This is a genomic window from Albidovulum salinarum, assembly GCF_025673475.1.
Taxonomy (GTDB): domain Bacteria; phylum Pseudomonadota; class Alphaproteobacteria; order Rhodobacterales; family Rhodobacteraceae; genus Albidovulum; species Albidovulum salinarum.
On sequence record NZ_JAOVQO010000020.1, the window covers coordinates 1 to 92,197 of the forward strand.

The 92,197-nt window shown below is 68.5% G+C and carries 78 protein-coding genes, 1 tRNA gene, 1 pseudogene and 1 riboswitch; of the genes and pseudogenes, 54 read left to right on the forward strand and 26 right to left on the reverse strand.

Going from position 1 to position 92,197, the window contains the following annotated elements:
* From OEZ60_RS18415 to OEZ60_RS18535, 25 genes and pseudogenes are all read left to right on the forward strand, one after another.
* Nucleotides 1–800, forward strand: a pseudogene (locus tag OEZ60_RS18415) (type III glutamate--ammonia ligase); the annotation flags it as partial.
* A gap of 188 nt (nt 801–988) precedes the next feature.
* Nucleotides 989–2,056 carry a pyruvate dehydrogenase (acetyl-transferring) E1 component subunit alpha gene (pdhA, locus tag OEZ60_RS18420; protein ID WP_263339409.1) on the forward strand — a complete coding sequence of 356 codons (1,068 nt, stop codon included), beginning with the start codon at nt 989–991 and terminating at the stop codon, nt 2,054–2,056.
* Complete coding sequence (locus OEZ60_RS18425; RefSeq protein WP_263339412.1) at nt 2,049–3,029, forward strand: alpha-ketoacid dehydrogenase subunit beta; 981 nt, start codon at nt 2,049–2,051, stop codon at nt 3,027–3,029. The genes pdhA (OEZ60_RS18420) and OEZ60_RS18425 overlap by 8 nt, the downstream gene beginning before the upstream one ends.
* Nucleotides 3,026–4,135: a dihydrolipoamide acetyltransferase family protein gene (locus OEZ60_RS18430; RefSeq protein WP_263339415.1), complete on the forward strand. Its 1,110-nt coding sequence runs from the start codon at nt 3,026–3,028 to the stop codon at nt 4,133–4,135. Before OEZ60_RS18425 ends, OEZ60_RS18430 begins: the two co-directional genes overlap by 4 nt.
* On the forward strand, nt 4,128–5,234 hold the full coding sequence (locus tag OEZ60_RS18435; RefSeq protein WP_263339418.1) for a Glu/Leu/Phe/Val family dehydrogenase: 1,107 nt from the start codon (nt 4,128–4,130) through the stop codon (nt 5,232–5,234). Before OEZ60_RS18430 ends, OEZ60_RS18435 begins: the two co-directional genes overlap by 8 nt.
* A gap of 80 nt (nt 5,235–5,314) precedes the next feature.
* Nucleotides 5,315–7,777: a Lon protease family protein gene (locus OEZ60_RS18440; protein ID WP_263339421.1), complete on the forward strand. Its 2,463-nt coding sequence runs from the start codon at nt 5,315–5,317 to the stop codon at nt 7,775–7,777.
* Nucleotides 7,774–8,526 carry a hypothetical protein gene (locus tag OEZ60_RS18445; RefSeq protein WP_263339424.1) on the forward strand — a complete coding sequence of 251 codons (753 nt, stop codon included), beginning with the start codon at nt 7,774–7,776 and terminating at the stop codon, nt 8,524–8,526. Before OEZ60_RS18440 ends, OEZ60_RS18445 begins: the two co-directional genes overlap by 4 nt.
* Before the next feature lie 78 nt (nt 8,527–8,604).
* A riboswitch (cobalamin riboswitch) is annotated at nt 8,605–8,820 on the forward strand.
* 160 nt (nt 8,821–8,980) lie between these two features.
* Nucleotides 8,981–9,994, forward strand: coding sequence for an ABC transporter substrate-binding protein (locus tag OEZ60_RS18450; RefSeq protein WP_263339426.1), 1,014 nt, complete (start codon nt 8,981–8,983; stop codon nt 9,992–9,994).
* Nucleotides 9,991–11,046: a FecCD family ABC transporter permease gene (locus OEZ60_RS18455; protein WP_263339428.1), complete on the forward strand. Its 1,056-nt coding sequence runs from the start codon at nt 9,991–9,993 to the stop codon at nt 11,044–11,046. The genes OEZ60_RS18450 and OEZ60_RS18455 overlap by 4 nt, the downstream gene beginning before the upstream one ends.
* Nucleotides 11,043–11,804: an ABC transporter ATP-binding protein gene (locus OEZ60_RS18460; protein WP_263339430.1), complete on the forward strand. Its 762-nt coding sequence runs from the start codon at nt 11,043–11,045 to the stop codon at nt 11,802–11,804. Before OEZ60_RS18455 ends, OEZ60_RS18460 begins: the two co-directional genes overlap by 4 nt.
* Nucleotides 11,805–11,813: 9 nt before the next feature.
* Complete coding sequence (locus OEZ60_RS18465) at nt 11,814–12,608, forward strand: class I SAM-dependent methyltransferase (RefSeq protein ID WP_263339433.1); 795 nt, start codon at nt 11,814–11,816, stop codon at nt 12,606–12,608.
* Nucleotides 12,609–12,706: 98 nt separating this feature from the next.
* The gene (locus OEZ60_RS18470) at nt 12,707–13,144 is read left to right on the forward strand and encodes a hypothetical protein (RefSeq protein ID WP_263339435.1); all 438 of its coding nucleotides are present in this window, start codon (nt 12,707–12,709) and stop codon (nt 13,142–13,144) included.
* 132 nt (nt 13,145–13,276) lie between these two features.
* Entirely contained in the window at nt 13,277–15,988 is a 2,712-nt protein-coding gene (locus OEZ60_RS18475; protein WP_263339437.1) for a cation-translocating P-type ATPase, read from the forward strand.
* 103 nt (nt 15,989–16,091) lie between these two features.
* The gene (locus OEZ60_RS18480) at nt 16,092–17,315 is read left to right on the forward strand and encodes a thiamine pyrophosphate-dependent dehydrogenase E1 component subunit alpha (protein WP_263339438.1); all 1,224 of its coding nucleotides are present in this window, start codon (nt 16,092–16,094) and stop codon (nt 17,313–17,315) included.
* A 33-nt stretch (nt 17,316–17,348) separates the two neighbouring features.
* Nucleotides 17,349–18,320 (forward strand): alpha-ketoacid dehydrogenase subunit beta, encoded by a 972-nt coding sequence (locus OEZ60_RS18485; RefSeq protein WP_263339440.1) that lies wholly within the window; start codon nt 17,349–17,351, stop codon nt 18,318–18,320.
* On the forward strand, nt 18,304–18,642 hold the full coding sequence (locus OEZ60_RS18490; RefSeq protein WP_263339442.1) for a type II toxin-antitoxin system MqsA family antitoxin: 339 nt from the start codon (nt 18,304–18,306) through the stop codon (nt 18,640–18,642). Before OEZ60_RS18485 ends, OEZ60_RS18490 begins: the two co-directional genes overlap by 17 nt.
* A complete protein-coding gene (locus OEZ60_RS18495) occupies nt 18,632–19,177 on the forward strand; it encodes a hypothetical protein (protein ID WP_263339445.1) in 546 nt (181 codons plus the stop codon). Before OEZ60_RS18490 ends, OEZ60_RS18495 begins: the two co-directional genes overlap by 11 nt.
* 22 nt (nt 19,178–19,199) lie before the next feature.
* Entirely contained in the window at nt 19,200–19,757 is a 558-nt protein-coding gene (locus OEZ60_RS18500) for a hypothetical protein (RefSeq protein WP_263339448.1), read from the forward strand.
* A gap of 39 nt (nt 19,758–19,796) precedes the next feature.
* Nucleotides 19,797–21,227, forward strand: a complete 1,431-nt coding sequence (locus OEZ60_RS18505) for an MBOAT family O-acyltransferase (RefSeq protein ID WP_263339451.1) — start codon at nt 19,797–19,799, stop codon at nt 21,225–21,227.
* A gap of 41 nt (nt 21,228–21,268) precedes the next feature.
* On the forward strand, nt 21,269–22,201 hold the full coding sequence (locus tag OEZ60_RS18510; protein ID WP_263339453.1) for a hypothetical protein: 933 nt from the start codon (nt 21,269–21,271) through the stop codon (nt 22,199–22,201).
* 201 nt (nt 22,202–22,402) lie between these two features.
* Nucleotides 22,403–23,569, forward strand: a complete 1,167-nt coding sequence (locus tag OEZ60_RS18515) for a cation:proton antiporter (RefSeq protein WP_263339456.1) — start codon at nt 22,403–22,405, stop codon at nt 23,567–23,569.
* 157 nt (nt 23,570–23,726) lie between these two features.
* Nucleotides 23,727–25,472, forward strand: a complete 1,746-nt coding sequence (gene acsA / locus OEZ60_RS18520; protein WP_263339459.1) for an acetate--CoA ligase — start codon at nt 23,727–23,729, stop codon at nt 25,470–25,472.
* Nucleotides 25,469–27,469: a pyruvate dehydrogenase (acetyl-transferring) E1 component subunit alpha gene (gene pdhA, locus OEZ60_RS18525; protein WP_263339461.1), complete on the forward strand. Its 2,001-nt coding sequence runs from the start codon at nt 25,469–25,471 to the stop codon at nt 27,467–27,469. The genes acsA and pdhA (OEZ60_RS18525) overlap by 4 nt, the downstream gene beginning before the upstream one ends.
* A gap of 3 nt (nt 27,470–27,472) precedes the next feature.
* Entirely contained in the window at nt 27,473–28,651 is a 1,179-nt protein-coding gene (locus OEZ60_RS18530) for a dihydrolipoamide acetyltransferase family protein (protein ID WP_263339464.1), read from the forward strand.
* Nucleotides 28,648–28,923, forward strand: coding sequence for an acyl carrier protein (locus OEZ60_RS18535; protein WP_263339466.1), 276 nt, complete (start codon nt 28,648–28,650; stop codon nt 28,921–28,923). The genes OEZ60_RS18530 and OEZ60_RS18535 overlap by 4 nt, the downstream gene beginning before the upstream one ends.
* Before the next feature lie 94 nt (nt 28,924–29,017).
* Here the strand turns inward: OEZ60_RS18535 and OEZ60_RS18540 are convergent, their stop codons facing one another.
* Nucleotides 29,018–29,779: a DeoR/GlpR family DNA-binding transcription regulator gene (locus tag OEZ60_RS18540; RefSeq protein WP_263339468.1), complete on the reverse strand. Its 762-nt coding sequence runs from the start codon at nt 29,777–29,779 to the stop codon at nt 29,018–29,020.
* A 304-nt stretch (nt 29,780–30,083) separates the two neighbouring features.
* Here OEZ60_RS18540 and glpD point away from each other — a divergent pair, with 304 nt between their 5' ends.
* The 9 genes from glpD (at nt 30,084) to OEZ60_RS18585 (ending at nt 40,428) form a co-directional block, all read left to right on the forward strand.
* On the forward strand, nt 30,084–31,682 hold the full coding sequence (gene glpD / locus OEZ60_RS18545; RefSeq protein ID WP_411709814.1) for a glycerol-3-phosphate dehydrogenase: 1,599 nt from the start codon (nt 30,084–30,086) through the stop codon (nt 31,680–31,682).
* 17 nt (nt 31,683–31,699) lie between these two features.
* Nucleotides 31,700–32,788: an ABC transporter ATP-binding protein gene (locus OEZ60_RS18550; RefSeq protein ID WP_263339472.1), complete on the forward strand. Its 1,089-nt coding sequence runs from the start codon at nt 31,700–31,702 to the stop codon at nt 32,786–32,788.
* 12 nt (nt 32,789–32,800) lie between these two features.
* On the forward strand, nt 32,801–33,877 hold the full coding sequence (locus OEZ60_RS18555) for an ABC transporter ATP-binding protein (protein WP_263339473.1): 1,077 nt from the start codon (nt 32,801–32,803) through the stop codon (nt 33,875–33,877).
* Nucleotides 33,877–34,749 (forward strand): carbohydrate ABC transporter permease, encoded by an 873-nt coding sequence (locus OEZ60_RS18560; RefSeq protein WP_263339476.1) that lies wholly within the window; start codon nt 33,877–33,879, stop codon nt 34,747–34,749. The genes OEZ60_RS18555 and OEZ60_RS18560 overlap by 1 nt, the downstream gene beginning before the upstream one ends.
* The gene (locus OEZ60_RS18565) at nt 34,750–35,601 is read left to right on the forward strand and encodes a carbohydrate ABC transporter permease (RefSeq protein WP_263339478.1); all 852 of its coding nucleotides are present in this window, start codon (nt 34,750–34,752) and stop codon (nt 35,599–35,601) included. It begins immediately after the preceding gene.
* A 24-nt stretch (nt 35,602–35,625) separates the two neighbouring features.
* Nucleotides 35,626–35,898 carry a DUF2160 domain-containing protein gene (locus tag OEZ60_RS18570; protein WP_263339479.1) on the forward strand — a complete coding sequence of 91 codons (273 nt, stop codon included), beginning with the start codon at nt 35,626–35,628 and terminating at the stop codon, nt 35,896–35,898.
* Nucleotides 35,899–35,980: 82 nt separating this feature from the next.
* Complete coding sequence (locus OEZ60_RS18575; protein WP_263339481.1) at nt 35,981–37,699, forward strand: ABC transporter substrate-binding protein; 1,719 nt, start codon at nt 35,981–35,983, stop codon at nt 37,697–37,699.
* Between the two features lie 80 nt (nt 37,700–37,779).
* Entirely contained in the window at nt 37,780–39,267 is a 1,488-nt protein-coding gene (glpK, locus tag OEZ60_RS18580; protein WP_263339483.1) for a glycerol kinase GlpK, read from the forward strand.
* Nucleotides 39,268–39,270: 3 nt separating this feature from the next.
* A complete protein-coding gene (locus OEZ60_RS18585) occupies nt 39,271–40,428 on the forward strand; it encodes an iron-containing alcohol dehydrogenase (protein ID WP_263339486.1) in 1,158 nt (385 codons plus the stop codon).
* 91 nt (nt 40,429–40,519) lie between these two features.
* Here the strand turns inward: OEZ60_RS18585 and OEZ60_RS18590 are convergent, their stop codons facing one another.
* From OEZ60_RS18590 to leuB, 8 genes are all read right to left on the reverse strand, one after another.
* Nucleotides 40,520–41,368, reverse strand: coding sequence for an HTD2 family dehydratase (locus OEZ60_RS18590; RefSeq protein ID WP_263339489.1), 849 nt, complete (start codon nt 41,366–41,368; stop codon nt 40,520–40,522).
* Between the two features lie 3 nt (nt 41,369–41,371).
* Nucleotides 41,372–42,691: an MmgE/PrpD family protein gene (locus OEZ60_RS18595; RefSeq protein ID WP_263339491.1), complete on the reverse strand. Its 1,320-nt coding sequence runs from the start codon at nt 42,689–42,691 to the stop codon at nt 41,372–41,374.
* Nucleotides 42,688–43,731 carry an Ldh family oxidoreductase gene (locus OEZ60_RS18600; protein ID WP_263339493.1) on the reverse strand — a complete coding sequence of 348 codons (1,044 nt, stop codon included), beginning with the start codon at nt 43,729–43,731 and terminating at the stop codon, nt 42,688–42,690. The genes OEZ60_RS18595 and OEZ60_RS18600 overlap by 4 nt, the downstream gene beginning before the upstream one ends.
* Before the next feature lie 10 nt (nt 43,732–43,741).
* The gene (locus OEZ60_RS18605) at nt 43,742–44,578 is read right to left on the reverse strand and encodes a 3-methyl-2-oxobutanoate hydroxymethyltransferase (protein WP_263339496.1); all 837 of its coding nucleotides are present in this window, start codon (nt 44,576–44,578) and stop codon (nt 43,742–43,744) included.
* Nucleotides 44,579–44,653: 75 nt separating this feature from the next.
* Nucleotides 44,654–46,135, reverse strand: coding sequence for an aldehyde dehydrogenase family protein (locus tag OEZ60_RS18610; RefSeq protein WP_263339499.1), 1,482 nt, complete (start codon nt 46,133–46,135; stop codon nt 44,654–44,656).
* The gene (locus tag OEZ60_RS18615; protein ID WP_263339502.1) at nt 46,123–47,730 is read right to left on the reverse strand and encodes a 5-guanidino-2-oxopentanoate decarboxylase; all 1,608 of its coding nucleotides are present in this window, start codon (nt 47,728–47,730) and stop codon (nt 46,123–46,125) included. The genes OEZ60_RS18610 and OEZ60_RS18615 overlap by 13 nt, the downstream gene beginning before the upstream one ends.
* On the reverse strand, nt 47,727–49,418 hold the full coding sequence (locus tag OEZ60_RS18620; RefSeq protein WP_263339503.1) for a GMC family oxidoreductase: 1,692 nt from the start codon (nt 49,416–49,418) through the stop codon (nt 47,727–47,729). Before OEZ60_RS18620 ends, OEZ60_RS18615 begins: the two co-directional genes overlap by 4 nt.
* Nucleotides 49,415–50,500 carry a 3-isopropylmalate dehydrogenase gene (gene leuB, locus OEZ60_RS18625; RefSeq protein ID WP_263339504.1) on the reverse strand — a complete coding sequence of 362 codons (1,086 nt, stop codon included), beginning with the start codon at nt 50,498–50,500 and terminating at the stop codon, nt 49,415–49,417. Before leuB ends, OEZ60_RS18620 begins: the two co-directional genes overlap by 4 nt.
* 103 nt (nt 50,501–50,603) lie before the next feature.
* Here leuB and OEZ60_RS18630 point away from each other — a divergent pair, with 103 nt between their 5' ends.
* The gene (locus OEZ60_RS18630; RefSeq protein ID WP_263339506.1) at nt 50,604–51,527 is read left to right on the forward strand and encodes a LysR substrate-binding domain-containing protein; all 924 of its coding nucleotides are present in this window, start codon (nt 50,604–50,606) and stop codon (nt 51,525–51,527) included.
* A 2-nt stretch (nt 51,528–51,529) separates the two neighbouring features.
* Here OEZ60_RS18630 and torT read toward each other — a convergent pair whose 3' ends face one another.
* Entirely contained in the window at nt 51,530–52,513 is a 984-nt protein-coding gene (torT, locus tag OEZ60_RS18635; RefSeq protein ID WP_263339509.1) for a TMAO reductase system periplasmic protein TorT, read from the reverse strand.
* On the opposite strand from torT, the gene OEZ60_RS18640 reads away from it, so the two are divergent.
* Nucleotides 52,512–55,280, forward strand: coding sequence for an ATP-binding protein (locus OEZ60_RS18640; protein WP_263339510.1), 2,769 nt, complete (start codon nt 52,512–52,514; stop codon nt 55,278–55,280). The genes torT and OEZ60_RS18640 overlap by 2 nt on opposite strands.
* On the opposite strand, the gene OEZ60_RS18645 is transcribed toward OEZ60_RS18640, so the two are convergent.
* Entirely contained in the window at nt 55,250–55,954 is a 705-nt protein-coding gene (locus tag OEZ60_RS18645) for a response regulator (RefSeq protein WP_263339512.1), read from the reverse strand. The two genes, OEZ60_RS18640 and OEZ60_RS18645, sit on opposite strands and share 31 nt — an antisense overlap.
* 114 nt (nt 55,955–56,068) lie before the next feature.
* Here OEZ60_RS18645 and OEZ60_RS18650 point away from each other — a divergent pair, with 114 nt between their 5' ends.
* From OEZ60_RS18650 to OEZ60_RS18660, 3 genes are all read left to right on the forward strand, one after another.
* Nucleotides 56,069–58,735 (forward strand): molybdopterin-dependent oxidoreductase, encoded by a 2,667-nt coding sequence (locus OEZ60_RS18650; RefSeq protein WP_263339515.1) that lies wholly within the window; start codon nt 56,069–56,071, stop codon nt 58,733–58,735.
* Between the two features lie 67 nt (nt 58,736–58,802).
* On the forward strand, nt 58,803–59,846 hold the full coding sequence (gene moaA / locus OEZ60_RS18655; protein WP_411709815.1) for a GTP 3',8-cyclase MoaA: 1,044 nt from the start codon (nt 58,803–58,805) through the stop codon (nt 59,844–59,846).
* 118 nt (nt 59,847–59,964) lie between these two features.
* Entirely contained in the window at nt 59,965–60,282 is a 318-nt protein-coding gene (locus OEZ60_RS18660) for a carboxymuconolactone decarboxylase family protein (RefSeq protein WP_263339519.1), read from the forward strand.
* Nucleotides 60,283–60,304: 22 nt separating this feature from the next.
* On the opposite strand, the gene OEZ60_RS18665 is transcribed toward OEZ60_RS18660, so the two are convergent.
* Nucleotides 60,305–61,012: a response regulator gene (locus OEZ60_RS18665; RefSeq protein WP_263339521.1), complete on the reverse strand. Its 708-nt coding sequence runs from the start codon at nt 61,010–61,012 to the stop codon at nt 60,305–60,307.
* A gap of 156 nt (nt 61,013–61,168) precedes the next feature.
* Between OEZ60_RS18665 and OEZ60_RS18670 the strand changes: the two genes are divergently transcribed.
* From OEZ60_RS18670 to OEZ60_RS18685, 4 genes are all read left to right on the forward strand, one after another.
* A complete protein-coding gene (locus tag OEZ60_RS18670; protein WP_263339524.1) occupies nt 61,169–62,110 on the forward strand; it encodes an ABC transporter substrate-binding protein in 942 nt (313 codons plus the stop codon).
* A gap of 64 nt (nt 62,111–62,174) precedes the next feature.
* A complete protein-coding gene (locus OEZ60_RS18675; RefSeq protein ID WP_263339527.1) occupies nt 62,175–63,203 on the forward strand; it encodes a quaternary amine ABC transporter ATP-binding protein in 1,029 nt (342 codons plus the stop codon).
* Entirely contained in the window at nt 63,203–65,170 is a 1,968-nt protein-coding gene (locus tag OEZ60_RS18680; RefSeq protein WP_263339529.1) for an ABC transporter permease, read from the forward strand. Before OEZ60_RS18675 ends, OEZ60_RS18680 begins: the two co-directional genes overlap by 1 nt.
* Before the next feature lie 74 nt (nt 65,171–65,244).
* Entirely contained in the window at nt 65,245–65,811 is a 567-nt protein-coding gene (locus OEZ60_RS18685) for a tetratricopeptide repeat protein (protein ID WP_263339532.1), read from the forward strand.
* Here the strand turns inward: OEZ60_RS18685 and OEZ60_RS18690 are convergent.
* The 5 genes from OEZ60_RS18690 to OEZ60_RS18710 all read right to left on the reverse strand — a co-directional run bounded on the left by OEZ60_RS18690 (nt 65,799) and on the right by OEZ60_RS18710 (nt 71,047).
* Nucleotides 65,799–65,942: a hypothetical protein gene (locus OEZ60_RS18690; protein WP_263339535.1), complete on the reverse strand. Its 144-nt coding sequence runs from the start codon at nt 65,940–65,942 to the stop codon at nt 65,799–65,801. The genes OEZ60_RS18685 and OEZ60_RS18690 overlap by 13 nt on opposite strands.
* 562 nt (nt 65,943–66,504) lie before the next feature.
* Nucleotides 66,505–67,332, reverse strand: coding sequence for an ABC transporter permease (locus OEZ60_RS18695; RefSeq protein WP_263339537.1), 828 nt, complete (start codon nt 67,330–67,332; stop codon nt 66,505–66,507).
* A complete protein-coding gene (locus OEZ60_RS18700) occupies nt 67,329–68,729 on the reverse strand; it encodes an ABC transporter permease (protein WP_263339539.1) in 1,401 nt (466 codons plus the stop codon). The genes OEZ60_RS18695 and OEZ60_RS18700 overlap by 4 nt, the downstream gene beginning before the upstream one ends.
* Nucleotides 68,726–69,853, reverse strand: a complete 1,128-nt coding sequence (locus OEZ60_RS18705) for an ABC transporter ATP-binding protein (RefSeq protein ID WP_263339542.1) — start codon at nt 69,851–69,853, stop codon at nt 68,726–68,728. The genes OEZ60_RS18700 and OEZ60_RS18705 overlap by 4 nt, the downstream gene beginning before the upstream one ends.
* 72 nt (nt 69,854–69,925) lie before the next feature.
* The gene (locus OEZ60_RS18710; protein WP_263339545.1) at nt 69,926–71,047 is read right to left on the reverse strand and encodes an extracellular solute-binding protein; all 1,122 of its coding nucleotides are present in this window, start codon (nt 71,045–71,047) and stop codon (nt 69,926–69,928) included.
* A gap of 253 nt (nt 71,048–71,300) precedes the next feature.
* Here OEZ60_RS18710 and OEZ60_RS18715 point away from each other — a divergent pair, with 253 nt between their 5' ends.
* The 3 genes from OEZ60_RS18715 (at nt 71,301) to OEZ60_RS18725 (ending at nt 74,467) form a co-directional block, all read left to right on the forward strand.
* Nucleotides 71,301–72,863, forward strand: a complete 1,563-nt coding sequence (locus OEZ60_RS18715; protein WP_263339547.1) for an HD domain-containing phosphohydrolase — start codon at nt 71,301–71,303, stop codon at nt 72,861–72,863.
* 103 nt (nt 72,864–72,966) lie between these two features.
* Nucleotides 72,967–73,239, forward strand: coding sequence for a hypothetical protein (locus OEZ60_RS18720; protein ID WP_263339550.1), 273 nt, complete (start codon nt 72,967–72,969; stop codon nt 73,237–73,239).
* An 82-nt stretch (nt 73,240–73,321) separates the two neighbouring features.
* The gene (locus OEZ60_RS18725) at nt 73,322–74,467 is read left to right on the forward strand and encodes a substrate-binding protein (protein ID WP_263339552.1); all 1,146 of its coding nucleotides are present in this window, start codon (nt 73,322–73,324) and stop codon (nt 74,465–74,467) included.
* 211 nt (nt 74,468–74,678) lie between these two features.
* Here OEZ60_RS18725 and OEZ60_RS18730 read toward each other — a convergent pair whose 3' ends face one another.
* The 3 genes from OEZ60_RS18730 to OEZ60_RS18740 all read right to left on the reverse strand — a co-directional run bounded on the left by OEZ60_RS18730 (nt 74,679) and on the right by OEZ60_RS18740 (nt 77,725).
* The gene (locus tag OEZ60_RS18730) at nt 74,679–76,241 is read right to left on the reverse strand and encodes a hypothetical protein (protein WP_263339553.1); all 1,563 of its coding nucleotides are present in this window, start codon (nt 76,239–76,241) and stop codon (nt 74,679–74,681) included.
* Nucleotides 76,242–76,457: 216 nt separating this feature from the next.
* Nucleotides 76,458–77,225 (reverse strand): VOC family protein, encoded by a 768-nt coding sequence (locus OEZ60_RS18735; protein ID WP_263339555.1) that lies wholly within the window; start codon nt 77,223–77,225, stop codon nt 76,458–76,460.
* A 68-nt stretch (nt 77,226–77,293) separates the two neighbouring features.
* Nucleotides 77,294–77,725, reverse strand: a complete 432-nt coding sequence (locus OEZ60_RS18740; protein ID WP_263339558.1) for an Lrp/AsnC family transcriptional regulator — start codon at nt 77,723–77,725, stop codon at nt 77,294–77,296.
* Nucleotides 77,726–77,948: 223 nt separating this feature from the next.
* Here OEZ60_RS18740 and OEZ60_RS18745 point away from each other — a divergent pair, with 223 nt between their 5' ends.
* Both OEZ60_RS18745 and OEZ60_RS18750 read left to right on the forward strand, forming a co-directional pair.
* Nucleotides 77,949–79,094, forward strand: coding sequence for a type III PLP-dependent enzyme (locus OEZ60_RS18745; protein ID WP_263339562.1), 1,146 nt, complete (start codon nt 77,949–77,951; stop codon nt 79,092–79,094).
* Nucleotides 79,095–79,487: 393 nt separating this feature from the next.
* Nucleotides 79,488–80,576, forward strand: a complete 1,089-nt coding sequence (locus OEZ60_RS18750) for a DUF2235 domain-containing protein (RefSeq protein ID WP_411709816.1) — start codon at nt 79,488–79,490, stop codon at nt 80,574–80,576.
* Nucleotides 80,577–80,680: 104 nt separating this feature from the next.
* On the opposite strand, the gene OEZ60_RS18755 is transcribed toward OEZ60_RS18750, so the two are convergent.
* Nucleotides 80,681–81,304, reverse strand: coding sequence for a hypothetical protein (locus tag OEZ60_RS18755; RefSeq protein ID WP_263339565.1), 624 nt, complete (start codon nt 81,302–81,304; stop codon nt 80,681–80,683).
* 216 nt (nt 81,305–81,520) lie between these two features.
* On the reverse strand, nt 81,521–82,387 hold the full coding sequence (gene metF, locus OEZ60_RS18760) for a methylenetetrahydrofolate reductase [NAD(P)H] (protein ID WP_263339567.1): 867 nt from the start codon (nt 82,385–82,387) through the stop codon (nt 81,521–81,523).
* A gap of 108 nt (nt 82,388–82,495) precedes the next feature.
* On the opposite strand from metF, the gene OEZ60_RS18765 reads away from it, so the two are divergent.
* From OEZ60_RS18765 to OEZ60_RS18775, 3 genes are all read left to right on the forward strand, one after another.
* Complete coding sequence (locus tag OEZ60_RS18765) at nt 82,496–83,401, forward strand: LysR family transcriptional regulator (protein WP_263339569.1); 906 nt, start codon at nt 82,496–82,498, stop codon at nt 83,399–83,401.
* Between the two features lie 2 nt (nt 83,402–83,403).
* Nucleotides 83,404–84,171: a glycerophosphodiester phosphodiesterase family protein gene (locus OEZ60_RS18770; RefSeq protein ID WP_263339570.1), complete on the forward strand. Its 768-nt coding sequence runs from the start codon at nt 83,404–83,406 to the stop codon at nt 84,169–84,171.
* 84 nt (nt 84,172–84,255) lie between these two features.
* On the forward strand, nt 84,256–85,047 hold the full coding sequence (locus tag OEZ60_RS18775; RefSeq protein WP_263339573.1) for an inositol monophosphatase family protein: 792 nt from the start codon (nt 84,256–84,258) through the stop codon (nt 85,045–85,047).
* 97 nt (nt 85,048–85,144) lie between these two features.
* On the opposite strand, the gene OEZ60_RS18780 is transcribed toward OEZ60_RS18775, so the two are convergent.
* From OEZ60_RS18780 to putA, 3 genes are read right to left on the reverse strand one after another with little or no spacing between them, the layout of a single operon-like run.
* Complete coding sequence (locus tag OEZ60_RS18780; RefSeq protein WP_263339576.1) at nt 85,145–85,534, reverse strand: GFA family protein; 390 nt, start codon at nt 85,532–85,534, stop codon at nt 85,145–85,147.
* Nucleotides 85,531–86,274: a rhomboid family intramembrane serine protease gene (locus OEZ60_RS18785; protein WP_263339578.1), complete on the reverse strand. Its 744-nt coding sequence runs from the start codon at nt 86,272–86,274 to the stop codon at nt 85,531–85,533. Before OEZ60_RS18785 ends, OEZ60_RS18780 begins: the two co-directional genes overlap by 4 nt.
* Nucleotides 86,275–86,305: 31 nt before the next feature.
* Nucleotides 86,306–89,746, reverse strand: coding sequence for a bifunctional proline dehydrogenase/L-glutamate gamma-semialdehyde dehydrogenase PutA (gene putA, locus OEZ60_RS18790; RefSeq protein ID WP_263339581.1), 3,441 nt, complete (start codon nt 89,744–89,746; stop codon nt 86,306–86,308).
* Between the two features lie 97 nt (nt 89,747–89,843).
* Here putA and OEZ60_RS18795 point away from each other — a divergent pair, with 97 nt between their 5' ends.
* Nucleotides 89,844–90,314 carry an Lrp/AsnC family transcriptional regulator gene (locus OEZ60_RS18795; protein ID WP_263339583.1) on the forward strand — a complete coding sequence of 157 codons (471 nt, stop codon included), beginning with the start codon at nt 89,844–89,846 and terminating at the stop codon, nt 90,312–90,314.
* 41 nt (nt 90,315–90,355) lie between these two features.
* Nucleotides 90,356–90,439, forward strand: a tRNA-Leu gene (locus OEZ60_RS18800).
* A gap of 186 nt (nt 90,440–90,625) precedes the next feature.
* Here the strand turns inward: OEZ60_RS18800 and OEZ60_RS18805 are convergent.
* Nucleotides 90,626–91,546: a hypothetical protein gene (locus OEZ60_RS18805; RefSeq protein ID WP_263339585.1), complete on the reverse strand. Its 921-nt coding sequence runs from the start codon at nt 91,544–91,546 to the stop codon at nt 90,626–90,628.
* Nucleotides 91,547–91,935: 389 nt separating this feature from the next.
* On the opposite strand from OEZ60_RS18805, the gene OEZ60_RS18810 reads away from it, so the two are divergent.
* On the forward strand, nt 91,936–92,197 hold a 262-nt coding region (locus OEZ60_RS18810; protein WP_263339587.1), incomplete at its 3' end, for a hypothetical protein.

The window sequence follows — 92,197 nt, forward strand, 5'->3', positions numbered from 1 at the left end:
TCGGCTGGGAGCCCTACCAGAGCGACCACGAGGACGCCAACGGCCAGTTCGAGATGAACTGGAAGTACGACAACGTGCTCGCCACCGCCGACAAGCACTCGTTCTTCAAGTTCATGACCCGCTCGATCGCCGAGAAGCACGGCATGCGCGCGACCTTCATGCCCAAGCCCATTGCCGGCAAGACCGGCAACGGCTGCCACGCCCATATCTCGGTCTGGGACGGATCGGGCCGCGTCAACGCCTTCGCCGACAACTCCAAGGAACTGGGCCTCTCCGACCAGGGCCGCGCCTTCCTCGGCGGGATCATGAAGCACGCGAGCGCGCTCGCCGCGATCTGCAACCCCACCGTCAACAGCTACAAGCGCATCAACGCCCCGCGCACCATCTCGGGCGCGACCTGGGCGCCCAACTCGGTGACCTGGACCGGCAACAACCGCACCCACATGGTGCGCGTCCCCGGTCCCGGCCGCTTCGAGCTGCGCCTGCCCGACGGCGCGGTCAACCCCTACCTGCTGCAGGCCGTGATCATCGCCGCCGGGCTCTCGGGCATCCGCACCAACGCCGACCCCGGCCCGCGCCACGACATCGACATGTACAAGGACGGCCACACCGTCACCGGCGCGCCGAAACTGCCGCTGAACCTGCTCGACGCGATCCGCGCCTACGATCAGGACGAGGAGTTGAAAGAGGCCATGGGCCCCGCCTTCTCTGCCGCCTTCATCAAGCTCAAGACCGAGGAATGGAACGCCTACGCCTCCCACTTCACCCAGTGGGAACGCGACAACACCCTCGACATCTGAACCACCCCCTTCCCTCCCCCCCAAACTGCCGCCGCAATCAAATGCGGCGGCCCTTTCTTGCGGGGGAAGGAAACCGCGGCGCTGCGCTGCGTCAATGTGGCCGCCCGCGGCGGGCCATAGGCTGCTATGATGACGAGACGCGTCGCGGCCTGCGGCCAGGTGCAGCGGCGGCGCGGGGAAGGGGAGCCATGTCCACCCGGGCCGCGAGTTTCCGGATCGATTGCAGCGCGTGTCTCGACGCGACAGGCAAGCCGATCGGCAAGCTGCCGGATTTCGCCGAGGATGCAAACACGCTCGCCGCGCTCTACGGCGCGATGGTGCGGACCCGCGCCTTCGACGCCAAGGCCATCGCGCTGCAGCGGACCGGGCGGCTCGGCACCTACGGGTCGAGCCTCGGCCAGGAGGCGATCGGCGTCGGCGTGGCGAGCGCGATGCGCGTTGAGGACGTGCTCCTGCCCTCGTTCCGCGAGCATGGCGCGCAGCTCTGGCGCGGCGTGACGCTGGAGGAGCTGTTCCTCTACTGGGGCGGCGACGAGCGCGGCAACGACTTCGCGGGCCCGCGCCGCGATTTCCCGGTCTGCATTCCGGTCGGGACGCAGTTTCCCCATGCCGCCGGGGTCGCGCTGGCGATGGTCCAGCGCAAGGAGTCGGGCGTCGTGGTGGCGATGGGCGGCGACGGTGCCACCTCGAAGGGCGACTTCTACGAGGCGCTGAACCTTGTCGGCGCCTGGGACCTGCCGGTCGTCTTCGTGATCAGCAACAACCAGTGGGCGATCTCGGTGCGCCGAAGGGAGCAGACCGGGGCGCAGACGCTGGCGCAGAAGGCGATCGCGGGCGGTCTGCCCGGCGCGCAGGTCGACGGCAACGACGTGATCGCGGTCCGTGCCGCGACCGAGCGCGCGCTCGCGCACGCCCGCGCCGGCGAGGGCGGAAGCCTGATCGAGTGCCTGACCTACCGGCTCGGCGACCACACCACCGCCGACGATGCCAGCCGTTACCGCGAGGATGAGGAGGTCAGCGCGCACTGGAAGGAGGAGCCGCTGGTGCGGCTCCGCAATCTTCTCGTCGCGCGCCACGGCTGGGACAAGGCGAAGGAGGAGGCGCTTCTGCGCGAGGTGCGGGCCGAGGTCGAGGCGGCGGCCGATCGCTATCTCGCCATCGAACCGGCGCCGCGCCGGGCGATGTTCGACCATCTCCACGCAACCCTGCCGCCCGACCTCGCCGCGCTGGCCGAGGAGGCGGCGGGCGATGGCTGAGTTGACCATGATCGAGGCGATCCGGGCGGCGCTCTCCCATGCGCTTGAGACCGATCCCGACGTGATCCTCTTCGGCGAGGATATCGGCATCGATGGCGGCGTCTTCCGCGCCACCGACGGGCTCATGCAGCGGTTCGGCTCGGCGCGGGTGCGCGACACGCCGCTGTCGGAGACGGTGATAGCCGGCATGGCGGTGGGCGCGGCCGCGATGGGGCTGAGGCCGGTGGCCGAGATCCAGTTCTCGGGCTTCCTCTATCCGGCGCTCGACCAGCTCGTGAACCATGCGTCGCGGCTCAGGAACCGCACCCGCGGGCGGCTCACCTGCCCGATGGTGCTGCGCGCGCCCTATGGCGGCGGCATCCGCGCGCCCGAGCACCATTCGGAGAGCCCCGAGGCGATGCTCGCCCATATCCCCGGCTTGCGCGTCGTGATCCCGGGCTCGCCGGCACGGGCCTACGGGCTTCTCCTCGCGGCGATCCGCGATCCCGATCCGGTCGTGTTCCTCGAACCGAAGCGGATCTACCGCGCGGTGAGCGAGGCGGTGGAGACCGATGGCGCGGCGCTGCCGCTCGACCGGGCGTTCCTCGTTGCCGAGGGCGAGGACCTCACGCTCGTCGCCTGGGGGGCGATGCTGGCCGTGGCGGACGAGGCGGTGGCGCGACTCGCCGAGGAGGGCATCTCGGCCGAGCTCATCGACCTCGCCACGATCAAGCCCTACGACCGGGTGGCGGTGCGGGCCTCGGTCGCCAAGACCGGGCGCTGCGTGATCGTGCACGAGGCGGCGCTGACGACGGGGTTCGGCGCCGAGATCGCGGCTGACCTGGCCGAGCATTGCCTGACGCATCTGATCGCGCCAATTCGCCGGGTCGCGGGCTACGACACGGTCATGCCCTATCTCAGGCTCGAGGCGCAGTACCTGCCGGATACCGGACGCATCCTTCGAGCCGCCCGCGAGGTGATGGAGTTCACATGACGACATTCAGGCTTCCCGACCTCGGAGAAGGGCTGATGGAGGCGGAGATCGTCGCCTGGCAGGTCTCGGTCGGCGATCATGTCACGACCGACCAGCCACTCCTGTCGGTGGAGACCGACAAGGCGGTGGTTGAGATCCCGGCCCCCTATGCGGGCACCGTCAGGGCGCTTCTGGCCGACCCGGGCGAGGTGGTGGCCACAGGCGCGCCGCTTGTGGAGATCGACACCGGCAAGGGCGCGGACACCGGTGCCATCGTCGGCGACTTCGCGGCGCCGGAGCCGGCACGGCCTACCGCGCCGGTTCGGGTCGCGCACAAGGCGCCAGCAAGGGTTGCCGCCGCGCCGGCGGTGCGGCGGCTCGCCGAGGAGCAGGGCGTCGACCTTGCGGCGCTCAAGGGAAGCGGGCCGGGCGGGGCGATCACCTCGGCCGATGTCCGGACGGCGACCTCGGGCCTCTCGGGCGGCGCGGAGCTTCGTGGCGTGCGCAGGGCGATGGCGCGCGCGATGGCAGCGGCGCACCGCTGCGTCGCGCCGGCGACGGTGACCGACCGCGCCGATATCCACGGCTGGCCGCCGGGCGAGCCGCCGACGCCGCGGCTCGTCCATGCCATCGTCGCCGCCTGCCGGGCCGAGCCCGCGCTCAATGCCTGGTTCGACGGGACGCGGCGGCAGCTTCACGACCATGTCGACCTCGCGGTCGCGGTGGACACGCCCGACGGGCTTTTCGCGCCGGTGCTGCGCGGCGCCGAGGCAGCGGAGAACGTCGCCGCGGAGGTCGCATCCCTTCGCCGGGCGGTGGAGGCCCGCACGCTCGCGCCCGAGGATCTCAGGGGCGGCACGATCACGCTGTCGAATTTCGGGATGATCGCGGGCGAGCATGCGGCGCTCGTGGTGACCCCGCCGCAGGTGGCGATCGTCGGCGCGGGGCGGATCGCCGAGGCGGTCGTCGCAGTCGGCGGTGCCCCGGCGGTGCGACGGCTTCTGCCGCTGTCGCTGACCTTCGATCATCGCGCCGTCACCGGCGGCGAGGCCGCGCGGTTCCTCGCCGCGCTCCGCGCCGATCTGGAGCGGCCGGCGATCAGCGGAAAGGAGGCGGGCGATGGATGAGGTGTTCGGCTTATGTGACGAGTTCGGTCCGCAGAAGGTGGTGCATGTCGACAACCCCTCGACCGGTCTCCGGGCGATCGTGGTGATCGACAGCATCGCCTGCGGCCCGGCGATCGGCGGCACGAGGATGGCGCCGGACGCGACGCTCGAGGAATGCGCGCGGCTCGCCCGCGCGATGACGCTGAAGAACGCCGCAGCCGGCCTGCCGCACGGCGGCGCGAAATCGGTGATCCTCGCCGACCCCGCGATGCCCATTGCGCGCAAGCAGGCGCTGATGCGCAGCTTCGCGGTGGCCATTGCCCAGCTCTCCGACTACACGCCCGGACCCGACATGGGCACCGACGAGACCTGCATGGCCTGGGTCAAGGACGAAATCGGCCGCGCCGTCGGCCTGCCGCGGGTGCTGGGCGGCATTCCCCTCGACGAGATCGGCGCGACCGGCTTCGGGGTCGCGGTGGCCGCCGGAGTCGCGGAAGGCTTCTCAGACATCCGGCTCGACGGCGCGGCGGTGGCGATCCAGGGCTTCGGCGCGGTCGGCCGCCATGCGGCGCAGTTTCTCGCCGGGAAAGGCGCGCGCCTGGTCGCGGTGGCGGATTCGAAGGGCGCAGTCTTCGATCCCAAGGGGCTCGACCTCGCGCCGTTGAACCAACTGAAGGCAGAGGGCCGGAGTGTCGCCGAGCTGGACTCGAAACGCGCCGGCCCGGCCGAGGCGGTGATCGGCGCCGACTGTGATATCCTGATCCCGGCGGCGCGGCCCGACGTGATCACCGAGGCCAATGCGGCGTCGGTCCGGGCTGCGGTGGTGATCGAGGGCGCCAACATACCGGCGACGGACGCGGCAGAGGCGATCCTGCACCGGCGCGGCATCCTCGTCCTGCCGGATTTCATCGCCAATGCCGGCGGGGTGATCTCGGCCGCTGTGGAACTTGCCGGCGGCTCCGAGGCACAGGCGATGGACAGCATCGCCGAGAAGATCGCGCGCAACACCCACGAGGTTCTGGAGCGCGCAGAGGCCGGCGGCCTGACCCCGCGCGCCGCCGCCCTCGCGCTGGCCGAGGCGCGCGTGATCGAGGCGATGGCGCTCCGCCGCGTCTTCTAGGCGGGCTTGACCGGGATCATGGCGGGGGTGGGGGCGGACCGGCAGGCTTCGCTGGAGAGCGCAAATGGGGGGCTTGAGCGATGGCATTCAACCCAGCGGAAATACCGGGTCTCCCCGCCGAGGAGCTGGCCCGGCGCTGCGATCCGGCAGAGCTGCCGTTCGGCGCCACCGACGAGATCGAGGGGCTTGACCAGCTCATCGGTCAGGACCGGGCGATGGACGCGATCCGGCTTGCTGCCGAGATGCGGCATCGCGGCTTCAACCTGTTCGTGCTGGGACCGACCGGAACCGGGCGCCGTTCCGCGGTCGACCGGCTTCTTGCCGAGCAGGCGCAGAAGCTGCCGGTGCCGGACGACTGGGCCTATGTGAACAACTTCGACGCCCCGGACAAGCCGCGCGCCCTTCGGTTGCCGCCAGGCACTGCGCAACGGCTCAGGGGCGCGATGCAGGGGCTCGTCGACGACCTCGCGATCGACATCCCGGCGCTCTTCGAGTCCGACGAATACCAGACCCAGCGCCGTGCGCTCGACGAGGAATACGGCGAGCGCCAGGAAACCGCGATGGCCGATTTCGTCGAGAAGGCGAAGGCCGAGAATGTGGCACTCCTGCGCACGCCGATGGGGTTCATGCTGGCAGCGATCCGCGACGGAAAGGTCGTCAAGACCGAGGATTACGACAAGCTGGACGAGGCCGAGCAGCAGGCGATCGACGAGAAGATCGCCCGGCTTCAGGAGGAACTTGCCAAGGTCCTGCGCGAGGCGCCGAAGCTCGACAAGGAGTTGCGCGGCAAGATCGAGATCCTGCACGCGAGCATGGCCGAACGCGCGGTCTCGGCCCGTGTCGGCGAGCTCAAGGCGGAGTTCTGCGATATCGCCGCGGCCTGCGCCTATCTCGACGACGTCCACAAGGACATGATCGCCAATGCCGAACTGTTCCTCGCCGCGCAGGCCAATGCCAAGTCCGGCCCGTTCCCCGAGGCGATCCGCAAGTACCACCGCGAGCCGCCCTTCGAACGCTATGTCGTCAACGTGATGGTGTCGCGCGACGGGCCGGAGGCAGGCGGCGCGCCGGTCGTGGCCGAGGATCTGCCGACGCTCGATCACCTCACCGGGCGGATCGAGCATGTTTCGCAGATGGGCGCGCTGATCACCAATTTCACCCTGATCAAGCCCGGCGCGCTGCACCGCGCCAATGGCGGCTACCTTGTGCTCGACGCGCGCCGCGTGCTCACCGAGCCCTTCGCCTGGGAAGCGCTGAAACAGTGCCTCAAGAACCGCTCGATCGCGATCACCTCGATGGCCGAGCGGCTGAGCATGGTCTCCACGACCTCGCTGCAACCCGATCCGATCCCCCTCAGGGTGCGGGTCGTGCTGATCGGCGACCGGGTGCTGCATGCGCTCCTGGTGATGCTCGATCCCGATTTCGCGGACCTCTTCAAGCTGCAGGCCGATTTCGAGGAGTCGATCGACCGGACGGGCGACACGGTCGTGCCCTTCGCCCGGCTGATCGCGGCCCATGCCGTGCGGGACGGGCTGAAGCCCTTCGCGGCGGCGGGCGTGGCGCGGATCATCGACGAGGCGACCCGGATCGCCGACGACAGCAAGAAGCTGACCCTGCATCTCGGCGCGCTCTCCGATCTGATGCGCGAGGCCGACCACTATGCCGGCGGGGCCGGGCGCGCCCGGGTCGAGGCCGAGGACGTCGCCCGCGCCGTCCGCGAGAAGGACCGGCGCGCCTCGCGCGTGAAGGACCGGATGCAGGAGGCGGTCACGCGGGGCACGATCCTGATCGACACCGACGGCGCGAAGGCCGGGCAGGTCAACGGGCTGTCGGTCATCGGGCTCGGCGATTTCCGCTTCGGGCGGCCGTCGCGGATCACCGCGCGGTGCCGGATGGGGGCGGGCAAGCTCATCGACATCGAGCGCGAGGTGGAACTTGGCGGGCCGCTCCACTCAAAGGGCGTGCTGATCCTCGCGGGCTACCTCGCCGCCACCTACGCGCTCGACGCGCCTTTCTCGCTCCACGCGAGCCTCGTCTTCGAGCAGAGCTATGGCGGGGTGGATGGCGACAGCGCCTCCTCGGCCGAACTCTATGCGCTCCTGTCGGCACTCTCGGAGCTTCCGGTGGCACAGGGTTTCGCGGTGACGGGATCGGTGAACCAGACCGGGGAAGTGCAGGCGATCGGCGGCGTCAACGAGAAGATCGAGGGCTTCTTCGAAACCTGCCTGACGCGCGGGCTGACCGGGCGGCAGGGCGTGCTGATTCCGAAATCGAACGTCGAGCACCTGATGCTGCGCGACGATGTGGTCGAGGCCGCCCGCGCGGGCAGGTTCCGGGTGATCCCGGTCGCGACGATCGACGAGGGCATCGCGATCCTCACCGGGCGGGCGGCGGGCGCCCGGGATGCGACCGGCGCTTTCCCCGAGGACAGCGTCAACGGCCGGGTCGAGGCGCGGCTGCGCGAATATGCCGAGGCGCGGCGGCGGTTCGGCCGCACCGGCCGCGGCGAGGAGGGCAGGGGCGGCGAGGGGGATGCGCCATGAGCGCGGCGACCGTGACGCGGCGGCGCATCCTCATCGGCGCGGGCTCCTTCGCCGATGCCGAGACCGCCATCGCCATCGCCGAACGCATCGCCGAGGCGGTCGCCGCCGATCTCGGCGGTGTGATGGTCGAGGAACCGGACGCGGCCGGGGTCGCCGGCCTCCACTGCCAGCGCGTCGTCACCTCCTCGGGCATGCTGATGGTCGCACCCTCCAGCGCCCAGATGCGGATTCTCGTGGCCAGCGACGCGCGGGCGTTCCGCGCCCGCCTGGCGCGGGTGGCCGAGGCCCGCGCGCTCCACTGGAGCTTCGAGCGGCGCAGGGGCGAGCTTGTCAGTGGTCTCTGGGAGGCGGCGCGGAGTTGGGACCTACTGCTCCTCGGCCACCGTCCGGTCCATCGCCGGCGCGGCAGCGTCGTCGCGATCCTGCCGACTGGCGCGAGCGAGAGCGACGCGCGTGCGCTGGGCGAGACGCTGGCCTCCGCGCTCGGGACCGGGATCGTGACGATGGGGCCGATGGCCGGCGCGGAGGCGGAGGCCGAGGAGGCGCTCCTGCGCCGGGTCGGCCGGACCAATGCCGCCGTGGTGATCGTGGATCTCGCGGCGGGCCCGTTTCGCGGCCCCGACGCGCTGCGACGGCTCCTGGACGCCGCGCGCTGCCCGGTGCTGGTGATCGGCGCCGGGAGGGCGCCGGCAACGATCGCCCATACGACGCAGATCCCGCCCGCCCCGCATGAGGACGGTTCGACCTGAGCGCGCAAGTTCGGGCAGCCTATGTCGTTCCGGGGCGGGAAGCGGTCGGAACCAGCTTGACAGCCCAACCGAGCAAAGGGCATGACGGCTGCCGATGGTCCCGGCCAAGCCAAGCGCGGCCGGGTGAAAAGGGAACACGGTAAGGAAGAGCCGCAAGGGCGCCGAAGCCGTGACTGCACCCGCAACTGTAGGCGGCGAGCGACCCCCGGATACCACTGGCCCCAAGACGGGCCGGGAAGGTGGGGCGAGCATGGACCCGCAAGTCAGGAGACCTGCCATCGACGAACGTAGCCAGACCGGGCGGGCTGCCCGGGGAGGGTGTCGATGACTTGTGCCGGACGCGGTCCCATGCCGGGCGCTGCCTTGGCAGGCCATCATCCTTGCGTCGCGATGCGCGGCGCGGGGTCCTTCCCCTGTTGCCCTCCGGTCGCCACCTGACCCCGAGGGAGACCCCATGTTCCTGCGCACCGGCCTGACGGCCCTGCTCCTGTCCTCCACCGCCGCCGTCGCGGCGGAAGGCCCCACCCAGTACCCGCTCACCATCGAGAACTGCGGCGAGACGATCAGCTTCGACGCCGCCCCCGGCGCGGCGGTGAGCGTCGGCCAGGCCGCGACCGAGATCCTCTATTCGCTCGGCCTCGGCGCCAAGGTCGCCGGCACCTCGGTCTGGTTCTCCGAGGTCCTGCCGGAATTCGCCGACCTTAACGCCGGGATCGAGCGGCTCGCCGACAACGACCCGAGCTTCGAGAGCGTCGTCGCAAAGAAGCCGGGCCTGGTCGCGGTACAATACGAATGGCACGTCGGCCCCGAGGGCATCGTTGCCACGCGCCAGCAGTTCCACGACCTCGCGATTCCGACCTACATCCTGCCCACCGACTGCGTCGCCAAGGACAACTCGACCGGCGCCGACGGCACCCGGCTTGCGATGTTCTCGACCGCGAGCGTGCATCAGGGCATTCGCGAACTCGCCGCGATCTTCGACGTGGCCGCGAATGGCGAGGCGCTCGTCGCCGACCTGATGGCGCGCGAGGCCGCTGCCGTCGAAAAGGCACAGGCGCTCGGCCTCAAGGACGCCTCGGCGCTCTTCTGGTTCTCCTCGACCGAACTCGCCGCCGATCCCTTCGTCTCCGGCCAGAAGGGCGCGCCGGGCTACATGATGGAGAAGCTCGGACTTAGGAACGTCGTGGAAAGCGACGAGGAGTGGCCGACCGTCGGCTGGGAGACGCTGGCCAAGGCCGACCCGACCGTGATCGTCATCGCCAGTATGGACCGCCGCCGCTTCGAGGCCGACGACGCCGAGAAGAAGCTCGAGTTCCTCAAGACCGATCCGGTGGCGAGCCAGATGACGGCCGTCAAGGAAGGCCGCATCGTGGTGATGGACGCCCAGACGATGGACGCGACCATCCGCAGCGTGAGCGGCGTTGAAGAACTCGCCGACGCGCTCGAGTCCTACGGGCTCGCGCAATGAGCCTCGCCGTCGCGGGTTCGGGCGGCGCGGGCCGCCGCATCGGTGCGTGCGGTCTGGCGCTGGCCGGGCTCGCGGCGGCGCTTCTAGCTGGCGTGGTGATCGGCGAGACGGCGCTGCCGCCTCTGACCGTCCTCCAGGTGCTGGCCAACAAGGTTCTCGGCGCCGGGTACGCGCTCGATCCGGTGGACGAGGGCATCATCTGGAACTACCGGCTGACGCGGGCGATCGTCGCGGCGGCCTGCGGTGCCGGTCTCGCAGTGTCGGGCGTGGTTCTGCAGGCGCTTTTGCGCAACGCGCTCGCCGATCCTTACGTGCTCGGCATCTCGGCCGGGGCCTCGACTGGGGCGGTGGCGGTGACGATCGCCGGGCTCGGCGCGGGCCTCCTGTCCCTGTCCTTCGGCGCCTTCATCGGCGCGGTCCTCGCCTTCGGCATCGTCGCGCTGCTCGCGCGCGCGGCGGGGGGCGGCGCGGGGGCGGCGGGCGCGGCGCAGATCGTGCTGGCCGGGATCGCGGGCGCGCAGCTTTTCAACGCGCTGACCGCGCTCATCATCGCCAAGTCGGCCAATTCCGACCAGGCGCGCGGCATCATGTTCTGGCTCATGGGAAGCCTCGGCGGCGTGCGCTGGCCCGATGTCTGGCTCGCGGTGCCGGTTGCGGTGGCGGGCGTCCTGATCGTGGCGCTCCATACCCGCGCGCTCGATGCCTTCGCCTTCGGCTCGGAAGCCGCCGCCTCGCTCGGCGTGCCGGTGCGGCGGGTGCAGGCGGCGCTGATCGGCTCCTCGGCCCTGATCACGGCGGTGATGGTGTCGATGGTCGGCGCGATCGGCTTCGTCGGCCTCGTCATCCCCCATGCCGCGCGCTTCCTCGTCGGGCCGCGCCACGGGCGGCTCATCCCCGCCTCGGCCTTCATGGGGGCGGTGTTCCTGATCCTCGCCGACATCCTGTCGCGCGTGGTCATTCCGGGCCAGGTTCTGCCGATCGGCGTCGTCACCGCGCTCGTCGGCGCTCCGGCCTTCGCGGCGATCCTTGTCAGGGGAGGGCGGCGGCTGTGATCGACGCACATGAACTGAGCTTCTCCGTCCGTAACCGTCGGCTCCTCTCCGGCGTCACGCTGGGCCTCAAACCGGGCGAGACGCTCGGTCTTGTCGGGCCGAACGGCTCGGGCAAGTCGACGCTGCTGCGGCTTCTGGCCGGGCTGACGCGGCCCGAGGCCGGCGCCGTGAGGCTCGACGGCGCGCCGCTGGCGAGCCTGCCGCGCCGCACCGTGGCGCAGCGCGTAGCCTTCGTGGCGCAGGCCGCCGAGACCGCCGAGCGGCTAACCGGCCGCCAGGTGGTAGAACTGGGCCGCACGCCCTGGCTCGACGCGCTGGCACCTTGGTCGGAGGCCGACGAGAGCATCGTCGACGGCGCGCTTGCCACGGTCGAGATGCTGGATCTGGCCGAGCGGCAGTGGGGCACGCTCTCGGGCGGCGAGCGGCAGCGGCTCCACATCGCCCGCGCGCTGGCGCAGCGGCCCGATATCCTCCTCCTCGACGAGCCGACCAACCATCTCGACATCCGCCACCAGCTCGCGATCCTGCGCCTCGTGGCCGAGCTGCCGGTCACCAGCGTCATCGCGCTCCATGACCTCAACCAGGCGCGGATCTGCGACCGGATCGCGGTTCTTCACCAAGGCCGGCTCGTGGCGCTCGGCCCCGCCGAAGAGGTGCTGACTCCTGACCGCCTGCGCGCAGTCTTCGGTGTCGCCGCGCGGGAACTAACCGATCCCGCCGATGGAAGCCGCCTTCTCCATTTCCACGCCATCGCCTGACCGGATCCCATGACCCAGCATCCCCGGCCCATGCCCGGCCTTGCCAACCACACGCTCCGCGAGGAGATCCGCGACTACTGGTCGCGCCGGTCGGAGACCTTCGACCGCGCCTTCGGCCACCGAATCGCGCCGGGGCCCGAGGCTGCGGCCTGGGCGCAGCCAATGCGCGACCATCTCGGGCCCGAGCCGCTCAGGGTGCTGGAACTGGCCTGCGGCACCGGAGAGGTGACACGGCTCGTCCATGATCTCGGCCATGACGTTACTGCGCTCGATTTCTCCGAGGCGATGCTGGCGGTGGCCAAGGCAAAACACGTGGGCAAGGCGCGGCTGCGCTTCCTTCTCGCCGATGCCGGCCAGACGATGGAGCCGACGGCGCGCTACGACGCGATCCTCTGCCGCCATCTGGTCTGGACCCTGACCGAGCCCGAGGCGGCCTTCACCGACTGGCACCGGGTGCTTCGGCCCGGCGGGCGGCTCCTCATCTACGACGGCGACTGGGCGCGGCCGAAGCTCTCGGGCCGCTGGGCCGCGAAGGCACTCGCGCTCTGGGAGCGGCTCTCGCCCGATCCCGATTACGACGGCGCGCTGGGCGAGCGCCACGCTGCGATCATGGAGCGCCTGCCGTTCGGCGACGGGCTCACCGCGGCGCGGCTCGCGCCGATGCTGGAGGCGGCGGGCTTCACCGACATCCGCACCCAGTCGCACGAGCCGATCGCCCGCGCGCAACGCCGGACGAACGGGCTGCGCAACCGGCTGCGCACCCGTGTCTACCAACGCTTCATCCTGACCGCGCGGAAGGGATGACAATGGTCCCACCGCCGCACTTGACCCTTGTCAATGTCGGGCCTGCGCCTTTGGGCAAGAGTACCCTCGGACAGCGCGACCCATGCAGGAGGATGAAAATGGCCAAGCCCAAGCTCGACACCAACCCCGCCATGGATTTCGGTCGGCAGGCCATGGCGGCTTTCAGCCTCAATCCGCTGGCCGGACCGCCGGTGCACCAGTTCTGGGAGGTGCAGGAGAAGCTCCTCGACGAGGCCGAGGAGTTCACGCGGCTCTGGTTCGCGCGGCGGCACGCGGCGGCGCGGACGGCGATCAAGACGAGCAAGGAAGCGATGGAGCGCGGTGGCTCGGACCCGACCGCGGTGTTGCGGATGGTGAGCGAGTGGCAGGCCCATTCCGCCGAACGGCTCACGGAGGACATCCGGCAATGGACCGAGCTCTGCTCGCGCTGCGCCGGACATCTCGCGCTTGGCGAGGTGGCGGCGGGCGAGGAGGCGCTGGAGAAGGCGTCCAAGGAGATCGCCAAGGCCGAGGCGAAGCACGCGACGCCGGTCTGACGGGCTTGGCAGTCGGCGGGTCGGCTGGACGAGTTACCGCGCATAGGCGGGGCTGACCGGCCAAGTCGGACGACTTGCGCTGCCCGGTCGGGGGCTCCGGGGTGGTTCTTCACGGGATGACGGGAGCCGAGGATGCCGGAACTGGCGCTGGACAAGCCATTTGCGCTCGCAGCGGACGCGGTTGCGACCGCGCTCTCCACGGATCCCGCGCAGGGCCTTTCGACCGTGGAAGCCAAGCGGCGGCAGCGGCTTTGCGGGCCGAACCGGCTGCGCAGGCGCGTCGCCAGAAGTGCGCTCTCCATTCTCCTGCACCAGTTCAGCGGGATCATCGTCTGGCTGCTTGGCGCGGCGGTGGTACTGTCGCTGATCTTGGGCGATCTCGCCGAGGCCGTCGCGATCCTCGTCGTTCTCGTGATCAATGGCGCAGTCGGCTTTTTCACCGAGCTACGCGCGTCGCGGTCGATGGAAGCGTTGCTGCGGATCGCGGAGGTCCGGTCGCTGGTCCGTCGCGACGGGCGTGTCCGCAAGGTCGATGCCCAAGACCTCGTGCCGGGCGACATCGTGCTTCTGGAGGCGGGCGACATCGTGACCGCCGACCTGCGGCTGGTCGAGGCGTCGAACCTGCAGGTCGACGAATCCGTCCTGACCGGGGAATCGGCTCCGGTCGAGAAGGACACGCCCCGCGTCGCCGCCGACGCGGGGATCGGCGACCGCGCCAACACGGCCTTCAGGGGCACCGCGATCACCCGGGGTGCGGGCGAGGGGATCGTGGTCGCGACCGGCATGGGCACCGAGATCGGCAGGATCAGCGATCTCGCGCAAAGCGCCGACGGCGAGGCCTCGCCGCTGGAGCGTCGGCTCGACCGGCTCGGGCACCGGCTGGTCTGGCTGACGCTCGCGCTCGCGGTGCTGACGATCTTGGCAGGCGTGCTGCAGGGGCATGCCTTCGGCACCATGCTGCAGACCGGCGTCGCGCTGGCGGTGGCGGCGGTGCCCGAGGGTCTGCCGGTCGTGGCGACCCTGTGCCTTGCGCGAGGGATGTGGCGGATGGCGGCGCGCAACGCCCTGATCACCCGGCTCTCGTCGGTCGAGACGCTGGGGGCGACGACGGTCGTTCTCACCGACAAGACCGGTACGCTGACGGAAAACCGGATGGCGGTGGTGCGCTACCTGCTGGCGGGCGGCGATGTGGCGTTCGAGGCGAAGGGCGAGGCCCGCGCGGGGGATGACCGTCTCGCGGCGGCGCTGCGGGTCGGGGCGCTCTGCATTAACGCCGAGCCCGGCGACGGCGCGGCGGAGGATCACGGCGGCGACCCGATGGAGATCGCGCTCCTTACCGCCGCCGAAGCGGCCGGGATCGGGCGCGGATGGTTGAAGGAGCACTATCCCCGCGTGCGGAAACACGCCTTCGATCCCGACCGCCGGATGATGGCCTCGGTCCATGCCGACGGCGCCCGCTTCCTCTACGCGGTCAAGGGAGCGCCCGAGGCGGTCCTCGAGGCCTGCGACCGCCAGCTCGGCGCGGAGGGTCCGGTCCCGCTCGACGCAAGCGGGTGCGCGGACTGGGCGCGACGGCAGTCAGAAGCCGCGCGGGAGGGGCTGCGGCTTCTGGCGCTGGCGATGAAGGAGGCGGCATCGGACGGCGATCCGCCCTACGAGGGGCTGACGCTCGTCGGCCTCGTCTGTTTCCTCGATCCGCTCCGCGCCGATGTGCCCGAGGCGTTGCGCGCCAGTCTCGATGCCGGGGTGCGGGTGGTGATGCTGACCGGCGATCACGCCGACACGGCGGCCACGATCGCGCGGCACGCCGGGCTCGGGGAGGACGGGCTCGTCGTGATCGAGGGCCGGGACCTGCGCGGCTTCGACGCCGAGACGGCCGGGGAGGACATGCGTGAGCGGGTGCTCGCGGCCGACGTCTTCGCCCGCGTCGAGCCCGAGACCAAGCTGCGCCTCGTGTCGCTGTTCCAGAAGCACGGCCATGTCGTCGCGATGACCGGCGACGGCGTGAACGACGCTCCGGCGCTCAGGAAGGCCGATATCGGCATCGCGATGGGGCTGCGCGGCACCGAGGTTGCGCGCGAGGCGGCCGACATGGTGCTGATGGACGACGCCTTCGCGACGATCATCGCCGCGATGCGGCAGGGACGGGTGATCTTCGCGAACATCCGCCGGTTCGTCGTTTACCTGATGTCGTGCAACGTGAGCGAGGTCCTGGTCGTCGGCCTCGCCGTCGCCGCCGGCCTGCCGCCGCCGCTCCTGCCGCTGCAGATCCTGTTCCTGAACCTCGTCACGGATGTCTTTCCCGCCTTCGCGCTCGGCTTCGGGCGGGGCGGGGACCGCGTCATGCGGCGCCCGCCACGCGATCCGGGCGAGCCGATCGTCGGGCGGCCGGAGTGGATCTGGATCGGTGTTCTGGGGGGCATCATCACCGCCGCGACGCTCGCCGCCTTTGGACTCGCGCTGTTCTGGCTCGGTCTTGACCCGCAGCGGGCGGTGACCGTCGCCTTCGTGACGCTCGCGCTCGCCCAGCTCTGGAACGTGTTCAATGTCCGGTCGGTGGGCGGGCGGCTCCTGCGGAACGACGTGACGCGGAACCCGTTTGTCTGGGCTTCGCTCGGCTTCTGCACGGTGCTGATCGCGCTGGCCCTGTGGTGGCCCGGCCTGTCCGGCATCCTCGACCTGCCGCACCCCGGCGCAGCGGGCCTTCGTCTTGCCGTCGGCCTGAGCTTCGGGCCCCTCATGGTCGGACAGCTGTTGCTGGCCCTGCGGCGGGTGGTCTGGTCCGAGACGCGGGAGGGTGCAACGGACTCCGAAACGGCAGCGCCGCATCCTCCGCACGACTGACGCGCGTCAATGCAGCGCCGGCCGATCGGCGCCATCCTGACCCGTGATCCGAACGCGCCTGTCGCCGGAGCGACGGCGCGAGATCGGCTGTCGGGAGGACAACATGACAGACCATCAAGGGAATCTGGTGACCTGCCCTGAAGACGAAGGGCAAACACCGCAATCTGAAGGCCGCCGCGGCTTTCTCAAGCTCGCGGCACTGACCGGCGCGGCGGCATCGCTGTCGACGCGGCGGGCGCTCGCAAACGGCGACATCGGCTATCACGCGATGGATCTGCCGGACGACAAGCTCGTCGACATGTACCGGACGATCCTGAGGATCCGCTGGCACGAGCGGACCCAGGCCGACCAGATGCTCGCGAACCCCGACTACCGGGGCTACAACCACTTCTATGCCGGGCAGGAGGCGGTCGCGACCGGCGTCTGCGCGGCCCTGCGCAATGACGGGCCGTTCGAGCAGATCGACCTCGTCTATTCCTCGCACCGGCCCTCTGGCCATGCCATCGCCAAGGGCGTCGACATCCCGACGATGGTGGCCGAGATGGACTTCCGCGCCACCGGCATGAACGGCGGCTACGCGGCCGAGATGCATATCTCGGACCCCTCGGTGGGCTTCATCGGCGCCGACGGGATGATCGGCCCGGCGCCGGTCATCGCCTCGGGCTCGGCCTTCGCCTTCCGGGCGCGCGGCTCGGACCAGGTGGCGGTGGTCTTCGCGGGCGACGGCAACTACGCCGCGCCGCATTTCCATTCCACGCTCAACAACGCGAAGCTTCTCGACCTGCCGCTGATCTATGTGTGCGAGAACAACCTCTATCACCAGTACGCGCATTACTCGTACTCCTGCCCGCACAAGGACATCGCCGATGCGGCGGCGGCTTACGGCATTCCGTCGCGCACGGTCGACGGCCAGGACGTGACCCAGGTCTACAACGTCGCGAAGGAGGCGGTCGACCGCGCCCGCGCCGGCGGCGGCCCGAGCTTCATCGAGGCCAAGACCTACCGCTACTACAACCACTGGGGCGCCCCCGGCGCCAAGGAGGGCGAGCTCGGTGCCTTCGGCTACGACCCGCTCGCCATCACCTCGTTCCGCCCCGAGCGCGAGGTCCGCGCCTGGATGCAGCGCGATCCGGTGGACATCGCGCGCAACATCCTCGTCGGTTGGGGAATCCTCGAGGAACAGAAGGCGCTCGACATCGAGGCGGAGGTCAAGGCCGAGATCGCGGCCGCCTTCGAATGGGCGCTCTCGCAACCGCTCTGCACGCCCGAGGATGGTCTCAAGCACGTCTTTGCCGAAGGCACGGTGCCGGCCCGCCAGTTCGGCTGACCCCATTGCCTTCGCGCGTGAAAGGATACGCAAATGACTGAGAAAAGCTGGATGTATTCGGTCCTTGAGGCCGTGCAACACGAGATGCGCGAGGATCCGGCGCTGACCTGGATCTTCGAGCTGACCCCGCCAGTGGCGTCGAACCCGAACATGCCGGTGATCAACCTCGAGACCGAGTTCGGCCGCAAGCGCGTGGTCAATACCGGGATCGACGAGAACTGGATGGCATCGGCGGTGCTCGGCGCCGGGCTCGCGGGCTCGCGGGCGGCGACCTACATCCCCTATCAGGGCGCGCTGATGCCGCTCGAGGTGATCCAGAACGTCGCCGGGAAGCTTCGCCACATGACCGGCGGTAAGGCCGCGATGCCGGTGGTCTGGGTGATCGAGATGACCGGCCAGACGCCCGGCTTTGCGGGGCAGCATTCCTGCTACGAGGAGGACAGCTTCTACATGCACATCCCCGGTGTGCGGACGGTCATCCCGTCGACGCCCTATGACGCCAAGGGGATGATGCACGCCGCGCTGCGCTCCCCCGATCCGGTGGTCTATCTCTATCCCGCCGGCCTCAGGACGCTGACCGAGGAAGTGCCCGACGAGCCCTACGAGGTGCCGCTCGACAAGGCGGCGGTGCGGATGGAAGGCAGTGACCTCACCATCGTCAGCTCCGGCGGCGGCATGCCGGGGGTGCTGGAGGCTGCGGAAGTGCTGAAGGGTGAGGGCATGGGGGTCGAGGTCATTGATCTGCGGGTCTTGAAGGAGATGGACACCGAGACGCTCGTCACCTCGGTCGCTAAGACCAAGCGGCTTTTGACGGTGGACCAATCCTACTACACGCTCGCTCCGGGGGCCGAGGTCGTCGCCCGCTGCGCCGAGAACGTCGAGGGCGCTCGGTTCAAGCGGGTCGCCTTCCCCGACGCGCCGCCGCCGGCCTCGCCGGAGATGTTCCTGTGGATGCGGCCGAACGCCGAAGGCATCGCGGGGGCGGCGCGTGCGCTCGTCGGCTGACACGGCGCGCGACGGCGGCGCGGCGGTGGACCCGGTGGACGCCGCCCCGCGCTGCCAGTCCTGCGGAAATGGCCGGCTCGCGCGCGACCGGATCAAGACCGCGCTCTGGTCCGGCAGTCGGCTTGTGGTGGTCGAGGACGTGCCGGCGCTCGTCTGCGGGCACTGCGGCGAGCAGTTCTACGAGGACGAGACGGCGATGCGGCTCGACATGCTGAAGGGGGGCGGCTTTCCCTCCGCCGAGGCGACGCGCGAGATGGTCGTGGCGGTCTTCGCCTTCGAGGCGCCCCGGCCGGACGATGGGGGCGGGGGCGATGAGCGTTAGGAGGCTCTTGGCGGCGGTCGTGGCCGGGCTCTCCGCCGCGCCCGCGCTGGCGGACGATTTCGCCTTCATGCCGCCCGGCGGTGGTTCGATCCTTGCCGGGTCGCTCTTGCCCGGCGACGCGACGGGCCTTGCCGAGGCGGCCGCCCGAAAGGCGAGCGCCGAGGACTGGGCCGCCTGGGCGCGCGAGCGCAATCCCGACTTGCCCGACGCCGCCATCGAGACCTTCGCGGGCTATGCCGCGCTGAACTTCCCCGTGGCCGCCGAAGCGGCGCAGTCGCTCGCCGAAACCGGCGATCCGGCGCTCCTGCCGCCCGACGGCAAGGAACTGGCGATCGCCCAGTGCCAGTTCTGCCATTCGCTTTTCACCGGTTACCTGATGCAGGACCGCGACGAGACCAACTGGCGCGGCACCTTCAAGGCGCCGTTCCATGCCGAGATCCCGATGAGCGAGGTCGAACGCGACACCTTCGCCCATTACTCCGCGATCAACATGCCGCTGAAGTTCGGGGACGTGCCGCCGGAACTCCGGTTCTGACATCTGTGAGGGAGACGAGCCGATGAAATGTTCCCACCGCCGCGCGGCCTTCCTGACTGCCCTGATCGCTGCCGTGGCGGTCGCGGCCGCCGCTCAGGACGAGGTCTTCGCCTTCATCCCCGACGGCGGCCGGACGCTTCTGGAGACCGCGCGCGCGGAGCGGCTGCCCGAGGGGCTCGAAGGCGCCATCGCTTCGCAGGAGGGCGATCCCGAGACCTGGCGCGGGCGGCTGGAAGCGGCGCAGGCCGACGCGCCCGCGCTCGCCGCGCTCGACGCCTGGCAGACCGATACGCTGGCGCATTACCTTGCCGCCAACGCGCCCCTCGCCGCGGGCGAGTTGCCACGCGACGGGCGCGACATGGCGCTGCAGCTCTGCCAGTCCTGCCACATCATCACCGTTGTCGTCACGCAGGAACGCACCCGCGAAGCCTGGCTCCGCACGATGAACTCGCCAAGCCATATCGAGATTGCAACGACGCCCGCCGAACGCGAGGCACTGGCGGATTACCTCGTGATCAACGCGGGCATACCGATCGACCAGATCCCGCCGGAACTGCGCGCTGGCGGGGCCTCCTACTGAGGCGCAGACGGGTCAGGGGGCGAGGGAGGGCGCCTTGCGATGCTGTTCACCACGCTCGACTTCCTGCTCTTCCTTCCCGCCGCCGTCCTCGTCTTCTGGCTCCTGCCGGCGCGCCTGCGGCTGGCATGGCTCGTGCTGGCGAGCCTCGTCTTCTACGGCAGCTTCGGGCTCGGGAACCTGATCTATCTCGCCGCCGTCGTGATCATCGTCCTTGTTGTCGGGCGGGTGCTGCGGGCCAAGGCGCCGGGCGCGCGGCGCGCGGCGTTGTGGGTGGGCACGCTCGCCATCCTCGCGATGATGGGGCTCCTGAAGTACTACGATCCGGTCGCGGCGGGCATCGACGGGCTGCCGGCCCTCGGCCTCACCTCGCCGGCGGGGTTCTCGTTCTACGCCTTCACCGCGATCGCGCTGATCGTCGACCGCTACCGCGATCCGGAGGCGGCGCGGGCGGACGACGCGCAGGAGGTGCTCTACCTTGCGTGGTTCCCGAAGATCCTCGCCGGCCCGATCGAGCGGATCGAGCCGTTCGTCGAGGAGCTGAACGACAAGACGCCGCTCGGCTGGCCGCAATTCGCGGCGGGCTTGCAACTCATCCTCTGGGGCCTCGTCAAGAAGGTCGTGATCGCCGACAATCTCGCGCCCTTCGTCGACCGCACCTATGCGATCCCGGCCTACGCGGTGCCCATCGAACTCATCCTCGCAAGCTACTTCTTCGCCTTCCAGATCTACTGCGACTTCTCCGGCTATACCGACATCGCGCGCGGCACCTCGCAGCTGTTCGGCATCCGGCTCTCGGAGAACTTCCGGCGCTCCTACTTCGCGCATTCGGTGGGCGAGTTCTGGTCGCGGCGTTGGCATGTCTCGCTCGCCGACTGGTTCCGGGACTATGTCTACTTCCCGCTCGTCGGCCCCGAGCGAAAAGCCTGGCGGATGTATGCCGGGCTGATGGTCGTCTTCGTCCTGAGCGGCATCTGGCACGCCGGTCTCGGTTACGGCATCGGCTGGGGCTTCGTCGCCTGGGGGCTCCTGAACGGCGTCTATCTCTGGGGTGAGCGGGCGCTCAACCCGCTCAGGCGGCGGCTTCGCAAACGGCTTGGCGGAGGCTGGCTCGGGCGGGTGCACGAGATCGCGGCGATCCTCACCGTCTTCCACCTCGTGCTGGTCAGCTGGGTCTTCTTCCGGGCCGGTGACCTCGGTGACGCCATGACGATCCTCACCCGGATCTGGCAGAGCCTGCCGGGGCTGCCTGCGCTCCTGACCCGCTACCCGTTCACCGGCGAACAGGCCTTCCTCGCGCTTCTCATCGCCGCGCTCCTCGTGATCGAGGCGGCGATGGAGCGGCCCGCCACCGCCGACCGCTTCGCCACCGCGCCGGCGCTTTTGCGCTGGCCGGTCTGGCTCGCCTGCCTGTTCGCGCTGATCCTCCTCGGCCGGTGGGACAGCGAGGTCTTCGTCTACATGCAGTTCTGAAAGGCATTGGAATGCACAGCCTCAGCCGCCCGCCGCCGACCTTGCCGTGGACCCGTATCGCGGCCTTCCTCGGCCTCTTCGCCGCGATCTACGTCGCCGCCGCCGCCATCGCCGAGGTCCGCGTCGGCCGGGCCGGGCAGGGGGCGATGCAGGACCTCCTCGCCGCGAAGGGCAGCCAGGTCGACTGGATCGTCTTGGGCGCCTCGCATGCCCTGCCGCTCGCCTACGGCGGCGTTCCCGAACGGCTGGAAGCGGAGACCGGGCAGCGCATGATGGTGCTCGCCGAGGTGGGCGCGGGACCGCTTTACGCCGACTTCGTGCTGCGTCAGGCGCGTGTCGACATTGAGCCGAAGCATATTCTCTATGTCGCGGACTCGTTCGCGTTCCGTTCGCCCCGCTGGAACGAGGAGCGCATCGCCGACCGCAAGCTCCTGCGCAAGACGCCTTGGCGGGCCTCCACGCTCGGCATTCTGGCCGGGTTGGCCGGGTCGGAGGGCATCGCTCCGGGCGCGCTTCTCGACTATGCTCTGGGCTTTTCGAAGCTCAACCCACCCGACCGGTTCCCGCAAGACGACTGGCGCGGGGCGGAAAACTTCGACCGCAGCTTCCGGCCGTCGCGTCACGCCACCGGGGCGCGGATCGGCTATCTCTATCCCGAAGGCGCCGCGAAGGCGGACCCCGGCCGCTATCTCGACGCGCTGGAGGCCATGTTCGCGAGCGCCCGGTCCGAGGGTCTGAGCGTCACCGTCGTCAAGCTGCCGGTGCCGGACGCCTTCCGCGAGGCCCTGCCCGGCGAGACGGAGTTCGACGCCGCACTTGCCGCCCGCCTCGCGCCGCTCGGCATCCCGCTCCACGATCTGAGCGCGGCGCTGGCCGATCCGCGCCTCTACTTCGACACCGATCACCTCAACCGTGATGGCGTCGAACTGCTCTACGAACGCCATCTGGGACCGATCCTCGCGGCCGGCGGCTGACCGGAAGGGCGACTTGATCGGTGTCATGTTTCGGAACGGCGCAGCGTGTAGCCTCGGATCCCATCAGGCGATGAAGGGCAGGGCGATGGATGCGCGGACGGGGAGGACGGACGAAGGACCGGGCTTCCGGGTCGGGGTCTGCCCGGACCGGGCGCAGCGCATCGCGCCGGCCTTGCGGCCACGCGTGCCGGGCGTGAGCCGATGACGGGCGCGGCCACGCTGATCGCGATCGGTGTCCTGTTTCTTGCCGGGATCGCCGTGGACGCCTTCGGGCGGCGGCTGCATGTGCCGCGGGTGACGCTGCTCGTGCTTCTCGGCGTTGTCGCCGGGCCGCCGGTTCTCGACCTCTTGCCGCCGGCGCTGGCGCGGACCGACGACATGGTCGCGCCGGTCGCGCTGACGATGGTAGCTTTCCTGCTCGGCGGCCAGCTCAAGCCCTCGACCCTGAGCGAACACGGGCGCGAGATCCTGTCTTTGTCGCTGTCGGTAGTCGCGGTCTCCGCACTGGTCGTTGGTTGCGGCGTGTTCCTTGTCACCGGCGATCCGGTCCTGTCGCTCCTGCTCGCCGGTCTTTCGGCGGCGACCGATCCCGCCGCCACGCGCGACGTGATCCGCTCGGCCGGGGCTGAGGGGCGCTTCGCCACGAACATCCTCGGCATCGTGGCGGTGGACGACGCCTGGGGCATCATCCTCTTCAGCCTGATGCTCGCGGCCGCAGGGGTCGTCGCCGGCGGCGTGGAGATCGAGCCAGTGCTCCACGGTCTGACCGAACTCGCCGGCGCCATCGCCCTCGGCCTCGCGGTCGGTCTGCCCGCCGCCTACCTAACCGGGCGCATCAAGCCCGGCGAGCCGACGCTGATGGAGGCGCTCGGCATCGTCTTTCTCTGCACCGGCCTCGCCAGGCACTTCGGGCTGCCCTACCTGCTGACCGGTGTGGTTTGCGGTCTCGTCATCGTCCATTTCGCGCGCCACCACGACCGCCCGTTTCACGAGATCGAGCGCATCGAATGGCCCTTCATGTTGCTTCTCTTCGTAATGGCGGGGGCGGCGCTCGATCCCTGCGTGCTGGCGCGGTTCGGGTTCGCCGCCCTCGCCTATGTCGGGTTTCGCGCCCTCGCGCGGGTCGTCGGCGGCTGGGCGGGCGGAACCTTCGCACGGCTTCCGGCGCGTGAGGGGCGGCTGACGGGGCTGGCCCTCATGCCGCAGGCCGGGGTGGCGATCGGCATGGCGCTCGTGGCAGGCGAGCGGTTTCCGGCGCTCGCCGAACCGGTCCTCGGCATCACCATCGCAAGCACCGTGGCCTTCGAGGTCTTCGGTCCGGTCCTGACTCAATACGCGCTCTCCGAGGCGGGCCGGGCACCTGAGTGATCGCCGGCCGCGCGGGGGCGTCGGAGTCGCAGTCCGCCACCGGCTCCGGCTGATCCGGATCAACCGGCAGGCAAGGTGGCGCGCTACCCTGACGCGGCTTCCGACCCCGGGGCATCTTTGCCCGTCGCGGGCGGGACTTCGCGAAAGGAGCGAGCCCATGAGCGACAAGATCCTGCGCAAGGACGAGGCCGCGGCGCGCACCGCGAACATGCCCGATTACGAGGCGGTGCGGAAGGCGTTCTCCTGGGAGGAGGCGCGCGCCGTGCTCGCGGGCCTGCCCGGAGGCGGGCTCAACATCGCGCACGAGGCGCTGGATGCCCATGTCGCGGCGGGGCGGGGCGAGAAGATCGCGATCCGCTGGCTCGGCCGCGACGGCGGTCGGCGCGACGTCACCTATGACGATCTGACCCGCGAGACCAACCGCTTCGCCAATGTGCTCGGGTCGCTCGGCATCGGGCCGGGCGAGGCGGTCTACTCGCTCATCGGCCGCGCGCCGGAGCTTTACGCCGCCGCGCTCGGTACCCTCAAGTCCGGCGCCGTCTTCTGCCCGATGTTCGCGGCCTTCGGGCCCGAGCCGGTGCAGGCGCGGATGGAGATCGGCTCGGCGAAGGTCCTCGTCACCACCGCCAGCCTCTACCGGCGCAAGGTGGCGCCGGTCCGCGACCGGCTGCCCGAACTCGCGCATGTGCTCCTCACCGACGGCGAGGCCGAGGGATGCACCGCGCTCGCCCCCCTGATGGAGGCGGTGAGCGACGTGTTCGAGACCGCGCCGACGAAGCCCGAGGACCCCTCGCTACTCCATTTCACCTCCGGCACGACTGGGCGGCCCAAGGGCGCCCAGCATGTCCACGAGGCCGTGGTCGCCCATCGCGCGACGGCGCGCTTCGCGCTCGACCTCAGGCCCGAGGACACCTACTGGTGCACCGCCGACCCCGGCTGGGTCACCGGGACCTCCTACGGGATCATCGCGCCCCTCGTCATCGGCGTGACGATGATCGTGGACGAGGCCGAGTTCGACCCCGACCGCTGGTATGACATCCTCGGCCGGGAGGGCGTGACCGTCTGGTACACCGCGCCCACCGCGATCCGCATGCTGATGCGCGCCGGCGCCGGGCTGATCGGCAAGCGCAGGTTCCCGCGGCTGCGTTTCATGGCGAGCGTCGGCGAGCCCCTGAACCCCGAGGCGGTTCTCTGGGGGCAGGAGGTCTTCGGGATCCCGTTCCACGACAACTGGTGGCAGACCGAGACCGGCGGGATCATGATCGCCAACTACGCCTCGATGGATGTGAAACCCGGCTCGATGGGCAAGCCGATACCGGGGATCGAGGCCGGGATCGTCGAGGTGACGGATGCGGGCGTGAAGGAGCTGACGAAGCCGCAGGCGATCGGCGAACTCGCGCTCCGGCCCGGCTGGCCCTCGATGATGCGCGCCTACCTGCACGAGGAGGCGCGCTACAAGAAGTGCTTCCGCGATGGCTGGTATCTCTCCGGCGACCTCGCGATGCGCGACAAGGACGGCTACTACTGGTTCGTCGGCCGAGCCGACGACGTGATCAAGAGCGCCGGCCACCTGATCGGCCCCTTCGAGGTCGAAAGCGCGCTGATCGAGCATGATGCCGTGGCCGAGGTCGGCGTGATCGGCATTCCCGACGAGACGGCGGGCGAGATCGTCAAGGCCTATGTCACGCTGCACAAGGGCTTCGAGCCGGGCCCGGAGCTGGAGCGCGAGCTTCTCGGCCATGCGAGGAAGCGGCTCGGTCCTGCCGTCGCGCCGAAGGCGATCGTGTTCCGCGAGAACCTGCCCAAGACCCGCTCCGGCAAGATCATGCGCCGCCTCCTGAAGGCGCGGGAACTCGGCCTGCCGGAAGGAGATATCTCCACCCTTGAAAGTGACGAGAAATGACCGACGCCGCACTGAAGCCCCGCCTCGACCACGGCCATGTCCGTGACCTCCTCAAGGCGATGATCCGCATCCGCCGGTTCGAGGACAAATGCGCCGAGCTTTACACGCAGGAAAAGATCCGCGGCTTTCTCCACCTCTACGACGGCGAGGAGGCGGTGGCGGCGGGCGTGATCCCGGTTCTGGCCGAAGCCGACCGGATCGTCGCCACCTACCGCGAGCACGGCCACGCGCTGGTGCGCGGCCTGCCGATGGGTGAGGTTCTGGCCGAGATGTACGGCAAGGCCGAGGGCTCGGCCGGCGGGCGCGGCGGGTCGATGCATCTCTTCTCGGCAAGCGCGAACTTCTACGGCGGCAACGCCATCGTCGGCGGCGGGCTGCCGCTCGCCGTCGGCCTCGCGCTGGCCGACAGGATGCAGGGCGCAGACGCCGTCACCGCCTGCTTCTTCGGCGAGGGCGCGGTGGCCGAGGGCGAGTTCCACGAGGCGATGAACCTCGCCTCGCTCTGGAACCTGCCGGTGCTCTTTGTCTGCGAGAACAACGGCTACGCGATGGGCACCGCACTCGACCTTTCCGAGGCCGAGACCGACATCGCAGCCAAGGCACGCAGTTATGACGTCGTCGCCGACGTGGTCGACGGAATGGACGTCGTCGCGGTCGAGGCCGCGACCCGCCGCGCGCTCGCGCAGATGCGCGAGACCGGCGAGCCCCATTTCCTCGAATGCCGCACCTACCGCTTCCGCGCGCATTCGATGTTCGACGCCCAGCTCTACCGCCCGAAGGAAGAGGTGGAGGACTGGCGCCGGAAAGGCCCCATCGTCCGCTTCCAGGGCTGGCTCGAGGAGAACGGCCTGATCCATGCCGAGGAGGTCGCCGCGATCACCGCCGAGCTCGATGCTGAGATCGCCGAGGCCGTCGCCTTCGCCGAGGCGGGCACGGACGAGCCGGTGGAGACGCTGACGCGCCACGTCATGGCCGAGGAGCGGCCCGCGCCGCCCGAGCCTGCCAAGCCAGAAAAGACGGTGGAGACCACCTACCGCGAGGCGGTCAAGGCCGCCATCGCCGAGGCGATGGAGAAGGACGAGCGCGTCTTTCTCATGGGCGAGGATGTCGGCCGCTACGGCGGCTGCTACGCGGTCTCGAAGGGGCTTCTCGACCGCTTCGGCCCCGACCGCATCCGCGACACGCCGCTTTCCGAATCGGGGTTCACCGGCGCCGGGATCGGCGCGGCGATGGCGGGGATGCGGCCCATCGTCGAGGTGATGACGGTCAACTTCTCGCTGCTGGCGCTCGACCAGATCCTGAACACCGCCGCCACCTACCGGCACATGTCGAACAACGCCTTCGGCGTGCCGGTTGTGATCCGCATGGCGACCGGCGCGGGCCGCCAGCTCGCGGCCCAGCATTCGCATTCGCTCGAAGGCTGGTACGCGCATATCCCCGGCATCCGCGTCCTCGCCCCGGCGACGCTCGAAGACGCGCGCGGCATGCTCTGGACCGCGCTGCAGGACCCCGACCCGGTGCTGATCTTCGAGAACGTGATGCTCTACAACATGGCCGGGGACTTGGCCCAGAACGCCGGTCCCGTCGATATCGACAAAGCGGCCGTGCGCCGCGCCGGGCGGGACATCACGCTCGTCACCTATGGCGGCTCGCTCTGGAAGACGCTGGAGGCCGCGGCGGAGCTGGTGAAGGACGGGATCGAGGCCGAGGTGATCGACCTGCGTAGCCTCAGGCCCCTCGACATGGAGACGGTCTTCGCCTCGGTCGCGAAGACCCACCGTGCGCTCATGGTGGACGAGGGCTGGAAGACCGGCAGCCTTGCCGCCGAGATCGGGATGCGCCTCGCCGAGGAGGCGTTCTTCGACCTCGACGCGCCCCTGGCCCGCGTCTGCAGCGCCGAGGTTCCGATCCCCTACGCCCGCCATCTCGAACAGGCGGCGATCCCGCAGGTTCCCTCCATCGTCGCGGCGGCGCGGCGGCTTTGCGGGAAGGGCTGAGGCATGGGCGAGTTCCGCATGCCCTCGCTCGGCGCCGACATGGAGGCGGGAACCCTCGTCGAATGGCTGAAGGCGCCGGGAGACCGCGTCGCGCGCGGCGACATCGTCGCGGTCGTGGAGACCCAGAAGGGCGCCATCGAGATCGAGGTGTTCGAGGACGGTTTGCTGGAGCGGACTCTGGTCGGAACCGGCACGAAAGTGCCCGTGGGCACGCCGCTCGCCGTGATCCGCGCCCCCGGCGAGGCCGCCGCTCCGACCCCCACGCCGGAGCCCGTGGCGACGCAGGAGCCGGAGCCCGAAGCACCCGCGCCGGAGCCCATGCCGCGACCGGAACCCGCCGCACCGCCGCCTGCCTCCGGAGAGCGGCTCCGCATCACGCCGCTGGCGCGGCGGCTGGCCGAAAAGAAGGGCCTCGACGAGGCCCGGCTGCGCGCCATCGCGGGCACGGGACCCGAGGGGGCGATCACGCTCCGCGATCTCGAGGCACCGGGCGAAGCGCCCGCGGAACCCGCCGCGCCGATGACCGAGATGCGCGCCGCCATCGCCGCCGCGATGGCGCGCTCGAAGCGCGAGATCCCGCATTACTACCTCGCGCAGCAGGTGGATCTGACCCCTGCCTCGGCGTTCCTCGCGGCGGCAAATGCCGACCGCGCGCCGGAAGACCGGATCCTGATGGGCGCGCTCTTTCTCCACGCGGTCACCCGCGCCGCGAGGGACTACCCCGAGTTCAACGGCCACTTCACCGACGGCGCCTTCCACCCCTCGGCAGAGATCCATGCCGCGATGGCCGTGGCCCTGCGCGGCGGCGGGCTCGTCGCCCCCGCGATCCTCGACGCCGGCGCCTGCGATCTCGCGTCACTCATGGCGCGGATGCGCGACACGCTCGGCCGGGCCCGCACCGGCCGCTTCCGCGCCCGCGAGCTTTCGGAGGCGACGATCACCGTCACCAGCCTCGGAGAGCGGGGCGTCGACACGCTTTATGGCGTCATTCAGCCGCCGCAGGTCGCCATCGTCGGCTTCGGCACCCCCGCCGAACGCCCCGTCGTGCGTGACGGCACCATCGCCGCCGCCATGACGACGACCGTCACGCTCGCTGCCGACCACCGCGTCAGCGACGGCCATCGCGGCGCGCTCTTCCTGCGCGCCATCGACCGCAACCTGCAGGAACCGGAGGCGCCATGACATCGGACCCGATCGAAGACCTCGTGCGCAAGGAGCTCGGCCGCATCGCCCCCGATGTCGACCCGGGCGAGATCGACCGCAAGGGCGACCTGCGCGAGGAATGCGACATCGACTCGCTCGATTTCCTCAACCTCGTCACCGCGCTCGGCAAGGCGCTGTCGCTGCCGATGCCCGAGGCGGACTACCCGAAGATGCGCAGCTACGACGCGCTGGTCGCGTATCTGCGCACGTCCAGACACGCTCCCGACAGCGACGCCAGCCCGTCAGCCTGAGCGAATCCTGATAGCCCCGCATCCGGGCGGTTGGGTTCCTTGAGTTAAGGCATGGGGCCCATGTGCGCGGCTCGCCCGGTGTCGGCCGGTACGCCTATCTTGCCACGACGACCCGCACGCCCCAGTCGCGGCACCGGGCCTCCAGGGTCTTCGGCAGCGGCTGATCCGTGAACACCGCATCGACCTCCGATATAGACGCGATCCGCGCCGGTGCCGTGCGCCGGAACTTGGAATGGTCCGCCACCAGGAAAACCTTGCGCGACTGGCGCAGCAGGGTCTGGCTGACGCTGACCTCCTGGATGTCGAAATCCAGCATGTCGCCGTCCTCATCCAGCGCGGAGCAGCCGATCACGGCAAGGTCAAACTTGAACTGGCTGACGGCCTCGGTGGTCAGCTTGCCGACGAGACCGCCATCGGCGCGGCGAAGCTGGCCACCGGTGACGATGATCTGGCAGTCGGGATTGCCGACAAGAATGGCCGGCACGTTCATGTTGTTGGTCACCACCAGTAGGTTGCGGTGGCGGAGCAATTCATGCGCGACCGCTTCGGTGCTGGTCCCGATATTGAGAAACACGGATGCGTCCTCCGGAACCTCCACCGCGCAGGCCTTGGCGATGCGCAGCTTGGCTTCCTTGAAAAGGCCGCGCCGTTCTTCGTAGCCGATGTTCGTGACCCCGGACGGCAAGACCGCGCCGCCGTGGACACGTTCGAGCTTTCCCGCTTCCGCGAGATCGGTCAGGTCGCGCCTTATGGTCTGCAGCGTCACGTTGAAATGCTCGGCAAGCCCCTCGACGGTTACCTTCCCGTCGCGTCGTGCGATGTCGAGGATCTCGGAATGGCGAAAAGTCAGTGACACACCGTTCCCCCTTTGCTCGGCTGGCGCGCCGGTCGCGAGCCCGCTTCGGGCCGAAGATACGGGAATCGGATTCGCCTGTCAAAAATGTTCGAATATGCGCGTCACCGCCTTGGTGTGCGCCTTAACCGCGCTTTTCCCCACGAGCATCTTGCCGATTACTGAGCTGATTCTTCGAATAGAATGCGCGTAGCGCACTGATATAGAAAAGAAAATAAACTTAAAACGCAAAACGAAAATATTATGTTTCGTTTTCATTCGCTTTTGGGATAGAAGATGATCCATCCGAGTGCGGACTGCGGAGAGAATGGTGGACGGCACCGAACAACAGGACATCCACGATCTGTTCGTCGTCGGCGGCGGCATCAACGGCTGTGGCATCGCCCGCGATGCGGCGGGGCGCGGATTGAAGGTGGTCCTCGCCGAGATGAATGACCTGGCGTCTGCCACCTCCAGCGCCTCGACCAAGCTCTTTCACGGCGGCCTGCGCTATCTCGAGTACTTCGAGATCCGCCTCGTGCGAGAGGCGCTGGTCGAACGCGAGGTGCTGCTCAGGGCGATGCCGCATATCAGCTGGCCAATGCGTTTCGTGCTGCCCTATTACGACGACATGCGCTTCGAGGGCGCGACACCCATATCGCGCATTCTCGGCATCGTCATGCCTTGGATGCGGGGACGCCGCCCCGCCTGGCTGATCCGTCTCGGCCTGTTCCTCTATGACAATCTCGGCGGGCGGAAGATCCTGCCGGGAACGCGCTCTCTTGATCTGGCCTCCGACCCCGCGGGCCGCCCGCTCAAGGACAAGTTCCGAAAGGCGTTCGAGTATTCCGACTGCTGGATCGAGGATTCCCGCCTTGTCGTGCTGAACGCCCGCGATGCCGCGGCGCGCGGTGCGACGATCCTGACACGAGCCAGGGTCACGGCGGCGCGGCAGGTGCAGGGTGTCTGGGAAGTCGCCGTCGCGGACAAGCAGGGCGCCCGCAAGGTCCGGGCGCGGATGCTCGTCAACGCCGGCGGGCCGTGGGTCGGTGACATCATTCACGACACGGTGGGGTTGCGCTCTGGCGAAGGCGTGCGACTGGTGCGCGGCAGCCATATCGTGACGAAACGGCTCTATGATCACGACAAGTGCTACTTCTTCCAGGGCGAAGACGGCCGGATCATCTTCGCGATCCCCTACGAGACCGATTTCACCCTGATCGGCACGACCGACGCGGAGCACCCCGATGCCTCGATCAAGCCGGTCTGCACGCCGGAGGAACAGGACTACCTCTGCGCCTTTGCGTCGAAATACTTCGAGAAGCCGGTGACGCGCTCCGACATCGTCTGGACCTACTCCGGCGTCCGGCCGCTTTACGACGACGGCGCCCAGTCAGCGACGGCGGCGACCAGGGACTATACGCTGAAGATCGACACCTCCGCCGGTGCGCCGGTGCTCAACGTCTTCGGCGGCAAGATCACCACCTACCGGCGGCTCGCCGAGAGCGCGATGGACAAGATTGGCGCGGCTCTGGGCGTCGCGACGGCGGGCTGGACGGGGGGCGTGCCGTTGCCCGGGGGCGACTTCCCGGTCGGCGACGTGGCGCGGCTGATCGCGGAACTGAAGACCGCTTATCCGTTCCTGAGCGAGTTCTGGGCTCGCCGCCTCGTCCGCGCCTACGGGAGCGAGGCGCGGTCCGTGCTTGGTGACGCACAGTCGGCGGCCGACCTCGGCGAGGATTTCGGCGCGACGCTGAGCGAGCGCGAGGTCGTCTGGCTCATGGACAAGGAGTTCGCGCGCACCGCCGAGGACGTGGTCTGGCGGCGCTCGAAGCTTGGTCTTCGGCTGAGCGCCGAGCAGATCGCCGCGCTCAACACATGGATGGAGAAGGCTCGCCGCAACGCAACCTTTCACGCGGCCGAGTAGGGGTTAGGGAGACAGCAATGACACTGACGCTTGATGGGGTCACCAAGGTCGTGAACGGCCAGACCCACATACACCCGACCACCCTGACCCTCCAGAACGGGACGATGAACGTTCTTCTCGGGCCGACCCTGTCGGGCAAGACCTCGCTCATGCGGCTCATGGCCGGGCTCGACGTGCCGCAAAGCGGCCGCGTGCTGTGGAACGGGGAGGACGTGACCCGCCAGCGGGTGCAGGACCGCAAGGTGGCGATGGTCTACCAGCAATTCATCAACTACCCGTCGATGACAGTCTACGAGAACATCGCGAGCCCGATGCGGCTTTTGGGCAAGTCGAGGGACGAGATCGACAGGGCGGTGCGCAAGTCGGCGGAGCTGATGAAGCTGACGCCGCTGCTCGACCGCAAGCCGCTGGAGCTTTCGGGCGGCCAGCAACAGCGCTGCGCGCTGGCGCGGGCGCTGGTGAAGAACGCGGGCCTCGTGCTCCTCGACGAACCGCTGGCCAACCTCGACTACAAGCTGCGCGAGGAACTGCGGGTGGAGATCCCGAAGATCTTCGAGGAATCGGGCTCGATCTTCGTCTATGCGACAACCGAACCCGAGGAGGCGCTTCTGCTCGGCGGCAACACCGCGACGCTCTGGGAGGGCCGCGTGACGCAGTTCGGGCCTACGCCCGAGGTCTACCGCCAACCGGTCGACGCGACTACCGCGCGGGTCTTCTCGGATCCGCCGATGAACTTCATGCAAGTCTCGAAGACCGGCGGAAAGCTGATGTTCGGCGACGGCCAGTCCTCGCCGCTGACGGGCAAGCTGCGCGATCTGGCCGACGGCCGCTATGTCGCGGGCTTCCGCCCGAACCATGTCGAGCTCGAAAAGCATACCGCCGACGCGATGGTCTTCACGGCAACGCTCGATGTCACCGAGATCACCGGGTCGGAGACCTACGTCCATCTCGACCATAACGGCGTCCGCTGGGTTGGGCTCGTGCATGGGGTGCGCAACCTGCCGCTCGGCAAGGAGATCAAGGCCTATCTCGACCCGGCCCATGTCTACATCTTCGGCGAGGACGGCGCGCTCGTCGTGCCCGCCGCCTACGCACTCGCGGCCTGAGGGGAGGCGACCATGGCCAAGATCACGCTCGACAACCTCGCGCATTCCTATCTTGCGAACCCGACATCGGAAGACGACTACGCGCTGAAGGAACTGAACCACGTCTGGAACGACGGCGAAGCCTATGCGCTCCTTGGCGCGTCCGGTTGCGGCAAGTCCACGCTGCTCAACATCATCTCGGGGCTCCTGAAACCCTCGCGCGGGCGCATCCTCTTCAACGATCAGGACGTGACGGATGCGGCGACGGCGGAACGCAACATCGCGCAGGTGTTCCAGTTCCCGGTCGTCTACGACACGATGACCGTGCGCGACAACCTCGCCTTCCCGCTGCGCAACCGCGGCCGCGACGAGGCCTATGTCGCCGAGCGTGTGCAGGAAATCGCCCGCATGATCGGCATGGAGGCCGAGCTCGATCGCAAGGCGCGCGGGCTCACGGCGGATGCCAAGCAGAAAATCTCGCTCGGCCGCGGCATGGTCCGCAAGGAGGTCAATGCGCTTCTCTTCGACGAGCCGCTGACGGTGATCGACCCGCACATGAAGTGGGAGCTGCGCACCCAGCTCAAGTCGCTGCACCACGAGTTCGGCCACACGATGATCTATGTCACCCACGACCAGACCGAGGCGCTGACCTTCGCCGACAAGGTGGTGGTGATGTATGACGGCCGCGTCGTGCAGATCGGCACGCCGCAGGAGCTGTTCGAGACCCCGGCGCATACCTTCGTCGGCTATTTCATCGGCTCGCCCGGCATGAACGTGATCCCCGCGACAATCGAGGGCAACGTCGCCAACGTCAACGGCTCACGGGTGCCGCTGTCGCAGGCCTTCGGCAAGCTCGATGGCAAGGTCGAGATCGGAGTCCGCCCGGAATACGCGACGCTCTCGGCCAGCGAGGGCCTGCCCGTCAAGGTGCGCCGCGTCGAGGACGTGGGCCGCCACAAGATCATCCGGGCCGAGTTCTTCGGCAACGATATCAACATCATCGCCGATGAGGGCGCCGCGATCGGCGCGGACATGAACCGGGTCGTCTTCGACCCCGCCCATATCAACGTCTACGCCAATGACTGGCGCGTGGAAGGGGAGGCCGCGTGATGGAAAAGACGGTCAACCAGAAGGCCTGGTTCCTCGTTCTGCCGGTGCTGCTGCTGGTCGCGTTCTCGGCGGTGATCCCGCTGATGACGGTGGTCAACTACTCGGTCCAGGACACGTTCGGCAACAACGTCTTCTTCTGGGCAGGGCTCGAATGGTTCACCGAGGTGCTGGAAAGCGACCGGATGTGGGCCGCGCTCGGCCGGCAGCTGGTGTTCTCGGGCATCATCCTCGCGATCGAGTTGCCGCTCGGCATCTTCGTCGCGCTGAACATGCCGAAGAAGGGCTTCTGGGCTTCGGTATGCCTCGTCCTGATGGCGCTGCCGTTGCTGATCCCGTGGAACGTGGTCGGTACGATCTGGCAGATCTTCGGCCGCGTCGATATCGGCCTGCTCGGCCACACGCTCGACGCTCTCGGCATCGACTACAACTACACGCAGGGCTTCATCGCCGCCTGGACCACGGTCATCGTGATGGATGTCTGGCACTGGACGTCGCTCGTCGCGCTGCTCGCCTATGCCGGCCTCCAGTCGATCCCCGATGCCTATTACCAGGCCGCCAAGATCGACCAGGCGAGCCGCTGGAAGGTGTTCCGCTACATAGAGCTGCCGAAGATGCAGGGCGTCCTGATGATCGCGATCCTGCTGCGCTTCATGGACAGCTTCATGATCTATACCGAGCCCTTCGTCGTGACCGGCGGCGGTCCGGGCAACTCGACCACGTTCCTCTCGATCGACCTCGTGAAGATGGCGCTCGGCCAGTTCGACCTCGGCCCCGCGGCCGCCTTCTCGATCATGTACTTCCTGGTGATCCTGCTGATCTCCTGGGTGTTCTACACCGTGATGACCAACCTCGACAAAAGCGAGGGCAAGTAAATGGCCGACATGACGCTCAACCAGACCGCGCCGCGCGGCCTCGGCCTTCCCCGCGTGAACGGCCGGGCCGTCGTGATGACGCTCTATCTCGTGTTCCTGCTCCTGCCGATCTACTGGCTGGTGAACATGAGCCTCAAGACGAACACGGAGATCCTGAACGTCTTCTCGCTCTGGCCGCGCAACCTCACCTTTGCGAACTACGCGACGATCCTTACGGATTCGAGCTGGTACATGGGTTACGTCAACAGCCTGATCTATGTTGTGATGAACACCGTCATCTCGATCACGGTGGCGCTGCCGGCCGCCTATGCCTTCAGCCGCTACTCGTTCCTCGGCGACAAGCACCTGTTCTTCTGGCTGCTCACCAACCGCATGGCGCCGCCCGCCGTCTTCGCGCTGCCGTTCTTCCAGTTCTACTCGTCGGTCGGGCTCTTCGACACCCATATCGCGGTGGCGCTGGCGCACTGCCTCTTCAACGTGCCGCTGGCGGTCTGGATCCTCGAAGGCTTCATGCGCGGCGTCCCGAAGGAGATCGACGAAACCGCCTATATCGACGGCTACAGTTTCGGGCGCTTCTTCATCCGCATCTTCACGCCGCTGATCGCCAGCGGGATCGGCGTCGCCGCCTTCTTCTGCTTCATGTTCTCCTGGGTCGAACTGCTCCTGAGCCGCACGCTCACGTCGGTGAACGCGAAGCCGATCGCCGCGACGATGACCCGCACGGTCTCGGCCTCGGGGCTCGACTGGGGGGTGCTGGCCGCGGCGGGCGTGCTGACCATCGTTCCCGGCGCGCTCGTGATCTACTTCGTCCGCAACTACATCGCCAAGGGCTTCGCCCTCGGCCGCGTATGATCCCGGGAAAGGGAGGAAAACCGCATGAGCTGGATGGCCTGGACCGTACCGACCGCGATCTTCTTCGCCGTCATCGCCTGCCTTCTCGTCACCTTCACGATCCTCGCGATCAGATCTCCCGAGACGCCGCGCGTCGGCGTGCTCCGGATCGAAACGACCCGTGGTGACCGCCTGTTCATCACGCTTCTGGGCTCGGCCTTCATCAACCTGGCCTGGCTCGGTCTTGTCAGTGCGCCGCAATGGGGCGCCCTGATCGTCTGCCTGATCTACGCCGCAGCGGTGTTCCGCTGGGTCTGAAAGGGCGCTGTCAAGGAGGTGGTCCGCCGGCGGGCAAACCGGCGGGCTGCTTGATAATATCAACGTTCTAAGGGAGGAACACATGAAATTGCCATTCAAGTCGACGACAGCGATGGGCATGGCGCTCGCGCTCCTGTCCGGTCCGGCCTTTGCCGGCATGGACGAGGCGAAGGCCTTCCTCGATGCCGAGATCGGCGACCTCTCGACGCTGAGCCGCGCGGAGCAGGAAGCCGAGATGCAGTGGCTCGTCGATGCCGCGGCGCCCTTCGCCGGCATGAGCATCAAGGTGGTGTCCGAGACGATCCCCACCCATGAATACGAATCCAAGGTTCTCGCTGCCGCCTTCACCGCGATCACCGGCATCCAGGTCACCCACGACCTGATCGGCGAGGGCGACGTCGTCGAGAAGCTGCAGACCCAGATGCAGTCGGGCGAGAACATCTACGACGCCTACGTCAACGACAGCGACCTGATCGGCACCCACTGGCGCTATCAGCAGGCACGCAGCCTGACGGACTGGATGGCGGGTGAAGGCGCCGACGTCACTTCTCCGACGCTCGACCTTGAAGATTTCATCGGGCTTCAGTTCACCACCGCGCCGGACGGCGAGCTTTACCAACTCCCCGACCAGCAATTCGCCAATCTCTACTGGTTCCGGTACGACTGGTTCAACGACGCGAAGAACAAGGAGGACTTCAAGGCCGCATACGGCTACGACCTCGGTGTTCCGGTCAACTGGTCGGCCTACGAGGACATCGCCGAGTTCTTCACCGGCCGCGATCTCAGCCACATGGGCGTCGAGGGCGAGATCTACGGCAACATGGATTACGGCAAGAAGGACCCGTCGCTCGGCTGGCGCTACACCGACGCCTGGATGTCGATGGCCGGTATGGGCGACAAGGGCGAGCCGAACGGCCTGCCCGTCGACGAATGGGGTATCCGCGTGGACGAGAACTCGCGTCCCGTCGGGTCCTGCGTTGCGCGGGGCGGCGCCACCAATGACGCGGCGGCGGTCTATGCGGTCACCAAGGCGATCGAGTGGCTACAGAAGTATACACCGCCGGCGGCGATGGGCATGACCTTCTCGGAGGCCGGCCCGATTCCAGCACAGGGCAACATCGCCCAGCAGATGTTCATGTACACCACCTTCGTGCCTTCGCTTGTCGAGGAGGGCATTCCGGTCATGAACGAAGATGGCACGCCGAAGTGGCGTCTGGCTCCGTCGCCGCATGGCGTCTACTGGTCGGAAGGCACGAAGATCGGCTACCAGGACGTCGGATCGTGGACCATTCTGAAGTCCACTCCGGACGACCGCGCCAAGGCGGCCTGGCTCTATGGACAGTTTGTCACCTCCAAGACCGTCGACGTGAAGAAGTCGCATGAGGGGCTGACCTTTATCCGCGAGTCCACGATCCAGCACCAGAGCTTCACCGACCGCGCGCCAAAGCTCGGCGGCCTGATCGAGTTCTACCGCTCGCCGGCCCGCGTGCAGTGGTCGCCGACCGGCACGAACGTGCCTGACTATCCGAAGCTGGCGCAGCTCTGGTGGCAGAACATCGGCGATGCGATGTCCGGCGCCAAGACCCCGCAGGGGGCGCTCGACGCGCTTTGCGAGGAGCAGGAGAAGGTGCTCGAGCGGCTCGAGCGTGCCGGCGTCCAGGGTGACATCGGCCCGATGATGAACGAGCCGAAGGATCCGCAGGAATGGCTCGACGCGCCCGGCGCGCCGGTCGCCAAGATCGACGAGGATCCCACCCCGGAGACGATCGGCTATGATGAACTGATCGCCTCCTGGCAGTAACCTGCCCCTGGCCGGGGCTTTCGGGCCCCGGCCATCCGGTCCTTCCAACCGGCCAGTTCACAAATTGACAGGGCGGCCCCATGACCCATGTTCTCGCCATCGACCAGGGCACGACATCGAGCCGCGCCATCGTCTTCGACAGCGCGATGCGCATCGTTGCGGCAGCCCAGGAAGAGTTTCCGCAGCATTTCCCGGCCAGCGGCTGGGTCGAGCATGACCCGGCGGACCTCTGGTCGACGACCGCCGGAACCTGCCGCGCCGCCATCGAGCGGGCTGGGCTGAAGCCTTCCGACATTGCCGCCGTCGGCATCACCAACCAGCGCGAGACGACCCTTGTTTGGGACGCGAAGACCGGTCAGCCGGTTCACAACGCGATCGTCTGGCAGGACCGCCGGACGTCGGATTTCTGCAAGGAGCTGCGCGACACCGGCTTCGCCGAGACGATCACCGCGCGGACCGGGCTGCTGGCGGACCCGTATTTCTCCGGCACCAAGCTCAGATGGATTCTCGACCATGTCGACGGCGCGCGTGAGCGCGCGGCGCGGGGCGAGCTGAAGTTCGGTACCGTCGACTGCTTTCTGATCTGGAAGCTCACCGGCGGTGCGGTTCATGCCACCGATGCGACCAACGCCGCGCGGACGATGCTCTACGACATCCACAAGGGCCGCTGGAGCCGCACCATCTGCGAGCGGTTCGGCATCCCGATGGCGATGCTGCCCGAGGTGCGCGACAGCGCGGCCGACTTCGGCCACACGCGCGCCGATCTTTTCGGTCGTGAATTGCCGATCCTCGGCGTGGCCGGCGACCAGCAGGCGGCGACGGTCGGACAAGCCTGCTTCGCACCCGGAATGATGAAATCGACCTACGGGACCGGGTGTTTCGCGCTTCTGAATACCGGCGCGACGCCGGTGGCCTCGAAGAACCGGCTGCTCACGACCATCGCCTACCAGCTCGACGGCAAGCCGACCTACGCGCTCGAAGGCTCGATCTTCATCGCCGGCGCGGTGGTGCAATGGCTGCGCGACGGGCTGAAAATCATCCGCGCGGCCGCCGAGACCCAGCCCCTGGCAGAGCAGGCCGATCCGACCCAGGAGGTGATCCTCGTGCCGGCCTTCACCGGCCTCGGCGCGCCCTACTGGAACGCGGAAAGCCGCGGCGCGATCTTCGGACTCTCACGCAATTCCGGACCGAACGAGCTTGCCCGCGCGGCGCTCGAAAGCGTCGGCTACCAGACCCGCGACCTTCTCGACGCGATGTATGCGGACTGGTCGCAGGACGGCGCCAGCAGCGTGCTGCGCGTCGATGGCGGGCTCAGCGCCTCGGATTTCGCGATGCAGTTCCTGGCCGACATCATCGGGGCCCCGGTCGACCGGCCGCGCGTCCTCGAGACCACCGCGATGGGGGCGGCCTGGCTCGCCGGCCAGCGCGCCGGCCTCTATCCCGGGCGGGAGGAATTCGCCAAGGGCTGGGCGCTCGAGCGCCGCTTCGAACCCGCGATGGGCGACGCCACCCGCGCCGCCAAACATGCCAACTGGAAACGCGCGGTGCAAAGCACCCTGGGGTATTGACCGATGGCCGATGCCCCGGCGTTCTCGATCGCCTGCCCGACCCGCATCCGCTTCGGCCCCGGCACACATCGCGAGTTGCCCGCATTCCTGCCCGCCGAAGCGCGGACCATCGCCTTCGTTCAGGGGCAGGGCGGCAGTGCCGCCGAACCCGTCCTGAATTGCCTGCGCGAACAGGGGCTTGACCCCGTGGTGCTGCGCTGCGCGGGAGAGCCCACGGTCGGCTCCGTCAACGCGGCCTGCGAGGCATTGAACGGCGCGGTGCCGGACGCGGTCGTGGCCTGCGGCGGCGGATCGGTCATCGACACCGGCAAGGTGCTTTCCTTCCTCCTCTCGCACAATCTGCGGCTCGGCGAGGATTTCGAGACCCTCGACGCCCACCTTCTCGCGACACCGGCACGGGTGCCCTGCATCGCGTTGCCGACCACGGCCGGCACGGGCGCCGAGGTGACCGCCAACGCGGTGCTCGGTGTCCCGTCCCGCGCCGCGAAGATCAGCTTGAGAGGGCGGGCCATCACCCCCGAGGTCGCCCTCGTCGATCCGGAGCTGATGCGCTCGGCCCCGATGCCCGTCAAGCTTCACTCGGGGCTCGACGCCGTGACGCAGGTGATCGAGGCCTATGTCTCCGCTGCCCGGACCCCCTTCTCCGACGCCCTGAGCCGCCCGGCGATCGCCGCGGGGCTCGACGCCCTGCGCCGCGTGATCGAGACGGACAGCCCGCAGGCGATGTGCGACCTGTCCTGGGTCAGCCTGTCCAGCGGTCTGGCGCTCGCCAATGGCGGGCTTGGCGCCGCCCACGGTCTGGCCTCGGTTCTCGGCGCATGCAGTTCAGCCCCGCATGGAGCGCTCTGCGGACGGCTCCTGCCGCCGGTCCTGCGCCGCAATCATGCGCTCGCCGCCGTGGGTGACGATGCGCAGCGCCGGCTGTCCGAAAGTGTCGGAGAAATCTCGCGCATATTCCCGCCGCATCACGGCGCGGATCCGCTCTCGGGGCTGGAGCGGTGGATGGACATGCAGGGCCTGCCGCGTTTGGCCGACTGGTCCATCCACCGGGAGTCGCTGGGCGACCTTGCCGTTGCCGCCGTCACCGCGTCTTCCAGCCGCAAGAATCCGGTGCCATTGACGGCGAAGGATCTGGCCGAGATTCTGCAGGACGCATTCTGAGCCGCCTTCGAGCCTCGGCGGCGATGCTCCGCAAGAGCCGTTCACCGGGTCGCGTCGTGCGGCGGCGCGGCGCCCCGGTTTAGGGGCCGCCTCAGACCGTCGCTGTCGCGCGCATGGCGAGCCCCGCGCCGGGGCGCGCGGCGGCAAGCTCGGTGGTCCCGTCCTGCTGCCGTGCGTTTAGCGTGAAGGCCTGACCGTCGCAGATCGGGCTGAAGGCGCGGAACTCGAAGGCGCGCAAGGTCGCTCCGGTGTTCTGGCGCAGCGCGAGGTCGGCGAGCATCGTCGCGATCAGCGGGCCGTGGAGCACCAGCCCGGCATGGCCCTCGACGTTGCGGGCATAGTCGCGGTCGTAATGGATGCGGTGGCCGTTGAAAGTCAGCGCCGAGTAGCGGAAGAGCATCACCTCCGAGGCCTTGACGGTCTCCGTGACGTCCCAGCCGCCCTCGTCAACCGGCGGCACCGGCGCGGCGTCGCCCGGACGCGGGTCCTCGCGGTAGACGATGTCGTGCTCCTCCCAGAGCGCCGGGCCGTCAACGGTCGCGATCTCGTGCCGCACCGTCACGAAGCAGAGCGCGCCGGAACGGCCCTGCTTCAGCGCCACGTCCTTGATCGTCGAGGTTTTCGTCGCCGTAGCCCCGATCCTCAGCGGGGCGGAGAAGCCGAGCCGCCCGCCCGCCCACATCCGCCGGGGCAACGCTACCGGCGGCAGGAAGCCGCCGAGCGCGGGGTGGCCGTCGCGGCCGAGGTCGCTGAGTTTCGCCGAGTGCAGGAAATAGAGCCAGTGCCAGAGCGGCGGCAGCGGATCGCCGTCGCGGAGCGCCGGGTCACGGTCGAGCGTCATCTCCATCAGGTTCGCGGGCTCGGCCCGGATCCTGTCCGACCGGATCTCGCTGCGGCCGATCCACTGGTTGAGGATCGCGGGGTCCATCGTTCGGTCCATGGCTCAACTCTTCTGCGTGAGGGGGGCGAGGGCAAGCCCCTCAAGGACGGGGCCAAGCCCGATGCGGGCATCCGCGTCCGGATCGAGCAGGCGCGCGGCGGTGGCGTCATCGCCGCCGCAGGCCGCGAACTTGGCGCGGATATCGGCCGGCGACATCGGCCGCACCGGACCGCCCGCGACATGGCCGACGGTTTCGGACAGGGTGCCGCCGCCGGCGAGATGCACCGTCACCCTGTCCGGGTGATCGGGGCTCATGTCGTCGAGCACGGGGCCGGGATCGTAGGCATCGACCTCGGTTCGGTCGAGAAGTGCGGCGATGGCGGGACGGAGGAACGCCTCGGACCGGAAGCTCTGCGGGCCCACGGCGCCGTCTACGAGGGCCGCGAGCGCGCAATAGGTCGCCGAGAACCGGGCCTCGTTGGCGTTTGTGGGCCTGAGGAATTCCGAGACGCGGAAGTAAGGCTCGGGCATGCGGATGACGATCCGCACCCAGTCCGCCGGATCGGGCAGGCGGGGCCGGAGCGCAAGGCCCGCGTCGATCACCCGGTGGGTATAGGCGCAAGAGGGCCAGGGCTTGCGCAGGATCGCATGTTCGGCGATCCCGAGCGGGCGGCCGATCCGCGCGAGGACTTCGCCGGGATCTGCGTTGGCGCCGTGATGCAGGGCGGCAAAGCCGAAGCGGCCCTCGAAAGCCCCGGCAGCACCGGTCGCCCCGGCAGCGGCGAGCCGCGCCGCCTCGATCCCCGCGCGGGCGGCAAGCCCGGCATGGAGCGCCTTGGCATCGGTGCCGAACTGCGCCTTGAGCCCGCCCGCAAGGCTCGCCGAGATCGCGAGCGCATGGGCGAAGGTGGGCGCGGGCAGCCCCAGGAGCCGCGCCGAGGCCGCCGCCGCGCCCACGCTGCCGAGCGTGCCGGTGGCATGCCAGCCGGCATTGTAATGGTCGTAGCGCAGCCATGCGCCGAGGCGGGTGATGGCCTCGAACCCCACGACATAGGCGTCGAGGAGATCGTCGAGCGGTCGGTTCCCCGCCCGCGTCAGGGCGAGGAGGGCGGCAAGGATCGGGGCGCTCGGATGGGTGGAGCCGGGAACCTCGTAATCGTCGAAGTCGAGCGCATGGGCGGCCGTGCCGAGGATCAGCGCGGTGGCGGTCGCCGTGTCCTCGGACGCGAAGGCCCCGCGCGCGGCGCGGGTCTGGGGCTCGTTCCAGCCCGCGATCATGCAGCCGAAGGTGTCGAGAAGGGCGAGCCGCGCCTCCTCCCGCGCCGTTTCGGGGACGATCACGCCCGAAGCCCAAAGTGCGAAGCTCTCGCAAAAGCTGCTCATGCCACCCCCAGCGACCGCGCCAGCGCGCCGATTTCGGCCCAGGTCGCCTCCGGCACGGCGATCTCGCCGCCCGAGGCCGCGCGATGGGCGCGCTCGCGCTCGCCGGGGATCTCGACCCGGTCGAAGCCCGGCGCGGGCGGGCAGGCGCGGAGTTCGGACAGGATCTCCTCGGCCACGGCGGCCATGCGCGGCGCGGCGCGGAAACGGGTGGTGTCGATGCAGATCAGGAGCCAGTTGCACTCGGTGGCGGCGGGGCCGAGCATCGCCTCGCCGATCAGTTCCGCCATCAGCGCCAGCGCATAGCCCTTGTGCTCGCCTGCCGGCAGGATCGCGCCGCCGGCGAAGTAATCCTCCGGGTCGCGGGTCGGGTTGCCTTCGCGGTCGATGACGCAGCCCTCGGGCAGGAGCGCGCCCGCCGAGCGCGCGGCATAGATCCAGCCGCCGGCGATCTTCGAGGTCGCGAAGTCCATGACCACGGGGCCGTCGGCGCCCGCCGGAATCCCCACGCACCACGGATTGGTCGGCAGCATCGCCTTCGCCCCGCCATGGGGCGCCACCTGCCGCCAGGTCTCGCGGTTGCCGCCGCCCATGAGGAAGGTCAGGAACCCGTCCCGCGCGGCCTCGTCGGCAAAGGCGCCGTGCCGCCCGGTATGGCCGACATTGCGGATGGCGAGCGCCGCGATGCCGCTTTCCCGCGCCTGCCGACAGCCCCCGGCGAAGGCCAGCCGCATCGCCGGGATGCCGATGCCGCCTTGCCCGTCCACCTCATGCGTCCCGGTTGCCGTAGACCGGAAAACCGGCTCGGCCCCCGCCTTCAGATAGCCCGAGCGCATCTGCTCGGCATATTGCAGGACCCGCATAAGCCCGTGGCTTTCGATGCCGCAGAGACTGGTATCGACGAGATGCTCCGCCACCTGCTGCGCGACGTCCTCCGTCGTGCCGAGCGCGCGGAAGATGGCGGCGGCACGCGCGACGGCCTCCCCGGCCGGTACAGACACCCGGCCGCCGCGCAGGTCCAGCTTTGAGCGGGTCTCGGCCATTCGTCCCGCCTCAGGACGCCTTGTCGAGCGCTTCGAGGAACTTGTACTTCTCGTCCGGGTGCATCGAGATATTCGTCTGCGGATAGGGGAAGTTCGCCGCCGCGACCTCGCTGTGAAAGGCGTTCAGGGCCGCCACCCGTTCCTCATGGATCTGCCTGTGCAGGCGGCCGACATTGCCGAACGCATGGGCGTGTTTCGGCGGCTTCGACTCCTCGCTCGCCTCGCCGCAGATGTCGGCGACGAAGGACATGATCACGTCGCCCGCCTTGCCGGACCCAAGCGAGAAGGTGACGATCGAGGTCTTGCCGTTCACCGCCTCCAGCACCTCCTCGGCGATGCATTCGGCCTCGACCGCGAAGACGCCCGCATCCTCCATCCGCTTCAGTGTGCGGTAGATCTCCATCGCCTCGTCCGCGGTGCGGCCGAAGGCGCGCAAGCCGCCGGAATAATGGCTGAAGGTCGGGATCAGGCCGATATGGCTCTGGACCGGGATGCCCTCCTTCGCCAGCGCCTCCATCACGTCGTAGGAGCGCAAGGTGTAATACATGTCGCCGCCCTTGCGCATCATCTCGAAGGCGTGGTCCATGATCTCGGGCAGCGTGCCGAACTGCGCCCAGGTCGAGCCGACCCCGGCAAAGTGATGCGGCGCGATCTGGCGCACCTCCTCGATCTGCTCGGCCCAGACCACCAGAAGGTCGATGCCAGCCTCGACGCAGGCGCGCAGTTCCGCGGCATTGGCCGGGTTCGACATCGACAGTTTCCGTCCCGAACCCTTCAGCGCCTTGAGGTCGGCGACCGTGTAGTTGCGGGCCGAGGGCCTGCGCCCGAAGTCGTAGATGCGTTTCACGTCCGTCTCCTGATGATCCGTAGATCCGTTTCTTGCGGTTGGCGGTGATCGCGCTTCGTCGCCATGTCCAAGTGCTCAGGCGGGGAAGGGGTCGGCCTGGTGCGGATCGGTCGCGAGCCAGACCGACTTCGTCTGCAGGAAGGCGCGCATCCCCTCCCAGCCGTTCTCGCGGCCGTGGCCGGACTGTTTCCAGCCGCCGACCGGGCTTTGCGTCGCGGCGTTGAAGTAGTTGTTGATGTAGACGGTGCCGGCCTCGATCCGCCCGGCCATCCGCATCGCCTTCGCGACGTCGCGCGACCAGATCCCGGCGGCGAGGCCGTAGGGCGTGTCGTTGGCGGTGCGGATGACCTCGGCCTCCGCGTCCCAGGCCTCGGTCGAGACCACGGGGCCGAAGACCTCGTTCTGCGCCAGCTCCGACGCGTTCGGCACGTCGGCGAAGATCGTCGGGCCGATGTAATAGCCCTTGTCGCGGCAGGCCATGCGGCCGTCGAGCAGGAGCCGGTGCCCTGCCGCCTCGGCCGCCGCGATCCGTTTTAGGATCGCCTCGTAATGCGGGCGGTTGGCGATCGGACCGATCTGCGAGGCGGGGTCGTCGGGCGGGCCGGTGCGGGCTTTCTTCACCACGTTGACCAGCCGCTCGGTGAACGCGTCGATGACCGAGCGGTGGACCAGGAGCCGCGAGCCCGAGATGCAGCTCTGCCCGCCCGCCGGGAAGATCCCCGCAGCGACGCCGTTGACGGCGAGGCCGAGATCGGCGTCGGGCAGCACGATCTGCGGCGACTTGCCGCCAAGCTCCATCACCGTCGGCTTCACCTGCCGCGCGGCGATGGTCGCCGCCGCCCGCCCCCCGGCGGCGCCGCCGGTGAAGCTCACCATCCGCACGTCCGGGTGGTCGATCAGCGGCTCGCCCGTCGTCGGGCCGAAGCCGGTGACGACATTCACCACGCCGGGTGGCAGCCCGGCCTCCTCGAGCACCTCCATCAGCTCGAGCGTCGAGCACGAGGCCTGTTCGGAGGGCTTGATCACCACCGTGTTGCCTGCCGCGAGGCAGGGCGCGAGTTTCCAGATCAAGGTGCCTACGGGCGAGTTCCACGGCAGGATCAGCGCGACGACCCCAAAGGGCTCCCAGGTCAGGTAATTGTGCATGTGCGGCACCTCGGCCGGGATGAGCCGGCCCTCGAGCTTGTCGCACATGCCGGCGTAATAGTGGAACGAATCCACCTGCCAGCCGCCCGCCCTCAGCCCCGGCGCGATGTTCGGCAGCCGGCCGTTGTCGCGCAGCTCGACTGCGCCGAGCCGCTCGGCATGGGCACTGATCACGTCGCCGATCCGCCGCAGTACCCGGCCGCGTTCGGCCGGCATCATCCGCCCCCAGGGACCGTCGTGGAACGCCGCCTTCGCCGCCGCGACCGCGCGGGCCACATCCTCGGCGCCGCAATCGGGAACGCGCGCCCAGACCTCGCCCGTGGCCGGGTTCTCGCTCTCGAACCAGCGCCCGGTCGCGGGCTCGTGCCAGGCATTTCCGGCGAAGTAGCGATAGGTTTTCAGCTCAGCCATGCGTCGTTCTCCCTCACCACGATCACCGTGGGCCGGTCGGTTTCGAAGGCGCCCTGGAAGGCCTCGGTGAAAGCCGCCGCGCTGTCAGCGTAGGTGCCGTGGCAGTGGCAGGCTTGTGCGAGGGCGACAAAATCGGGGTTGATCCCCTCCACCCCGACCCGGGCGATGTCGCGCAGGTCCATGTCGTCCTGGATCTGCTTCAGCCCGCCGTTCTCCCAGATGACGATCGGCAGCGCGAGCCGCGCCTCGGCGGCGGTGACGAGCTCGGGCATGGTGAACATGAAGCCGCCATCGCCGGCGAGCACCGCGACCGGCGCGTCCGGTCGCGCCAGCTTCGCCCCGATCCCGTTCGGCAGCGCATTGCCGAGCGCGCAGAACCCCGCCGGATAGAACCAGTGCCGCGGCTTGCGCACCGGCATCGCGAAGGCGCCGGTATAGACGAGCTGGCAGGCATCGCCCGCCCAGACCGTGCCCTCGGGCGCGATCCGGTCGAGAAGTGCCAGAAGCTTCGCGTGCCGGCGCTCCGAGCCGCTCAGGTTCGCGGCGATCCGCGCGCGCAGCCCCGCCACACGCGCCACGCCGTCCCGGTCCCGACCCGGGACCTCCGCCAGCGCCACCCGGAGCGCGGCCATGGCGGACCCGGCATCGGCGACAATGCCAAGCGTCGCAGGATAGAGATCGCTGATCTTCGCGGGGTCGATATCGACCCGGATGATCCGGCCCCTCAGCTCCATCCGCTCGATGAAACTGTCGGTCTCGGAAAGCTCCGTCCCGACGGCGAGGATCACGTCGGCCTCGGGAAGGAACGCCTGCACCTCGGGCCTGACGGTCGATGCCGAGAGCGACAACGGATGGTCGTCCGCCACGATCCCCTTGCCGGCGGTCGAGGCGATGACGACGGCCCCCAGGGTATCGGCAATGGCTGTCAGATCCCCCGCCGCGCCGGCGGCACCTCCGCCGATCATGATCACGGGGCAGGTCGCGGCCCGAAGCATCCGCGCCGCCTCGGCGATCTGAGCCGGCGCTGGCGCGGGACGGGCGGGCAGGGCGACAGGCTCCCATATCTCCTCGACCATCTCGGCCTGCACGTCGATCGGCAGCGAGATATGGCAGGGACGCGGGCGCTGGCTCGCGAAGATCGAAAACGCACGGGCCATCAGGTCGGGAACATCCGCCGCCCGCCGCGCGGTCGCGGAAAAGGCGCAAAGCGGCTCGGTCGCCCGTTTCTGCTCGGTGATCTCGTGGAGCACCCCCCAGCCCTTGCCAATGGTCCTCGCCTCGGGTTCGGCCGAAACGAGAAGCATCGGCAGGCTGTCGGCATAACACTGGCCAACCGCCGTCGCGGCATTGGTGACGCCGGGGCCGGAGATGACGACGGCGACGCCGACCTCGCCGGTCGCCCGCGCCCAACCCTCGGCCATGAAGCCCGCGCCCTGTTCGTTGCGGGTCTGGACGTGGCGGATCGCACCGGCATTCGCTCCGCCCGAAAGCCCCCGGCAGAGATCGAGCGTATGGACGCCCGGTATCCCGAAGACCGTGGTGACGCCGTAGCGCGCCAGAAGCCGCATCGTCGCCTCGCCGCAGGTCATGCTCATGCCGCTGTCTCCTTCGGCTGTTCGGAGGGGAACTCGGGGGCCGGGGCGGGGCGGCCGAGGATCAGGTCGGCGGCTTTCTCGGCCATCGCGATCACGGTGGCGTTGAGGTTGCCGGTGATCTGGGTCGGCATCGCCGAGGCGTCGCATACGCGCAGCCCCTCGACCCCCCGGACCCGCAACCCGGCGTCAAGCACCGCCATCGGGTCATGGTCGCCCCCCATCCGCGCGGTCGAGCAGGGGTGATGGCCGGTATAGGTCGTGGCCCGCACCGCCGCCTCGATCTCGGCGTCGGTCCGGGCGTCCCGCCACGGCTCCAGCTCACCGGTGACATAGCGGGCGATCTGGGGCTGCGCCATCACCTCGCGCATCACCTTCACGCCGGCGACCAGTTCCTTGAGATCGCGGGGGTCTGCGTAGTAGTTCGGGTCGATCAAGGGATGCGCCCTCGGGTCGACGCTCGCCAGCCGAACCGTGCCGAGCGACCGGGGCCGTTCCTGGTTGATGTCGATCTGCACCCCCGGTTTCGCCACCTTGCGGCCCCGCACCAGGAGCTTGCGGCCGAGCCATTGCGACCACGGGGTGCGCTCCCGGTCGCCGTTCGTGAGGTTCTCCTCGACGATCATCGGGGTCATGAAGACTTCCAGTTCCGGCAGGGCGGGGTCGTCGAAGGCGTGAAAGAGGACAGCCGAGAAGAACGCCCCGCCGCCGGGCCCCCGCTTGAAGAGAAGCCAGTTGGCCATGAGCGCGGCCGCCTTGTCGAGCCGCTGGTGGCGGGCGAGCGACAGGTCCATCCGGTCCGAGCCGTATTGCATCGACACATCGACATGGTCGGCAAGATGCGCGCCGACGCCGGGCAGGTCGGCCACGACCGGGATGCCATGCGCCGCCAGATGCGCGGCGGGGCCGATCCCGGACAGCATCAGGGTCTGCGGCGTCGCGAAGGCGCCCTGGCAGAGGATCACCTCCCGCCGCGCCTCGAAACGCTCGCCGGTCACGGTCTCGACCCCGGTCGCGCGGCTGCCGGAGAAGGTCACGCGCGCAACCTGCCGATGGGTCAGCACGGTCAGGTTTCCCGGCCGCCTCCCCAGATAGGCGATGGCCGAGGACTGGCGGATGCCGCGGTGGACGGTGGAATCGGTGCGGGCGACGCCGGTGCGGTCGGGGCCGTTGAAATCGTCGAGACGCCGGTGCCCGGCCGCCCGCGCGGCGTCGATGAACGCCTGGTCGAGCGCGCCGAAGTTCGCCGACAACTCGGTCTTCAGCGGCCCGCCGACCCCGTGCCAGGGATCGCGCCGGTCCCGCGCGCCCTCCGAGCGGCGGAAATAGGGCAGGAGGTCGGCATGGGACCAGCCCGGCAGGCCCATCTGCCGCCAGCCGTCATAATCCGCCGCCACGCCGCGCATGTAGATCATGCCGTTCATGATCGACGAGCCGCCGAGCCCACGCCCGCGCGCGTAGTAGATGCGCCGCCCGCCGAGTGCCGCCTGCGGCACCGAGGAATAGCCCCAGTCATGCTTCGGATTGCCGAATATGAAGCCGTTGCCGGCGGGCATCCGGATGAAGAGGTCGCGGCCCCCGCCGCCCGCCTCGACGAGCGCCACCGTCACCTCCGGGTCCTCGGCCAGCCGCGCCGCCAGCGCGCAGCCCGCCGATCCGCCGCCGGCGACGATATAGTCGAAGCCCGTCATGCGCGCAGCTCCGCGATGACCGCGTCCGCGAATCCGCGAGTCGTGGCCGTGCCACCGAGATCGGGGGTCAGATGGCCCGAGACCAGCGCCCGCTCCACCGCCGCCTCGATCCGGCGGGCGACGGCGGGCAGGGCGAGGGAATGCTCGAACATCATCGCCACCGAGAGGATTGTGCCGGCCGGGTTGGCGATGCCCTGCCCGGCGATGTCGGGGGCCGAGCCGTGGACCGGCTCGTAGATGCCCTTCACGCGGCCTCCGGGTGACCCGCAGAGGCAGGCCGAGGGCAGGAGCCCGAGCGAGCCCGAGACCACGGCGGCGAGGTCCGACAGGAAATCGCCGATCAGGTTGCAGCCCATCACCACGTCGAAGGCCAGGGGAGTTCGCATCATCTGGAAGGCGCAGTTGTCGGCGTACATGTGCGTGAGCGTCACGTCCGGGTATTCGGCCGCGACCTCGGTCACCACCGCGCGCCAGAGCTTGTAGCTTTCCATCACGTTGGCCTTGTCGGCCGAGACGAGCCGCCCCTTGCGCGTCCGCGCGAGGCGGAAGCCGGCATGGGCGATGCGGGCGATCTCGTCCTCGTCATAGGCGGCGGTGTCGAAGCCGTAGCGGCGGCCCGCGCGCCGCTCCTGCCCGCGCGGGGAGGCGAACATCACGCCGCCGGTCATCTCGCGCAGGACCATGATATCGGCCCGCTCGGCGAGCCCGGCGCGGAACGGCGTGAACCGCCCGAGCTCCGGCCAGGCGCGGGCGGGGCGCAACCCCGCATAGGCGTCGAGCGCCTTGCGGAGCCGCATCAGCCCGTCCTGCATCTCAGGTCCGCCGGGCACGCGGATATCGTCCCATTCCGGCCCGCCCACGGCGCCGACCAGAACCGCGTCGGCAGCCCTCGCCGCCGTCACCGTCTCCTCGCGGCAGAAGGTGCCGTGGGCCTCCCAGGCCGCGCCGTGAAGCAGATCCTCGGCGATATCGAGCCGGATGCCCGCCAGCCCGGAGGCCACCTCGGTCACGTCGAGCGCGGCAGCGAGAACCTCGGGACCGATCCCGTCGCCGCCAAGGGCAAGGATGGAGAAGTCCGCCATAGCGCAACCATTCCAAAAGGGTCTTCGGTGTGACGCTAGCAGGCTTGCATGGTTGGAAAAACGCAGAAAAAATGAATACAGATCATTCATCAAGGGAATGAATATGCGCGCCTATCCCGCCCTATCGCAGATCGCGGCCTTCGACGCCGCTGCGCGCCATCTCAATTTTTCGCGGGCGGCGACGGAGCTGAACGTCCAGCAACCTGCGGTCAGCCGGCAGATCGCCGCACTCGAGGCCGATCTCGGCCACCGGCTCTTCCAGCGCAGCAAGCCGCGGCTGCGGCTCACGCCCGAGGGCGAGATGCTGGCGACCGCGGTCACCGACGGTCTCGGCGCGATCCGCCGCGCCATCGACGCGCTCCGGGGGCAGAGGCGGCGCGACGTGCTGGTCGTCAACGCGGCCATCGGCTTCACGAGCTTCTTCCTCCTGCCGCGCCTCGGCGAGTTCCAGAGCGCCCATCCCGATATAAGGGTCGAGGTGGTCACCCGCGACCAGAACCCCGATTACGACCCGACTGCCTGCGACCTCGTGGTGACCTTCGGCGAAGCGCCGCCGCCCGGCACCGAAAGCCGCCCGATCTTCGGCGAGGAACTGATCGCGGTCTGCGCGCCGGGGCGCCTGCCCGCGGGGCGGCGTCTCGGTCCGGAGGAGCTGGTCCGAGAACGGCTCCTGCACATGTCGAGCGGCGCCCATGCCAGCGACTGGGACCGCTTCCTAGCGGGAACCGGGCTCGGCCCGCCCGAGCCGCAGCCGATCGACCGGCTCTTCAGCTACATGGTCTACCTGCGCGCGATCCAGAACGGGCAGGGGATCGGGCTGGGCTGGCGCCACCTCGTCGACGATCTTCTGACGAGCGGCGCGCTGGTGCAGGTTTCCGACCGCGTCATCGTCACGCCGCGCGCCTATCACTGCTCGATCCTGCCCCATTCGGAGATGCGCGCCGACGCGCGGGTCTTTCTGGACTGGATCGGCGGGCTGGTGCCGCCGACGGGCGCCCGTGTAAAAACCGGTGCGGCGCAACTCTGACGCTACTGGATCGTTGGGAAGTAATCGTCCGGCGAGACCCGGACGTCGACCAACTTCTCGTCGCGGCCGACCAGAAGCACCACCTCCGGCCCGGCCGACCGGTCCGAGGGGCCGGGCGAGGTGACCGAGACGGCCTGATCGATGGCCATTTCGCCCTGCAACTCGGGATCGTCGAACGGCGCGGCCATGACGCTGCCGTTCATCAGCCCGCGCTTGATCGTGTGGCTGACATAGGTCGAAAGAAACTCCGGCCGCCGCCGCCCGGTATCCGCCGCGAGAAGCCCGATCGCGGCCTCGACCGCCGGGGCGCTGCCGATCAGGTAGTCGACGTCCGGATAACGGTCCAGGGCGGTCTGGACCTGCGCCAGCTGCTGGCGGAGCCCGGTATCGGCGCTGAAGACCTCGAGGATGGTCACGGCGCTTCCGGCGAGGCCGCGCCGCAGCCCATCCTCCAGCGGCGCCGTCCAGCCTGCCGCCGACGGGCCGGAGATGAACACTGCGGTCTTCGCCGCCGTGCCCTCTGGGTGCAGCGTGGCGAGGTGGCGCCCGACTGCCTCGCCCATGTCGCGCCAGTCGACGCCGATGCGGCCACTCAGCGCGTCCGAGTGCAGCTCGTTCACCAGGCCGAAGACCGGGATACCTTTCGCCACGCGGGCGATCTCGCGCATCAGGTCGGGATGGTCCGAGGTGACGGCGCCGATCAGGACCGCGTCCACGCCCCGCGCCGCGCAGGTTTCAAGCTGCTCGATCTGCCGCACCCGCGCGTTGTAGCCGCCCGCCTCGAAGAAGAGGAGCGCCACGTCCTTGCGGGCGGCCTCCTGTTCGAGCCCATAGCCCACGCTCAGCCAGTATTCGTCCTTGAAATGCGGAACCAGCACGCAGAAGAGCGGCCGCGCCGCCGCGGCCGCCGCCGTCAGCGACAGCGCCGCGGCGAGGAGCAGGGCCGCGATTGAACGGATGCCGGAGGCCCCGTAATGTCTGGCCATGCGGAGGACGAGATTTGACACGCGGCTGATCCAGATCCTGTCCGCCATGGGGGCGATCGCCATCATGGTGGGTGTCGCCGCCATTGCCGTCAACCGGCATCTCGTGCGCACGCATGACGCGCTGATGCGCTCGAGCCTTCCGGCGACCGAGCTGACCAGCCGGATCGATGCCTCGGCCGCGGTGGTGGGGACGCTGGCGCAGGCGCTTGTCCAGGCCGACACCAGCGCCGATCTCGACCGGATCGCTGAAGCGCTTGCCGGCGCGGTCGACAGCCTCGAGCGGGGGGCGCGGGAGCTTGGCGCGGTGCGGCGCGGTGCCGCGCCGCCGGGCACGGAGCGCGGTGCGGCCGGAATCGTCGCGCAGATGACCGGGGAAGGGCACGATCTCCTCCGGCTCTCGGACCGGATCGCGGTGCAGGCTGCGGGGATCGACGAGATGGGCGGGCGGCTCGACGGGCTGATCGAGGCGCAGATCGACCTAGCCCGGCTGCGTGTCACGGCGGGCATCGCCGGGGTCTATTCGCATCCCGAACGCGATGCGCGGCGGATTCTCGACCAGCTCGCCGACCGCTACTTCTTCGGCTTCGAGCGGCTCGCGGAACTGGCGCGGATCGTCGATGCCGCGCGGCTGATGTTGCAGCAGGTTCCGGTCAGCGGGACCCCCGAGGCGCTGGCCGCTGCCGGGGCCGATCTGACCGACCGCCTCGGCCTCGCCGAGCGCCGGGTCATCTACATGCCGTCCCCGTCGGCGCGCGAGGAGGCGCAGGCAATCCTGGTCCGGCTGCGCGGCGCGGCCGGACCCGGCGGCCTCCTGTCGCTTCAGGCCGAGCGAATGGCCTTGCAGTCATCAATTGCCACCGGCAGCGAGCGGCTCCGCCAGATCATCGCCACGCTCTCGGCCGAGGCCCGGCAGGCCCGCGACGCGGCGCAGGCCGAGGCCCTGGCCGAGATCGCGCGGGCCGAGCGCGTGTCCTCCTGGCTCGCTGCCGCGCTCTTTGTTCTGGTCCTCGCCTCGGTCGTCACCGCCTCGGCTTTGTGGCTCTATGCGCGCCGGCAGATCGTCACGCGGCTCGCGGACCTCTCGCGCCGCATCGTCTCCGTCGCGCGCGGCGATTTCGGCGCGCCGATGCCGATCAGCGGCCATGACGAGATCGGGCGCATGGAAAAGGCGCTCAACATCCTGCGGCGGCGGATGCGTGAGGCGGCGCGTCTCCGCGAAAGCCTCGAAGACGCGGTGATCGCGCGGACCGGCGACGTGGTGGCCGAGATGCGCGCCTCGGACGCCGCCCGCGCCGAGGCCGAGGCCGCGAGCCGCAGCAAGACCGAATTCCTCGCCCGGATGAGCCACGAGATCCGCACGCCGCTCAACGGCATCATCGGGATGCTCGGCCTCCTCGAGGCCGAGGTGATCGGGCCGGGCCAGCTCGAGCGGGTTCGGACGGCGCACCGCGCGGCGCGCGAGCTTCTGGAGATTACCAACGACATCCTCAGCTATGCCAGCAGTGAGGACCGAACCAATCGCGGCAATGCGGTGCATTTCCGGCTGCGCGAGCTTGTCGGTCAGCTCGGCCACCAGCTCCACTCGCTTGCCGGCGCGAAGGGGCTGGAGGCGGTGGTGGACCTCGCCGAGCCGGCGCCGCCGGTCCTCTGCGGCGATGTCGTGAAGATCCGCCAGGTGGTCGGCAACCTGGTCTCCAACGCGGTGAAATACACCCGGCGCGGCACCGTCGCGCTGTCGGTCGACCATGCCGTCGAGGCGGCGACCGGGCGCCATGTCGTGAGCTTCACCGTCGCCGACACCGGCATCGGCATGACCCGCGAGGCGATCGCGCGCGCCTTCGACGCCTATGAACGCGCCGATTCTGCGCGCCGGTCCGGGATCGAGGGCATGGGGCTCGGCCTCGCCATCTCGCGCAACCTCACCGAGGCGCTCGGCGGGGCGCTCAGCGTCGAGAGCGAGCCGGGCATCGGCAGCCGCTTCACGCTGACCGTGCCGCTCTTGCCGGGCGAGCCCGACGCGGTCGCCGAGGACGAGGCGCCGCTGGCGGCACACGATTTTGGACGCGACGTGCTGGTGATCGAGGATAATGCGGTCAACCGGATGGTGGCGCGCGGCTATCTGGAACGGCTCGGCTGCCGGGTGGAGGAGGCCGAGACCGGCGCCGCAGGGATCCGGTTGGCGGCCGAGCGGCCTTTCGACCTGATCCTGATCGACCTCGACCTGCCGGACATCGAGGGTGGCGAGGTGGCGCTGCGCATCGGCGGCGGGGCGCGTCTTGCCATCCTGACCGCGCATCTCATTGAGGACACGGCGGAGAACCGCGCCCGCCTCTCGGTTGGGCGGATCCTGACCAAGCCGGTCTCGCCGCGGGCTCTGGCGGAACTACTCGAAGGATCGAAGCCGGCCGCGGTCGACGGCACGGCCGTGGCCGAGAGCCTGCGCGGTGACATCGCCGACCTCGGCGCCGACGTGACCGGGCGGATTGTCGGGACCTTTCTCGGCGATCTGCCCGAGGCGCTCGAGGCGATTGTCTCCGCCACGCCGGAGCGGCAGCGCAAGGCGGCGCACCGGCTGAAGGGGGCGGCGGCGAATTTCCGGCTCGCGGCGCTCTGCGACGTTCTGGGCCGGATCGAGGCCGCGCCCGAGGGGGCCGATGCCGCGCTCATCGGGCGGATGCGCGCGGCCGCCGACAGTGCCGCGGCGACCTTGCGCGCGGCAGCGGCTGCGGAAGGGCTTCAGACCGAGGCGGGATCGACGAACCTGTAGCCGCGGCCGTGATCGGTCAGGATCCAGTCCGGCGCGGCGGGATCACGTTCGAACTTGCGCCGGAGCCGCCCGACCACGACGTCGATCATGCGGTCGTTGGAGCGCATCGCACCCCGGCCGATCATCTCCGACAGCCGCGCCCGGCTCAGCGTCTGGCCCGGATGGTCGGCGAGCGCGGTCATAACGTCGAACTCCAGCGGCGTCAGGCTCTCGACCCGGCCGGCCGAGACCAGCCGGTGGCGGATCCGGTCGAGCCGCCAGGGGCCGAACGTGTCGACCGGCTGGGCCGCTCGCGGCGCCTGGCCGATATCGGCGATCCGGGCGAGCAGGTTCTTCACCCGCGCCGCGAGCTCGCGCTTGTCGAAAGGTTTGGTGACATAGTCGTCGGCGCCCATCTCGAGCCCGACGATCTTGTCGACCTGATCGGACCGCGATGTCAGGAGGATGATCCCGACCCGCGACCGCGCCCGTTGCTCGCGGGTGATCGTCAGCCCGTCCTTGCCCTCGAGGTTGATGTCGACGAGCAGCAGTTCCGGAGGGTCGATGTCGATGATCTCGTCCATCGCCTCGGCGCCTTCGGCCTCGGTCACGCGGTAGCCGAGCTCGCGCAGATAGGCCGCAAGACGCATCCGCGTGACGCGGTCATCCTCGACGATCAGGACATGCTGGGTCATGGTGTTGATTTACAATTCTTTACAACTTCGCACAAGCAGAATTGCGCCCCATCAAGCCCGTCGCGGTCCGGAAAGCCTAGGGTCCGCATCGAAACGCACATACAGGAGGCAACCATGACCTTTCTGAACCCCACCCGCCGCGGCTTTCTGATGGGCGGCGCCGCGCTCGGCGCCACGGGCCTGATGAACTCCACCGCACTTGCCGCGATCGACCCCAATTCCTTCGCGGACCGCACCTTCCACGCCACCCACTACGGCCCGTTCGAGGCGGTCGTGCGCGACGGTAAGCTCGTCGGCATCAACGCCGTGGCCGAGCTTGACGCCCGCCCGACCGAGATGCTGACCTACGGCATCATGGACCGCACCTACGACAAGACGCGGATTCTCTATCCGATGGTGCGCAAGTCCTACCTCGAAGGCTGGGAGAGCGGCGACACCAGGCCCGAACTGCGCGGCAAGGAGCCCTACGTTCGCGTCGACTGGGACACCGCGCTCGGCCTCACGGCGAAGGCGCTTCTCGATACCGCGACGACCCACGGCAACGAGGCGATCTTCTCCTCCTCCTATGGCGGCTGGGCCAATGCCGGCAACTTCCGCCCGAACGTCATGCAGGGGCGGCTCCTGAACCTGATGGGCGGCTGCACGAACACCCAGGGCGACTGGTCGGCCGGCGCCTCGCAGATCTCGCTGCCCCGCGTGATCGGCGACATGGAGGTCTATTCGCCGCAGACCGCCTGGGAGGTGATCCGCGACAACACCGAGCTTTTCGTTCTGGTCGGCTGCGACCCGATCAAGAACAACCGGATCGAGTACACGGTGGCCGACCACGGCATGTACGCGCCCTGGGAACAGATCCGCGACAACGGCTGCCGCTTCGTCTCGATCAACCCGCAGCGCACCGCGACCGACGAATATCTTGGCGCCGAATGGGTGAGGATCGTCCCCAACACCGACACCGCGCTCTTCCTCGCGATGGCCTGGCACGTGCTCGACAAGGGGCTCGAGGACCGCGCTTATATCGACAAATACACGGTCGGTGCCGACAAATGGATCGCCTATGTGAAGGGCGAGACGGACGGCACCCCGAAGACGCCGGCCTGGGCCGCGGCGATCACCGGCATGGACGAGGCGAAGATCACCGAACTGGCCGAGCTTCTGGCCGCCTCGAAGACCCAGATCGCCGGCGCCTGGTCGCTGCAGCGCGCCCAGCACGGCGAGATGGCGCACTGGGCGATCGTGAATTTCGCGGCGCTGACCGGCAAGATCGGCAAGCCGGGGCAGGGCGTCGGCTTCTCCTGGCACTACGGCAACGGCGGCATGCCGCAATCGGGCAAGGCGACGCCCACCGGCATGAGCCAGGGCCGCAACTGGGTGAAGGGCATCTGCCCGGCCTCGCGCATCACCGAGATGCTGGAAAACCCCGGCGCGACCTTCACCTATAACGGCCGCGAAAGCACCTACCCGGACGTGAAGATGATCTTCAACGCCGGCAACAACTTCATGTCGCACCAGCAGGACACCAACCGGCTGATCCGCGCGCTGACAAAGGTCGAGACCATCGTCAGCGTCGATGTCTGGTGGACCGCCGCGACGCGCTGGGCCGATATCGTCCTGGCCGCCTCCTCGACGCTCGAACGCGACGACATCAGCGTCGGCGGCACCTATTCGAACGACAAGGTCTTCGCGATGAAGAAGGTGATCGAGCCCCTGGGCGAGAGCCTCTCGGATTACGAGATCTTCGAGGCCCTGTCGGACAAGCTCGGCCTCTGGGCGCAGTTCACCGACGGCGAGGACCTGATGACCCATATCCAGCGGGCCTATGAACGCTCCGCCGCCGCCGAGCACACGCCGTTCGAGGAATTCTGGGAAAAGGGCTACGCCCGCATGGAGGTGCCGGCCGAGGCCCGCAAATGGACCCGCCACGGCAGTTTCTACGAGGATCCCGAGGCCAACCCGCTCCACACCGCATCCGGCAGGATCGAGATGTTCTGCGAGGAGATCGCGAACATGCAGCTCGAGGATTGCCCCGGCATGCCGGTCTGGATGGAGAAGCACGAATACCTCGGCAACGCCGCGGAGGGCCAGCTGCACGTCGTCAGCCCGCATCCGTGGTTCCGGCTCCACAGCCAGATGGCCAACTCCGAGACGCTCAGGAACCTCTACATGGTGCAGGGCCGCGAGCCGGTGCGGATCAACAGCGAGGACGCGGCTGCGCGCGGCATCGCCGACGGCGATCTGGTCGAGCTCTACAACGACCGCGGCACGGTGATCGCTGGCGCTGTGGTGTCGGACGACATCATGCCGGGCGTCGTGTCGATCTACGAGGGCGGCTGGCCGCAGCTCGACAGCAAGGGCCGCTGCAACTCCGGGCTGGTGAACTTCATCACCTCGACCCAGCGCGCCTCCGGCCTCAGCCAGGCGACCTCGGCCAACACCGTGCTCGTCTCGATGCGCAAGTGCGAGGACCCGGAGGGGCCGAACCTCGCCTACGATCCCCCCGCGATCATCGAGGACATGGAGGTCGCGGCGCTCGACGACGAGAAGCTCGGCCTCGACCGGATCACCGCGATCACGGATGCGCTTTATGCCGACATGGATCCGGGCGAGAAGCTCTTCTACGAACGCTGCACCGTCTGCCACGGCCCGCGCGAGGTCTCGCACTTCACCCAGCTCCAGTGGAAGGGCATCACGCCCTCGATGTTCCCCCGCGCCGGTCTTGACGAGGCCGAACAGGCGCTGGTGATGGACTACCTGATGAAGAACGCCTCCGACGCGATGTGAGGCAGTGCCAAACCGGGCGGCCGGATGCGCCGGCCGCCCCCCTTTTCTCCGGCCGAAAGCGATGACCATGACGATGCATCACGCTCCGGTCCCCGGCACGCCCTGCCGCGCGGACCTGCCGCCGGCTCCCTTCGTCGACGGGTTCGGCAGGCGGGTCAGCTACCTGCGGCTCTCGGTCACCGACCGCTGCGACCTGCGCTGCACCTACTGCATGGCCGAGACCATGACCTTCCGCCCGAAGCGCGAGCTTCTGAGCCTCGAGGAACTGGCGCGGCTCTCGGCACTCTTCATCCGCCACGGCGTCCGCAAGCTCCGGATCACCGGGGGCGAGCCGCTGGTGCGGCGCGACGTGATGGACCTCTTCGGCGATCTCTCGCGCCACCTGCGCTCCGGCGCGCTCCACGAGCTGACGCTGACCACCAACGGCACGCTGCTGGCCCGCCATGCCGGGGCGCTCGCCGCCTGCGGTGTCCGGCGGGTCAACGTGTCGCTCGACACGCTCGACCCCGCGCGCTACCGCGCCATCACCCGGCGCGGCGACATCCGCATGGTTCTGGCCGGGATCGAGGCGGCGCGGGAGGCCGGCCTGAAGGTGAAGATCAACGCGCTCGCCAGCCGCGGCGCCTTCGAAAGCGAGGTCGACGACCTGATCCGCTTCGCCCACCGCCGCGGCATGGACCTCACGCTGATCGAGGAGATGCCACTCGGCGATACCGGGCTCGACCGCCGCGCCAGCGTGCTCTCGCTCCGCGAGCTGCAGGCCGACCTTGCGAGCCGCTGGACGCTCGCGCCCGAGCGGGCCGGCACCGGCGGCCCGGCGCGGTATCTGCGGGTGGCCGAGACCGGCGGAATGCTCGGCCTGATCTCGCCGCTCTCCTGCAATTTCTGCGCGCTCTGCAACCGGGTACGGGTAAGCTGCGACGGCCGGCTCTTCACCTGCATGGGTGAAGAGGGCTCGGTCGACCTGCGCGCGCCGCTCCGCCGCTCCGAAGGCGCCGCCTTGCAGGCGATCCGGCAGGCGATCCGGGCCAAGCCGGAACGCCACCGGTTCGACCTCGCGCGGATGGCGGAACCCGCCGTTGCGCGCCACATGTCGGCGCTCGGCGGATGACACGCAGATGCGCGAGCGCCGCCCCGCGCTGCGGCACCGGAATACGGACTCGCGCCGGGCGCGCGGCCACCACTATCCTTGAGAGGCCAGCAACGAAACGACACGGAAAGGACTTGCCATGACCCAGGATCTCCCCGGCGCCGCCGGCGACATCGCGAAGAGCCACCCCGCGGTCTGGGACGCCTACGCGGCCCTCGGCGCCGCCACCAGCACGGCCGGCAGTCTCAGCGACCGCGAGCGCCGCCTCGTCAAGCTCGCGCTCGCGATCGGCGCCGCCTCCGAGGGCGCGGTGCATTCCCACGCCCGCCGCGGCCTCGCCGAAGGTCTTTCCGGCGACGACCTGAAACAGGTCGCCCTCCTCGCGATCGGACCGCTCGGCTTCCCGCGCGCCGTCGCCGCGATGACCTGGATCACGGACGTCTCCGACTCCGCCTGACCGGCGCCGCACCGTTCCCGGATCATTCGAGCCGCCCGGTGAAGACGTAGCCCTCGCCATGCGAGGTCGAGATGATCTGTGGCAGCTTCGGATCGCGCTCGATCTTGCTGCGCAGGCGCCGGATCAGGACGTCGACGGTGCGCGGGTCGCCGCCCTCCTGCCGGTGGGTGACCGCCGCGGCCAGCATCTCGCGGCCGAGAACCTCGGCGGGATGGCGGACGAGCTGCGCCAGGAGCTCGTACTCGGCGCGGGTCAGGCGCACCGCCTCGCCGGTCTCGCGGATCAGCGCCCGCGTGGTGACGTTGAAGGTGAAGCCCTCGAAGCGGAACACGGTGCGGCTGAGATGGCGCAGCGCCATCGTGCGGCGCAAAAGGTTCTTGATCCGCGCCAGAAGCTCGCGCCGGTTGAACGGCTTGCAGACATAATCGTCTGCGCCCATCTCCAGCCCGACGATCCGGTCCACGTCGTCGGTACGGCCGCTGATCAGGATGATGCCGACCTCGGAGAGCGCGCGCTGCTCGCGGGTGATCTGGAGCCCGTCCTTGCCCTCGAGGTTGATGTCGACAAGCAGCAGGTCCGCGTTGTCACGGGCCAGTACCGCCTCGGCTTTCTCGGCGCTCGCGACCTCGGTCACGCGGTAGCCATGCGAGTCCAGGTAGCTCGTCAGGGTCGCGCGCGTGACCGGCTCGTCCTCGATGATCACGATATGCGGCTGGCGGTGTCCGGGCATGCTCCCTCCGATTTATCCTAGCAGTTAACATTTTTTCATAACTTGCGCGAGTCCGTTCATCGGCCCCGGCTGACCTGTTCACATCGCGTCCCTAGCGTCAGTCCGTCGGCAGCGCGGCGCCGGTCCGCACGTCGGCAGGTCAACAGGGAGCACGCAATGAAAAAAGCCAGACTCATTCTCGGCGGAACCGCCGCCATCCTCGCCGCCGCGGGGGCGGCGCAAGCCGATTCCGACGACCCGATCATCATCCCGATCCACAACTGGTCGAGCCAGATCGTGATGAGCCATGCCGTCGGCAAGATCCTCGAAGATGTTGGCGCCAATGTCGAATTCGTCACGACCGACAGTCAGGCGGTCTACGAATCCGTGCGCCTCGGCGACGTGACGATGGAACTCGAGGTCTGGGAAGGCGCCTTCGGCGCCTCGTTCCGCGCCGCGCTGGAGAAGGGCGGGCTGCATGACGTCGCCACCCATGCCGCGACGACGCGCGAGGACTGGTGGTACCCGCTCTGGACCAAGGAGGCCTGTCCCGGCCTGCCGGACTGGAAGGCGCTGAACGACTGTGCGGCGGTCTTCGCGACGCCGGAGACCGGCGACAAGGGCCGCTTCCTCGGCGGCCCGGTCGACTGGTTGAAGCACGACCAGGAGCGGGTCGACGCGCTCAACCTCAATTTCGTCGTGGTCAACGCCGGGTCGGCGGCCGCGCTCTGGGCCGAGATTGGCGCGGCCGAGGCCGAGAAGAAGCCGATCGTACTCTTCAACTGGACGCCGAACTTCGCCGAAGCCGTCTGGCCGGGCGAGTTCGTCGAGTTCCCGGCCTGGGAGGACGGTTGCGACACGGATGCCGCGGTGGGCCCCAACCCCGACATGACCTATGACTGTGGCAACCCCGCGGGCGGCTATCTCAAGATCGCGGCCTGGGACGGGATGAAGGAGAAATGGCCGACCGCCTACGAGACGCTGACCAAGGTCTCCTTCACCAACCCGCAGATCGCCGAGATGGCGAAGCTCGTCGATGTCAACGAGATGGAGCCCGAGGACGCCGCCGCCGAATGGCTGGCCGCGAACGAGGACGTCTGGAAGCCCTGGACCGAGTGACCGCAAGCGCAAGACTGCCATCGGGGGTTGCCCCCGATGGCTCGAAACAGGAGCCAGTGACCCGATGACCGACGCCGCACCCGTGATTTCCTGCCGCAATGTCTGGAAGCTTTTCGGAGCCGATCCCCACGGCTACCTCGCCAGCGCCGGGCGCGGCCAGAGCTTCGAGGAGATCCGCAAGGCCGGCTACATTGCCGCCGTCCGCGACGTCTCGATCGAGGTCGGGCGCGGCGAGATGCTGGTGATCATGGGGCTCTCGGGCTCGGGCAAGTCGACGCTGGTGCGCTGCATGTCGCGCCTGATCGACATCACCGGCGGCGAGGTCATCGTCGACGGTCAGGACGTGATGGCGCTGAACGAGCGCGAGCTGATCGAGCTGCGCCGCCGCAAGATGGGGATGGTGTTCCAGAGCTTCGGCCTCCTGCCGCACCGCACGGTGCTCGACAACGTGGCCTTTCCGCTCGAGATGCGCGGGCAGGACCGCCACGACCGGCGCGAGCGGGCGATGGAGGTGATCAAGCTCGTGGGGCTCGAAGGACGCGAGGAGTATTTCCCGCGCGAGCTTTCGGGCGGCCAGCAGCAGCGCGTCGGCATCGCCCGCAGCCTCGCGATCGAGCCCGACATCTGGTTCCTCGACGAGCCGTTCTCGGCGCTCGATCCTCTGATCCGGCGCGAGATGCAAGACGAGTTCCTGCGGCTGCGCGGCATGCTCGGCAAGACCATCGTCTTCATCACCCATGATTTCGACGAGGCTTTGCGGCTCGCCGACCGCATCGCGATCATGAAGGACGGCGCGGTCGAGCAATGCGACACGCCCGACCGGATCGTGCTGAAACCCGCGACGGAGTATGTCGCGAAGTTCACCGAGGATGTCGAGAAGTCGCGGGTCGTGCATGCCAAGGTGCTCGCCCAGCCGATCAACGGCCATGCGGTCGACGGCCCCGCGGTGGCAGCCGACGCGACGGTGCTGCAACTGGCCCGGCAACTCGTCAACGAAAGCCGCGAGATGCTGCCGGTCGCCGACAAGTCGGGCCGGCTTATCGGCGCGATGAACCGCCAGGAGGCGCTCGACATATTGCTGGGGTCGGTCTGATGGCGGTCACCGATCTCACATCCGGCCAGGTGCGCCGCTTTGCCCGACCCCACACGGCCGCGGTGCTTCTGGCGCTCGCGGCCCTTCTGGCGCTCGCCAAGCCGGCGCTGCCGGAGTTCCTGACCCGTGTGCCGGGCTGGGCGGTGCTGCCCTATGACGTCTGGATGCAGGGGCTGTTCGACTTCATCAAGGACGATCTCGGCCTGATCCACGTCACGCGGACCATTTCGGCGGGGCTGGAGTGGCTCCTCGATATCACTGCCAACCTGCTCTACGGCAAGAACCGCTGGCCCTATCTCGGCCCGATCCCCTGGACCGCGGTCGCGGCGGTGGCGGCGGTGACGGGCTATGCGCTGAAAGGCTGGCGGATGGCGCTTCTCGCCGGCGGCACCTTCGTCTGGGTGGCCCTGGTCGGGCAATGGGAAATCGCCATGCAGACCATGTCGGTGATCGCGGTCGCCGCCCCGGTCGCGGCACTCGCCGGGCTCCTCCTCGGCCTCGCCGCCTGGAAGTTCCCGCGCTTCGAGCGCGCGCTGATGCCGCTGCTCGCGGTGTTCCAGACGCTGCCGTTCTTCACCTACCTCCTGCCGGCGGTGATCTTCTTCAAGGTTGGCCCGACGGCAGGCTGCGTCGCCACCGTCGTCTACGCGGTGCCGCCGATGGTGCTGATGACCGCGCTCGGGCTGAAGAAGGTCTCGAGCGAGGTGGTCGAGGCCGGCCACATGAGCGGCTCGACCCGCTGGCAGATGCTGCGCCATGTCTACATCCCCTCGGCCCGGACCGAGCTTCTGGTCGGCGTCAACCAGGTCATCATGCTCTCGCTGGCGATGGTGGTCCTCACCGCCTTCATCGGCATGCCGGGGCTCGGCGCGAAGCTCCTGTCGCTGATGAACTCGCTGAAGCTCGGGCGCAGCTTCGAGATCGGGGTGACGATCGTGCTGATCGCGGTGACGCTCGACCGCTGCTCGAAGGCCTGGGTCGTGAAGCAGCCCGAGCATTTCGAGCGCGGCACGCCGTGGTGGCGGCGCAACCAGGTGCTGCTGATCGGGATCGCCGCGTTCCTCGGTTTCCTGTTCGTCGCCCAGTTCGTTCAGGTCGCAGACCACATCAAGCGTGACCAGGACTTCTCGATCGGCGCCGAGATCGACGGCGTGATCCGCGCGATCCTCTCCAACAAGGCGATCACCGGGGTAACCGAATGGCTGCGCTGGTTCCTGATCACCTGGGTGCTGATCCCGTTCCGCAACGGGCTTCTGTGGCTGCCGACCGCCTCGGTCGTGCTCGCGGCGGCGGCGGCGGGCCATTTCGTCGGCGGGCGCCGCTCGGCGCTCCTCGCGGGAGCCTTCTTCGGGATCGTCGCGCTGACCGGTTGGTGGGACCGCTCGATCATCACGCTTTATGCGGTGATTTCGGCGGTCGTGCTCGCCGCCCTGATCGGCCTGCCGCTCGGGATCCTCGCGGCGCGGCGGAAGAAATGGGCCGAGCCGATCCTGCTCGTCTGCGACACCGCCCAGACCTTCCCGAGCTTCGTCTACCTGATCCCGGCGATCATGCTCTTCGGCGTGAACGACGTGTCGGTGGTCTTCGCGATCTTCATCTTCGCCACCGTGCCCTTGATGCGCTACACGATCGAGGGCATCCGCGCCGTCCCCGAGGAGCTACTGGAGGCGGCGGACATGTCCGGGGCGACGCGGCGCCAGAAACTCCTCAAGGTGCAGCTGCCGCTCGCGCTGCCGACGATGGCGGTGGGCTTCAACCAGGCGATCATGTTCGCCTTCTTCATGGTGATCATCGCCGCCTTCATCGGCACCCAGGACCTTGGTCAGGAACTGCAGAAGACCCTCGCGGGCAACCAGCTCGGCAAGAACTTCGTGCTCGGCATGTGCGTGGCGCTGATGGCGCTGAGCTTTGATCACATCATCATGCGCTGGTCCGCCAACCGCCGGCGGGCGCTCGGGGTGTTCTGAGGTCGTGCTCTCGGTCCGTGGCGGGTCTGCCGGCTGTCGCGCAACCGTCATCTTTCCCGGGCAAGGTGGCGGCCATGAGCAACCTCGACCGACTTCCTCACCTGCTGGCCGCTCGCGACTGGATCGCGGCGGAACGGCTCCTGCGTCGCGCGGTCGCCCTTTCGGGGGCGCCCGCAAGCGTTTTTTACAACCTCGCCAAGGTGATCGAGATGCGCGGCCGCGCGCCGCAGAACCTGCCGTGGCTGCGCAAGGCCGTCGCGGCCGACCCCGCCCACGCCGCCGCGTGGTTCGAGCTTGGCCGCACGCTGATCGGTGCGGGCGACCCCGCCGCGGCCGAACGCGCCTTCACGAAGGCCCTGGCGCTGACCCCGGGCGACGCCGACGCGCGCCGCAACCTCGCGCGGCTCCGGCTCCGGCTCGGCGACTGGCAGGCGGCGATCGAGGCCGCCCACGGCCTGCCCGAGGACCGCGAGGTGCTGGTGCTCAGATACCGCGCCGCCTGCGAGCTCGGGCAGGATGCGACGCCGCACCTCAAGGCGCTCCTCTCCGACGCCGCGTCGCGGCCCGAGGCGCTGACGGCGATGATCCGCGTGGCGAAGGGGCGCATCCCGCTCCGCCTTCCCGAGCTTCAGGCGCGGTAGCTCTTGCGGTAGTGGCCGGGTTCGGCCTGCAACGTCTCCTGGATGTGGCGGCTTTCGGCGATCTCCGCCTCCGACATCGTCGCGATCTCCAGCCCCGGCTGGCTGCGTGGCAGCGCGATCACCTGCGCCACCGGGGTGCCCGCCGGGCAGCACGCCTTCGAACCCCGGATCGGTCCAGAGCGCGGGAAAATGGACATAGCCGAGCCGGAAGCGGTCGGCGCTGACCAGCCCCGAGAGCGTCCGGAACGGCAGGTCGGCGCGGTTCAGCGGATGGGTGAAGAGAAGATCCCAGCCCTCGGGCGCCTCCAGCGCCCAGAAGTTGATGAACTTGACCATCAGTTGGCCGTCAACCGGCAGCGGCGCCCCCGTCGCCTGTTCGGGAACATGGAGCCCGACCGGCGCCCGCGTGAGCGGGGCGTCGGCGATCACTGGCGGATCCCAGTCCCAGGCGATCTCTCCGCCTTCCACGGTCAGGTCCGTCGCGAGCGGGATCATCAGGCCGAGCGAGAGCGCGTCGATGAAGGGCAGGCAGTGCTTGAGGGTGCGGACCGTCATGCCGCCGAGCGTCGGCGCCGCGACCTCGGCGGGCATGGTGCGCAGCCAGTGGGGCAGCGCCCGCGCGGCGGGCACCGGCGTCGGCAGGATCGGCTCAAGGGCGGGATGGCAGCGCGCGATGATCTTCATGCGCGCGACCTACGCCCTTTCCCGCCGCCGCAAGAGGGTGTGGCCGAGCGCCGCCGCGAAGGTCAGGAGGATGATCACCGTGCCCACCGCGTTGATCACCGGTGGATGGCCGTTCGGATTGCGCGCCATCGCGCCGATCTCGGTCGCGAAGGTGCAGGCGCCGCCCTTGGCGAACATCGTCGTGTTGTAGTTCTCCATCGAGGCGAGAAAGGCGATCACCCCGGCCGAGACCAGCGCCGGCGCGAGGAAGGGCAGAGTAATGCGCAAGAATATCCTGAGCGGCGAGGCGCCGAGATCCATCGCCGCCTCCTCCAGCTCCACCGGCTGGCGCTGGAGCCGCGCCATCAGGATCAGCATCGGATAGCCCGCGACGAAGGTGAGTTGCGCGGCGATGATGGTGAAAAGCCCCGCATCGACCCCGATCCGGCCCCAGAAGACCAGTGCGGACAGCCCGAGCACGATCCCCGGCGCCAGCATCGGCGACAGCAGCACCCACCACAGAAGCCCGTTCGCCCGGCTCTGCCAGCGCGTCAGCATCACCGCGCCGGCAAGTCCGAGAAGCAGCGCCAGGGGTACGACGCCCGAGGTCACCTTCAGCGAATTGCCGAAGCAGCCGAAGAACCGGTCGCGGTCGATCGTGCGCAGGACCGCGTCCACCCTCAGCGCCTCGTCGGGCATCCAGGCGAAGGCGTACCACTTGCCGGTGACGCCGTGCCATTCGGTGACCGAGGGCGGTGAGGTATCGTTGACCGAGGCCACGATCATCAGGAGGAGCGGCGCGAACATGAAGGCGAGGAACGCCCAGGTGTAGAGGTTGAGCAGCCTTTGGGAGGTCATTGCACCCTCGCGAAGTCTTTGAGCCGGGTCTGCATGATCCACATGAAGAGCCCCACGATGAGGAAGCAGACGAGCGTGTAGGCGAAGGAATAGGCCGCGCCGACGTTGGAGTTCTCGGATTCGAAGAACTTGTTGTAGATCGTCTGGCTGAACCATTCCGCCTGCAGCCCGCGGCTGATGATGCGCGGCACCGAGAAAGCGCCGGCGGCGAGCATAAAGGTCGCGATGCAGCCGACCGCGATGCCGGGCTTGGCATGGGGAATGACCACCCGGCGATGCACCCGCCACGGGCTCGCGCCGAGGTCGCGCGCGGCCTCGATCTGGTTGCGGTCGAGCGTGCTCATCACGTTGAGCATCGGGAAGACCATGAAGAGGACGTAGGTATAGGCGATCACCACGAAGACCGTGCCCGGCATCCGCGCGAACTGGATCGGCTCGGTGAGGACGCCGGCCCAGATCAGGAGGGAATTCAGCACCCCTCGATTGTCGATGATCGTGGTCCAGGCATAGATCCGCATCAGCTCGGCGATGCCGTAGGGGATGATGAGGCCGAGCATCAGCCAGACCACGCGATGGGCCGGCGTGGCGAGCGCCACCTTGTAGGCGATCGGGTAGCAGATCGCGAGCGCGAGCGCGGTGGTCATGACCGCGAAGAGGAGCGTCCTTGCGAGGTTGGTCAGGCCGAGCCGTTCGTAGACTTCGCCGCTTTGCTCGTAGCGCAGGCCGAGAAGACCGTAGATCCGCTTGCCGATCTCCCTGCTCTCGGCCGCCTTCGCCTCCGCCGAGAGCGGGATCCTGGTGGCCGCGACCAGCACGTCGAAATTGGTGAGCGTCAGCTTCGGCTGGTCGGCCTCGCGCAACAGCAGCTTGGCGTTGAGGTCGCTGGCGAGATCGCGGATTCTCCCGGCCGCGGCGATCTGGTCGGCGAGCGGCAGCGTGTCGTCGACATGGAGCCGTGGCAGGCCGTAGGCCTCGTCGAGCCAGGCCTCGCTGCCGTCGTCGCGGGCGAGGGTCTTGTGGGTGTCGGCGCGGTCGCATTGCAGGATGTAGGGCCGGACCGCGTCGGCGCTGCCGCCGAACGACGGCACCGCGAGCGCCCGTCCGCCGCCGCCATCGGTGGTCGCCGGTGCCATGCCGCTGATCGAGGGCACCGCGAGCCCGCCACTCGTGCTCTCCTCCGCGGGCGCGTCGTAGCGCGCGAGGACTGAGAGGCAGGTGGCGGCGTCGAAGCGCAGGGTGGCGGCGGCGGAGCTGTCGAGCAGCCGCTTCGGCGCGGTCAGGGCGCGCTCCAGCATCGTGACCTGCGGCAGGACGATCAGGAGCGCCGCCCAGCCGAGGACGGCGGCGACGAAGAGCGCGGCGAGGGCCCGCCCGTAGCTGCGGAAGATGCCCCTCATGCCGCGCCAAGCTCCTCGCGTCCAGTCCGGGCCAGCGGACCTTCGGGCAGGACGAGCGCGCTTTCACAGGCGAAGCCGATGCGCGCGGCGCCGTCCGGCATCAACGCGGGGGCGGTCCCGGTATTGGTTAGGTGCATCGCGACGGGCTGGCCGGCAGCTTCGGTCCGCATCTGGAAACTGATGAAGGCGCCCTCGAGGTCGCGGCGTTCGAGCCGCGCGTCGAGCTGGTTGCCGTATGCCATACCATTTGCCGACGCAAAGCCGACGTTTTCGGGCCGGACGAAGAGCAAGGCCGCCTCGCCCGGTTTCATTCCGCGCGGATTGCGGCACCGCATCCGGCCGAGCGGGGTCTCGACCTCGGCCATGTCGCCGTCGAGCGCCGTGATCCGGCCGGCGAAGCGGTTGACCTCGCCGACAAAGGAGGCGGCGAAGGCGGTGGCAGGGTTGGAGTAGACCTCGTCGGCGCTGCCGACCTGCTCGATCCGCCCGGCGTTCATCACCGCGATCCGGTCCGACATGGTCAGCGCCTCGGACTGGTCATGGGTGATGTAGATGAAGGTGACGCCGGTCTTCTTCTGGATCGCGCGGAGCTCGGTCCGCATGTGCTGTCGGAGCTTGAGATCGAGCGCCGACAAGGGCTCGTCGAGCAGCAGCACCGAGGGCTCGACCGCGAGCGCACGGGCGATGGCGACGCGCTGGCGCTGGCCGCCCGAAAGCTCGCCTGGCATCTTGCTGGCCTGGTCGCCGAGCGCCACGAGGTTCAGCAGTTCCTCGGCCTTCGCATGGCGCGCGCGCCGCGAGACGCCGCGCGCCTCGAGCCCGAAGGCCACGTTGTCGCGCACACTCATCAGCGGAAAGAGCGCGAGATTCTGGAAGATGAGCGCGGTGGGGCGCTGGTTCGGCGACTTGCCGGCCTGGTCTGCGCCGCCGATCAGCACGAGGCCGCGGCTCGGCTCGACGAAGCCCGAGACGGTCCTGAGGATCGTCGTCTTGCCGCAGCCGGAGGGGCCGAGGATCGAAAAGAACTCGCCCGCCGGGATCGTCAGGTGGGTCTCGTGAACAGCGGTGAAACCGTTGGGATAGGTGATGGAGACGCCCTCGAGCGTCACGTCGTTGCCGTGCATGTCCAGCCCCGGAATTGAAAGGGCCGGGAGGGGCGCCGAGGCCCCGCCCGGTATGGTTTGCCGACCGGCAGGTCAGGCGTTGGTGATGATCTCGACGAACTCGTCGCGCACCGGCGCGAAGAACGGCGTGTCGGCCTGCCACCACCACATGTTGGCGAGGACCGCGGGTGTATAGACCTCGTTGAACTGGCGCTTGAAGTCGTCCGAGGCGAAGTCAGCGGCCCCGGCGACGGCGGAGTTGTAGCCGGTGTTGTCCGACAGCATGCCTCCGGTTTCGGGCTTGAGCATGAAGTTCATGAAGGCGATCGCCTGGTCGCGGTTCTCGGCGCCGCGCAGCATGCCGAAGCTGTCGAGCCAGGTGATGATGCCTTCCTTCGGCGCGCGGTAGACGAAGTCCGGCTCCTCGCGGCTCAGGATCAAGCCGGTCGTGTCCCAGGTCTGGCCGATGATGCAGCCGGCGTCCTTGAAGGCGGCGGTGGCTTCGGTCGCGTTGTTCCAGAAGGCACCGAAGTTCTCCCTGCGCGCGACGATCCACTGGGCGACCGCGCCCCAGACCCGACGGGCGTCGTCCTCGGACTTGTAGACGTCGAGCATCCGGTTCGACGGCACCTCGCCGGTCGCGTCGAGATGGAGGCCGACGCCCATGATCACCGATTTCTGGCGGAACGCGGCCTTGCCGACGGTCTCGGGGCGGAAAAGGTCGCCGAACGAAAGGTCGGCATCGGCGATGGGCAGCACCTTGCGGTTGAAGGTGATGCCCTCGGTGCCCCAGTTGAAGGGCAAGACCACCTGCCGGCCGTTGTGAACCCCGCCGAGCGTGGCGCTGTCGCGCAGGAAGGAGGGGATGACGGCGCCGGAATTCACTTCGGCCGGGATCTCCGCGAAGAAGCTTTCTCCGGCATCGTCGACATAACCGGGGGCGTTGGTGATCGAGGGGAAGACAATGTCGAAACCCTTGCCGCCGTTTGCGCGCACGGTCGACATCGCCTCGTCGTTCGAGCCGTAGGTCGTCAGTTCGAGCTTGATGCCGGTATCGGCCTCGAACTTGGCGGCGATGTTCGGCTGGACGTAGTCCTGCCAGGCGAAGACCTTGACGCTGCCCGACGAGGCGAGCGCGTCGGAGGCGCGCAGCACGAGCGGAGCGGCCAGGGCGGCGGCGGAAAGCTTGAGGACGTTACGGCGGGACAGGGTCATGTCGGATCCTATGTGCAAGCGGCCGCGTCAGGCAGCGGTCGGCCTTGCGGATAGGGGCGGGACGTAACGACGGCTTGACGGTTGCCGGAAGGTTTCGTGACGGCGCCTTTCCAAAAGCCGCTGGCGCTGCGCGGATTGCGGCAAAGTCTGGACTCCGGCGCCGGAGGGTCTCATCCTCATTGTGATCCGCCCAATGCGGGGACCGGAAGCCCGGCCGTCGCGTTCGGGGGGCGTGAGCTTTCGGGAGGCGTCGATGTCTGATCCGAAGTTGCGGCGTGCGGATTTCATGATGGTGCTGGCCTATGCCTCGGACCTCGCCACCGGGCAGTCGCGGGATTTCGCGCTGCGGTCCTGCGTGCTCGGGATGCGGCTGGCCGAACTGGCGGGCTTCGACGCCGAGCTGCGGCGCAATGTCTATCACCAGGCGCTGCTGCGCTACGTCGGCTGCAACGCCGACACCCATCTGCTGTCGGCGGCCTTCGGCGACGAGATCGCGCTCAGACGGGATCTCGCCGGGCGCGATCTGGGCGACGGGGCGCAGGTCGGTCAGGTCTTCGTCACCGCCTTCCAGCGGCTCTTCGCCCATCTCGAACCGGAGGCGCAGAAGCGCGCGATCGAGGCGGGGCTTGCGAGCGCGATGCAGGTCTCGGTGCCGATCCTCAACGCGCATTGTGAGGTCGCGCAAAGGATCGGCGAGCGGCTCGGGCTGTCGGAGGAGCTGCGGCGCAACCTCGGCCAGATTTACGAACGCTGGGACGGGCATGGCCTGCCGCGCGGGCTTTCGGGCGAGGAGGTGATGCCCGCGGTGCGGCTGATCACGCTGGCGCAGGACGCGATCGCGCTGGCGGGGGCGCACGGCATCGAGGAGATGGCGCGAATCGTCGCGAGCCGCGCGGACGGTCCCTACGAGGCGCCGCTCGCGATGCTGATGTCCGAGAACGCTGCCGAACTGATGCGCGGGATCGACGGCAGCATCGCCCGCGAGACGGTGCTGGCGCTCGAGCCGGAGCCGGTCGCCTTTCTCGACGAGGAGGCCTGCGAGGCGGCGTTCATCGCGGTCGCCGACATGATCGACATGCGGATGCCCTTCACCCACGGCCATTCCCGCGCGGTTGCCGACCTGGCCGGGGCGGCGGCCAGCCATGCCGGGCTGCCGGCGGCGGACGTCCGAGACGCGCGCCGGGCCGGGCTGGTGCATGACATCGGCGAGCTTTCGGTGCCGGTCTCGGTCTGGATCCGCGAGGCGCCGATGTCGGCGCGCGAGGCCGATGAGGCGCGGCTGCACCCCTATCACGGCGAGCGCGCGCTGGCGGCACTCGGGAATGGCGGCACAGGCGTGGCGGCGCTTGTCGCACGGCACCACGAATGCCTCGACCGCTCCGGCTATCCCCGCGGCGTGGATGGGTCCGACCTGTCGCCGATGGCGCGCATCCTCGCGGCGGCCGAGGTGTTCGAGACTGCCCGCGAGCGCCGCCCCCAGCGCCCGGCGCTCGACGATGAGGGCGCGGCGGCGATGGTCCGGTCCTGGGTGCGCGAGGGCCGGCTCTGCCCGGACGGCGCCGAGGCGGTGCTGTCGGTCGCGGGCCAGCCCTCGCGGCGCAACATCCCCGCCCGCCTCGCCGGCATGACCCCGCGCGAGATCGAGGTCTTGCGGCTGATCGCGACCGGGCTCACCGCGAAGGAGGCGGCCGAGGAACTCGGCATATCGCCGAAGACCGCCGACAACCACATCCAGAGCATCTACTCGAAGATCGGCGTCACCACCCGCGCCGGGGCGGCACTTTTCGCCGTCGAGAACGGGCTCCTGATGCGCTGATCGCATGGCATAGGGAGTTCGCCCCATGTGCGCCGCCGGGCGTGCGTGCATCCTCCCGACAGAACCGGGCCACGGGGGTCCGGACGACAGGGAGGAAGAACAGATGTTGCTGGCAACGACGAGGGTGGAAGACGTCGATCGCTTCATCGAGGTGTTCTCGACCAAGGGTGCCGCGAAGAGAAAGCTGCACGGCTCGAAGGGAAGCACGGTGTTCCGCGACCCGTCCGAAGCGGATCGGCTCTGGGCGATCTTCGACTGGGACGTGGAGGGCTGGAAGAGCTTCGTCTCGGATCCCGACGTGCCGCCGATCCTGCAGGAGGCGGGCCACAAGGGCACGCCCCAGGCGGCGATGCTGATCGGCCAGTTCGAGGCCTGACGCCATAGGGCGCGAGGCCGGACACACCGCAGGGCCGTGCCGGCATAGGCAGCCCTGCATTTTCAGGAAAAGGGAGAACGTCATGAAACGAACACCGATCAAGGTGGGCGTCATTGCCGAACTGACCGGCGCCTTGTCCTTCATGGGCATCGCCAACGCCAATGTCTGCCGGATGGTCATCGAGGACATGAACGAGGCCGGAGGCCTGCTCGGCCGGCCGGTCGAACTGATCATCGAGGACGGCCGGAGCGACGATGCGGCCGCCAGGTCGGCCGCCGCGAAGCTCGTGAATGCCGACAAGGTCGACCTTGTCGTGGGCGGCATCTTGAGCTCGACCCGCCAGGCGATCCGCAGCGAGGCGACGGAGAAGGGTGGAACGCTCTACATCTACCCCGAGCAATACGAGGGGCAGGAGGATGACCCCCTGATCTTCTGCACCGGCGCAGTTCCGGCGCAGCAGGTGGAGCCGCTCATCCCGTGGCTGATGAAGAAGACCGGGGCGAGGAAGTTCTACCTGCCCTCGGCCGACTACATCTGGCCGCATCTGCTCAACAAGGCCGCGAAACGGATGGTCGACGCGAACGGCGGCGAGATCGCCGGCGAGGAATACTTCCCGCTCGATCATACCGACTACCGGGAAACGGTGCGGAAGATCATGGCCACCGGCACCGAGGTCGTCTTCAACACGATCGTGCCGCCGGGCCTGACGCCGTTCCTCGCGGAGCTTCACGACGCGGGCTTTCTCGCGCGGGGTGGGAAGATCATCTGCACCTACTTCGACGAGAACTTCCTCAACCTCGTTCCTGCGGCGCATTTCGAGGGGCTCTACAGCTGCCTCGACTACTATCAGGCGGTCGACGATCCCTTCAGCCGGGAGCTTCTGAAGGATTACAACCGCCGCTTCCCCGGCAGCGCCATGTTCACAGCCGGCAGCGGCTGTTCGGGCCATTACAAGGGGCTGAAGCTCTGGGAGGCCGCGGTCAGGGAGGCCGGCACGACCGATCGGGACGCGGTCGTTCGGGCGCTCGACCATGCCGCGATCGGCCAGGCGCCGGGCGGTCCGGCAGCGATGGTCCCGGGCCAGCACCACCTGCGCCACAGCATGTACATCGCCCAGGCGCAGGGCGGGAAGTTCAGGATCGTCAAGAACCTCGGCGCCATCGAGCCGAAGGAAAAGCCGCGCGGCATGGGTAGCAGCCCGGCTTTGACCGCCGCGTCGGCAGGATAGACGAGGCGGAACATCCAATGCGGGCGGCCGGGTTCTCCCGGCCGTCCACTTGCCCATTGCGGGCCATCATAATTGGGCGTGTCAGTAAACCGTGTTTGTCCGCTTAGAGTCCAAAGCGGACAACTGTAGAAGCTTTTCTCTTGGCAACCTTATTCTCTTGGCTCGTGCCTGCGCCACGCCGCTGTCCCGAGGGGCAGTCCAAATTAGGGTATCAAAACGCGTTCTTCACATCCCTGGTAAGGGACGCAATGTCGTCGGCGGCCCCGATGCAGGCATTGGCAACGGACCCGATATCCTTGCCGATCGCGACCGCGTCGGTGATCCCCGCAGTGTTCCAGGCCAAAGTTATGATGCCCGAAATGATCTTGGCGGCCTTGTCCACATCCGTGTTGCGCAGCTTTTCAAGATCGAGCACCCCTTTCTTGAGCGCAACGGTGTCCTTTTCCGATCGGGCGACGCGTTCCAGAAGCTTGGCCTGTTTGTCGAACAGTTCATCGAAATTATCGGCTAGCTTCTTGAACGACTTGGCTTCGGGCAGTGCATCGAACGCCTTTTCCTGCCTGGACTTATTGTCCAAGGGAATTGCACTCAACAGACTCTGGCGAAGCACTTCGCATTTCTCCTGCGCCTCTTCCAGCTTCTTCTGCATCTTCAACGACCGAGCAAGGATCTGCGCGATTGACTTGTTGATATCGCTGAGATGTTCCTTGGCGCCCTTGGCTGTCGCAGCCACCTCCGTTCCGAACAGCGCGTTGAGCGCTTCGCCCCTGATTTCCTTCTTGCCGCTGTTTTTCTCATAGGAAGTCATCAGATACTCAAGGTCGTTCTTGAGATCCCTTATCTTGCTCTCGACGTGTTGCGCGGCCTTCTGGATTTCCATTGCAAGCCCCATGACGGCGCGAAAAAGTCCGACGACGGCAAAGGCTGTCGTTCCCGGAAGCGCCACGCCTGCTGTGGCGACCACCACTCCGCCGGTGGCCTTGGTGACCTTTACAGCTTTGGCGATTTTGTATTTCTTGGCGATGGCGTGGCTGTTGATCGCACGCGAGATCACCTTGACCGGCAGCTTTGGAACCTCGGCGCACAGCGAGGCGAATTCCTTGTCGACCACCTTTTCCACGTCGACCATCAGTTTCCGCGACGGTCTCTTGTGCTTCAAAATCGTCTCGACAATGCCGTCCTTGGCGGCGGTGATATGGTCTTCGAACTCCTGATCGATGAACTTGATGAGCATCGGATAGCTTTTTGATACCCGGAGTTCGTCAACGATGATCTGCGGCACGCTTAGTTCAACGTAGCGGCCGGGTACCGAAATCCGGCTAATCTCGGCTTTTTCCAACGCATCCGTGACGGCCGTGCCAAAACTTCGTTTGTAAATCAGGGTGAGTTGGTCGCCCGATGCAATGGCCTGCTTGGACTCCTTGGCGACCATTTCGGCAGCGATCTTAAGGTCCTTCAGCATGGCCCGCTTCTTCAAGGGGTGCCGCTTGAACTCGGTGGCGGCAACAGTTGCCACCTTGTCGAACGCCTCGAGCAGCCGACGGCATGCCTCAAGGAATTGGTCGGTAGACTGACCTGCTTTGGTCACCTTATAATTGGAGATCGCCCGTCGGACATCGTAATCGTGTTTGCACGGCTCTTCCAATGGCCATGCCTCTTTCCACCATGCCATCGAGATGGCAACCTTGGGGCGCTTTCCTACTTCATCGTCGTCTTGTTTGACCTTTGGCATGAGGACTAAGATCGTAACACAGGTTTCGGTTTCAATGAACATTCCCAAGCTGACGGCACCAGTTCCACGTTGTTACATCATCCCGGACTGATCATGCCTATTGGGATCGCTATACAGCTGTTCGGTTATCTGGCGCGCGAACTGATTACCGATTCTGGTCCAGTAGGTCTGCATCGGGGCAGTTCGCACGATTGGGCGGGCGCAAAGCCAATGCCTCCAATCTCCCGAAAGCGGACCAACGTATCGTGGAAGCCCCTATTATTTCGGCCCGACCAGCGCGAACATTGCGCCCTGCGGATCCTGTCCGACCATGATGAAGGCGCCGCCCGGCACTTCGTGCGGGCCGTGGAAGACCCGCCCGCCCGCACCGCTCACGCGGCCGATGGCGGCGCTCACGCCTTCGGTGCCGAAATAGGGCAGCCAGAACGGCCGGTCGGGGCCCGGCATTCCGGGAGCCTGCCGCATCATGCCGCCGATATCGGCCTTGCCGTGACGGAAGAGGTGGTAGCCGCCCATCTCGGCGAGATCCATCACGTCGCCCTGCTTCCAGCCGAACTGCTTGCCGTAGAAGGCCATCGCCGCCTCCGGGTCGGAGGTCATCAGCTCGTGCCAGCAGCCGTGGCCGGTTCGCTTCTGGTCGAAGGCGGCGCTGTTCGCGCCGTCCTCGGGGGCGAGGAGGCCGAACGGCGCGCCTTGCGGATCGGCAACGACGGCAAAGCGGCCGGTATCGGGGATGTCGGCGGGGGCCTGATGCACGGTGCCGCCGGCCTTGGCGACGGCCTTCGCGGCCTTGTCGCAATCGCTGACGGTGACGTAGAAGATCCAGGCCGGCGGCGCGCCCGCCGGCGCGGCCATCATCCCGGCGACCATTGTCTCGCCGGCGCGGGCGATCCGGTAATCGACCCCGTCCATCCCGGAATCGGCGACCGTCCAGCCGAGGACATGCGCGTAGAACCGCGCCGCGGCATCAGGGTCGGGTGTGGTCAGTTCGTACCAGCAGGGAGTGCCGCGCTTCGCCTTGGCCATGTCGATCCTCCGGTTTCAGCCCGCCCCCGAGCCTGCGCCCCTCGGGCCGCGAAAGCAAGCGGCGGGGCTCAGACCGCGCGGTCGAGCTTGGTCGAGAGGTGGATCAGGCTTTCGGAGGATTTCACCCCGGTCATCTCGCCGATCATGTCGAGGACGCCGTCGAGCACCGCCGTCGATGGCGCGGCGACCTGCAGCAGGAAATCGACCCGGCCGGAGGTGGTGTGGACCCGCTCGACCTCCGGGATCGCCTTCAGCCGGGTCAGCACGTTGGCTTGGGCGCGCGGCTCTATCGTGAGAAGAACGGTGGCGCGGATCCGGCTTTGCCGCGCCGCCTCGCCGAGCTTGACCGTGTAGCCCGCGATCACGCCGGAGGTCTCGAGCCGCTCCAGCCGCGCCTGGATCGTGGAGCGTGCGACCTTGAGCCGGCGGGCCAGCGTGGCCACCGAGACGCGAGCGTCTGAGCCGAGATAACCAAGGATTGAGCGGTCGAGGTCGTCCATGCGGCGATTCCGGCGATATGACAGGCTGTTCGTTATTCTAACGAAGTTCTGAGGCGAATCTACTCTTTTGATCGGTAGAAATGTGCATCATATCCGGCAAACTTCGTTACAGGAGAAGGGCGGCCCATTCGCACCTGGCCTGGTTTGGTGAAATGCGTAAGCGCTTTCCAACCGGATGCCCCGGTAAAAAGGTGGCTGCGCCTTGTTGGCAGGGAATACGCCGATGGGGCTCTCTAAGACGATCTGGACGACTCCGTCCGAATTCCTCCGTATCGAACGCCCGGACAACCCGGTGATGTTCTTCGCGCCCACGGTGCTGCAGGCAACCGCGCGGCGGTTTCTCGACGGCTTTCCCGGCCTCGTCACCTACGCGGTGAAATCGAACCCCGCGGAGATGGTCGTCCAGAACCTCGTCGCCGCCGGGATCCAGGGCTTCGACGTCGCCTCGCCGGCCGAGATCGAGATGGTGCGCCGCCTCGCCCCGGCCGCGGCGCTGCATTACAACAACCCCGTCCGCGCCCGCCACGAGATCGACTATGCGGTCAAGATGGGCGTGAAGTCCTATTCGGTCGACAGTCGCTCGGAGCTCGCGAAGCTCATCGAGATCGTGCCCGCCGAGGGCGCCGAGATCTCGGTGCGCTTCAAGCTGCCGGTCGCGGGGGCGGCCTACAACTTCGGTGCGAAGTTCGGTGCCACGGTGGAGCTCGCGGCGGAACTGCTGCGCGAGGTGCACGAGGCGGGCTTCATCGCCTCACTGACCTTCCATCCCGGCACCCAGTGCACCGATCCGATGGCCTGGGACGCGTATTTGCGCGCCGCCGCCGGGATCTGTGCCAATGCCGGCGTCAGGGCGCGGCGGCTGAACGTCGGCGGCGGCTTCCCCTCGCACCGGCTGAACGACGAACGCCCGCAACTCGACGCGATCTTCGAACTGATCGGCCGCGTTGCCGACGAGGCCTTCGAGGGCGCGCCGCCAGCCCTGGTCTGCGAGCCGGGCCGCGGACTGGTGGCGGAGAGCTTCACGCTCGCGACCCGGATCAAGGCGGTGCGCGACGGCGAGCATGTGTTTCTCAACGACGGTACCTACGGCAATCTCGACGAGCTGCCGATTACCGGGATCATCGACCGGATCGCGGCGGTGAACGGCGACGGCGAGACGCGCCGGGGGGCGCCGCGGCCGCGTGTGATCTTCGGGCCGACCTGCGACAGCGTCGACCGGCTGCCGGGCGAGGTCGCGCTGCCGGAAGACGTCGAGGAAGGCGATTACCTAGTGTTCTCGGGAATGGGTGCCTATTCGACGGCCACGAACACCGGCTTCAACGGCTTCGGCAGGATGACGGTCGCCACGGTCATGCGTCTCGGCGCCTGAGGCCGGCGGTCCGGACCGGCAGGGGGCCGGCGCTCGCGCCGGCCCTATCGATTCGCACCAACTCGTGCGGAAGGCCGCCACCCGGCGGGTCAACCTTTCGTCAAACTTCTGTGCATAGGCTTCAGTCACCGGGCATCGGGATTACCTCTATTGGACCGGCCCCGATGCCGGGAGAGGCAATCCGGGCGAGGCCGCGGCCCGCCCGAACGCAGGAGTCCGCAACATGTGCAGATCCGACCGTCCGGATGCGCCCGATCACAGCGGCGAACGGGTCACGGCTTTGTTGCGCGTGTGGAAACAGAAACATTTGGTAACGGCAAGTTACACCTTCGCGCCTTTGGCCGACTCGGGGGTCGGGGCTATGCTGGAACACAGGGTGAAGACACGGGAGGCCTGTTTAGGGTGACGCGGCTGACCGAAAAGCTGCTGAAGCTGTTGCGCATCGGCCGTCAGGTCGAGACGCAGAGCGCGGTTCGCGGGCGCGGGCCGTGCGATCACGTCATTTGCCTCGACGGGACGCTCTCTTCTTTGGAGCCGGGGCAGGAGACGAATGTCGGCCTCATCTACCGGCTCCTGCAGCAAGTGCCGCATTCGTCGCGCCTGTCGCTCTATTACGAGGCGGGCGTGCAGTGGCACATGTGGCGCAACACGCCCGACGTGGCGATGGGGCGCGGCATCAACCGCCAGATCCGCCGCGCCTATGGCTGGCTCGCGACCCGCTACCGGCCCGGCGACCGGATCTTCCTCTTCGGCTATTCGCGCGGCGCCTACGCGGTCCGCTCGCTCGCGGGGATCCTCGATCAGGTCGGGCTGCTCAAGGCCGAACACGCGACCGAGCGCAATGTCCAGCTCGCCTACCGCTATTACCAGCGCGAGAGCGAGAGCAAGTTCGAGGCGGTCTTCCGCCGTCGCTTCTGCCATCCGAAGGTCGAGATCGAGATGATCGGGGTCTTCGACACGGTCAAGGCGCTGGGCGTTCGGCTGCCGCTCTTGTGGATGTGGACCGAGCCCCATCACGAGTTCCACAACCACGCGCTCGGTCCGGTGGTGAAGCACGGCTATCACGCGCTGGCTCTCGACGAGAACCGCGCGGCCTTCGATCCGATCATGTGGGAGACCACCGATGGCGACTGGGAGGGCAGGGTCGAGCAGGTCTGGTTCCGTGGCGCCCATGGCGATGTCGGCGGCCAGTTGAGCGGTCTGACGGAAGCGCGGCCGCTGTCGAATATCCCGCTGGTCTGGATGCTGGAAAAGGCCGCGCGCTGCGGACTGGCCATGCCGGATGGCTGGCGAGCCCGGTTCCCCACCGATGCCGCGGTGGTCTCGGTCGGCACGACGCGCGGCTGGGGCAAGGCGTTCGTCCTGCGCGCCCGGCGGCAGGTCGGACGCGACCCGTCGGAAAGCCTGCATCCCACCGCGACAGCCAGACGGACACGGGCGGCGTGGTCACTGACGGCGATCGGGCGGCGGAGCGGAACCTGAGCCGCGCGCGACCGCGGCTCGGCGGTCCTTGCGCTGTCGAATGCCGCTCCGGTTCTCGGCACCTGCGTTACGCTGGCATCGGATGCCGGCTCGGGTTCGCCGGTTCAGGGATCGACCGATAAGAGCAGCCCGCAAAGGAAGATGTTGGCGTCGTGGTGCATGCCGATGAGGACGTAGCCGTCGCGGCAGACATGTGTCGAGGTACCGGCTGCCGGTACGGGATAGGGCGCCTGCGTTCCGCCGGGGCCGTCGACATAGATCTCTGACAGCGGTTGCCAGCCGGGATTGCGGCCGGCGGGAAGCTCCTCGCCGATCTCAACGCAGGTGAAGGTGTTGTCGGGCACGTCATAGGCCGTCATGTAGGCGTTGGGGCCACACCAGTGCATGGACGGGCCGGAATAGCCGGGCACCAGAAGGTGGTCGTAGGTCGGGTCAGGCCACTGGCGCAGGGGCAGCTTCCCACCCTCGCGAGGGGCGCTGACGAACACGTTCTTGACCTCGAACCAGCTCGACTGGACCGGAATGCAGATCGTGTAGCCGGTATCGTAGCGGATCCCCATCACGGCATAGTAGTCTTCGCTGTTCGCGTTGAACGGGCAGGGGCGCCAGTCGCGCATGGTGGCATAGGGATCCTCGTCGGGCATCGGGATCGTGGGCAGCGCCGCGGCAAGCGCCGGGGCGAGGCAGAGCGCGGCGGCGAGGGCGAGAAGCGAACGGATGCTGGGCATGACTTCCTCCTGACAATCATCATGTGGCCGGGAGGAATGGCCGAGGCGCGTGTCGGCCATTGGGACACCGGCCGAAGTGAAGACCAAGAAATTATCGTGACATGATAACACGATATCGGCCACTTGTCGCGTGCGGAAGGTGGTCGGGCGCGACCGGCCGGGCGCAAATCGGCCCCGGACTGTGAGCGGTCCGGGGCCGGCTTGCCGAACGTCCTGTCAGGCGACGTTCTGCAGGGAGACCTGCGGCTCGAGCCCGAGCGCGTGGCAGATCTCACGCGTCAGGTGCGGCCGGTTGAGCGTGTAGAAGTGCAGATCCTCGACGCCGCCCTGGATGAGGTCGTCGCAGAGCTCGGTCGCGAGCGCGGTGGCGAGGAGATGCTCGCGCCCGTCGCGGATCGCCTTGTCGAAGGTCTTGTCGAGCCAGTCCGGCACCGAGGTGCCGCAGCGCTCGGCGAAGCGCCGCGCACCGGACCAGGAGATGATCGGCAGGATGCCGGGGATGATCGGCGCGTCGATGCCGGCCTTCTCGCAGGCGTCGCGGAAGCGGAAGAAGCTCTCCGCCTCGAAGAAGAACTGGGTGATCGCCGAGGAAGCGCCGGCGTCGATCTTGCGCTTGAGCCAGGCGACGTTCGCGGCCAGGTCGGCGGCCTCGGGATGGGCCTCGGGATAGGCGCCGACGCGGATCGTGAACTTGCCGGTCTCGGCCAGCGCCTCGATCAGTTCGACCGAGGAGGCGAAGCCGTCGGGATGGGCGGTGAAGCTCTCCTCGCCCTTCGGCGCGTCGCCCCTGAGCGCCACGATCTCGGTCACGCCGGCCTTGGCGTAGCTCTCGGCGATCGCGAGCGTCTCGGCGCGGGTCGCATCGACGCAGGTGAGATGCGCCGCGACGTTGAGGCCGTAATGGTCGCCGATCGTGGTGACCGCCTCATGCGTCAGCTCGCGGGTCGTGCCGCCGGCGCCGTAGGTGACCGAGACGAAGTTCGGCTTCAGGGGCGCAAGCATCTGCACCGTCTCCCACAGCCGGAACGACGCGTCGAGCGTCTGGGGCGGGAAGAACTCGAAGGAAATCCGGGGTGCAGGCATCGTGTCGTCCTCGTGTTGGATGGGCTCTTGTCTCATATCGGAGGACGTGAGACAAATTCATAATTCTCAAGATCAATATGAGGTAGATCGGATGATAGCGGGGCGGCGATGCATCTCGAGCTGAGGCATCTGCGGACGATCAAGGCGATCCACGAGGCCGGCGGTCTGGCGCGGGCGGCCGAGCAGCTCAACATCACCCAGTCCGCACTCAGCCATCAGGTCAAGGGGCTGGAAGAGCAGGCGGGGGTGGAGCTCTTCGTGCGTCGGTCGAAGCCCTTGAAGCTCTCGGCGGCGGGCCTGCGGATGCTGCGCACCGCCGAACGGGTGCTGCCGGAGATCGCGGCACTCGGCGAGGAGTTCCGCTCGCTGAGGTCGGGCAAGAGCGGGCGGCTCCATATCGCGATCGAGTGCCATGCCTGTTTCGACTGGCTCTTTCCGGTGCTGGAGCAGTTCCGCCGCGCCTGGCCTGAGGTCGATGTCGATATCCGCCCCGGCCTCGCCTTCGAGGCGCTGCCGGCGCTGGCGCGGGAGGAGGTGGACCTCGTCGTCTCCTCCGATCCCGAGACGCTGCCGGGCATCGTCTTCCGGCCGCTCTTCGACTATGCGCCGACCTTCGTGGCGGCACGGCAGAACCCGCTGGCGGAAAAGCCCTTCGTCGTGGCCGAGGATTTCCGCGACCAGGTGCTGATCACCTATCCGGTGGACCGCGCCCGGCTCGACATCTTCTCCGAGGTGCTGCGCCCGGCGCGGGTCGAGCCGCTGGCGGTGCGGCAGGTCGAGCTGACGGCGGTGATCCTGATGCTGGTCGCGTCGAACCGGGGCGTCTCGGTGCTGCCCGACTGGGTGCTCCGGGAGGTGAAGTACCAGCCCGATTACGTCACCCGGCCGGTGACGGAAAAGGGGCTGACGAAGCGGATGTATGCCGGGGTGCGAGAGGCGGAGGCGACGCGGCCCTTCATGGCGCATTTCCTCAAGCTCGCGCGGAGCGAGCCGGTGAAGCTGCAGCGGGCCTGACGATGCATCCGTTCCTCGACCATCCGAAGCCCATCGCCTTCGCCCATCGCGGCGGTGCCCTCGAGGTCGAGGAGAATACGGCGGCCGCCTTCGCCCATGCGGCGGCGCTGGGGTACAGCCATATCGAGACCGATGTGCAGGCGACCCGCGACGGGGTGGCGGTGATCTTCCACGACGACACGCTGGAGCGCATGGCGGGGCGGTCCGAGCGGGTCGATGCGCTCGACTGGGCCGAACTGTCGCGGGTCCGGACGCGGGGCGGGGCGGCGATTTCCCGGCTCGACGACGTGCTCGCGGGCTTTCCGGAGCTTTACGTCAATCTCGAGGCGAAGTCGGATGCGGCGGTCGAACCGATGGCGGCGGCGATCACGGCGGCGGGCGCGCTCGGGCGGGTCTGCGTGGGATCCTTCGAGCCGCGCCGGACGGCACGGCTCTGCGCGGCGCTCGGGCCCGGGCTTTGCTGGTCGCCGGCCCATGCGGGCGTGGCGCGGCTCTGGCTCGCGGGCTGGGGGCTGCCGGTGGCGGTCGGCGGGTTTCCCGCGGTGCAGGTGCCGCCCACGCATCGCGGCATGCCGCTCGTCACCAAGCGGTTCGTCCGCGCCGCCCATGCGCGCGGGATCGAGGTCCATGTCTGGACCGTCGACGCGGCCCCGGAGATGGAGCGGCTGATCGATCTCGGCGTCGACGGGCTGATGAGCGACCGGCCGACGCTCCTGCGCGCGGTGCTCGCCGGCCGCGGGCTCTGGCGCCCGCGGCCGGCGGGTGTCTGAGGGCGGATTTCGGGCGCCCGGCCCCTTCACAACCGGCCCGGGCGCGCGTATAGGCACGGGCTTGATGACAAGGAGCCGGGGCCGATGCAGGGCAGTGCCAACCTCAACCTGATGATCAAGGCGGCGCGCAAGGCCGGCCGCAGCCTCGTGAAGGATTTCCGCGAGGTGGAGAACCTGCAGGTTTCGGTCAAGGGGGCGGGGGACTTCGTCAGCCGCGCCGATCTCGCGGCCGAGAAGATCATCCGCGACGAACTGATGGCCGCGCGGCCGACCTATGGCTGGCTCGGCGAGGAGACAGGCGAGACCGCGGGCGCCGACCCGACCCGGCGCTGGATCGTCGATCCCCTCGACGGGACCACGAACTTCCTTCACGGCCTGCCGCACTGGGCGGTGTCGATCGCGCTCGAGCACAAGGGCGAGATCGTCGCGGGCGTGGTGTTCGATCCGGCCAAGGACGAGATGTACTGGGCCGAGAAGGGCGCGGGCGCCTGGATGAACGAGAGCCGGATCCGGGTCTCGGGACGGCGCTCGATGGTCGAGGCGGTGTTCGCGACCGGGGTGCCGTTCGGGGCCAAGAAGACGCTGCCGGCGACCCTGCGTGACCTCGCGCGGCTGATGCCGGCCTGTGCCGGGGTGCGGCGCTGGGGCTCGGCCTCGCTCGACCTCGCCTATGTGGCGGCGGGACGCTACGACGGCTTCTGGGAGCGCGAGCTCGGGGCCTGGGACATGGCGGCGGGGCTTCTCCTGGTGCGCGAGGCCGGCGGTTTCACCGACGCGGTGCGCGAGGGGCGCGACATCTTAGAGTCCGGCGCGGTGATCGCGGCCAATGGCGAGCTTTTCGGCGCGCTCGCGAAGATCCTGCGGGAAGACGCCTGAGGGCGCGCCCGGGCCGGGCCGGGTAAGGGGGCTGTCCGCCCCCTCTTGCCGCTCATGCGGCAATTCACCCCCGAGGGTATTTCGGCAATGAAGAAGATCAGGTCCGGTCGGACGGGTGGTCGATGCCATCGGTCCAGGCGACCGGATCGAGGTCGCGCGGGTTGACGCCGTCGAGGCAGGCGGCGTTGAGCCCGTATTCGTTCGGGTTCGAGCGGCGGCGGTGGTGGGTGTAGATGCCGCAGGTCTTGCAGAAGTAGTGCTTCGCCGTGCCGGTGTTCCAGGTGTAGAGCGTGAGGTTGTCTTCGCCCTTCACCACGCGGAGCCCGTCGAGCGGCACGGTGACGGCGACGGCGCCACGCCTCGCGCAGAACGAACAGTCGCAGCGCCGCGCCGTGGCGAGGCCTTTCGGGGCGAGGGTGACTTCGAGCTCGACCGCGCCGCAATGGCAGCGGGCAGGGTGGGGCTTGCGGATCTCGGGCAGGGTCATTTGCGCCTCCGGCGGATGACCGGGATCGAGGACGGGGAATACTGGGTCTCGGGATGGGGCGGGCGGCCCTGCGTCCGCTGCCAGAAGGCGGCCGCGCCGCGCCTCAGCCACAGGGGCAGCGTCAGCGCCATGCCGGCGGCGAAGCCCCCCGCATGGGCCCAGTAGGCAATGCCGCCGGCCTCGGACGGGGTGCCGAGGCCGCCGAGGATCTGCATGCCGAACCAGAGCCCGAGCATGACCCAGGCCGGCAGTGCGAAGACCCGGAAGAAGACGAAGAAGATCACGAGGATGTCGATCCGGGCGCGGGGGAAAAGCAAGAGGTAGCCGCCGAGGACGCCGCCGATCGCGCCCGAGGCGCCGACCGTGGGCACGACCGAGCCGGGATCGGCGGCGATATGGGCCGCGGCCGCGGCAAGGCCCGAGACGAGGTAAAAGGCGAGGAAGCCGAGATGCCCCATCTGGTCCTCGAGATTGTCGCCGAAGATCCAGAGAAAGAGCATGTTGCCGGCGAGATGCATGAGTCCGGCATGGAGGAACATCGAGGTGAGGACGCCGCGGACCTCGCCACCCTCGGTGACGGCCGCCGGGATCATCGCCCAGTCGCGCCAGAAAACCATCATCGCGCGTTCGCTGTTCATGTGGGGCAGCTGCAGCAGGAACGCGACGATGTTCGCGGCGATCAGGCCGTAGACCACATAGGGCGTGCGCCGGGAGGGGTTGTGGTCGCGGATCGGGAACATGGCGTCACGTTTCCCGATCCGCTGAAGCGCGTCAAGCGGTGCCCGCCTCGGCGAGGAGCTGGGCGTTGCCGCCCGAGGCGGTGGTGTCGACGCAGACATGGCGTTCATGCGCGACATGGCCGAGATCGGGCCGCGTGGTGATCAGCGGCAGGATCGGGCCGGTGCGGGCCGCGAGCGCCTCGCCATAGGCGCGCGCCTCGGTCTCCTCGCCCCAGAAGAGGACGCCGGAGAAGCCCTTGAGCGAGCCGAGCGCGGCGGGGTCGAGCCGGCCGGCGACGGCGACGGCTTGGCCGCCGAGCGCCTGCACCGCCTCGGCCTGCGCCTCGGTCGCCTCGCGCCCCGGGCCGAGGCAGAGGAAGGGCGCGCGCGCGAGCAGCGTCAGCCGGTTCGATTCACCGGTCGGGCCGGGCAGGTCGATGCGCGACAACACCGCAGGGACCGGTGCGGCGTCGAGTGCCGCCTGGATCCTGGCCGGGTCGGCCTTGCCGGCCGCCGCGCCGGCGGCGGGGGCGGGTTCGGGCTTCGTGAAGCGGGCGAGGTATTCCGGGCCGCCGGCCTTCGGGCCGGTGCCGGAGAGCCCCTCGCCGCCGAAGGGCTGCGAGCCAACGACCGCGCCGATCTGGTTGCGGTTGACGTAGATGTTGCCGACGTGGAGCGCCTCGGTCACTTCCTGGACGCGGTTGTCGATCCGCGTGTGCAGACCGAAGGTCAGGCCGTAGCCGGTAGCGTTGATGTCGTCGATGACCTTCGGCAGGTCCTCGGCGTCGAAGGTCGCGACATGGAGCACGGGGCCGAAGATCTCGCGCTTCATTTCGGCTATGCCCTTCACGCGGATCACCGTCGGCGCCACGAAATGGCCGCCTCGCGGCGTCGAGAGCTGGCGCAGCAGCCGGCCCTCGCGGCGGGCCTTCTCGATATGGGCGCGGATGCCCTGTTCGGCCTCCTCGTCGATGACCGGGCCGACATCGGTGGCAAGGTGCCACGGATCGCCGACCGTCAGCTCCTCCATCGCGCCGAAGAGCATGTCGGTGAAATGCGCTGCGATGTCTTCCTGCACATAGAGGCAGCGGAGCGCGGAGCAGCGCTGGCCGGCGGACTGGAACGACGAGGCGACGATGTCGCGCACCGCCTGTTCGGGGAGCGCGGTGCTGTCGACGATCATCGCGTTGAGGCCGCCGGTCTCGGCGATGAGCGGCGCGCCGGGGGCGAGGTGTCTCGCCATCGCCTTGCGGATCAGCATCGCGGTCTCGGTCGAGCCGGTGAAGCAGATGCCGTTCACGCGCGGATCGGAGGTGAGTCGGGCGCCGACGGTGGCGCCGTCACCGGGCAGGAGCTGCAGCGCCGAGGCCGGGACGCCGGCCTTGTGGAGAAGCGCCACGGCATGGGCGGCAATCAGTGGCGTCTGCTCGGCGGGTTTTGCCAGCACCGCGTTGCCCGCGGCGAGCGCGGCCGCGATCTGGCCGGTGAAGATCGCGAGCGGGAAGTTCCAGGGGCTGATGCAGGTGAAGATGCCGAGGGGCGGCTGCTTCAGCTCAAGTCCCCGCGCGGCGTAGTAGCGCAGGAAGTCTACCGCCTCGCGCAGTTCGGCGACTGCATCCATCTGGGTCTTGCCGGCCTCGCGCGCCAGAAGCGCGAAAATCGGGCCGAAGTTCTCCTCGTAGAGGTCGGCGGCGCGGTTGAGGACAGTGGCGCGCTCGGCCGCGCCGGCCGCCCAGGGCTTGGCGGATTTGAGCGCGGTGTCGACGTCTTCCTTGGTGGCGTCGGTGACGCGGCCGACGCTGGCGCCGGTCGCCGGGTTCACCACCTTCTTCGGGGTTGCGCCCACGACCTTGCCCGCGAGGATCGGCTGGGCGGAGAACTCCGCCTTGCCGTGCGGCTCGCGTGCCGCGTCGATGCGCGCGAGCGTCGGCACATCGGTGAGATCGAAGCCCTCGGAGTTGCGGCGCTCCGGCGCGAAGAGGTCCGGCCCCTTGCGGATGGCGCGGTTGGTGAGGCCGGGCAGCATCGCCTCGACGGCGGCGAAGGGGCAGGTGGCCACTTCCTCGGCGGGCACGTCTTCGTCAACGATCTGGTTGACGAAGGAGGAGTTGGCGCCGTTCTCGAGGAGCCGGCGGACGAGATAGGCGAGAAGGTCGCGATGCGCGCCGACGGGCGCGTAGATGCGGCAGCGGGTGCCTTCGCGCTTCAGCACGATGTCGTGGAGCCGTTCGCCCATGCCGTGCAGGCGCTGGAACTCGAAGGGCTGGCCGTCGGCCATGTCGAGGATCGCGGCGACGGTATGGGCGTTGTGGGTGGCGAACTGCGGATAGATACGGTCGGTCATGCCGAGAAGCTTCTTCGCGTTGGCGATGTAGCTCACGTCGGTCGCTTCCTTGCGGGTGAAGACCGGGAAATCCTCGAGCCCCATGACCTGCGCCCGCTTGATCTCGGCATCCCAGTAGGCGCCCTTGACGAGGCGGACCATGATCTTGCGGTCGAGCTGGGTCGCGAGCCCGTGGAGCCAGTCGAGCGCCGGCCCGGCGCGGCGGCCATAGGCCTGCACGACGACGCCGAACCCGTCCCATCCGGCCAGTTCAGGATCGGACAGAACCGCCTCGATCACCTTGAGCGAGAGCGAGAGCCGGTCGGCCTCCTCGGCGTCGATGTTGAAGCCCATGCGCGCCCTCGCGGCCTGCCGCGCGAGGTCGCGGACGACCGGGACAAGCTCCTTCATCACGCGCGCCTCTTGCGCCACCTCGTAGCGCGGATGCAGCGCCGAGAGCTTCACCGAGATCCCGGGATTGGTGCGGATGTCGTCGCTCTTGCAGGCGCCCGCGATGGCCGAGATCGCCTTCGCATAGGCCTGGGCGTAGCGCTCGGCATCCTCGGCGGTCTTGGCGGCCTCGCCGAGCATGTCGTAGGAATAGGAGTAGCCCTGCTTTTCCATCCCGCTCGCGCGTTCCATCGCGGCGTTGATTGTCTCACCGAGGACGAATTGCTTGCCCATCTCCTTCATCGCCTGGCGGGTGGCGCGGCGGATCACCGGCTCGCCGAGGCGCTTCACCGCGCCGCGCAGGTGGCCGACGATGCCGGGCTCCTTCTCCTCCAGCACCTTGCCAGTCAGCATCAGTGCCCAGGTCGAGGCGTTGACCAGCGAGGAGGCGGAATGGCCGAGATGCTTGCCCCAGTCCGAGGGGGCGATCTTGTCCTCGATGAGTGCGTCCATCGTGTCGGCATCGGGCACCCGCAGCAGCGCCTCGGCAAGGCACATGAGCGAAATGCCCTCCTCGGTCGAAAGCCCGTATTCGGCGAGGAAGACTTCCATGAGGCCCGGCCGCACATCGGCGCGGATCTGCTTCACCAGCCCGGCGCCGGCGGTGGCAATGCGTGCGCGGGTCTCGGAATCGAGCGCGGCACTGGCGATGAGCCGCTCCAGAAGCGGGACTTCGGGGGTGAGCGAGCCGGTTTCGATCTCGTGCCAGTGCTGTTCCATGGGTGTCCTCCTGCGAATGGCCCATCATAACGCTTGATTGTCAGTCGTAATTCCTAAAATTATACAGAACATAGGCAAAGTAACCAAAGATAGCGCCATGAAAGTGCCAATCGACCTTCCTGAGCTGGACCGTTTCGATGCCGCGATTCTGCGCGCCCTGTCCGAGGACGGACGGATGCCGGTGACCGAGCTCGCCCGCCGCATCGGATTGACCAAGACGCCGACCCAGGCGCGGGTGCGGCGTCTGGAGGAGGTCGGGGTGATCGTGGGCTACCGCGCTGTGCTGAACCCGATCCGCATGGGGCTCGCGCATGTGGCCTACGTCGAGGTGCGACTTTCGGACACGCGCGAGGCGGCGCTACAGGCCTTCAACCGCGCGGTGCGCGGGGTGCCCGAGATCGAGGAATGCCACATGATGGCCGCCGGGTTCGACTATCTGATGAAGGTCCGGACCTCCGACATCGCCGATTACCGGCGGGTGCTGGGCGAGCGGATCTCGCAATTGCCGCATGTCGCATCGACCTCGACCTATGTGGCGATGGAGGCGGTGAAGGAGGCGGGGATCTGACCTTGCCGGCGCCACGCTTTCCGCTATGGTCGCCGCCGCTGGCCCGCGTGGTGGAATGGTAGACACAGGGGACTTAAAATCCCTAGGCTTCGGCCGTGCCGGTTCAAGTCCGGCCGCGGGTACCAGCGCAGGCATCCCGAGTCCGGTCCCGGAGTGGACCGGGCGGCGGGCGCCGCGAACAGTTCGGCCCACTGCAAAGTTCGGCGTGTCCTCGGTAGCAAGCGCGGGGCGCCGCCCCCGAGAGGTTAGGTCGCGCGGTCTCGCACCTTCGCCTCCGAAGTCGAAGGAAGGGCTGCATCGCGACGCTGGCCCTAGCGCGCGCCGCGTCCGACCAGCGCGGCGATCTTGTCGCGCCAGGCAGACGTCCGCCTGACTTGCCCGCAATACCGGGCGAACGAAGGCGGCAGAAAGCGCGCATTCTGCTTGAGAAACTGGCGGTTCGCGGCTTCGAACTCGTGCTTCAGATCGTTCAGCAGGTCCGCATGTCGACGGTGAAACTCCCTTTCGAACTCGGCCTTCTCGCCCTCTTCCACGCGCGCGTCCCAATCCTTCAGCGTCTGCAGCGCCTGTTCCTGGGGCACGGTGTGTTGCGGATGCGCGGCACGCAACTCCCTGAGTTTCTCGGTGGCCAGCAGGCTGGAGCCGACATTCACCTGATTGAGCGCGACCGCGCTGTCGGCCGGGAGTTGAACGGCCGTCGCGAACGTGGCGAAGAGGCGCGCGGGGTCGCGATCATAGATGATCATCTTGAAATGATCCCGCCCGAAGGTTTCGATCCACGGCGTGAGCGCGGTCTCGAGATCCTGCGACGCCTTCCAGACGTCAACGAAGGCCGCGAAATCCGACGACCAGTTCCAAGCGGGCGACTTCACGACCTGCTTGTATTTCGAGATCGCCACCTCCCATTGCGGCCTGAAGCAATAGATCGTCACCGCACGGCGGGTGAGCTCATAATCCTTCAGGAGACCGGGGTCGCATACCGCTGGCTCGTTCATGCTTCGCAGGAAGACCTCGCTAGAGATCAGGCAGTTCCGTGCTCCGGAGGCGGTGACCTCGGCGCTGACGGCGTCGATCGCCCGCGACAGGGGCCCGCAGTTGCCGTGGTCCGCGCCGTGCTTCGAGGCGCGGCGCAGTGTATCCGCAAGATCGAGGTGGCCGGGCGGGATCCTCGGATTGATGCCGGCCTCTGGATAGCAGAACGAGCGTTTCGTGATCCAGTGGTCGCGGTTCACGCGAAACGCCCGCTGGATTGCCGTTGTGCCGGTCTTGTAGGCGCCGATATGAATGTAAGTGGTTATCTGATGTCACCTTCAACTTGTGTGCAACGGATTGATCCGACGGCGGTCCGGATGGTCACTCTGTGGAGTGGTCCGGTCTTAGCAAAGCATGAGGCGACTGTATACAGGCCGGGGGCGGTGCGTCGCGAAGCTGGTCGGTCGCCGGTATGGCTGCGATCTGACCCAGTCGGACGACGGGAAAACGATGCCTTGGACTGGCGGCGAAGGGGCGTTGAGCGGCCTGCTGTCAGCCCCACGTGCCCGGCAGCCAGGGCCGAATGCCCGCCCGGCGGGTGCTCGTGTCGCTTCCGGGCCGGAATCCGCGGAAAACGACGGTGCGGTGAATGGGGGGTGTTGATCCGCAGGAAAAACTATTTATTGTGAAGAATAATTTGGAATCGCGGCGTCAGGCGGTGCGGAGATTCGCCATCGGGCGGTCGCGGGTCGATGCATCGGTCCGCATGATGCGGCTGGACAGGGAGACAGAGAAGATGGCGTTCAAGACGGATATTGAGATTGCGCGCGAGGCGCAGAAGCGTCCGATCATGGAGATTGGAGAGAAGCTGGGGATCCCGGCGGAGCATCTTCTGCCGTATGGTCATGACA

Coding starts and splice junctions, on each gene's coding strand:
- OEZ60_RS18770 (WP_263339570.1), top strand. CDS start 83,404: ATGCATCCGTTCCTCGACCATCCGAAGCCCATCGCCTTCGCCCATCGC.
- OEZ60_RS18665 (WP_263339521.1), bottom strand. CDS start 61,012: ATGCCCGGACACCGCCAGCCGCATATCGTGATCATCGAGGACGAGCCG.
- OEZ60_RS18470 (WP_263339435.1), top strand. CDS start 12,707: ATGGCCAAGCCCAAGCTCGACACCAACCCCGCCATGGATTTCGGTCGG.
- OEZ60_RS18465 (WP_263339433.1), top strand. CDS start 11,814: ATGACCCAGCATCCCCGGCCCATGCCCGGCCTTGCCAACCACACGCTC.
- OEZ60_RS18730 (WP_263339553.1), bottom strand. CDS start 76,241: ATGTTCATTGAAACCGAAACCTGTGTTACGATCTTAGTCCTCATGCCA.
- glpD (WP_411709814.1), top strand. CDS start 30,084: ATGGTGGACGGCACCGAACAACAGGACATCCACGATCTGTTCGTCGTC.
- OEZ60_RS18610 (WP_263339499.1), bottom strand. CDS start 46,135: ATGGCTGAGCTGAAAACCTATCGCTACTTCGCCGGAAATGCCTGGCAC.
- OEZ60_RS18550 (WP_263339472.1), top strand. CDS start 31,700: ATGACACTGACGCTTGATGGGGTCACCAAGGTCGTGAACGGCCAGACC.
- OEZ60_RS18620 (WP_263339503.1), bottom strand. CDS start 49,418: ATGACGGGCTTCGACTATATCGTCGCCGGCGGCGGATCGGCGGGCTGC.
- OEZ60_RS18780 (WP_263339576.1), bottom strand. CDS start 85,534: ATGACCCTGCCCGAGATCCGCAAGCCCCACCCTGCCCGCTGCCATTGC.
- OEZ60_RS18435 (WP_263339418.1), top strand. CDS start 4,128: ATGGATGAGGTGTTCGGCTTATGTGACGAGTTCGGTCCGCAGAAGGTG.
- OEZ60_RS18455 (WP_263339428.1), top strand. CDS start 9,991: ATGAGCCTCGCCGTCGCGGGTTCGGGCGGCGCGGGCCGCCGCATCGGT.
- OEZ60_RS18745 (WP_263339562.1), top strand. CDS start 77,949: ATGGGGCTCTCTAAGACGATCTGGACGACTCCGTCCGAATTCCTCCGT.
- OEZ60_RS18445 (WP_263339424.1), top strand. CDS start 7,774: ATGAGCGCGGCGACCGTGACGCGGCGGCGCATCCTCATCGGCGCGGGC.
- OEZ60_RS18715 (WP_263339547.1), top strand. CDS start 71,301: ATGTCTGATCCGAAGTTGCGGCGTGCGGATTTCATGATGGTGCTGGCC.
- OEZ60_RS18650 (WP_263339515.1), top strand. CDS start 56,069: ATGACCTTTCTGAACCCCACCCGCCGCGGCTTTCTGATGGGCGGCGCC.
- OEZ60_RS18515 (WP_263339456.1), top strand. CDS start 22,403: ATGACGGGCGCGGCCACGCTGATCGCGATCGGTGTCCTGTTTCTTGCC.
- OEZ60_RS18535 (WP_263339466.1), top strand. CDS start 28,648: ATGACATCGGACCCGATCGAAGACCTCGTGCGCAAGGAGCTCGGCCGC.
- OEZ60_RS18570 (WP_263339479.1), top strand. CDS start 35,626: ATGAGCTGGATGGCCTGGACCGTACCGACCGCGATCTTCTTCGCCGTC.
- OEZ60_RS18740 (WP_263339558.1), bottom strand. CDS start 77,725: ATGGACGACCTCGACCGCTCAATCCTTGGTTATCTCGGCTCAGACGCT.
- OEZ60_RS18600 (WP_263339493.1), bottom strand. CDS start 43,731: ATGGCCGAGACCCGCTCAAAGCTGGACCTGCGCGGCGGCCGGGTGTCT.
- OEZ60_RS18585 (WP_263339486.1), top strand. CDS start 39,271: ATGGCCGATGCCCCGGCGTTCTCGATCGCCTGCCCGACCCGCATCCGC.
- OEZ60_RS18675 (WP_263339527.1), top strand. CDS start 62,175: ATGACCGACGCCGCACCCGTGATTTCCTGCCGCAATGTCTGGAAGCTT.
- OEZ60_RS18565 (WP_263339478.1), top strand. CDS start 34,750: ATGGCCGACATGACGCTCAACCAGACCGCGCCGCGCGGCCTCGGCCTT.
- metF (WP_263339567.1), bottom strand. CDS start 82,387: ATGCCTGCACCCCGGATTTCCTTCGAGTTCTTCCCGCCCCAGACGCTC.
- torT (WP_263339509.1), bottom strand. CDS start 52,513: ATGGCCAGACATTACGGGGCCTCCGGCATCCGTTCAATCGCGGCCCTG.
- OEZ60_RS18680 (WP_263339529.1), top strand. CDS start 63,203: ATGGCGGTCACCGATCTCACATCCGGCCAGGTGCGCCGCTTTGCCCGA.
- OEZ60_RS18480 (WP_263339438.1), top strand. CDS start 16,092: ATGACAGACCATCAAGGGAATCTGGTGACCTGCCCTGAAGACGAAGGG.
- OEZ60_RS18685 (WP_263339532.1), top strand. CDS start 65,245: ATGAGCAACCTCGACCGACTTCCTCACCTGCTGGCCGCTCGCGACTGG.
- OEZ60_RS18555 (WP_263339473.1), top strand. CDS start 32,801: ATGGCCAAGATCACGCTCGACAACCTCGCGCATTCCTATCTTGCGAAC.
- OEZ60_RS18560 (WP_263339476.1), top strand. CDS start 33,877: ATGGAAAAGACGGTCAACCAGAAGGCCTGGTTCCTCGTTCTGCCGGTG.
- OEZ60_RS18590 (WP_263339489.1), bottom strand. CDS start 41,368: ATGGACCGAACGATGGACCCCGCGATCCTCAACCAGTGGATCGGCCGC.
- OEZ60_RS18450 (WP_263339426.1), top strand. CDS start 8,981: ATGTTCCTGCGCACCGGCCTGACGGCCCTGCTCCTGTCCTCCACCGCC.
- OEZ60_RS18795 (WP_263339583.1), top strand. CDS start 89,844: ATGAAAGTGCCAATCGACCTTCCTGAGCTGGACCGTTTCGATGCCGCG.
- OEZ60_RS18645 (WP_263339512.1), bottom strand. CDS start 55,954: ATGACCCAGCATGTCCTGATCGTCGAGGATGACCGCGTCACGCGGATG.
- OEZ60_RS18720 (WP_263339550.1), top strand. CDS start 72,967: ATGTTGCTGGCAACGACGAGGGTGGAAGACGTCGATCGCTTCATCGAG.
- OEZ60_RS18505 (WP_263339451.1), top strand. CDS start 19,797: ATGCTGTTCACCACGCTCGACTTCCTGCTCTTCCTTCCCGCCGCCGTC.
- pdhA (WP_263339409.1), top strand. CDS start 989: ATGTCCACCCGGGCCGCGAGTTTCCGGATCGATTGCAGCGCGTGTCTC.
- OEZ60_RS18530 (WP_263339464.1), top strand. CDS start 27,473: ATGGGCGAGTTCCGCATGCCCTCGCTCGGCGCCGACATGGAGGCGGGA.
- OEZ60_RS18485 (WP_263339440.1), top strand. CDS start 17,349: ATGACTGAGAAAAGCTGGATGTATTCGGTCCTTGAGGCCGTGCAACAC.
- OEZ60_RS18430 (WP_263339415.1), top strand. CDS start 3,026: ATGACGACATTCAGGCTTCCCGACCTCGGAGAAGGGCTGATGGAGGCG.
- OEZ60_RS18765 (WP_263339569.1), top strand. CDS start 82,496: ATGCATCTCGAGCTGAGGCATCTGCGGACGATCAAGGCGATCCACGAG.
- OEZ60_RS18630 (WP_263339506.1), top strand. CDS start 50,604: ATGCGCGCCTATCCCGCCCTATCGCAGATCGCGGCCTTCGACGCCGCT.
- OEZ60_RS18700 (WP_263339539.1), bottom strand. CDS start 68,729: ATGAGGGGCATCTTCCGCAGCTACGGGCGGGCCCTCGCCGCGCTCTTC.
- acsA (WP_263339459.1), top strand. CDS start 23,727: ATGAGCGACAAGATCCTGCGCAAGGACGAGGCCGCGGCGCGCACCGCG.
- leuB (WP_263339504.1), bottom strand. CDS start 50,500: ATGGCGGACTTCTCCATCCTTGCCCTTGGCGGCGACGGGATCGGTCCC.
- OEZ60_RS18660 (WP_263339519.1), top strand. CDS start 59,965: ATGACCCAGGATCTCCCCGGCGCCGCCGGCGACATCGCGAAGAGCCAC.
- OEZ60_RS18785 (WP_263339578.1), bottom strand. CDS start 86,274: ATGTTCCCGATCCGCGACCACAACCCCTCCCGGCGCACGCCCTATGTG.
- OEZ60_RS18735 (WP_263339555.1), bottom strand. CDS start 77,225: ATGGCCAAGGCGAAGCGCGGCACTCCCTGCTGGTACGAACTGACCACA.
- OEZ60_RS18615 (WP_263339502.1), bottom strand. CDS start 47,730: ATGAGCATGACCTGCGGCGAGGCGACGATGCGGCTTCTGGCGCGCTAC.
- OEZ60_RS18695 (WP_263339537.1), bottom strand. CDS start 67,332: ATGACCTCCCAAAGGCTGCTCAACCTCTACACCTGGGCGTTCCTCGCC.
- pdhA (WP_263339461.1), top strand. CDS start 25,469: ATGACCGACGCCGCACTGAAGCCCCGCCTCGACCACGGCCATGTCCGT.
- glpK (WP_263339483.1), top strand. CDS start 37,780: ATGACCCATGTTCTCGCCATCGACCAGGGCACGACATCGAGCCGCGCC.
- OEZ60_RS18595 (WP_263339491.1), bottom strand. CDS start 42,691: ATGAGCAGCTTTTGCGAGAGCTTCGCACTTTGGGCTTCGGGCGTGATC.
- OEZ60_RS18710 (WP_263339545.1), bottom strand. CDS start 71,047: ATGACCCTGTCCCGCCGTAACGTCCTCAAGCTTTCCGCCGCCGCCCTG.
- OEZ60_RS18725 (WP_263339552.1), top strand. CDS start 73,322: ATGAAACGAACACCGATCAAGGTGGGCGTCATTGCCGAACTGACCGGC.
- moaA (WP_411709815.1), top strand. CDS start 58,803: ATGACGATGCATCACGCTCCGGTCCCCGGCACGCCCTGCCGCGCGGAC.
- putA (WP_263339581.1), bottom strand. CDS start 89,746: ATGGAACAGCACTGGCACGAGATCGAAACCGGCTCGCTCACCCCCGAA.
- OEZ60_RS18755 (WP_263339565.1), bottom strand. CDS start 81,304: ATGCCCAGCATCCGTTCGCTTCTCGCCCTCGCCGCCGCGCTCTGCCTC.
- OEZ60_RS18495 (WP_263339445.1), top strand. CDS start 18,632: ATGAGCGTTAGGAGGCTCTTGGCGGCGGTCGTGGCCGGGCTCTCCGCC.
- OEZ60_RS18670 (WP_263339524.1), top strand. CDS start 61,169: ATGAAAAAAGCCAGACTCATTCTCGGCGGAACCGCCGCCATCCTCGCC.
- OEZ60_RS18640 (WP_263339510.1), top strand. CDS start 52,512: ATGCGGAGGACGAGATTTGACACGCGGCTGATCCAGATCCTGTCCGCC.
- OEZ60_RS18475 (WP_263339437.1), top strand. CDS start 13,277: ATGCCGGAACTGGCGCTGGACAAGCCATTTGCGCTCGCAGCGGACGCG.
- OEZ60_RS18440 (WP_263339421.1), top strand. CDS start 5,315: ATGGCATTCAACCCAGCGGAAATACCGGGTCTCCCCGCCGAGGAGCTG.
- OEZ60_RS18500 (WP_263339448.1), top strand. CDS start 19,200: ATGAAATGTTCCCACCGCCGCGCGGCCTTCCTGACTGCCCTGATCGCT.
- OEZ60_RS18775 (WP_263339573.1), top strand. CDS start 84,256: ATGCAGGGCAGTGCCAACCTCAACCTGATGATCAAGGCGGCGCGCAAG.
- OEZ60_RS18705 (WP_263339542.1), bottom strand. CDS start 69,853: ATGCACGGCAACGACGTGACGCTCGAGGGCGTCTCCATCACCTATCCC.
- OEZ60_RS18425 (WP_263339412.1), top strand. CDS start 2,049: ATGGCTGAGTTGACCATGATCGAGGCGATCCGGGCGGCGCTCTCCCAT.
- OEZ60_RS18575 (WP_263339481.1), top strand. CDS start 35,981: ATGAAATTGCCATTCAAGTCGACGACAGCGATGGGCATGGCGCTCGCG.